Source organism: Reyranella aquatilis, assembly GCF_020880995.1.
Taxonomy (GTDB): domain Bacteria; phylum Pseudomonadota; class Alphaproteobacteria; order Reyranellales; family Reyranellaceae; genus Reyranella; species Reyranella aquatilis.
In genome coordinates, this window is record NZ_JAJISD010000009.1 from 167,428 (window position 1) to 261,293 (window position 93,866).

Annotated in this window: 91 protein-coding genes, 1 tRNA gene, 1 other RNA gene and 1 pseudogene (1 of these 94 running past the window's edge); 36 read left to right on the forward strand and 58 right to left on the reverse strand. The window is 66.8% G+C overall.

Going from position 1 to position 93,866, the window contains the following annotated elements; translation table 11 throughout:
- The 17 genes from LJ725_RS20505 to LJ725_RS20585 form a co-directional block, all read right to left on the reverse strand.
- Positions 1 to 198, reverse strand: the 5' end (the start) of a protein-coding gene (locus LJ725_RS20505) for a D-alanine--D-alanine ligase (RefSeq protein WP_230552640.1). 732 nt of this gene lie to the left of the window's left edge; 198 of the gene's 930 nt are visible here — the first part of the coding sequence; it begins with the start codon at positions 196 to 198; its stop codon lies beyond the left edge, outside the window.
- The gene (murB, locus tag LJ725_RS20510; protein ID WP_230552767.1) at positions 195 to 1,124 is read right to left on the reverse strand and encodes a UDP-N-acetylmuramate dehydrogenase; all 930 of its coding nucleotides are present in this window, start codon (positions 1,122 to 1,124) and stop codon (positions 195 to 197) included. Before murB ends, LJ725_RS20505 begins: the two co-directional genes overlap by 4 nt.
- Positions 1,124 to 2,611 (reverse strand): UDP-N-acetylmuramate--L-alanine ligase, encoded by a 1,488-nt coding sequence (gene murC / locus LJ725_RS20515; protein ID WP_230552641.1) that lies wholly within the window; start codon positions 2,609 to 2,611, stop codon positions 1,124 to 1,126. The genes murB and murC overlap by 1 nt, the downstream gene beginning before the upstream one ends.
- Entirely contained in the window at positions 2,608 to 3,726 is a 1,119-nt protein-coding gene (gene murG, locus LJ725_RS20520; protein ID WP_230552643.1) for an undecaprenyldiphospho-muramoylpentapeptide beta-N-acetylglucosaminyltransferase, read from the reverse strand. The genes murC and murG overlap by 4 nt, the downstream gene beginning before the upstream one ends.
- On the reverse strand, positions 3,726 to 4,853 hold the full coding sequence (locus tag LJ725_RS20525; protein ID WP_230552644.1) for an FtsW/RodA/SpoVE family cell cycle protein: 1,128 nt from the start codon (positions 4,851 to 4,853) through the stop codon (positions 3,726 to 3,728). Before LJ725_RS20525 ends, murG begins: the two co-directional genes overlap by 1 nt.
- Positions 4,850 to 6,238: a UDP-N-acetylmuramoyl-L-alanine--D-glutamate ligase gene (gene murD / locus LJ725_RS20530; protein WP_230552645.1), complete on the reverse strand. Its 1,389-nt coding sequence runs from the start codon at positions 6,236 to 6,238 to the stop codon at positions 4,850 to 4,852. The genes LJ725_RS20525 and murD overlap by 4 nt, the downstream gene beginning before the upstream one ends.
- A 4-nt stretch (positions 6,239 to 6,242) precedes the next feature.
- Entirely contained in the window at positions 6,243 to 7,334 is a 1,092-nt protein-coding gene (gene mraY, locus LJ725_RS20535; RefSeq protein WP_230552646.1) for a phospho-N-acetylmuramoyl-pentapeptide-transferase, read from the reverse strand.
- A 1-nt stretch (position 7,335) separates the two neighbouring features.
- Positions 7,336 to 8,742 carry a UDP-N-acetylmuramoyl-tripeptide--D-alanyl-D-alanine ligase gene (locus tag LJ725_RS20540; RefSeq protein WP_230552647.1) on the reverse strand — a complete coding sequence of 469 codons (1,407 nt, stop codon included), beginning with the start codon at positions 8,740 to 8,742 and terminating at the stop codon, positions 7,336 to 7,338.
- A complete protein-coding gene (locus LJ725_RS20545) occupies positions 8,739 to 10,208 on the reverse strand; it encodes a UDP-N-acetylmuramoyl-L-alanyl-D-glutamate--2,6-diaminopimelate ligase (protein WP_230552648.1) in 1,470 nt (489 codons plus the stop codon). The genes LJ725_RS20540 and LJ725_RS20545 overlap by 4 nt, the downstream gene beginning before the upstream one ends.
- Before the next feature lie 4 nt (positions 10,209 to 10,212).
- Positions 10,213 to 12,078 (reverse strand): peptidoglycan D,D-transpeptidase FtsI family protein, encoded by a 1,866-nt coding sequence (locus tag LJ725_RS20550; RefSeq protein WP_230552649.1) that lies wholly within the window; start codon positions 12,076 to 12,078, stop codon positions 10,213 to 10,215.
- Positions 12,075 to 12,626: a cell division protein FtsL gene (gene ftsL / locus LJ725_RS20555; RefSeq protein ID WP_230552650.1), complete on the reverse strand. Its 552-nt coding sequence runs from the start codon at positions 12,624 to 12,626 to the stop codon at positions 12,075 to 12,077. Before ftsL ends, LJ725_RS20550 begins: the two co-directional genes overlap by 4 nt.
- Positions 12,623 to 13,570, reverse strand: a complete 948-nt coding sequence (rsmH, locus tag LJ725_RS20560; protein ID WP_329958382.1) for a 16S rRNA (cytosine(1402)-N(4))-methyltransferase RsmH — start codon at positions 13,568 to 13,570, stop codon at positions 12,623 to 12,625. Before rsmH ends, ftsL begins: the two co-directional genes overlap by 4 nt.
- Positions 13,567 to 14,046 carry a division/cell wall cluster transcriptional repressor MraZ gene (locus LJ725_RS29225; protein WP_230552652.1) on the reverse strand — a complete coding sequence of 160 codons (480 nt, stop codon included), beginning with the start codon at positions 14,044 to 14,046 and terminating at the stop codon, positions 13,567 to 13,569. The genes rsmH and LJ725_RS29225 overlap by 4 nt, the downstream gene beginning before the upstream one ends.
- A gap of 215 nt (positions 14,047 to 14,261) precedes the next feature.
- An RNA gene (rnpB, locus tag LJ725_RS20570) (RNase P RNA component class A) lies at positions 14,262 to 14,649 on the reverse strand.
- A gap of 12 nt (positions 14,650 to 14,661) precedes the next feature.
- Positions 14,662 to 15,351: an N-acetylmuramoyl-L-alanine amidase gene (locus LJ725_RS20575; protein ID WP_230552654.1), complete on the reverse strand. Its 690-nt coding sequence runs from the start codon at positions 15,349 to 15,351 to the stop codon at positions 14,662 to 14,664.
- Between the two features lie 2 nt (positions 15,352 to 15,353).
- Complete coding sequence (locus LJ725_RS20580; RefSeq protein WP_230552656.1) at positions 15,354 to 16,055, reverse strand: tellurite resistance TerB family protein; 702 nt, start codon at positions 16,053 to 16,055, stop codon at positions 15,354 to 15,356.
- A gap of 7 nt (positions 16,056 to 16,062) precedes the next feature.
- The gene (locus LJ725_RS20585) at positions 16,063 to 16,734 is read right to left on the reverse strand and encodes a sulfite exporter TauE/SafE family protein (protein ID WP_408015762.1); all 672 of its coding nucleotides are present in this window, start codon (positions 16,732 to 16,734) and stop codon (positions 16,063 to 16,065) included.
- Between LJ725_RS20585 and uvrB the strand changes: the two are divergent.
- The 3 genes and pseudogenes from uvrB to LJ725_RS20600 form a co-directional block, all read left to right on the forward strand.
- Positions 16,666 to 19,047 (forward strand): annotated as a pseudogene (uvrB, locus tag LJ725_RS20590) (excinuclease ABC subunit UvrB); the annotation flags it as partial. The gene LJ725_RS20585 and the pseudogene uvrB sit on opposite strands and share 69 nt — an antisense overlap.
- A 9-nt stretch (positions 19,048 to 19,056) precedes the next feature.
- Entirely contained in the window at positions 19,057 to 19,896 is an 840-nt protein-coding gene (locus LJ725_RS20595) for an alpha/beta hydrolase family protein (RefSeq protein WP_230552659.1), read from the forward strand.
- Between the two features lie 20 nt (positions 19,897 to 19,916).
- A complete protein-coding gene (locus tag LJ725_RS20600) occupies positions 19,917 to 21,128 on the forward strand; it encodes an MFS transporter (protein WP_230552660.1) in 1,212 nt (403 codons plus the stop codon).
- An 80-nt stretch (positions 21,129 to 21,208) separates the two neighbouring features.
- Here LJ725_RS20600 and LJ725_RS20605 read toward each other — a convergent pair whose 3' ends face one another.
- The 6 genes from LJ725_RS20605 to LJ725_RS20630 form a co-directional block, all read right to left on the reverse strand.
- Positions 21,209 to 22,264: a ligand-gated ion channel gene (locus tag LJ725_RS20605; RefSeq protein ID WP_230552768.1), complete on the reverse strand. Its 1,056-nt coding sequence runs from the start codon at positions 22,262 to 22,264 to the stop codon at positions 21,209 to 21,211.
- Positions 22,265 to 22,281: 17 nt separating this feature from the next.
- Positions 22,282 to 23,400 carry a cache domain-containing protein gene (locus LJ725_RS20610; protein ID WP_230552661.1) on the reverse strand — a complete coding sequence of 373 codons (1,119 nt, stop codon included), beginning with the start codon at positions 23,398 to 23,400 and terminating at the stop codon, positions 22,282 to 22,284.
- A 405-nt stretch (positions 23,401 to 23,805) separates the two neighbouring features.
- Positions 23,806 to 24,552 (reverse strand): ABC transporter permease, encoded by a 747-nt coding sequence (locus LJ725_RS20615; RefSeq protein WP_230552769.1) that lies wholly within the window; start codon positions 24,550 to 24,552, stop codon positions 23,806 to 23,808.
- Positions 24,553 to 24,715: 163 nt separating this feature from the next.
- Positions 24,716 to 25,456, reverse strand: coding sequence for an ABC transporter ATP-binding protein (locus tag LJ725_RS20620; RefSeq protein WP_230552662.1), 741 nt, complete (start codon positions 25,454 to 25,456; stop codon positions 24,716 to 24,718).
- A complete protein-coding gene (locus LJ725_RS20625) occupies positions 25,456 to 26,325 on the reverse strand; it encodes a dioxygenase family protein (RefSeq protein ID WP_230552663.1) in 870 nt (289 codons plus the stop codon). The genes LJ725_RS20620 and LJ725_RS20625 overlap by 1 nt, the downstream gene beginning before the upstream one ends.
- Before the next feature lie 42 nt (positions 26,326 to 26,367).
- A complete protein-coding gene (locus LJ725_RS20630) occupies positions 26,368 to 26,976 on the reverse strand; it encodes a GNAT family N-acetyltransferase (protein ID WP_408015761.1) in 609 nt (202 codons plus the stop codon).
- Positions 26,977 to 27,128: 152 nt separating this feature from the next.
- On the opposite strand from LJ725_RS20630, the gene LJ725_RS20635 reads away from it, so the two are divergent.
- Positions 27,129 to 27,926, forward strand: a complete 798-nt coding sequence (locus LJ725_RS20635; RefSeq protein ID WP_230552666.1) for an aspartyl/asparaginyl beta-hydroxylase domain-containing protein — start codon at positions 27,129 to 27,131, stop codon at positions 27,924 to 27,926.
- A 10-nt stretch (positions 27,927 to 27,936) separates the two neighbouring features.
- On the opposite strand, the gene LJ725_RS20640 is transcribed toward LJ725_RS20635, so the two are convergent.
- The 12 genes from LJ725_RS20640 to coxB all read right to left on the reverse strand — a co-directional run bounded on the left by LJ725_RS20640 (position 27,937) and on the right by coxB (position 38,824).
- On the reverse strand, positions 27,937 to 29,205 hold the full coding sequence (locus tag LJ725_RS20640; protein ID WP_230552667.1) for a M16 family metallopeptidase: 1,269 nt from the start codon (positions 29,203 to 29,205) through the stop codon (positions 27,937 to 27,939).
- A complete protein-coding gene (thrC, locus tag LJ725_RS20645; protein ID WP_230552668.1) occupies positions 29,202 to 30,647 on the reverse strand; it encodes a threonine synthase in 1,446 nt (481 codons plus the stop codon). The genes LJ725_RS20640 and thrC overlap by 4 nt, the downstream gene beginning before the upstream one ends.
- A gap of 93 nt (positions 30,648 to 30,740) precedes the next feature.
- Positions 30,741 to 30,992 carry a DUF1272 domain-containing protein gene (locus LJ725_RS20650; protein ID WP_216964385.1) on the reverse strand — a complete coding sequence of 84 codons (252 nt, stop codon included), beginning with the start codon at positions 30,990 to 30,992 and terminating at the stop codon, positions 30,741 to 30,743.
- A 9-nt stretch (positions 30,993 to 31,001) separates the two neighbouring features.
- Positions 31,002 to 32,504 carry a carboxypeptidase M32 gene (locus LJ725_RS20655; protein WP_230552669.1) on the reverse strand — a complete coding sequence of 501 codons (1,503 nt, stop codon included), beginning with the start codon at positions 32,502 to 32,504 and terminating at the stop codon, positions 31,002 to 31,004.
- Positions 32,501 to 33,238 carry an SURF1 family protein gene (locus tag LJ725_RS20660; RefSeq protein WP_230552670.1) on the reverse strand — a complete coding sequence of 246 codons (738 nt, stop codon included), beginning with the start codon at positions 33,236 to 33,238 and terminating at the stop codon, positions 32,501 to 32,503. Before LJ725_RS20660 ends, LJ725_RS20655 begins: the two co-directional genes overlap by 4 nt.
- A gap of 27 nt (positions 33,239 to 33,265) precedes the next feature.
- The gene (locus LJ725_RS20665; RefSeq protein WP_230552673.1) at positions 33,266 to 33,628 is read right to left on the reverse strand and encodes a DUF983 domain-containing protein; all 363 of its coding nucleotides are present in this window, start codon (positions 33,626 to 33,628) and stop codon (positions 33,266 to 33,268) included.
- Between the two features lie 66 nt (positions 33,629 to 33,694).
- Entirely contained in the window at positions 33,695 to 34,567 is an 873-nt protein-coding gene (locus LJ725_RS20670; protein WP_230552770.1) for a cytochrome c oxidase subunit 3, read from the reverse strand.
- A 2-nt stretch (positions 34,568 to 34,569) separates the two neighbouring features.
- A complete protein-coding gene (locus tag LJ725_RS20675) occupies positions 34,570 to 35,172 on the reverse strand; it encodes a cytochrome c oxidase assembly protein (RefSeq protein WP_230552675.1) in 603 nt (200 codons plus the stop codon).
- Positions 35,169 to 35,309: a hypothetical protein gene (locus LJ725_RS20680; RefSeq protein WP_230552676.1), complete on the reverse strand. Its 141-nt coding sequence runs from the start codon at positions 35,307 to 35,309 to the stop codon at positions 35,169 to 35,171. The genes LJ725_RS20675 and LJ725_RS20680 overlap by 4 nt, the downstream gene beginning before the upstream one ends.
- An 8-nt stretch (positions 35,310 to 35,317) precedes the next feature.
- Positions 35,318 to 36,250, reverse strand: a complete 933-nt coding sequence (locus tag LJ725_RS20685) for a heme o synthase (protein WP_230552677.1) — start codon at positions 36,248 to 36,250, stop codon at positions 35,318 to 35,320.
- Positions 36,251 to 36,298: 48 nt separating this feature from the next.
- Positions 36,299 to 37,933, reverse strand: coding sequence for a cytochrome c oxidase subunit I (gene ctaD / locus LJ725_RS20690; protein WP_230552678.1), 1,635 nt, complete (start codon positions 37,931 to 37,933; stop codon positions 36,299 to 36,301).
- A 24-nt stretch (positions 37,934 to 37,957) separates the two neighbouring features.
- Positions 37,958 to 38,824 carry a cytochrome c oxidase subunit II gene (gene coxB, locus LJ725_RS20695; protein ID WP_230552679.1) on the reverse strand — a complete coding sequence of 289 codons (867 nt, stop codon included), beginning with the start codon at positions 38,822 to 38,824 and terminating at the stop codon, positions 37,958 to 37,960.
- Between the two features lie 374 nt (positions 38,825 to 39,198).
- On the opposite strand from coxB, the gene LJ725_RS20700 reads away from it, so the two are divergent.
- Entirely contained in the window at positions 39,199 to 39,678 is a 480-nt protein-coding gene (locus LJ725_RS20700) for a peptidylprolyl isomerase (RefSeq protein ID WP_329958383.1), read from the forward strand.
- A gap of 25 nt (positions 39,679 to 39,703) precedes the next feature.
- On the opposite strand, the gene LJ725_RS20705 is transcribed toward LJ725_RS20700, so the two are convergent.
- Both LJ725_RS20705 and LJ725_RS20710 read right to left on the reverse strand, forming a co-directional pair.
- Positions 39,704 to 40,078 carry a nuclear transport factor 2 family protein gene (locus tag LJ725_RS20705; protein WP_230552680.1) on the reverse strand — a complete coding sequence of 125 codons (375 nt, stop codon included), beginning with the start codon at positions 40,076 to 40,078 and terminating at the stop codon, positions 39,704 to 39,706.
- A 16-nt stretch (positions 40,079 to 40,094) separates the two neighbouring features.
- On the reverse strand, positions 40,095 to 41,084 hold the full coding sequence (locus tag LJ725_RS20710; protein WP_230552681.1) for a zinc-dependent alcohol dehydrogenase family protein: 990 nt from the start codon (positions 41,082 to 41,084) through the stop codon (positions 40,095 to 40,097).
- 84 nt (positions 41,085 to 41,168) lie between these two features.
- Here LJ725_RS20710 and LJ725_RS20715 point away from each other — a divergent pair, with 84 nt between their 5' ends.
- The 3 genes from LJ725_RS20715 to LJ725_RS20725 are packed head-to-tail and all read left to right on the forward strand — an operon-like array spanning position 41,169 to position 44,377.
- Complete coding sequence (locus LJ725_RS20715; RefSeq protein ID WP_230552683.1) at positions 41,169 to 42,608, forward strand: circularly permuted type 2 ATP-grasp protein; 1,440 nt, start codon at positions 41,169 to 41,171, stop codon at positions 42,606 to 42,608.
- Positions 42,609 to 42,617: 9 nt separating this feature from the next.
- Entirely contained in the window at positions 42,618 to 43,550 is a 933-nt protein-coding gene (locus tag LJ725_RS20720) for an alpha-E domain-containing protein (RefSeq protein WP_230552685.1), read from the forward strand.
- Positions 43,551 to 43,555: 5 nt separating this feature from the next.
- Positions 43,556 to 44,377, forward strand: coding sequence for a transglutaminase family protein (locus tag LJ725_RS20725; RefSeq protein ID WP_230552687.1), 822 nt, complete (start codon positions 43,556 to 43,558; stop codon positions 44,375 to 44,377).
- Here the strand turns inward: LJ725_RS20725 and LJ725_RS20730 are convergent.
- Positions 44,374 to 44,880 (reverse strand): hypothetical protein, encoded by a 507-nt coding sequence (locus LJ725_RS20730; RefSeq protein WP_230552688.1) that lies wholly within the window; start codon positions 44,878 to 44,880, stop codon positions 44,374 to 44,376. The two genes, LJ725_RS20725 and LJ725_RS20730, sit on opposite strands and share 4 nt — an antisense overlap.
- 129 nt (positions 44,881 to 45,009) lie before the next feature.
- Here LJ725_RS20730 and LJ725_RS20735 point away from each other — a divergent pair, with 129 nt between their 5' ends.
- Complete coding sequence (locus LJ725_RS20735; RefSeq protein ID WP_230552690.1) at positions 45,010 to 46,212, forward strand: pyridoxal phosphate-dependent aminotransferase; 1,203 nt, start codon at positions 45,010 to 45,012, stop codon at positions 46,210 to 46,212.
- 88 nt (positions 46,213 to 46,300) lie between these two features.
- On the opposite strand, the gene LJ725_RS20740 is transcribed toward LJ725_RS20735, so the two are convergent.
- On the reverse strand, positions 46,301 to 48,541 hold the full coding sequence (locus LJ725_RS20740) for an ABC transporter substrate-binding protein (RefSeq protein WP_230552692.1): 2,241 nt from the start codon (positions 48,539 to 48,541) through the stop codon (positions 46,301 to 46,303).
- Between the two features lie 284 nt (positions 48,542 to 48,825).
- Here LJ725_RS20740 and LJ725_RS20745 point away from each other — a divergent pair, with 284 nt between their 5' ends.
- From LJ725_RS20745 to LJ725_RS20785, 10 genes are all read left to right on the forward strand, one after another.
- A complete protein-coding gene (locus tag LJ725_RS20745; protein ID WP_230552694.1) occupies positions 48,826 to 50,901 on the forward strand; it encodes an elongation factor G in 2,076 nt (691 codons plus the stop codon).
- A 109-nt stretch (positions 50,902 to 51,010) separates the two neighbouring features.
- Positions 51,011 to 51,133, forward strand: coding sequence for a hypothetical protein (locus tag LJ725_RS29005; protein WP_268990784.1), 123 nt, complete (start codon positions 51,011 to 51,013; stop codon positions 51,131 to 51,133).
- A 66-nt stretch (positions 51,134 to 51,199) separates the two neighbouring features.
- Positions 51,200 to 51,445 carry a hypothetical protein gene (locus LJ725_RS20750; RefSeq protein ID WP_230552696.1) on the forward strand — a complete coding sequence of 82 codons (246 nt, stop codon included), beginning with the start codon at positions 51,200 to 51,202 and terminating at the stop codon, positions 51,443 to 51,445.
- A 67-nt stretch (positions 51,446 to 51,512) separates the two neighbouring features.
- Entirely contained in the window at positions 51,513 to 51,950 is a 438-nt protein-coding gene (locus LJ725_RS20755) for a hypothetical protein (RefSeq protein WP_230552698.1), read from the forward strand.
- A 106-nt stretch (positions 51,951 to 52,056) separates the two neighbouring features.
- Positions 52,057 to 53,019 carry a protein-methionine-sulfoxide reductase catalytic subunit MsrP gene (msrP, locus tag LJ725_RS20760; RefSeq protein ID WP_230552699.1) on the forward strand — a complete coding sequence of 321 codons (963 nt, stop codon included), beginning with the start codon at positions 52,057 to 52,059 and terminating at the stop codon, positions 53,017 to 53,019.
- A 72-nt stretch (positions 53,020 to 53,091) separates the two neighbouring features.
- Positions 53,092 to 54,063, forward strand: coding sequence for a Bug family tripartite tricarboxylate transporter substrate binding protein (locus LJ725_RS20765; RefSeq protein WP_230552700.1), 972 nt, complete (start codon positions 53,092 to 53,094; stop codon positions 54,061 to 54,063).
- A gap of 8 nt (positions 54,064 to 54,071) precedes the next feature.
- A complete protein-coding gene (locus tag LJ725_RS20770; protein ID WP_230552701.1) occupies positions 54,072 to 54,833 on the forward strand; it encodes an enoyl-CoA hydratase/isomerase family protein in 762 nt (253 codons plus the stop codon).
- Between the two features lie 2 nt (positions 54,834 to 54,835).
- Positions 54,836 to 55,174 (forward strand): DUF7508 domain-containing protein, encoded by a 339-nt coding sequence (locus tag LJ725_RS20775; protein ID WP_230552702.1) that lies wholly within the window; start codon positions 54,836 to 54,838, stop codon positions 55,172 to 55,174.
- A 127-nt stretch (positions 55,175 to 55,301) separates the two neighbouring features.
- The gene (locus LJ725_RS20780) at positions 55,302 to 56,468 is read left to right on the forward strand and encodes an acyl-CoA dehydrogenase family protein (protein ID WP_230552703.1); all 1,167 of its coding nucleotides are present in this window, start codon (positions 55,302 to 55,304) and stop codon (positions 56,466 to 56,468) included.
- On the forward strand, positions 56,465 to 57,589 hold the full coding sequence (locus LJ725_RS20785; protein ID WP_230552704.1) for a CaiB/BaiF CoA transferase family protein: 1,125 nt from the start codon (positions 56,465 to 56,467) through the stop codon (positions 57,587 to 57,589). Before LJ725_RS20780 ends, LJ725_RS20785 begins: the two co-directional genes overlap by 4 nt.
- Positions 57,590 to 57,598: 9 nt before the next feature.
- Here the strand turns inward: LJ725_RS20785 and LJ725_RS20790 are convergent, their stop codons facing one another.
- From LJ725_RS20790 to trxB, 3 genes are all read right to left on the reverse strand, one after another.
- Positions 57,599 to 58,477, reverse strand: a complete 879-nt coding sequence (locus LJ725_RS20790; protein ID WP_230552706.1) for a DUF6492 family protein — start codon at positions 58,475 to 58,477, stop codon at positions 57,599 to 57,601.
- A 353-nt stretch (positions 58,478 to 58,830) separates the two neighbouring features.
- Positions 58,831 to 59,721 (reverse strand): LysR family transcriptional regulator, encoded by an 891-nt coding sequence (locus LJ725_RS20795; protein ID WP_230552708.1) that lies wholly within the window; start codon positions 59,719 to 59,721, stop codon positions 58,831 to 58,833.
- Positions 59,722 to 59,751: 30 nt separating this feature from the next.
- Positions 59,752 to 60,723 carry a thioredoxin-disulfide reductase gene (gene trxB, locus LJ725_RS20800; RefSeq protein ID WP_230552710.1) on the reverse strand — a complete coding sequence of 324 codons (972 nt, stop codon included), beginning with the start codon at positions 60,721 to 60,723 and terminating at the stop codon, positions 59,752 to 59,754.
- Between the two features lie 176 nt (positions 60,724 to 60,899).
- Between trxB and LJ725_RS20805 the strand changes: the two genes are divergently transcribed.
- The 3 genes from LJ725_RS20805 to LJ725_RS20815 all read left to right on the forward strand — a co-directional run bounded on the left by LJ725_RS20805 (position 60,900) and on the right by LJ725_RS20815 (position 62,498).
- Positions 60,900 to 61,379, forward strand: a complete 480-nt coding sequence (locus LJ725_RS20805; RefSeq protein ID WP_230552712.1) for an Lrp/AsnC family transcriptional regulator — start codon at positions 60,900 to 60,902, stop codon at positions 61,377 to 61,379.
- A gap of 72 nt (positions 61,380 to 61,451) precedes the next feature.
- Complete coding sequence (locus tag LJ725_RS20810; RefSeq protein WP_230552714.1) at positions 61,452 to 61,826, forward strand: nuclear transport factor 2 family protein; 375 nt, start codon at positions 61,452 to 61,454, stop codon at positions 61,824 to 61,826.
- Between the two features lie 108 nt (positions 61,827 to 61,934).
- Complete coding sequence (locus tag LJ725_RS20815) at positions 61,935 to 62,498, forward strand: inner membrane-spanning protein YciB (protein WP_230552716.1); 564 nt, start codon at positions 61,935 to 61,937, stop codon at positions 62,496 to 62,498.
- On the opposite strand, the gene greA is transcribed toward LJ725_RS20815, so the two are convergent.
- The 3 genes from greA to carA all read right to left on the reverse strand — a co-directional run bounded on the left by greA (position 62,491) and on the right by carA (position 67,498).
- Positions 62,491 to 62,964: a transcription elongation factor GreA gene (gene greA / locus LJ725_RS20820; protein WP_230552718.1), complete on the reverse strand. Its 474-nt coding sequence runs from the start codon at positions 62,962 to 62,964 to the stop codon at positions 62,491 to 62,493. The two genes, LJ725_RS20815 and greA, sit on opposite strands and share 8 nt — an antisense overlap.
- Before the next feature lie 92 nt (positions 62,965 to 63,056).
- On the reverse strand, positions 63,057 to 66,302 hold the full coding sequence (carB, locus tag LJ725_RS20825; protein ID WP_230552720.1) for a carbamoyl-phosphate synthase large subunit: 3,246 nt from the start codon (positions 66,300 to 66,302) through the stop codon (positions 63,057 to 63,059).
- Positions 66,303 to 66,310: 8 nt separating this feature from the next.
- Positions 66,311 to 67,498: a glutamine-hydrolyzing carbamoyl-phosphate synthase small subunit gene (gene carA / locus LJ725_RS20830; protein WP_408015763.1), complete on the reverse strand. Its 1,188-nt coding sequence runs from the start codon at positions 67,496 to 67,498 to the stop codon at positions 66,311 to 66,313.
- 222 nt (positions 67,499 to 67,720) lie between these two features.
- Between carA and LJ725_RS20835 the strand changes: the two genes are divergently transcribed.
- The 3 genes from LJ725_RS20835 (at position 67,721) to rpoD (ending at position 72,291) form a co-directional block, all read left to right on the forward strand.
- Entirely contained in the window at positions 67,721 to 68,179 is a 459-nt protein-coding gene (locus LJ725_RS20835) for a GatB/YqeY domain-containing protein (RefSeq protein WP_230552723.1), read from the forward strand.
- A gap of 53 nt (positions 68,180 to 68,232) precedes the next feature.
- Positions 68,233 to 70,113 (forward strand): DNA primase, encoded by a 1,881-nt coding sequence (gene dnaG / locus LJ725_RS20840; protein WP_230552724.1) that lies wholly within the window; start codon positions 68,233 to 68,235, stop codon positions 70,111 to 70,113.
- A 168-nt stretch (positions 70,114 to 70,281) separates the two neighbouring features.
- Positions 70,282 to 72,291, forward strand: a complete 2,010-nt coding sequence (gene rpoD / locus LJ725_RS20845) for an RNA polymerase sigma factor RpoD (RefSeq protein ID WP_230552726.1) — start codon at positions 70,282 to 70,284, stop codon at positions 72,289 to 72,291.
- Between the two features lie 60 nt (positions 72,292 to 72,351).
- Here rpoD and LJ725_RS20850 read toward each other — a convergent pair whose 3' ends face one another.
- The gene (locus LJ725_RS20850) at positions 72,352 to 72,654 is read right to left on the reverse strand and encodes a hypothetical protein (protein WP_230552729.1); all 303 of its coding nucleotides are present in this window, start codon (positions 72,652 to 72,654) and stop codon (positions 72,352 to 72,354) included.
- Positions 72,655 to 72,750: 96 nt separating this feature from the next.
- Positions 72,751 to 73,404 (reverse strand): glutathione S-transferase family protein, encoded by a 654-nt coding sequence (locus LJ725_RS20855; RefSeq protein WP_230552731.1) that lies wholly within the window; start codon positions 73,402 to 73,404, stop codon positions 72,751 to 72,753.
- Positions 73,405 to 73,484: 80 nt separating this feature from the next.
- On the opposite strand from LJ725_RS20855, the gene LJ725_RS20860 reads away from it, so the two are divergent.
- On the forward strand, positions 73,485 to 73,931 hold the full coding sequence (locus LJ725_RS20860) for a MarR family winged helix-turn-helix transcriptional regulator (RefSeq protein WP_230552733.1): 447 nt from the start codon (positions 73,485 to 73,487) through the stop codon (positions 73,929 to 73,931).
- On the opposite strand, the gene LJ725_RS20865 is transcribed toward LJ725_RS20860, so the two are convergent.
- A complete protein-coding gene (locus LJ725_RS20865) occupies positions 73,932 to 74,768 on the reverse strand; it encodes an EamA family transporter (protein ID WP_230552735.1) in 837 nt (278 codons plus the stop codon). It lies immediately after the preceding gene.
- Between the two features lie 3 nt (positions 74,769 to 74,771).
- Positions 74,772 to 75,344, reverse strand: a complete 573-nt coding sequence (locus LJ725_RS20870) for a helix-turn-helix domain-containing protein (RefSeq protein ID WP_230552737.1) — start codon at positions 75,342 to 75,344, stop codon at positions 74,772 to 74,774.
- Between the two features lie 92 nt (positions 75,345 to 75,436).
- On the opposite strand from LJ725_RS20870, the gene LJ725_RS20875 reads away from it, so the two are divergent.
- Positions 75,437 to 75,835, forward strand: a complete 399-nt coding sequence (locus LJ725_RS20875) for a hypothetical protein (RefSeq protein ID WP_230552739.1) — start codon at positions 75,437 to 75,439, stop codon at positions 75,833 to 75,835.
- A gap of 58 nt (positions 75,836 to 75,893) precedes the next feature.
- Here the strand turns inward: LJ725_RS20875 and LJ725_RS20880 are convergent, their stop codons facing one another.
- Positions 75,894 to 76,526, reverse strand: a complete 633-nt coding sequence (locus tag LJ725_RS20880; protein ID WP_289298210.1) for an OmpA family protein — start codon at positions 76,524 to 76,526, stop codon at positions 75,894 to 75,896.
- Between the two features lie 177 nt (positions 76,527 to 76,703).
- Between LJ725_RS20880 and LJ725_RS20885 the strand changes: the two genes are divergently transcribed.
- A complete protein-coding gene (locus LJ725_RS20885) occupies positions 76,704 to 76,877 on the forward strand; it encodes a hypothetical protein (RefSeq protein ID WP_230552741.1) in 174 nt (57 codons plus the stop codon).
- Positions 76,878 to 76,982: 105 nt separating this feature from the next.
- Here LJ725_RS20885 and LJ725_RS20890 read toward each other — a convergent pair whose 3' ends face one another.
- Positions 76,983 to 78,086: an amidohydrolase family protein gene (locus tag LJ725_RS20890; RefSeq protein ID WP_230552743.1), complete on the reverse strand. Its 1,104-nt coding sequence runs from the start codon at positions 78,084 to 78,086 to the stop codon at positions 76,983 to 76,985.
- 133 nt (positions 78,087 to 78,219) lie between these two features.
- On the opposite strand from LJ725_RS20890, the gene LJ725_RS20895 reads away from it, so the two are divergent.
- Positions 78,220 to 78,294, forward strand: a tRNA-Thr gene (locus tag LJ725_RS20895).
- Between the two features lie 63 nt (positions 78,295 to 78,357).
- Positions 78,358 to 79,356, forward strand: a complete 999-nt coding sequence (locus LJ725_RS20900) for an HlyD family secretion protein (RefSeq protein WP_230552745.1) — start codon at positions 78,358 to 78,360, stop codon at positions 79,354 to 79,356.
- 15 nt (positions 79,357 to 79,371) lie between these two features.
- Here the strand turns inward: LJ725_RS20900 and LJ725_RS20905 are convergent, their stop codons facing one another.
- The 3 genes from LJ725_RS20905 to LJ725_RS20915 form a co-directional block, all read right to left on the reverse strand.
- Entirely contained in the window at positions 79,372 to 81,381 is a 2,010-nt protein-coding gene (locus LJ725_RS20905) for a TRAP transporter permease (RefSeq protein ID WP_230552746.1), read from the reverse strand.
- 66 nt (positions 81,382 to 81,447) lie between these two features.
- A complete protein-coding gene (locus LJ725_RS20910) occupies positions 81,448 to 82,419 on the reverse strand; it encodes a TAXI family TRAP transporter solute-binding subunit (RefSeq protein ID WP_230552747.1) in 972 nt (323 codons plus the stop codon).
- A gap of 130 nt (positions 82,420 to 82,549) precedes the next feature.
- On the reverse strand, positions 82,550 to 84,610 hold the full coding sequence (locus tag LJ725_RS20915; protein ID WP_230552748.1) for a sensor histidine kinase: 2,061 nt from the start codon (positions 84,608 to 84,610) through the stop codon (positions 82,550 to 82,552).
- 154 nt (positions 84,611 to 84,764) lie between these two features.
- On the opposite strand from LJ725_RS20915, the gene LJ725_RS20920 reads away from it, so the two are divergent.
- Positions 84,765 to 85,265 carry a hypothetical protein gene (locus LJ725_RS20920; protein ID WP_230552749.1) on the forward strand — a complete coding sequence of 167 codons (501 nt, stop codon included), beginning with the start codon at positions 84,765 to 84,767 and terminating at the stop codon, positions 85,263 to 85,265.
- Positions 85,266 to 85,331: 66 nt separating this feature from the next.
- Here LJ725_RS20920 and LJ725_RS20925 read toward each other — a convergent pair whose 3' ends face one another.
- Together LJ725_RS20925 and LJ725_RS20930 are read right to left on the reverse strand one after the other, a co-directional pair.
- Positions 85,332 to 85,805, reverse strand: coding sequence for a hypothetical protein (locus tag LJ725_RS20925; RefSeq protein ID WP_230552750.1), 474 nt, complete (start codon positions 85,803 to 85,805; stop codon positions 85,332 to 85,334).
- A gap of 134 nt (positions 85,806 to 85,939) precedes the next feature.
- Positions 85,940 to 86,266 carry an NIPSNAP family protein gene (locus LJ725_RS20930; protein ID WP_230552752.1) on the reverse strand — a complete coding sequence of 109 codons (327 nt, stop codon included), beginning with the start codon at positions 86,264 to 86,266 and terminating at the stop codon, positions 85,940 to 85,942.
- A 52-nt stretch (positions 86,267 to 86,318) separates the two neighbouring features.
- Between LJ725_RS20930 and LJ725_RS20935 the strand changes: the two genes are divergently transcribed.
- The 3 genes from LJ725_RS20935 to LJ725_RS20945 all read left to right on the forward strand — a co-directional run bounded on the left by LJ725_RS20935 (position 86,319) and on the right by LJ725_RS20945 (position 89,377).
- Complete coding sequence (locus tag LJ725_RS20935; RefSeq protein WP_230552753.1) at positions 86,319 to 88,097, forward strand: flavin-containing monooxygenase; 1,779 nt, start codon at positions 86,319 to 86,321, stop codon at positions 88,095 to 88,097.
- A 117-nt stretch (positions 88,098 to 88,214) separates the two neighbouring features.
- Positions 88,215 to 88,502: a hypothetical protein gene (locus LJ725_RS20940; protein ID WP_230552754.1), complete on the forward strand. Its 288-nt coding sequence runs from the start codon at positions 88,215 to 88,217 to the stop codon at positions 88,500 to 88,502.
- Between the two features lie 11 nt (positions 88,503 to 88,513).
- A complete protein-coding gene (locus LJ725_RS20945) occupies positions 88,514 to 89,377 on the forward strand; it encodes a Crp/Fnr family transcriptional regulator (protein ID WP_230552755.1) in 864 nt (287 codons plus the stop codon).
- Between the two features lie 13 nt (positions 89,378 to 89,390).
- Here LJ725_RS20945 and LJ725_RS20950 read toward each other — a convergent pair whose 3' ends face one another.
- The gene (locus LJ725_RS20950) at positions 89,391 to 90,611 is read right to left on the reverse strand and encodes an ROK family protein (protein ID WP_230552756.1); all 1,221 of its coding nucleotides are present in this window, start codon (positions 90,609 to 90,611) and stop codon (positions 89,391 to 89,393) included.
- Between the two features lie 28 nt (positions 90,612 to 90,639).
- Between LJ725_RS20950 and LJ725_RS20955 the strand changes: the two genes are divergently transcribed.
- A complete protein-coding gene (locus tag LJ725_RS20955; RefSeq protein WP_230552758.1) occupies positions 90,640 to 91,629 on the forward strand; it encodes a DNA topoisomerase IB in 990 nt (329 codons plus the stop codon).
- Positions 91,630 to 91,650: 21 nt separating this feature from the next.
- On the opposite strand, the gene LJ725_RS20960 is transcribed toward LJ725_RS20955, so the two are convergent.
- Entirely contained in the window at positions 91,651 to 93,159 is a 1,509-nt protein-coding gene (locus LJ725_RS20960; protein WP_230552759.1) for a hypothetical protein, read from the reverse strand.
- A gap of 221 nt (positions 93,160 to 93,380) precedes the next feature.
- Between LJ725_RS20960 and LJ725_RS20965 the strand changes: the two genes are divergently transcribed.
- Positions 93,381 to 93,632: a hypothetical protein gene (locus LJ725_RS20965; protein ID WP_230552761.1), complete on the forward strand. Its 252-nt coding sequence runs from the start codon at positions 93,381 to 93,383 to the stop codon at positions 93,630 to 93,632.
- The last annotated feature ends 234 nt before the right edge of the window (positions 93,633 to 93,866 follow it).

Sequence of the window (93,866 nt, forward strand, 5' to 3'; positions counted from 1 at the left end):
CGCGTTGAACACGACATCGGGGCCGCCGCCCGCTGCCGGCCGCAGGAAATCGACCAGGGCGCGGAGGTCGCGCTTCACGTCGTATTCGACGACCTCGTGCCCGCCCTCACGAAGTCCTTCGGCGCAGGCCTTGCCGCTCACCAGCGAAACCTCGCGCTCGGGCGACCATCCGCCCATCAGGACCGCGACACGCGTCATTCGCCCGCTCTCCCCAACGGTTCGCCGATCCGCCGGATTTCCCATTCGAGCTGGACTCCGGTCTTCTGCAGCACGCGGCGGCGCACTTCTTCGCCCAGCGCCTCGATGTCGGTCGCGGTGGCCTGGCCGAGATTGACCAGGAAGTTGCAATGCTTCTCGGACACCTGCGCCTCGCCGATGCGTAACCCGCGACAGCCGGCCTCGTCGATCAGCTCCCAGGCGCGCCGACCGGGCGGATTGACGAAGGTCGATCCGCCGGTGCGGCTGCGCGGCTGCGAATCCGTACGCGCCGCATCGATCTCGGCAATGCGGCGGGCGATGGCGAGCTGGTCGCCCGGCGTCCCGCGGAGCCGCGCCGACGTGAAGATCCAGTCCGCCGGCGCATCGCTGTGGCGATAGCGATAGCCGAGGGCGCCGGCCGGCACGGTATGGACGCGGCCCTGCCGGTCCACGGCTTCGGCCGACAGCAGGACCTGCGCGAGATCCCCCTCGTACGCCCCGGCATTCATCCGCAGGGCGCCGCCGATCGTCCCGGGGATGCCGCTCAGGAACTCGAGGCCCGCCAGCGCATGATCGCGGGCGGCCAGCGCAACGTTGAGATCGAGCGCGCCGGCCCCGGCCACCACGTCGTTGCCTTCCACCGTGATGCCGGTGAAGCCACGCAGCAGGCGGATGACGACGCCCTTCACGCCGCCGTCGCGCACCAGGATGTTGGAGCTGACGCCCAGCACGGTGACCGGCACGTCGGAGGGCAGCGCGGCCATGAAGCCCGCGAGATCCTGGACGTCGGCCGGCCGGAACAGGACCTCGGCCGCACCACCCGCGCGGAACCAGGTCTGCGGGCCGAGCGGCGCGTCGGCGGTCAGCCGTCCGCGCGGCTTGGGCAGCCGGTCGATCAGGTGGGAGGTCGAGATCGCAGCGGCCATCATGCGGCCGATCCGCTATGAGGGCCGCCGTGAGCGCCGGAATCGTTCGCGATGGCGCGCGGGCCGGCCTTTTCGGCCGCGAGCTGCTGGATCTGGCCGGGCAGCGCATGCGCCCAGGCAGTGATATTGCCTGCGCCGAGGCACACGACCACGTCGCCGGGCCGCGCCACCTGCCAGATCAGTTCCGGCAGCTCTCCCGGGGCACCGAGCGGCGCCACGTCCCGATGGCCGGCGCGCTGCACCAGGCTCACCAGCATGTCGCGATTCACGCCCTCGATCGGCGCCTCGCCGGCCGCATAGACGTCGGCGATGATCACGGCATCGGCGTCCGAGAAGCAGGTGGCGAACTCCGCCCGCAAGGCGCCGAGGCGCGAGTACCGGTGCGGCTGCATCACGGCGATCACCCGGCCGGACCCGCCATAGGCCTGGCGGGCGGCCCGCAGGACGGCCGCGATCTCCACCGGATGGTGGCCGTAGTCGTCGATCACGGTGATGCCGTGCGCCTCGCCGGTCTTGGTGAAGCGCCGCTTCACGCCGGCGAACGACGCGAGCGCACGGCGGATCGTGTCGTCGGGCAGGCCCATCTCCTGGGCCACGGCGATGGCGGCGAGGGCGTTCTGCACGTTGTGCTGGCCGAACATCGGCAGGCGCATGCCGTTGATGGTGCGCGATTCGTTGGTGGCGCGATTCTCCACCATCACGTCGAAGTCGGCGCCACTACGGTCGAGCTTCAGGTTGATGGCGCGCACGTCGGCGTTGGCGCCGATCCCATAGGTGATGATGCGACGGTCGGTGACCCTCGGGATCAGCGCCTGGACCTCGGGATGGTCCGAGCAGAGCACCGCGAAACCGTAGAAGGGAATGTTCTCGACGAAGCGCACGAAGGCGTCGCGCAGCGCATCGAAGGTGCCGTAATGGTCGAGATGCTCCGGATCGACGTTGGTGACCACGGCGATGGTGGCGGGCAGGCGCAGGAACGAGCCGTCCGATTCGTCGGACTCGACGACCATCCAGTCGCCGTCACCCAGACGGGCGTTGGTGCCGTAGGCGTTGATGATGCCGCCGTTGATCACGGTCGGATCGAGACCGCCGGCATCGAGCATCGAGGCGACCAGCGACGTGGTCGTCGTCTTGCCGTGCGTCCCGCCGACCGCGATCGACCATTTGAGGCGCATCAGCTCGCCCAGCATCTCGGCGCGGCGCACGACCGGCACGTGGCGCGTCCGGGCGGCCAGCACCTCGGGATTGTCCTTCTTGACCGCGCTGGACACGACGATGACCTGGGCGCTGCCGAGGTTCTCGGCGCGATGGCCGATCATCACCTTCATGCCCAGCTCGGCGATGCGGCGCGTATTGGCGCTCTCGGCGACGTCGCTTCCCTGGACCTTGTAGCCGAGGTTGTGCAGCACTTCGGCGATGCCGGACATGCCGATGCCGCCGATGCCGACAAAGTGGATGAGACCGAGGTCGAGCGGCAGCGCCCTCATGCGGCGACTCCTGACGGCGAGAGAGGAAGGGAGATCATTTCGCTCACGACATCGGCAAGCTTCGCGGCGGCATCGGGACGGCCGGCGGCATGCGCCGCGGACGCCATCGCTGTAAGGCGCTCCGGCGCCTCGATCAACGCCATCAGATGGTTGAGCAGTGCGGCGGCGGTGAAAGAAGCGTGCGGCATCACGATGCAGGCTCCCGTCGCCTCGAAGGCGCGGGCGTTGGCGGTCTGGTGATCGTCGGCGGCATAGGGATACGGCACGAGGATCGACGGGCGGCCGATCGTCGCCAGTTCGGCCACCGTCGAGGCGCCCGAGCGGCCGATCACGAGATGCGCCGCGGCGATGCGGCGCGGCAGATCCTGAAAGAAGGGCGCAAGTTCGGCCACCACGCCCGCCTTTACGTAGCTGCCGCGGACGCGCTCGATACTCTCCGGCCGGCATTGCTGCACGATTCGCAACCGCGCCCGCAAATCCTGCGGCAGCGCCAGCACTGCCTCCGGGATGACCTCGCCAAACGAGGCTGCACCCTGGCTTCCGCCGAACACCAGCAGATCGATCACCCTGCCCTCGCCCGGCGCGCGATAGGGCTGGTCCCTGAGGGCGCGCACCGTCTCGCGCACCGGATTGCCGACGAGTCGGGCTCGCCCGTCGCCCTCGAGAAATCGCGTGCGGGCAAACGAGGTCGCAACGCGGGCCGCGCCGCCCAGCACGAGGCGATTGCCACGCCCCAGGACCGCGTTCTGCTCGTGAAGTGCTGACGGCAGTCGGCGCAGACGGGCCGCGAGCATGGTCGGTACCGAGGCATAGCCGCCGAACCCCACGACCGCCGACGGTCCGATGCGACCCAGCGCCCGCCAGGCATCGAACAGGCCCAGCGCCAGCGAAAACAACGCGAGAAGCTTTCGCATCGGCGAGCCGCTGGGGCTGGCGGAATGGATGTAGTGGATCGGCCGGCGCGACAGCGCGCCCTGCCACTGGCGTCCCCGCGAATCGGTCACCAGCGCGAACGGAACGCCGCGCGCCTCGAGCTCGCCGGCCAGCGCCTCGGCGGGGAACACATGCCCGCCGGTGCCGCCGGTCGCCAGGACGACGGGGCGCACTGCCGCCATCAGACGGCCTCTCTCAGGCCGGCGTGTTCGCGCGTCAGCGAGAGCAGCATCCCGACGCAGATCGCCATCGCCAGCGCCGAGGAGCCGCCATAGGAGATGAACGGCAGCGTCATGCCCTTGGCGGGAATGAGCTGGATCGTCGAGGCCATGTTGATGGCCGCCTGGAGGCCGAACTGCACCGCAAGGCCGGTCGCCGCCAGGGTGATGAACAGGCTGGTCTCCTTCGACGCGCGCGACATCGAGCGCAGGGTCACGAAGGCGAAGAGCGCGAGGATCATCAGGCAGACGACCAGGCCGAACTCCTCGCCGGCGACGGCCATGACGAAATCGGTGTGGGCATCCGGAAGCTGGGCCTTGACCGTGCCCTCGCCCGGGCCGCGACCGAACAGCGAGCCGTTCATGAAGGCCTCGAGCGAGGTGTTGACCTGGTAGTTGTCGCCCGAGGTCGGGTCGAGGAAGCGGTCGAAGCGGCTGCGCACGTGGCTGAACAGGAAATAGGCGCCGACCATGCCGGCCGCACCCGCCACGGCGCCGAAGCCGGCCACCCACATCGGCAGGCCGACGACGAAGAGCTGGACGGCCCAGACCGACGCCACGACGACGCTCATGCCCAGGTCGGGCTGCATCACCAGGAGGGCCAGCACGCCGCCCACCAGGACAGTCGACATGAGATAGCCGGGCGCCCGGCGCTCGGTGCGACTCTGCGCCAGCAGCCAGGCCGAGATCACGGCAAGGCTCGGCTTCACAAACTCCGACGGCTGCACGCTCGACAGGCCGGGCACGGAGATCCAGCGACGCGCCCCCTTGATCTCGATGCCTATGACGAAGGTTGCGGCGAGGAGCACGATGCTGCCGCAGAAGACCACCAGGGCCAGCCGTCGCACGTGCCGCGGCGAGGCCAGCGAGATCCCGAGCATGACGAGAAGTGCCAGCGGCAGGAACATGAACTGGCGCTTGGCAAAGATGAACGAGTCGGCGCCGATGCGCTCCGCGGCCGGCGGCGACGCCGCGAGGGTCAGCATCACGCCGAAAGCCATGATCGCCAGGATCGCCCCCAGCGACCAGCGATCTACCGTCCACCACCATTGTCCGATCACGCTTCGATCGTCGCGCGGAACCTGGATCACGCCGCCCTCCCCAAAATCTCAGCCCCCGGCAGCGCCCGCGCCATGGCCCGGAACGCATCCCCCCGATGCTCGTAGCTCTTCCACTGGTCCCACGACGCGCAGGCCGGCGAGAGCAGGACGACCGCCGGCCCCTTCGCCTCGCGTTGCGCCATCGCGTGCGCCGCATCGAGCGCCGACTGCAGGTCGCCGCAGCGGCTAAAGGGCAGGTTGCCCTCGAGCTGGCCGGCGAACAGCTCCGTCGCCTCGCCGATCAGGAAGGCATGTCGGATACGGTCGAAGTAGGAGGCGAGCGGCGCCACGCCGCCCTCCTTCGCCTGGCCGCCGAGGATCCAGTAGATGTCGTCGTAGCTCGACAGGGCACGCGCCGTGGCGTCGGCGTTCGTGGCCTTGCTGTCGTTGATGTAGACGATGTTGCCGACGGCAGCGACGCGCTCCTGGCGGTGCGGCAGACCGGCATAGGTCTTCATCCCCGCCACGATCGTCTCGCGCGGCACGTCGAGCCAGCGGCACACGGCCCAGGCACAGGCCGCGTTCTGTGCATTGTGGTCGCCCGGCAGCGTCAGCACGTCGGAGAAGTCGACCGTATAGCCGTCGGCATCGACCAGCAGGCCGGCCCGGTAGGAGATGCCATTGGCGACGGGCCGGTCCAGCGCCACCGGGATGCAGGCGATACCCGGCCGCGCCGCGATCTGGCGCTCCACCTCGCGCGAGGGCTCGTCCTCGACGCCGATCACCGCGCAGTCGCCGGCGCGCTGGCGTGCGAAGATGTTCTTCTTCGCCGCGACGTACCCCGCGAGATCGCCGTGCCGGTCGATATGGTCGGGCGTGATGTTCAGCCAGACGGCAACGTTGGCGCGGAAGGTCTGCAGCAGTTCGAGCTGATAGGACGACAGCTCCAGCACATAAAGTCCGCCCTTGCCGAGCGGATCGAGATCGAGGGCGCCACGTCCGATGTTGCCGCCGACCTGGCAGCGCAGTCCGGCCTGCTGGAGGATGTGGCCAATCAGCGCCGTGGTCGTCGACTTGCCGTTGGTGCCGGTGATGGCGACGAAGATCGCCTCGGGCTGGGCGCGGGCCAGCAGCTCGACGTCGCAGATGATCGGCTTGCCGGCGGCGCGGGCCGCGACGGCAACCGGATGCGGCACGGGCAGCGTGCTCGGGATGCCGGGGCTGATCACCAGCGCCGTGATGCCCGCCCAGTCGATCGTCGCCGGGTCGGTCACGCGGGCCCCGGCCTGCGCGGCCGCCTCGCGCGATGCGGCGTTGTCGTCCCAGGCGACGCATTCGATCCCTGCCGCCTTGAGGGCACGGACGGTCGCCAGGCCGGAGCGCGCGAGCCCCAGCACGACGAACGACGAACCCTCGAGGACGGCGAGATCGATCATGCGCTCACCGCAGCTTGAGGGTGGCGAGGCCGGCCATCGCCAGGATGGCGGCGATGATCCAGAAGCGGAAGACGATGGTGGGTTCGGCCCAGCCCTTCTGTTCGAAATGGTGGTGCAGCGGCGCCATGCGGAAGACCCGCTTGCCGGTCCACCGATAGGACAGAACCTGCACGATCACAGAAACCGTTTCGAGGACGAACAGGCCGCCCACGATCGAAAGTACGATCTCGTGCTTGGTGACGACCGCGACCGCTCCCAGCGCGCCGCCGATGGCGAGCGATCCGGTGTCGCCCATGAAAACCATCGCGGGCGGTGCGTTGAACCACAGGAAGCCGAGTCCCGCGCCTACCAGGGCCGCCAGCAGCACGGCGAGTTCGCCCGAACGCGGCACGTGATGGAGATAGAGGTAGTTGGTGAGGATAGAATTGCCCACCACGTAGGCGATCAGGCCGAACACGGCCGACGCCATGATGACCGGACCGATGGCCAGACCGTCCAGACCGTCGGTCAGGTTGACCGCGTTCGAGGTGCCGGCAATCACCAGGACGCCGAAGGCGATGAAGCCGACGATACCCAGCGGGATCAGCACGTCCTTGAGGAAGGGCACCGCCAGCTGGTAGCGCAGCGGCGCGGGCGACGCCTGCGCGATCAGGTAGACCGCGATGCCGGAGGCTGCGACCGTGAGCGCCAGCTTGATCTTGCCCGGCACGCCCTTGGTGTTGCGCTTCGTCACCTTGAGGAAGTCGTCCCAGAAGCCCACCGCCCCGAAGGCCAGGGTGACGCCCAGCACGATCCACACATAGCGGTTGGTGAGATCCGCCCACAGCAGCGTGGCGACGGACAGCGTGATCAGGATCAGGAGGCCGCCCATCGTCGGCGTGCCCTTCTTCGTCATCAGATGGCTGGCCGGACCGTCGTCGCGGATCGGCTGCCCCTGCTTCTGCTTGCTGCGAAGCCAGCGGATCAGCGCGCCCCCGATCAGGAAGCTCAGCACCAGCGCCGTGAGGAAGGCCGCGATCGAGCGGAACGTCAGGTAGCGGAACAGGTTGAACGGCGAGAACAGGTCCGCCAGCGGATAGAGAAAATTGTAGAACATCCTAGCGTCCCGCCTCGCCGCCGCTGGCCGCCAGGATGGCGTCCACGACGATCTTCATTTTTGAACCCAGCGAACCCTTCACCGCGACCACGTCCCCTGCCCTCAGCACCGCGGGAAGATCGCCCGCCAGCGCCGCCGAATCCGCCCTGTGCACCCCGCGCTGCGCGGGCGACAGCCTTTCCCACAACGCCTTCATGTGCGGACCGCACAGGAAGACCTGTGCGGCGCCGCTCGCGGCCACCGCATCGGCAAGTCCCGCGTGGTATCCGTCCGCGCCCTCACCCAGCTCGCGCATATCGCCCAGCGCCAGAATTCGGCGGCCGCCGGGCTGCGGCTCGGCCTGGGCCAGAACCGCGAGCATCGCCCGCACCGACACCGGATTGGCGTTGTAGCTCTCGTCCAGCAGCTCGATCGTGCCGTTGCCGAACTTCAGCATCCGGCGGGCGCCGCGACCCGGCAACGCCTTCACTCCCGCGAGCACGGCGGACGCCTTCACGACATCGGCGCCGATCGCGTCGATCACGGCCAGCGCCGCAACGCTGTTCAGCACCCAGTGTTCGCCGGCCGCGCCCAGCCGATACTCGATCCGGCGACCGTGGATCAAGGCTGCAACATCGCTGCCCGAATCCTGCAGGTCGCAGGAGATAAGACGGGCCTCCGCCGCCTCGTGGCGACCGAAGCCGACGATCCGGGAAACGCCGAAATGACGGGCTTTCCCGACCAGGCGTTCATAATGGCGGCTATCGCGATTGAGCACGGCGACTGCGCCTTCCACCATGCCGGCGAAGAGACAGCCCTTTTCGTCGGCGATCGCTTCCTCGCTGCCCATGTGGCCGATATGGACCGGCCCTACATTGGTCACGAGGCCGACATGCGCCTCGACCTGACGGGCGAGCGGCTCAATCTCGCCGGGATGGTTCATGCCGATCTCGAACACGCCGTACTGCGCGTCGCGCGGCAGGCGCGCGAGGCTCACCGGCACGCCGACATGATTGTTGTAGCTCGCCACGCTGGCCGACGTCGGCCCCTGGGCGGAGAGCATCGCGCGTAGAGCGTCCTTGGTGCTGGTCTTGCCGACCGAACCGGTGACGCTGGCGATGCGCGCGCCGCTGCGTCGACGCGCGGCACGCCCGAGCTCGACCAGCGCCCTCATGGTGTCGGGCACGCGGACCAGCGTACCGCGCGCGCCCTCGACGTCACGCGACACGACGGCGGCGGCCGCTCCACGCGCCAGGGCATCTGCGACGAAGGCGTGTCCGTCGGTCGTCTCGCCGCTCAATGCGAAGAACAGGTCACCCGGGCCGACCGCACGGCTGTCGAAGGTGACGCCCGTCGCGTCGAACGGCGCGCTGACCGACGCGGCAGTCAGTGCGGCCGTCACCTCGTCGGAGGTCCACAGCGCGCTCAAGCCGCGTCTCCCGTCAGGGCACGCGCCTCTTCCGCATCGTCGAAATGGTGGGTGACCCCCTTGATGGTCTGGCCCGTCTCGTGGCCCTTGCCGGCGATCAGCAGCAGGTCGTCAGCACCCGCGAGGGCTTCCACGCCGGCCGCGATGGCGACATGGCGACCCTCGGGGATCTCCACCCAGTTGCGACGATCGCCGGGGATTCCGCGCACGATCTCGGCGCGGATCGCGGCCGGCTCCTCGCTGCGGGGATTGTCGTCGGTGACGATGGCAAGGTCGGCGAGCCGCGTCGCGATCTCGCCCATCACCGGACGCTTCGCGCGATCGCGGTCGCCGCCGCAGCCGAACACGACGACGAGCTTGCCGCGTGCGAAGGGCCGCAAGGTGCGCAGCACGGTCTCCAGCGCCTCGGGCTTGTGGGCGTAGTCGACGTACAGGGCGGCGCCCGAACGATGGCGTGCCACGAGTTGCAGTCGCCCGGGCGCGCCGGTCAGGTGGGCGAGTGCCTCGACGGCGCGGACCGGATCGCCGCCGGTGGCGACGACGAGGCCCAGAGCCGCGAGGGCGTTCGAGGCCTGGAAGCCGCCAACCAGCGGCAGGTCGATTTCGTGCCGTACGCCCATGACCTCGAGCGTGAGGCGCTGGCCGGTCGGCGTCGGGTCGTCTGCCAGCATACGGAACTCGGCGCCCTTCGCGCCGTACGTCCAGAAGCGAATGCCGCGCCGGCTGCAGATCGCGGCCAGCGCATCGGCGCGATCGCTGTCGGCATTGACGATCGCCGTGCTGTTTGCCGGCAGCAGCGTGTCGAACAGCCGCGCCTTGGCCGCGAAGTAAGCGTCCATCGAGCGGTGATAGTCGAGATGCTCGTGCGTGAGATTGGTAAAGGCCGCCGCGGCGAGACGAAGCCCGTCCAGCCGCGACTGGTCGATGCCGTGGCTCGACGCCTCGATGGCAAGATGCGACACGCCCTCGCGCGCGAGCGTCGCGAGATCCTCGTGAAGCTGGACCGGATCGGGTGTCGTCAGGCCGCCGTCGCGCACGAGACCGGGCGAGACGATGCCGAGTGTTCCGACGCTGGCCGCCTTCAGTCCGAGACGCTCCCAGATCTGGCGCACGAAATGAACGGTCGAGGACTTGCCGTTGGTGCCGGTGACGGCGGCGATCGTGGCGGGCTGCGGGCCCGCGAACGCCGAGGCCATCAGTGCCACGCGACGGCGCGGATTGGCGTCGCGCAGGACCACGATGCCGGGATCGAGCGGCGGCAACGCCGCATCCGGAGCGGCGAGGATGGCGACCGCGCCGCGCTTCACGGCATCGGCGACGAAGGTCGCGCCGTCCTGGTGGCTGCCCGAGAGGGCGGCGAAGAGATAGCCCGGCTTTACCTTGCGCGAATCGAGCGTCAGTCCGGCAAGAATGGGATCGCGCGGCAGCGCGGGAATATTCGCGGTTGAGTCTGCGCCCCGGCGCATGAGCTCACTCAGACGCAACGCGACGCACTCCCGGACCGGGTGCCGCCGCCGTCTGACCGGGGGCCGGGCGGACCGGCAGGGCCTTGCGATGATCGCCCGGAGAGCGACGGATGCTCGCCGGCACGACCGGCGCCGGTACGACCGGAGCCGGCACCGGCGTCGAGGCGATCTCGATCGGCGGCAGGCCTTCCTTGAGGTCGCCCGGCAGGATGCCGTAGAGCGACACGATCTGTTCGATGATCACCTTGACCGACGGCGCCGCGACCCAGCCGGCCGTCGCGTATCCGCCCGTCTCGGGCAGACCCTTCGGCTCGTCGAGCGAGACGATCACGATGAACTTCGGATCGTTCATCGGGAACGCGCCGACGAAGGAGCTGATCAGCGCCTTCTGGCGGTAGCCGCCGCGACCGGGCTTTTCGGCCGTGCCGGTCTTGCCGCCGACCTCGTAGCCGGGAACGTTGGCGTTCTTGCCCGTGCCCTCGACAGCGTTCAGGCGCAGCAGCTGGCGCATGTGGACGGAAGTCTTCTGCTGGATGACGCGGCGTCCCTTGTCGCTGGCGGCGGTGCGCTTGACCAGCGAGGGCTGGTAGAGGATGCCGCCGTTGACCATTGCCGCCGACCCCATCGCGAGGTGCAGCGGCGTCACCGAGATGCCGTGACCGAACGCGATGGTCATGGTGTTGATCTTCATCCAGTGACGCGGCCAGAGCGGCGACGCGACTTCGGGAAGCTGGGTCGTGACCGGCTTCAGGAAGCCGATCTTGTCGAAGAAGGCGCGCTGGCCCTCCGGTCCCATGACGTCGACCGCCATCTTGGCCGAGGCGATGTTCGACGAATACTTGAAGATCTCGGGTACCGACAGCGGCCGGCGCTGCGCGTGATCGTCGTTGATCGTGAAGCGGTCGATCTTGATCGGCGACGTCGCGTCGAAGACGCTGGTCATCGAGACCTTGCCCGAATCGAGAGCCATCGCCGTGTTGAAGATCTTGAAGGTCGAACCCTGCTCGTAGACGCCGAGCGTCGCGCGGTTGAACAGCGCCTCGTTGGTCAGCGTGCGGGTGCTGTTGGGATTGTAGGTGGGCAGCGACGCCATGGCGAGGACCTCGCCGTTGGTCGCGTCCATCACGATCGCGGTGGCGCCGATGGCCGAGAATTTCTGGACGGCACGCGCGATTTCGCGCTCGACGATGCGCTGCAGGCGCAGGTCGATCGACAACTGCACGGTCTCGCCGCTCTGGAGCTGCTGGTCGAAGTACCGCTCCATGCCCGCGAGGCCGGTATTGTCGACGCTGGCGTAGCCCAGGATGTGCGCGGCGGCCGTGCCCTGCGGATAGATGCGCCGCTCCTCGGCCTGGAACTCGAGGCCGGGGATGCCGAGGCGGTTGACGCGGTCGTGCTCGCGCGGGCTGAGGCCGCGCTTGATCCAGACGAAGGTCCGGTCGCCCTCGAGCTTCTCGCGGACCTCGTCGTACTTGAGGTCGGGCAGCGCCGTCACGATCTTGCGCGCGGCCTCCTGCGGATCGAGCAGCAGGTGCGGATTGACGAAGGCCGACATGACCGGGACCGACGTCGCCAGCACCGCGCCGTTGCGATCGACGATATCGGCCCGCTCGGACTGGATCGAGCCGCCGCGGGCGGCGACGCGCTGGGTCGGCTCGGCGCCGTCGCGCAGCAGCGACACGTAGCCCATGCGCAGGCCGACCGCCGTGAAGGCAATGCCGAAGATCACCGAGGCGATCATCAGCCGCTGACGGGCGGTCTCCTGCGCGTCGCCCTTGAGCCTCTCCTTGGCCGAGGCGTAACGCGCGCCGGCCGCCGCGTTTTCCGCGGCGGCCGGGTCAGGCGAGGCAGACTTCCGCCACAGCCTCATCGTGTACCCTCTTGTTTACGCGAGAGGATTTCATCGATGGAGACTGCGGCGCTCTGGCCGTCGCCAACCGGACCCGATGTTGCCGGCTCTTGTATCTGGGCCGGTCGAGGGGGCGTCGTGGGTCCGGGGGTACGCTTGGAAAGGGGTGCGGAGGCCGGCGAGGGGCTGCCGGCCTCCGCTGCGACGCGGGCACCACCGGGCAAAGTCGACGAGGGGACGTCGTTGCCCGTTCGTGGGGGGGAAGGGAGTGGTGCTTCGCGCCGCGGGGGGACAGATTCGGGTTTGAGCTGATCGAGTCGGACGACCTGCTTGATGGAGGCCGACTCGAGTTTGAGGTGCTTCTGGGCGAGCAGTTCGACCCGCTCGGATTCGTTCAGGTGAGCCCATTCGACCCGCAGGATGTGCGTGGCCTGCTGGCTCTCGATGATCTTCTGGTTGGTGCGGTCGATCCGCTCCTCGAGGTCCTGCACCTTGTACTTTACGGTGAACAGGCCCACGGCCGTGGCGACGGCGGCGACCGACCAGAACAGGAGACCGCGGTGGATCATGCGCGGTCTCCCGCGCCGATCTTCTCGGCAATGCGCAGTCGAGCCGAGCGCGCGCGCGGGTTGCCCGCGACTTCCTCATCGGACGGCAGCAACGGCTTGCGCGACAGGTCACGCAATGTGGCCGCGCGCGCTGCCGCACCCGGCGGCGCGTGGCGCGACGGGCCGGGCGTGCGACCCGCACGGGCCCGCACGAACTCCTTCACGGCGCGGTCTTCCAGCGAATGGAACGACACGACCGCCAGCCGGCCGCCGGGGGATAGCACCTGCTCGGCAGCGGCGAGGCCGCGCTCGAGTTCGCCCAGTTCGTCGTTCACCGCGATGCGCAGCGCCTGGAAGGTGCGCGTGGCGGGATCGCTCTCGTCCCTGCCCTGCGGCCCGACCGCGCGGCGCACGATCTCGGCCAGCTCACCGGTGCTCTCGATGCGCTTGGCGCGGCGTGCCTCGACGATGTTGCGCGCGACGCGACGGCTGCGGCGCTCCTCGCCGTAACGCCAGATGATGTCGGCGAGCTCTGCTTCGTCGGCGTCGTTCACCAGATCGGCCGCCGACTGCCCGTTCTTCTCCATGCGCATGTCGAGCGGACCGGAGGCACGGAAGGAAAAGCCGCGGTCGGCCTGGTCGAACTGCATCGACGAGACACCGAGATCGAGCGCGACGCCGTCGACATCCTCGACGCCTTCGGCCGACAGGAGCTCGGCCATGTCGCCGAAGCGGCCCTCGATCAGACGCAGGCGCGGCGCATAACGCTCGGCCATCGCCCGGCCGGCCGCGATCGCATCGGGATCGCGATCGATGGCGATCACCTGGCAATCCGCACGATCGAGCATGGCGGTCGTGTAACCACCGGCGCCGAACGTGCCGTCGAGATAGCGGCCGCCGTCGCGCGGCTGCAGCGCATCGACGACCTCGCGCATCATCACCGGGATGTGGCGAACGCCGCTCATGCGTCGCCTCCGCTCAGCCCGCGCACGAACGCCGCCATTTTCTCGCGCTCCGCGTCACGGCGCGCCTGCCAGCGGGCAGGATTCCAGAGCTGGAACTTCTCGACCTTGCCCACGAGCATGACGCCGTCGGTCGCCTCGAGCGCCTGAACGAACTCGGCGGGCATCGTGAAGCGGCCATCCGGCTCCAGCGAAACCGTGCGCGCGCCCGCCGACAGATAACCAGCCGGGTCGAACGCCTCGTCGTCGAGGGCGACCTTCAGCGAACCCTTCGGCCCCAGCGCTTCGGCACGCAGGCGCTCCAGCATGGCATCGAAGCCCGCGCGCGAGTTGCCATTCACGAGGCCGGGAATCGTGGGGGAATGATAGAGGACGAACGCGCCGCGATCGTCGGCAGGCAATTCGTCGCGAAAGGCCGCGGGCAACAGAACCCGGCCTTTCTTGTCCAGCTTGATCAGGATCTCGGACCGGAATGCCACGGCCCATCTCCCCTCTAGACCCGCTGCAGGTGCCCCACGCCCCTGCGTCGTCTGTTACACGGGATACAATGGGATACCATGGGAAAGTCCGGGATGCAATTACCATGGGCGAGAATCCCCAAGGAATCTGAAAGGCTTAGCCACAACATCTATTGTGCGCTCGCTGCGTGCAAACGCAAGGGATTGTGTTTGTGCTTCGTCGAGGAGGAACGGAATGGGTCAGACGGCCTGTAAGCCGGGTTCTGTCCTCGCCCGAAAGCGATGGATGACCATTCCTCTGGGACGCCCGTTACCGGGCGCCTCGCGCGACCGACCCGGGCGACGACGCGGAAACACCGCTGCCGGTTGCCCGGCGTGCCGCCCCTATTTGGTCTTGCTCCCGGTGGGGTTTGCCATGCCGCTCCCGTTACCGGTCGCGCGGTGGGCTCTTACTCCACCGTTTCACCCTTACCGGCCTGGCGAGCCAGGCAGGCGGTCTGTTTTCTGTGGCACTTTCCCTGGGGTCGCCCCCGCCGGACGTTATCCGGCACCGTGTCTCCGTGGAGCCCGGACTTTCCTCACCCGTGCGGTTGTCCGCGCGAGTGCAGTCATCCAGCCGTCTGACCCGGCGCCTGACTAGGCCGCTCGTCCCAGCGGGTCAAGCAGACCGGCGAGCTGCGACCTGGTTTCGGGGTCGATCATGCCGTCGACCTGGGCTGGCCGGTAATGACGCTGGAAGGCCTTCACGATCTCCTTGGGCGGGACGGCGAGGGGCGGCGCGTAGCCATACCGCTGCAGCGCCTTGTGGAAGTCGCCGTCGAGCGGTCGCACGCCGGCGCGCGGCCATAGGCCGATCCCCCGCTCGGCCAGGGTCTTCCACGGGAAGCGGCGACCGGGATCGATCTTGCGCTGCGGGGCGATGTCGGAATGGCCGACGACGTTGCGCGGCTCGATCGCCGGATGGCGCGCCAGGATCCCGCGGCAGAGTTCGGTCAGCGCGTCGATCTGCACCGGCGGATAGTCGTGGCGATCGCCATGGAGGTTCACGATCTCGATGCCGATCGACGTGGCGTTCAGGCCTTCGCGACCGCGCCACCACGATTTGCCCGCATGCCACGCGGTGCGCTCCTCCGGCACCAGCCGATACACGGTGCCGTCGAGATCGAGCACGTAGTGCGAACTGACGCGCAGCTCGCGCATTCCGTCACGGAGGATGTCGAGCGACTCCCGCAGCGGAAGCTCGGTGTAGTGCAGCACGAGGATGTCGACCCCCTGCCCGTCCGGCCTCGGCGCATGATTGGGCGACGGCAGGTCGACGAACGTCACGCTCAGGCCGGCACGAGACCGCGCTGCTTGCGCAGCCGGTCATAGGCGTCGTTGATCAGGGCGAGCTTGCGGTTGGCCATGGCGATCGCCTCTTCCGGCAGGCCCTGCGCCATCAGCCTGTCGGGATGGTTGGCGCGGACCTGACGCAGCCATGCCTCGCGAATCTGCTCGTCGGTCGCCAGCGGATCGATACCCAGCACCACGCACGGCTCGCACTCCACGACGCCCAGCGCGGCGGCCTTCGCACGCTCGAAGCGCGAACTCGGCAGGCCGAAGATGCTCGCCACCTTCGCGAGGTAGTCGGCTTCCGGCGCACCGATCCGGCCGTCGGCCTGCGCGATGCTGAACAGGCCTTCGATCACGTTCTCGAGGATTTCGGGCGCGTCGGGAAACAGGGCCGCGACCTGGCGCGCATAAGTCTCGAAACCGCCGGCGTCACGCTTGGCCAGGTCGAAGAAGCGCTGGACGTTGGCCTCCTCTCCCGGCGGCACCTGGAAGAAGTCGCGGAAGGCCGCGACCTCGGATTCGGAGACGTCGCCGTCGACCCGCGCCATCTTGGCGCCGAGCGCAATGACGCCGATCGTGAAGCCGATCTGGCGCAGGCCGGGGTGACCGCCATCGTCGGCGGGCGGCGAGGACAGGCCCAGCAGTTCGGCGATGCCGAGCCCGTTCATGCCTTCAACGATTCTGTCCCAGATCTTCATGATCGACTTATATCACCAATGAGCCGACGGCGACCCCGACGAGAAGAAGCAGGGCGAGGCGACGATAGAAGGCCTCGCTCGCCAGCGGAAACAGACGCTCGCCGACAATGCCTCCCAGCATCACGGCCGGTGCAAGAAACAGGCCCTGCACGCCCGTGCTCCAGCCGATCAGGTCGCGCGACGCGAAAGCCGTGAGCGCAATCAGGTCGACGAAGACGAAATAGGTCGTGAGGTTGGCGCGCACCTTCGCCGCAGGGTCGTTGCCCGCCAGGTAATAGAAGGCGATGGGCGGCCCCGCCATGCCCGAGAGCCCGTTCAGGAAGCCGCTGCTCGCGCCGGCGGCGAGCGTCGTCGCGGCATTCGGCCGGCCGGAAAAGCGCCAGCCGCTGGCCAGCATGGCGACGGCCCCCAGGATGATGGCGGAGATCGCCCACCGCATCGGCTCGGGTTCGACCGCGGTCAGCACCATGTTGCCGAACGGCACACCCACGGCGGCCGCCAGCAGCAGCAATCCGATCCGTCGCCAGTCGACGAGCGGCAGGACGCGCGGAACCAGCGGCAGGGCGACCGCGATCTCCAGAAGCAGGCAGAGGGCGACGCCTACCGCGGGGCCGTAGAGAGCCGAGAAGATCGGCGTCATCAGCATCGCCGCACCGAAGCCCGCGAAGCCTCGCACCATGCCTGCAATGCAGGCAACGGCGGCAGAAATGAGGAAGGGAGCGCTCAACAGGTCGGGCATGGCGGGCCGGACGCTAGCATTGCCGGACCGACGCACGCGCATCATATAATGCAGGCCATGCCCTCAAAGAATCTTGCGGTTCCCGCCGTTCCGCTCCTGATGCCGTACATACAGCGGCGGCCGGAGCTCGAAGGCGTCACGCCCAGGCCGTTCAAGCTGGTGTCCGACTACACGCCGGCCGGCGATCAGCCCGAGGCCATCAGGCAACTGATCGCCGGGGTCGAAGCCGGCGAGCGCGACCAGGTGCTGCTGGGCGTCACCGGCTCGGGCAAGACCTTCACCATGGCCAACGTCATCGCGAGCCAGGGCCGGCCGGCGCTCGTCATGGCGCCCAACAAGACTCTCGCGGCGCAGCTCTATGCCGAGATGAAGGGCTTCTTTCCGGAGAACGCCGTCGAATACTTCGTGTCGTACTACGACTACTACCAACCCGAGGCCTACGTCCCGCGCACCGACACCTTCATCGAGAAGGATTCGTCGATCAACGAACAGATCGACCGCATGCGTCACTCCGCGACGCGCGCGCTGATGGAGCGCGACGACGTCATCATCGTCGCGTCGGTGTCCTGCATCTACGGCATCGGTCCGCTGGAGAACTACCAGGCAATGACCTTCCGCCTGCACAAGGGACAGAAGATCGACCGTTCCTCCCTGATCCGCCGCTTCGTCGAGCAGCAGTACAAGCGCAACGACAACGCCTTCCAGCGCGGCACCTTCCGGGTGCGCGGCGACACGATCGACCTGTTCCCCGCCCACTACGAGGACAAGGCCTGGCGCTTCGAGATGTTCGGCGACGAGATCGATTCGATCACCGAGTTCGATCCGCTGACCGGCGACAAGACGATCTCGCTGAACGACATCATCGTCTACGCCAACAGCCACTATGTGACGCCGAAGCCGACGATGCAGAAGGCGATCGACCAGATAAAGGCCGACCTGAAGCAGCGGCTGGAGGAGTTCAACCGCGCCGGCCGCCTCCTCGAGGCGCAGCGGCTGGAGCAGCGCACGCTGTTCGACATCGAGATGCTGGAAACGACCGGCGCCTGCGCCGGCATCGAAAACTATTCGCGCTATCTCACCGGCCGCAAGCCGGGCGAGCCGCCGCCCACCCTGTTCGAGTACTTTCCCAAGAACTCCCTGCTGATCTGCGACGAGAGCCACGTCACGGTGCCGCAGATCGGCGGCATGTTCCGCGGCGACTTCAACCGCAAGAGCGTGCTCGCCGAGTTCGGCTTCCGCCTGCCCTCGGCGATCGACAATCGGCCGCTGAAGTTCGAGGAGTGGGACGCCCTGCGGCCGCAGACCACCTATGTCAGCGCCACCCCGGGCGACTGGGAGATGGAGCGCACCCAGGGCACGTTCATCGAACAGGTGATCCGTCCGACCGGCCTGATCGATCCCACGGTCCTGATCCGGCCGGTCGAGAAGCAGGTCGATGACCTGATCGCCGAGTGCAAGGACTGCGCGAAGAAAGGCCAGCGCGTGCTGGTCACCGTGCTGACCAAGCGCATGGCCGAGGACCTCGTCGAGTACATGCACGAGTCCGGCATTCGTTGCCGCTATCTCCATTCCGACATCGACACGCTGGAGCGCATCGAGATCATCCGCGATCTGCGGCTCGGCGCGTTCGACGTGCTGGTCGGCATCAACCTGCTGCGCGAGGGCCTCGACATTCCCGAATGCGCGCTGGTCGCCATCCTCGACGCCGACAAGGAGGGCTTCCTGCGCTCGCCCACCTCGCTGGTGCAGACGATCGGCCGCGCCGCGCGCAACGTCGAGGGCCGCGTCATCCTCTATGCCGACAAGATGACGGACTCGATCAAGTACGCCATGGCCGAGACCGACCGCCGCCGGGCCAAGCAGAAGGCCTACAACGAGAAGCACGGCATCACGCCCGCTTCGGTGAAGCGCAACATCGCCGAGATCCTGCAGTCGACCGCCGAGCGCGACCACTACACGGTCGACACCGGCGTCTCGGGCGACGTGCATCTCGTAGGCCACAACCTGCGGACCCATATCGCCGAACTCGAGAAGCGCATGCGCGCCGCCGCCGCCGATCTCGAATTCGAGGAAGCCGGCCGCCTGCGTGACGAGATCCGACGCCTCGAGGCCCACGAGCTCGAATTGCCGGGCCAGGCCGCCAGCGCTAACGTCGGCGTCCATCTCGGCAAGATGCAGCATTCCCGGGTCTTCCGCGGCGTGCGGACGGGCTCGGGGGGACGCGGCAAGCCCGCTCGACGCAGCGGCCGCTAGGAGATCACGATGCGCTTGGGCCCGGTCGCAGTTCTTCTCTTCTTCTTTTTCTGCATCGGGCCCCTCGCCGCCCAGGATCGCGAGCAGGTGGTTCGCCTGCCGGGACCCAACGGATCGACCCTGGTGGCCACGGTGATGCGGCCTCCGGGCGAGGCGAAGAACCCGCTGGTCGTCATCAATCACGGTTCGCCGGCCGACGGTTCGCAGCGCTACAAGATGGAACGGCCACGCTACACGGCCTTGTCGTCGTGGTTCCTGTCGCGCGGCTATGTCGTGGCACTGCCGCTGCGGCGCGGCTACGGCGAGACCGGCGGCGACTGGGCGGAGGGGTACGGCCTGTGCGACGCCCCCGACTATTACCGGGCCGGCCTCCAGGGCGCCGCCGACATCCAGGCCACGATCGACTTCATGCGCACGCAGCCCTACGTCGCGGCCGATCGCACCCTCGTCGTCGGCCAGTCGGCTGGAGGCTGGGCCACGGTGGCGCTGTCCAGCCGCAACCCGGCCGGCGTGGCGGGCATGATCAACTTTGCCGGCGGACGCGGCGGACATCAGAAACTGTCGGGCGGCGGCATCGGCAACTGCACGCCGCGCGCGCTGGTCGACGCGGCCGGCAGGTACGGCGCGACCGCCCGCGTCCCCATGCTCTGGATCTATGCCGAGAACGACAGCTTCTTCGAGCCGTCTCTCGCCAGGCGAATGGCGGAAGCCTACAACACCGCCGGTGGCAAGGCGACCTACCGCCCGGTCGGCGCCTTCGGTCGCGACGGGCACAGTCTGGCGGGCGCCAGCAACGGCAATTCCGTCTGGTCGCCTCTCGTCGAGAGTTTCCTCGCCGGGCTCCGCTAGGTCGCTATAGTCGCGGCGCCATGCCCGCCGCGCCGACCGATCTTCGTCGATACCTCATCGCGCTCGTCTCGCTCACCCTCGTCCAGGTCGTGTCGACGATGGTGTTCAACCAAGCTTCGGTGCTGGCGCCGGCCGCCGCACCGGAACTCGGCGTTGCGGCCGCGGACATCGCCTACTACGTGTCGATCGTCTATCTCGCGGCGATGATCTCGACGGTGGGTGGCGGCACGATCAACCGCCGGCTGGGTCCGATCCGCTTCATCCAGACCGGACTTGCCATCGCGGCTCTCGGCTCCTTCGTCCTGGCCTTGGGTGGCGTGGCGATGGCCGCGCTCTCGGCCTTCATCGTGGGCCTGGGCTCGGGCCCGCTGACCATCGCCAGTTCGCACATTCTCGCCCGCGTCTCGCCGCCGCGGCTGGCCAACGTCACCTTCTCGCTTAAGCAAAGCGGCGTGCCGCTCGGCTTCGCGATCTGCGGCGCGGTGCTACCTACCCTCGCGCTCGATTTCGGCTGGCGCTGGGCCGCGGCTGCCGTCGGCCTGCTGTCGATCGCCGGCGCGATCGCCGTGCAGCCGCTGCGCGCGCTCTACGACGACGAGCGCAGCGGCGCCAACGCGCGCCTCCCAACGCTGGCCGAGATCTTCGAGCCGCTGCAGCTCGCCTGGCGCGATCCGATCCTGCGGCCGATGTGCTTCATCGGCATGCTGTTCTCGGCGACGCAGGCGATTGTCGTGAACTTCACGGTCGTCTACGCCGTCGACGGGCTGCAGATGTCCTACGTGCTGGCGGGTGCGCTACTGTCGGCCGCAACGGTCGCCGGCGCCTTCGGCCGCATCTTCTGGGGAGCGCTCGCGGATCTGCTGCGCCGTCCCTCCGCCGTGCTGGCCGGGATCGGCGCCATCATCGCGATCGCCGCCACGGTGATGTCTTTCACGACGCCGGCCTGGCCCACGACGGCCGTCTACATCGTCTGCACGATCCTGGGCGGTACCGCCGTGGGCTGGAACGGCGTGTTCATCGCCGAGAGCGCCTCGCGGGCGCCGCCGGGTCGCGCCGCCGAGTTCACCGGCGCCACCCAGCTCTTCGTATTCGCCGGCGCGCTTCTCTCGCCACTCCTGTTCCGCACCGTCCTGGCCGTCACCGGCTTCTACGAGGCTGGTTACCTGCTGCTGGCGGCGGGCGTGGCGACGGCATCCTTCTTCCTCGGCCGGGCCGCCCGGCGGGGCGGCTGAAAATGCCCTGAACCATGCTTCCTGCAGAGGCGCACGCTCTGCCGAGTGACCGGACAGGCATTCCGGCGGCCGGGTCGGCTCTATTTTTCGATCGTCGGCAACAATGAATACAGGCAGAGCCCGAAGAACAGCAGAGGCACGGTGAGCCGAAGGTTCCGGCGCACCTCCGGCAGAAGGTAGGGAAAACGCCGCGCGAAGCGACTGTTGTCGAGACCAGGGAACAGGTCGATCAATAGCACCGCGGGCAGATAGAGATATCCCATGGAGATCATTGCCGCGATCGGCGAATTCATCGAGATCGAGCCGGGGAAGCTCGCTTCGAAAGTGAAGCTGAGGGCCGCGAGGGCGAGCAGCGTCGAAAACACCATGGGCACACGCTGGGTGTTCGGCAGCACGCTCGTCGAGGCCCACAGCAGGAAAAGAGACAGCGACATGATGGCGATGAAGGGTACGAACAGGCGCAGTATGTAGCGCGTCCAGTCTCTTTCGACCGTCGTGATCAGCGTAATGCGGGAAAACGGGCGGGCATTCCAGCCGAAGAAACTGCTCTGCACGAAAGAGACGCCACGCGGCTTCCAGTTGTTCGCCGAGATGTCGGGATTGACCGTCGAGAAGTTGCGGTCGAACTCGGTGGTCGTGAGCGCGACCTCATGGGCCGAGTGGCGTGCCGTACTGAAGCTGAGCGGCAGATACTGCGTATCGAAGGGGAAGCTCGACATGTTGGCGCGTATGCGGAAGTCGGCATCGAGCCGGCGAATCTGCACGACCCTGCCATCGTGGAATATCGACAGAAAGACGGTCTGCGAGCGCGGGTTGCCGATCATGTTGTCGATGGTGATTCCCGGGCGCCAGATCTGGCCGAGACGGGCCTCGGCCGCGGCACCCGTCAGGTCGATATGCTCCTCGCCTTTCGCGACCGGATCGAAACGCAGGCCGGGATCGACCCAGCGCTGAGTGTACTCGATGGAGGCACTGAGTTCGCCCGTGGTCTCGATCAAACGGGTGATGTTGAGGATACGCACCGACAGGCGCACCTCGATGGGCAGTTCGACGCCTGCCGGCAAGGGAGGCGGAATGGCGGGCGACGCTGCGCTCTGTGCTTGCACGGGGCCTGAGCATGCGATGAGGATCGCCACCAAGGCGAAGGCCCATCTCATGTCGCAGGCTCTTTCGCCCCGGCGGAGGCGGGCACCACCCGGCCTGCCAGTGCCGTCGCGGCCTTGACGATCCGGTCGGCGTCCGCAGCACCCGGCGGCGGAACCGCGCTGCCAGGCTGACGACCCTCGGCCAGGGCTTCGAGCCAGTCGCCCAGCACCTGAAGTGGACGAGCGACGAAGCTCTTCATTGCCACGGCGATGACGCTGAAGCAGACGACCACCGCGGCAAACGCCGCAAAAAGCAGCTTCCAGGCCTGGCGCGAGTAGCTGGCGTGCAGGGTCGTGAAATTCGCCGCAGCGATGAAGCCGCCGATCATGCGGCCGCTGTAGTCGAGCAGCGGCGTGACGACGATTCCCCAGGTCGCGTCGTCGAGCACGGCTTCGGCGAAGGAATCCTCGCGCGCCAGACGCGGCGATGCCGCTTCCAGCAACCGCGCAAACAGGGTGCTGTCGGTCGATTCGCTGATGACGAGGTCGCCATACACCTTCTTGTCGCCGTGCTGCGCTCCCATGCCAACCGAAAGGACGACCGCGACCTCCGCGCCGGTTCGCGTCTTGACCGCCCGGATCAGATCGGGAAGGCCGAGCCCGACCTCGGCCGTGCCGACCAGCTTGGCTCCGTCCATGACCGGCGCCACGCCCCGGAGGGCCAGCCCTCGCCGGCCCAGTTCGACACCACTCTGACCCATATGGCTGTGGTTGACCGCGACGACCATCGGGCGAGCCTGCGAAACGTCGTCGCCAAAATTTTCCGGCTCCTGCAAGCGCAGGAACATCTTGAGATCTGCGCTCTGGAACTGGAGCATTTCCACGCCATTCTGCTTGCTGAGATAGGCGTAGACCGGCTTCAGCCTCTCGAGGATTGCTCCACGGTCGCCGCTGGCGACCGCCGAGACGTTACCCGGCTGCAGAGCGAAGACCTGCGCCAGCGCAAGCGCCGTATTGCCGTTTCGTTCCAACGTGGAACGCAACGTAAGGCCGACGGTCTTGAGAGCCGCACCCTGCCGCTGGCGCATGTCGTCGCGCAAATCGGACAAGGTGAGCGCGATCATGGTACCGAAGCTCGCCAGCAGCACGACCGACATGATCGCGGCGATGCGGTTGCCGAACGTCATGACTTGTCCTTCAGGCGTGGAGTCGTGACCAGAACTCGCGTGAAGTGCGGGGCCGTGTTCGCGCCATCTCCCCACGTCGATCGGCGGTATGCGGCGGAAGTCCGGCCCGGAAACGCCACGACTGGCAATCTTGCCGCCGATGGTTCTCGCAACACGACTCCCCCCACCACGTGATTGCAACCACGAGTATCACCGGAGACATGGTCCAGCCGGCGACAACGCCAGCCCCACATTTTGATCGATGCCCCGCGAACCGTTCGAAAGCTAACATTGCGCCGCGCTGCAGGTAAAGCGCCGGCACCCGGCGCGGTCGAATCCACCGCTTCACTACAACTGATATCCGGGACGCCTCCAGTTCATCGATTGGGCCCACTCCCCGTCATCCACGCCCGCACTTTCCGTCCCTCACCTTTCCTCGCCGAGCGCGCTTTCGTGCCAGCGCCGCAGCAGAAGGTGCGAAATCAGCGACAGCAGCAGGTAGATCGCGATGCCCGCGGCCGAGATCAGCACCAGGGCCGCGAACATGCGCGGGATCTTGAGCTGATAGCCGGATTCGAGGATGCGATAGGCGAGGCCCGACGCGCGCCCGCCGGAGCCCGCAACGAATTCGGCGACGACGGCGCCGATCAACGCCAGGCCGCCCGAGATCCGCAAGCCCCCCAGGAAGTACGGCAGTGCCGCCGGCAGGCGCAGCTCGAGCAGCGTGCGCCATCGGCTCGCGCCATAGAGTTCGAACAGGTCTAGCAGGTTGCGGTCGACCGAGCGCAGGCCCAGCACGGTGTTGGACAGGATCGGAAAGAAGGCCACCAGCCAGGCGCAGATCAGCAGCGAGACATCGACATCGTCGACCCAGGCGATGATCAGCGGTGCAATGGCGACGATGGGCGTCACCTGCAGGATGATGGCGTAGGGAAAAAGCGACAGTTCGATCCAGCGCGACAGCGAGAACAGGAGCGCCAGCGCTCCGCCGACCAGCACCGCGGCCAGCAGGGCCTGCAGGGTGATGGTGAGTGTCACCACCAGCGCCGGCCAGAGCGTGCCCCAGTCCGACACCAGGGTCTTCGCCACCAGGATCGGCCCCGGCAGGATATAGGGTGGGATCGCCATCGCGCGCACGAGCCCTTCCCACAGGACCAGCATGAAGATGCCCATGAGGACGGGCGCAATGAAGCGGGCACTCACCGGGAAGCCCCCTCACCCAACCTCTCCCCCAAGGGGGAGAGGAACATGAAGGCCAGCCGTCTCCTGCTCCTCTCCCCCGCTAGGGGGAGAGGCTGGGTGAGGGTGTTGCACGCACCCAGCGTTACTGACGTCGTCATGCCGCCATCGCGTCCGAGAGCTGGGCCGAAGCGAGGCGACACAGGGCGGCATAGTCGGCCGAGGTCCCGAAGGTTTCGGTGCGGGGATAGGGCGCCGATATCGCGAGCTCGGACCGTACGCGCCCTGGGCGCGCGCTCATCACGGCGATGCGCTGCGACAGGAAGACCGATTCGAACACCGAATGCGTCACGAACACCGCGGTGAAGCGGGTGCGCTCCCAAAGCGCCAGCAGGTCGGTGTTGAGTTTGCGCCGCGTGATCTCGTCGAGCGCCGCGAAGGGCTCATCCATCAGGAGCAGCTTCGGCTCGGTGACGAGTGCGCGGGCGATCGAGACGCGCATCTTCATGCCGCCCGACAGTTCGCGCGGAAAGCTCTTCTCGAAGCCGGCGAGGCCCACACCCGCGAGCGCCTCGGCGGCGCGCGCCTCGCGCTCGGATCGTGCCTGACCGCGCAGCTTCAGCGGCAGCGCCACGTTTCCCAGCGCCGTGGTCCACGGCATGAGGGTCGGCTCCTGGAAAACGAAGCCGAGATCGGGCCGGCCCTGCGGCCAGTCGATCGTCCCCGCTGTCGGCTCGGCAAGCCCCGCAAGCAGACGCAACAGCGTGGACTTCCCGCAACCCGAGGGACCGAGCACGCTCAGGAACTCACCGACGCCGATGTCCAGTGACACGCCTCCCAGCGCCTGAACGCCGTTCGCGAAGACTTGCGAGACGTCCCGGACGCGGACGAGCGGCATCAGGCTGGCGGCAGCGTCAGGTCGAGACGGGCCGTCCAGACCGGCAACGGCAGCGTGTCGCGCGCGGCGAGATTGGCCGGCAGCGCCGCGCGGTCGGTCACCTTGCCGAATGGCAGGACGAGTCCCGCCCGGACACCGAACACGGCATCGCCGTCGAGATGCTCGTCGTCCTCGGGAAAGAACTCGGTGATCAGCGGCGCATGGCCGGGAGCCTGCACGATCATGTGCAGATGGGCCGGCCGCCAGGCATCGCGGCCCAGGACGCGGAGCATGTCCCCGGCCGGGCCGTCGTCCGGCACCTTGTAGGAAACCGGCCGGACCGTGCTGAAGGAGAAGGTGCCGTCGTCCGCCACCGTGAGGCGAGCATGATAGTTGGTCGGCGACTGCGCGGCGTCCTGCTGGGCATAGAGGCCGTTGCCGGCATTCTGCCAGAGCGCGAGCACGGTGCCCTTGGCCGGCGCGCCCTTCTGGTCGACGACGCGGCCGCTCACGACCAGCGGCTCGCCGACCTGGCCGCGCCACAGGTCGCCGCCGTTCGGCAGTTCGGGCGCACCTTCGATGTGAAACGGCCCCAGGACCGACGACGGCGTGCCGGCCGGTGCGGCATTCACCATGTCGACCAGCGACGAGACGCCCAGCAGATCGGAGAAGAGGATGTACTCGTTGCGTTTGTCGTCGGTGAACTTCGTGGCGCGGGTCAGCGCATCGATGGCCGCTCCCCACTCCGCCTGGGTCACCTTGTTGTCGCGCACGAAACTGTGGAGATGGCCGGCCAGCGACACCAGCAGCGTCCGGGCACGTTCCGAGGGCGCGTTGCGCGCATAGTCGGCGAAGGCCTGCGTGATCGTGGTCGGTGTCAGATTGCGCATGAACGCTCCCGGGGATCAGGGCTGGGGACGGGCCGCCGCCCGCTACCGCGGCGCCCGCAGAAGAGCGTCGTAGTCGGCGCGCAGCAACGCGAACAGAAGATGGTCGGCCCACTGGCCGTTGATCCGCAGATACTGCCGCGCGAGGCCTTCCTCGTGGAACCCGACCTTCGTCAGGACCCCCTTGGAAGGCTCGTTATGGGGCAGGCAGGCCGCCTCCAGCCGGTGCAGGCGGAGATCGTCGAACACGAACGGCAGGGTCGCGCGCAACCCATCAGTCATCAGCCCTTGGCCGGCATAGGGCTGGCCCATCCAGTACCCGACCGAGGCCGTCTGGGCGACGCCGCGGCGGACGTTGCTGAGATTGATGCCGCCCACCAGCCGGCGCCCCTCGTTGGTGAACAGGAACAGGCCGTAGGCCTCGCCCGCCCGCCATTCCTTGGCCTGCTGGCGCAAGCGGCGGCGGAAATGGTCCCGGGCCAGCGAATCCTCCGGCCAGGTCGGTTCCCAGGGGGTGAGGAAGGACCGGCTGCGGGCCCGCAGTTCCGCCCATTCCGCCCAATCGTCCATGCTGGGCGCGCGCAAAAAGACGCGCTTCCCGGCGATCCTGGTCATCCCGGACAGCGACAATGGGACGTCGGCAAAACGGAACATCTTGGGCTATAATAGCGCTTCTCCGGAATTCTGACATGTTTTCCGGGGGTTGACGCAAGAAATTGAGTTTTCGCGCCCGGCAGCTCAGCCGCCGCCATTTCGCCAAACCGGCGCGCGACACCCGCCCATCGGAGTCCTCGAGGCAACCAGTCATGCAAACGGATAACAAGCCGAGCGTCGGTGAAAAGGGTCGGTTCTACCTGACCAAGCACATCTGGCTGCCGCAGCAGCCACTGGAAGACTTCAACCTGAAGCTCTCGGACATGATCCTTCGGAACATGCCGAAGCTGCCGCTGGGCGGCGAGGACGCGCTGAAGGCCTTCCCGGTCCTGGCGGAGCTCAAGAAGAGCCACGACAAGATCAAGGCCGACCTCAACTACCTGCTCAGCCACCACGACGAGATTCCCGCGTTGCACGAGGTCCATCCGCGCGACCTCTACGTGCCCGGCCGCGCCTGGCGCACCTTCCTCCTGAAGCTGTGGGGCCACGAGGTGACGGAGAACGCGGCTGCCGTTCCGGACACGATGGCCGCGATCGCCAAGATCCCCGGCGTCCATTCGGCGCTGTTCAGCATTCTTGCGGGCCGTGCCGAGATCGAACCCCATCGCGGCTCCGCCGCCGGCGTCATCCGCTTCCACTATCCGCTGATCGTGCCGAAGGAGCCCGAGAAGTGCTGGATCGAGATCGGCGGCCACCACTTCTTCTGGAGGGAAGGCGAGCCGCTGGTGTTCGACGACACGCGCGAACACTGGGTGAAGAACCAGACCGACGAGACGCGCGTCGTGCTGATCATCGACTTCAACGCCGCGATGCCCTTCCCGGTGAACCTCTATACCGGCCTGCGCTACAACCTGGTTCGCCGCAGCAAGGAAGTGATGACCGTCATCGAGCGCGCCTCGATCGGCGTCCCCCCGCGCACCGCGCAGCCGGCGCTGGCCAAGGCTGCTTAGCTCGTCGTGACTAAGCCGCCAGTCGGGCGGCGATCCTGTCGAGGGATTCCAGGCCGTCGATGGGCCCCAGCGCGGCAAGCGTGAGCTTGCCCTGCAGCAGGCGACGGGCGACGCGTCGCACGGCGTCCTGGTCGACCGCCTCGATGCGCGACACGATTTCCTCGTAGGGGATCGTGCGGCCGTGGACGATCAGGTGGCGGGCCGCCTGTTCGCAGCGGGAGCCGCTCGATTCGAGCGACATGAGCGTGCCGGCCTTGATCTGGTTGCGCGCCCGCACGAGTTCCTGCTCGTTCAGCGTGTCGGCCACGCCGACGAACTCCTCGCATACCGCCGGGATCAGCTCGGCGAGATCGTCCTCGCCCGTGCCGGCATAGATGCCGAACAGGCCACCATCGGCGTAGGCCGTATTGAAGCAGTGGATGCCGTAGACCAGGCCGCGATCCTCGCGGATGCGCTGGAACAGGCGCGAGGACATGCCGCCGCCGAACAGAGTCGAGTAGATCGCCAGCGCGAAGTAGTCCGGATCGCGATAGCCGATCCCCTCGCAACCCAGCACGAGATGCGCCTGCTCCAGCACGCGCTGCTCGCGGCCGTCGCCGCCGACATAGGCGAGCGGCACCGGAGCCTCGGCATTGGCGGGCGTGCGCGGCACGGAGCCGAAATACTTCTCGGCGAGATCGACGATCTGGTCGTGCTCGACGCGGCCGGCGGCCGACAGGACCATGTTCGACGCCGTGTAATGACGTGCCAGATAGGCGAAGAGATCGTCGCGGCCGATCGCCTCCACCGTGGTCGCGGTACCGAGGACCGGACGGCCCAGCGGCTGGCCCGGCAGCGCGGTTTCCTGGAACTGGTCGAAGATGATGTCGTCGGGCGTGTCGAGCGCCTGGCCGATCTCCTGGAGGATAACGCCCCGCTCGCGCTGCAGCTCGTCGGGATCGAACACCGAGTTGCGCAGGATGTCGGACACCATCTCGACGCCCAGCGCCACGTCCTCCTTCAGGACGGAGGCGTGGTAGGCGGTGATCTCGCGGCCCGTATAGGCGTTCAGGCTGCCGCCGACATTCTCGATCTCCTCGGCGATGGCGCGGGCGCTGCGGGTCCGGGTGCCCTTGAACGCCATGTGCTCCAGCATGTGGGCCATGCCGTTCAATTCGGCCGATTCGTGACGCGTGCCGCAGGCGACCCAGATGCCGAGCGAGGCCGATTCCACTTCGGGCATCGGATCCACGGCGACGCGCAGACCATTGGCCAGCGTCGTGACCTTCACGTTGCTCACGGGCGCACCTTGCTCCGGCTGGCCGGCGCGGCCGCCATCTCCCGCCGCTCGTCGATCATGGATTTCAACGCCTCGACGTCGTTGCGCAGTCCGTCCGAGCGCTCGGTGCGCTCCAGCAGGTCGGCAAGACGGGCCGGCAGGCGCGGCCGCTGGCCGGTCGCCTTCTCGACGGCATCCGGGAACTTGGCGGGATGCGCGGTCGCCAGCACCACCATCGGGATGGCGGTATCGCGCCGATGCTGCTGGGCCAGCGCATAGCCCACGGCAGTGTGCGGATCGATCGTCTCGCCGTAGCGCTTCAGGCAGTCTGCCATGGCCGCGAGCGTGCCGGCATCGTCGAGGCGGCCGGCGTCGAACAGCTCGCGCACGCCCGCCAGCACGTTGCCGCCGACCTCGAGCGTACCGGTGCTGCGGAACGAGGTCATCGCTTCCGCGAGCGCCACGCCATTGCGATCGTAGAGATCGAACAGCAGACGCTCGAAATTGCTCGAGATCTGGATGTCCATGCTCGGGCTCAAGGTCGGCACGACCTCCGACGTCTTCATCGTCCCGCTCTCGAAGAAGCGGGCCAGGATGTCGTTGCTGTTGGCGCCGACCACGAAGTGCGAGATCGGCAGGCCCATCTGCTTCGCGGCATAGCCCGCGTAGACGTTGCCGAAGTTGCCGCTGGGCACGCTGAAGGCGACGGGACGCTCCGGCGCCCCGAGCTTCAGGGCGGCCCAAAAGTAATAGACGATCTGAGCCATCACGCGGGCGAAGTTGATCGAGTTCACGGCCGTCAACGCATGGCGGTCGCGGAATGCGAGATCGTTGAAGCAGGCCTTGGCGAGGTCCTGGCAGTCGTCGAACGTGCCCTGGACCGCGATGTTGTGGACGTTGGCCGCCAGCACCGTCGTCATCTGTCGCCGCTGGACCTCGCTCACGCGGCCCTTGGGGAACAGCATGAAGATGTCGATGGTCTTGCGGTCGCGCACCGCCTCGATGGCGGCCGAGCCGGTGTCGCCCGACGTCGCGCCGACGATGGTCGCGTGCTGGCCGCGCGCCGTCAGCGTCTGGTCGAGCATGCGGCCGAGCAGCTGCAGCGCCACGTCCTTGAAGGCGAGCGTCGGGCCGTGGAACAGTTCGAGCAGGTGCAGGCCCGAATCGCCGAGCGGCTTCAGCGGCGCGACCTCCGGTGTCTCGAACGAGGCATAGGCCTCGCCGATCAGGCGGCGGAAGGTCGCCTCGTCGAACGAGTCGCCGACGAAGGGCCGCATCACGCGGAAGGCGAGCTCGGTGTAGCCGAGCCCTTGCATCGCCGCGATCTCGGCCTTGCTGAACTGCGGCCATTCGGCCGGCAGATAGAGGCCGCCGTCGCGGGCGAGACCCGCAAGCATGATGTCTTCGAAGCCAAGCGGCGCAGGCGTGCCCTGCGAACCGTGGCGGGTGCTGATGTAACGCATTAACGATTGCTCCGAACGCGACCGGGAGGCCTCATTCCAACGAGGCACGGATAGGATCTCTCCACTCCGCTTCGCTCCGGTCGAGATGACAAATCAGGCGACCTGCCGGCAGGCCTCATGGTCCTTGCGGACCCGTTTCGTGGAGGCCGGGAACTTGGCCAATGCTTTCTCGGGGCGGGTCGGGCGCTTGACCAGGTCGCCGCCGCAGTTCGGGCAATGTCCGCCCAGGCGGGTTCGCGCACAATCCGCGCAGAACGTGCACTCGAAGGTGCAGATCAGGGCGTCGGACGCGCCGTTGGGCAGGTCCTTGTCGCAGCATTCGCAATTGGGGCGCAGGTCGAGCATCCGTCCCTCTTACGCCTGCAGGTAGCGGCTTTCCAGATGCGCTTTGAAGGCCGACGCCCCAAGCGGCGTGCCGGTGGCCGCGGTCAGGATCTCGTCGGTCGTGGCGATCGAGCCCTTGCCGTGGACGTTCGTCCGCAGCCAGGCCAGCAGCGGCGCGAAATCGCCCCGTCCGATGGCCTCCATCAGGTCCGGATTCGCCCGGCGGGCGGCGGCAAAGAGCTGGGCCGCGGCGAGCGCCCCCAGCGTGTAGGTCGGGAAATACCCCCACCCGCCGTCCGGCCAATGGATGTCCTGCAGGCAACCCAGCGAATCGTCGGGCGGCACGATGCCCAGAAGCTCCCGCATGCCGTCGTTCCAGGCCCCCGGCAGATCGGCGAGCGGCAGATCCCCCGCCAGCATCGCGCGCTCCAGCCGGTAGCGCAGCATGATGTGCAGCGGATAGGTAACCTCGTCCGCGTCGACACGGATGAAGCCCGGCGCCACGCGGGTATAGAGCCGGTGGATGTTGTCCTCGGTCCAGGCCGGCCCGTCCTTGCCGAAGGCGGCCCGCATGCGCGGCGCCGCGAAGGCGAGGAACGCGTCGCTGCGACAGGCCTGCATCTCCATCAGCAGCGACTGGCTCTCGTGCAGGGTCATGCCGCGGGCATTGCCGACCGGTTGACGCCGCCAGGCCTTGGGCAGGCCGGCCTCGTAGAGACCATGCCCGGTCTCGTGCAGCACGCCCATCAGGGCGCGCGCGAAATCCTGCTCGTCGTAGCGCGTGGTGATGCGCACGTCGTCGGCGGTACCGCCGGTGAAGGGGTGGGCCGACACGTCGAGGCGGCCGTGATGGAAGTCGAAACCGATCCGGCGGATCAGCTCCTCGCCCAGCCGGCGCTGCGCCTCGACCGGGAACGGCCCCTCCAGCGGCAACGGATCGGGCCGGCTCTTCTGGCGCTCCAGCACGCGGCCGAGCAGGTCGGGCAGGAAGCCGCGCAGCTCGGCGAACAGCGCATCGATGCGGCCGGAACGGCCGCCGGGCTCGAACTCGTCGAGCAGCGCGTCGTAAAGCGAGGTGCCGAGGGCGGCGGCCTTCGCCTCGCCCACACGACGCATGATGGTCAGCACTTCCGCGAGCGTCGGCAGCAGCGACTTGAAGTCGGCGTTCTTCTTTGCGGACCGCCAGGCCAGCTCGCAGGCCGAACAGGCGCGCGTGCGCGCCTCGACGAGGTCGGCCGGCAGGGCACTCTCATGCACCCAGGTTCGGCGCATTTCGCGCAGGTTGGCAGCCTGCCAGGGATCGAGCGATGCCCTCCCCTCCTCGGCGCGCTCGAGCAGCTCCGGCATCTCCGGCGCGGCGATCATCTCGTGCGCGATGAGGCCCAGGGTCGCGAGCTGGTCGGCGCGGTCCCCGCTGGCGCCGTCCGGCATCATGGTCGACCGGTCCCAGTTCAGGATCGCCGCCGCGCGTCCGACATCGCTCATCCGCGCGAAACGGCGCTCGAGCTCGACGTAGGGATCGTTGACGATCATTTCGCCTTCCCGCGGCCGTTGATCTCCAGCCGCCCGTTCTCCCAGTGATAGGCGAGATAGACGCCGGACAGCGCCAGCGCGATCAGGAACCAGGTGATGGCGTACTGGAGATGGTCGTTGGGAATCTCGAGCCGTGTCTGGCCGCCGACCGGTACCCCGCCCGGATTGGGCGTGGCGTCGGCTTCGAGAAAGAACGTGTCGAGCTTCGGGTCGGGCGGTGCCCCCGCCAGCTTGCGCATCAGCGGCACGTCGGCCTGAAACCAGACGTTCTTTTCCGGCACGTTCTCGGGCGCGAAACGCGCCCGGATCTGCGAACGGCGAACGAGGCCGGTGACCTCGACGCGCCCCGTCGTCCGGGTGATGGCCTGCGTCGCGGCCGCGCGGTCCGGCACCCATCCGCGATCGAACAGGATCACGCGCCCGTCGTCGGTCTTGAGCGGCACGATTACCTGCAGCCCGACCTTGTTCTTCAGGCTCCGCGCGGCGAGGAAGAATTCGTGGCCGTGCTCGAACGTGCCCGCGACCCTCACGCGTCCGTACTCGTGCCGCAACGGGTCGCCGGCGAGCAGCTGATCGAGCGTCATCGGCGCCGCCGCCTGGTTGGTGGCGATGCGATCGAGGATCTCCCCCTTCCACGCGCGACGCTCCATCTGCCACAGGCCGAGGCCCAGCGAGAGCACCAGGATCGGCAGCGAGACGAGCGTGGGCCAGAAAGCGGGCCGCAGCCGGATCATCGTATCTCCTCCAACCGTCGAGTTCGCCTAGTCATCAAGTTCAGTCGTGCGGTGATTGAACTGCTGGGCGACCAGCAGCGCCTTCAGGAAACGCAGCATCCATACCGCCAGCGCAAAGGTCAGCGGCAGCCAGATCAGGACATGCATCCACCACGGCGGCTCGTAGCGGAACTCCACCCAGAAGACGAGCATCATGATGATGGCGCCCAGCCCCAGGATGACGAACACCGCGGGCCCGTCGCCCGCGTCGTTGCTGCGCAGGTCGAGGCCGCATACCGAGCAGCGATCGACCACGTTCAGCAGGCCGACGAACAGCTTTCCCTTGCCACAGCGCGGACAGGCGCTGCGCAGGGCGACGTCGAACGGCGATTGGCGCGGCCAGTCGGACAAGTGCCTCTCCAAAAAGCGAACCGCCGGGGAGCACCCGGCGGTTCCAAGATAGTCCGTCTTCCCGCGTCAGTGCAGGGCGATCGGCGCTTTTCCGGCGCCCCACCAGTAGATGCAGAAGAACAGGAACAGCCAGACCACGTCGACGAAGTGCCAGTACCAGGCCGCAGCCTCGAAGCCGAAATGCTGACGCGGCTTGAACTGGCCTTTGGCGGCGCGGATCAGGCAGACGATCAGGAAGGTCGTGCCGACCAGCACGTGGAAGCCGTGGAAGCCCGTCGCCATGAAGAAGGTCGACGTGTAGATGTCCTGGCTGAACGTGAACGGCGCGTGAATGTACTCGTAGGCCTGGATGCAGGTGAAGATCGCGCCCAGGACGACGGTGCACAGCAGGCCGCGGACGGCGTCCTTCTGGTTGCCTTCGATGATCGCGTGATGCGCCCAGGTGCAGGTCGTGCCCGACAGGAGCAGGATCAGCGTGTTCATCAGCGGCAGGTCGAACGGCGCGATGATGCTGATGCCCTTCGGCGGCCAGATGCCGCCCGTCGCCTCGGTCCGGACCGGCATGTTCGGCGCGCCGGGATAGAGGGCGGAGTCGAAGAACGCCCAGAAGAAGGCCGCGAAGAACAGCACTTCCGAGGCGATGAACAGGATCATGCCGTAGCGCAGGCCGAGCTGGACGACGGCCGTGTGATAGACCCGCGACTCGGCGATGACGTCGCTCCACCACCAGTACATCACGCCGAACACGAGCAGCAGGCCGGGGGCGATCGCCCACCAATGGACCGACTTCATGACGGCCTCGATGCCCGGGCCCAACATGCCCGGATGCAGCGCCAGCCCGAAGCCCAGGGCCAACAGCAGCGCCGCGAACGAACCCAGCGCCGGCCACGGGCTGGGATCGACCAGATGATAGGGATGCTTTGGAGTACCGCCGGCCATGTTCATCCACCCTTTCCGATTTCGTTGCCGGCCACGCCGCCGAGCAAGGTCCTGGCCCGTTCCGTCTTCGCCTCGAAGAAAGTGTACGAGAGCGTGATGGTCCGGATGTTGTCGTAGCGCCGATCCTTATCCAACTCCGGATCGACGAAGAAGATCACGGGCATGTCCACGGACTGCCCGGGCAGCAGCAGCTGCTCGGTGAAGCAGAAGCACTGGATCTTGTTGAACCACCCGCCCGCCGTCTCCGGCGTGACGTTGTAGGTCGAGGTGCCCACGGCCGGGCGCTGCGAGAGGTTGGTCACGCGATAGTGGGCGAGATACTCCTCGCCCAGGCGGACCTTCACTTCGCGCTGCAACGGCTGGAACTTCCACGGCAACGCCGTGTCGACGTTGGAATCGAAGCGGACGTTGACCGTGCGATCGAGGATCGGGCGATCGCCCGCCTGCGACACGACCGGCGTCCCGCCAAAACCCGTGGTCCGGCAGAACAGGTCGTAGAGCGGCGCCGAGGCGTAGGCGAAGCCGCCCATGCCGGCCGTCGCGAGGAAGAGGCGCCGAGCGACCTTCCTGTTCTTGGCAGCGATGTCGGCCCTGGGATCGCTCATCCGTAGCCGCCCATGCGCACGATCGTGAGGGCGAAGAACATCACCGCCAGCACGATCAGGAAGCCCGCAATGAAGAAATTCTTGCCGCGCTGGCGGCGGTGCATGTCGGTATCGCCCGGGCGACGGTCCTGTGCCATGGCGGCCATCATCCCGCGATCCGGCCCACGGCCAGATCGACCGGCAGCGCCGCGAACAGCGCCGCGAGATAGATCAGCGAATAGCGGAACATCCGGCGCGCAGGACCAAAGGCGGTCTCGTCGTCGGCCGTGCGCCAGACGGCGATCGCGTGAGCGATGAAGCCGAGGCAGAGAGCCAGGGCGATCGTGCCGTAAACCCAGCCGACCGAGCCCATCAGCGTGGGCACCATGGCGACCGGCAGCAGCAGCAGTGTGTAGATCACCATCTGCCGCTTGGTCTCGCGCGGACCGGCCACCACGGGCAGCATCGGCACGCCGGCGCGGAGATAGTCCTCGCGGCGATAGAGGGCGAGCGCCCAGAAATGCGGCGGCGTCCAGAGGAAGACGAGAAGGAAGAGCGCGATGGCGACGGCAGAGACGTCGCCGGTCGCGGCGGCCCAGCCGATCACCGGCGGGAAGGCGCCGGCGGCGCCGCCGATCACGATGTTATGCGGCGTGCGGCGCTTCAGCCAGATCGTGTAGATGAAGACGTAGAACAGGATGGCCGCGGCCAGAAGGGCGGCCGCCACCATGTTCGTCGACACCGCCATCAGCAGTACCGAGAAGATCGACAGGAGCAGGCCGAAACCCAGCGCATCGTCGGGGGCCACGCGGCCGGCCGGCAGCGGACGGTTGCGCGTCCGCGCCATCAGCGCGTCGAGATCGCGCTCGTACCACATGTTGATGGCACCGGCCGCACCCGAGCCCAGCGCGATCGCGATCACGGCCACCAGCATCTTGAGCGGATGGATATGCACGGGCGCGATCAGGACGCCGATCCAGCCCGTGAACACCACCAGCGACATCACGCGCGGCTTCAGCAGGTCGATGTAGTCACGCACGCGCGCGGGCGCCGTGGCGGTGTCGATTCTGTCCGAAAGAGTGTGCGCGGTCTCGCTCATGTGCCTTTCAAGGCGAAGGCGCCTTCTTGGGGGGCCTCCGCTCCGTTCCTAGTGGTGCGCCGTCGGCGAGATGTGCGGCAGTTCCTCGAACGTGTGGTACGGCGGCGGCGAGGACACGGTCCATTCCAGCGTCGTGGCGCCCTCGCCCCAATAGTTGGCGCCGACCTTGCGGCCGAACAGGAGGGTGCCGAACACCACGAAGATCAACCAGAAGATCGTCGAGCCGAACGACAGGAACGCACCGATCGAGGACAGGTAGTTCCAGTGCGCCATCGCATCCGGGTAATCGACGTAGTGGCGCGGCATGCCGGCCAGGCCCGAGAAGTGCATCGGGAAGAACGTCAGGTTCACGGCGACGAACGTCACCCAGAAATGCACCTGGGCCGCCCACTCCGGATACTGCCGGCCCGACATCTTGCCGATCCAGTAGTAGAAGCCGGCAAACATGCCGAACACCGCACCGAGCGACAGCACATAGTGGAAGTGCGCGATCACGTAGTAGGTGTTGTGCAGCGAGTAGTCGACGCCGGCATTCGCCAGAACGACGCCGGTCACGCCGCCGACGGTGAACAGGAAGATGAAGCCGATCGCCCACAGCATCGGGATGGTGAGGCGGATCGAGCCGCCCCACATCGTGGCGATCCACGAGAAGATCTTCACGCCCGTCGGGACGGCGATCACCATCGTCGCGGCCACGAAGTAGGCCCGCGTGTCGACGTCCATGCCGACCGTGTACATGTGGTGCGCCCACACGACGAAGCCGACGACGCCGATCGCCACCATCGCGTAGGCCATGCCGAGATAGCCGAAGATCGGCTTGCGGGCGAAGGTCGAGATGATGTGGCTGATGATGCCGAACGCCGGCAGGATCATGATGTAGACTTCGGGGTGCCCGAAGAACCAGAACAGGTTCAGGAACAGCGTCGGATCGCCGCCGCCCTCTGCCTTGAAGAACGAGGTGCCGAAGTTGCGGTCCGTCAGCAGCATCGTGATCGCGCCGGCGAGGACCGGCAGCGCCAGCAGCAGCAGGAACGCCGTCACGAGCACCGACCAGGCGAACAGCGGCATGCGGTGCAGCGTCATGCCCGGCGCGCGCATGTTCAGGATGGTGGTGATGAAGTTGATCGCGCCAAGGATCGACGACGCGCCGGCAATGTGCAGCGAGAAGATCGCGAGATCCATGCCCGCGCCCTGGTTGATCGTGAGCGGCGGATAGATCGTCCATCCGGTGCCCACGCCGCCGCCGATCAGGGCGGACATCAGCAGCAGGATGAAGGCCGGAGGCAGCAGCCAGAAGCTGATGTTGTTCATGCGCGGGAACGCCATGTCGGGCGCCCCGATCATCAGCGGCACGAACCAGTTGCCGAAGCCGCCGATCAGGCCCGGCATGACGACGAAGAACACCATGATCAGGCCGTGCGCCGTCACGACCGTGTTCCAGAAGTGGCCGTCCGGGGTGCCGTCGGCGCCGTTGAAGTACTGGACGCCCGGCTGCATGAGCTCGAGGCGCATGTAGACCGAGAATCCGGCGCCGATCAGGGCCGCGAAGATCGAGAAGACAAGGTACATCGTTCCGATGTCCTTGTGGTTCGTGCTGTACAGCCACCGCTTGATGCCGGTTGGCGTGTGATCGTCATGCCCGTGGGCGTGGTGGTCGTGGGCGGCGCCGTGCGCGGTGGCCATTCTGTATCTCCTGCGGAGAAGCGCTTAGCGGTTGGCGGGAGCGGTGGCGGACGCGACGTCGGTCGCAGGCGCGAGCCCGGCGGCCTTCTTCTTGTCCGCAACCCACTTGTCGAAATCGGCCTTGGAGACCACGCGAATGCCAATCGGCATGAAGCTGTGGTTCTGGCCGCAGATCTGCGAGCACTGGCCGAAATAGAGGCCCTCTTCCTTGACGCTGATCCAGCCCTCGTTGAGGCGGCCGGGAATCACCGTCTTCTTGATGCCGAAGCCCGGGACGGTCCAGCCGTGCATGCTGCCGCCCTCGGCGGTGCCGATGATGCGCACGACCGTGTTGGCCGGGATCACCATTTCCTCGTCGACGGCGAGCAGGCGCGGCACCTGCGGCTTGGTCTTGGCGCGATCGGCCTCGCTCAACATGCGGCTCTCGATCGTGAAATCGCCCTGGTCCGGGTAGTTGTAGGACCAGTACCACTGGTGTCCGGTGACCTTCACCGTCAGAGCCGCATCCGTCGCCTTGTCGCTGTAGTAGAGCAGGCGGAACGACGGAATGGCGATCACGACCAGGATCAGGATCGGAATGATCGTCCAGGCGATCTCGAGCAGCGTGTTGTGGGTGACCGTCGTCGGCGTGGGGTTGCGGCCGGCATGGAAGCGCCAGACGGCGTAGACCAGCAGCAGCAGCACGAAGACGCAGATCAGGGTGATGATCACCAGCAGCAGGTCATGCAGCGATTCGACCCGCTCCATGATCGGCGTGTAGGGCGGCGGAAAATTCAGCTGCCAATCATGCGGCACGCCAATGACCTTCTGCGCCTGGGCAGGCGCCGCGATGCCGAATCCGGCCATTGCCGCCAACAGCCCAAGAACGCCCAAAACGCGCTTAACGACCATGCATCCGTCCCCTCGGCGGTTAAGACCCGGCAGGTTTTCCGACCCGCAAAATCCCCCGCATTTCAAACGGGTTAGTACCAGATATAGCCGTGGGTCGTAACGGGTTTTCAGCCCGTGTCGGTATGTGGCGGCCGGTCGCAGCCGGCCGCAGGATGGGGAAAGCCGGCCGCCCCGGAGCGCGGCTCAGGCCCTCTCCCCGGCTCATTCGCCCCCCGATCACGCCCCGAAGTTGCCGCTTGTCTTTCGAAGATCGCCCTTTAAGGTCCGCCCGCCGCGGCCGGACCGCGGCTTCGCCGAAGGAAATCGTCATGCGGCTCGCCTTTCTGACGCCCGTCCTTGCCGTCATTCTCATGTTCGCAGGAGCAGCCTCCGCCATGGATAAGGAAAATACTCTCTACATCGACCTCAAGGACGGCCGCGTCGTCATCGAGATGCGCCCCGACCTCGCCCCCAAGCACGTCGCCCAGATCAAGAAGCTGGCGCGCGAGGGCAAGTACGACGGCGTGGTCTTCCACCGCGTGATCGACGGCTTCATGGCGCAGACCGGCGATCCGACCGGCACCGGCAGCGGCGGCATGGGCGAAACGCTCAAGGCCGAGTTCTCCAAGGAGCCGCACAGCCGCGGCGTGGTCTCGATGGCCCGCACCAACGACCCGAACAGCGCCCGCAGCCAGTTCTTCATCGTCTTCAAGGACTCGAACTTCCTCGACGGCCAGTACACCGTCTGGGGCAAGGTCACGTCCGGCATGGAATTCGTCGACAAGATCAAGAAGGGCGCGCCGGGCTCGGGCGCCGTGTCGGCGCCGCCGGACAAGATGATCAAGGTCCAGGTCGCGGCGGACGCGAAGAGCTAGGCTCCCCCGCGTCCGGCCCGGACGTCTACTTGGTAACGGTGTGGAAGGCCTTGGCGATGACCTGCCAACGGCCTTCTACTTTCAGAAGCGTCAGATAGTCCGTGAAGTAGCGCGGCGGAATCTGGCACTCGACCTTGGCGAAGGCCGTCGCCGGGCCCGAGAAATCGATCGACACGATGCGATCGCGGCGTTCGCTGCCGCTTTCCTTGGCGGATTTGCGGCTCTCTACCATCTTGAACCAGTCGGCACGCGGCATGTCCGCGGCCTTGCCGTCAGGCCCGGCGCTGTAGAGGTGCGACGCGGGATGGAATGCTTCGCCGAGCTTCTTCGTATCGCCCTCGTAAAGCCCGTCGAAATAGACCTGCAGCACCTTCTCGATCGCCGCGACGTCGGAACTCATCTCGCTTCTCCCTCTTTCAAATCGCGCCGTTGGGCGCCACCAGGATCTTGCCGTTGCGTCCGCCCTTGTCGGCGTGCGCCAGCGCGTCCTTGATCTTCTCGATTGGATAGACCGTGTCCACCGGGGCGTACAACGTACCCGCCATCACCTGCGCCGCAAGGTCGGCGTAGATCTCGCGGATCCTTGCCGCGTCGCGCTTGGCGAGGCCGCGGCCCAGCATGAAGCCGGTCAGCTTGATGCCGCGATAGATCAGGTTGCTGCGTCCGACCCTGGGATCCTCGCCGCTCATCGATCCGTAGTGCACCACGGTGCCCTCGGTTGCGACGCAGTCCACGATACGCCCCGTGGCGGCACCGCCGACCGCCTCGATGCCGAGCCGGATCGCGGCGTTGCCCGTCGCACCGGCCACCCGTGCCGCGAGGTCGTCGTCATCGACCAGCACCACATCAGCGCCCAGTGCCTTCAGGGCCTCCCCCAGCTCGGCGCGGCGCACCACGTTCACCGTCCGCAGGCCGCGCTGGTGAGCCTGCACGATCAGCAGCCGCCCCACCGCGGAGTTGGCGACATTCTGGATCACCCACTCCCCGGGCGCGAGATCGACGAAGTCGGACAGCATCAGCCGCGCCGTGGGCGGATTGATGCGCACCATCGCCGCCTGGCGCAGGTCGATCCCCGCCGGCAGCGGAATGGCGTCCTCGCCCTTCACCCGCCGCTTCTGCGTCCAGTTCTCCCGCTGCAGGTTGATGACCAGATCACCCGTCTTCACATGCTTCACGGCCGAGCCGACGGCGGTGACGCGGCCGACGCATTCGGCGCCCGGCGTCGCCGGCAGCGGCGGCTTGAGCCGGTAGCTGCCCTTGCAGAACCACATGTCCGCGGGATTGATCGGGAAGGCGAGCACGTCGAACACGACCTCGTCGGCCGCCGGCTCCCCGACGTCCGGGACCTCGGCGCAGCGCGCCACGTCCCACGGCGTCCCGTACCGATCGATCAGCACCTGCTTCATGCCGCGCCTCCGCCCGATGGTCACGGGCACTTTGTTGGCCCGTCGATTGCTTATATGGTGATTTGACAGGGGGTGAAATGCCGGATGGCGATCAAGGCATTCGATGAGATGAATTCGGGCACGGACGGTTCGGTCCGGGTGCCCTACCGCAGTGTCGCCGACTGGCTGGCGCGGACCTCGCCCGAGCGGGTGGCGGCCACGCGCGCCGAGGTCGATCTCTTCTACCGGCGACACGGCATCACCTTCGGCGCCTACGGCGCGGCCGAGGGGGCCGAAACGACCATTCCCTTCGACATCATCCCGCGCGTCATCGCCTATGACGAATGGCAGTACCTGCACAAGGGACTCTCGCAGCGCGTGCAGGCGTTGAACGCCTTCCTGAGCGACGCCTACGGCCAGCGCGAAATCTGCCGCGCCGGGATCATCCCCGAGGAGCAGATCCTGATGAACGGCGAGTTCGTCGCCATGGCGCAGGGGCTGCAACTGCCCGGCGGCGTGCACGCCCACATCGCCGGCATCGATCTCGTGCGCGTCGGCGAGAAGGATTTCTACGTCCTCGAGGACAATGTGCGCACGCCCTCCGGCGTCTCCTACGTGCTGGAGAATCGCGAGGTCATGATGCGGCTGGCGCCGGAGCTGTTCGCCGCCAAGAGCGTCCTGCCTGTGGCCGACTATACCGAGGAATTGCTGGCCACCCTGCGCTCCGTGTCGTTCAGCGACGGCCATGAGCCCAATGTCGTGCTGCTGACGCCCGGCCACTACAACAGCGCCTATTTCGAGCACGCCTTTCTCGCCGACGAAATGGGCATCGAGCTGGTGAAAGGCTCCGACCTGTTCGTCGACGAAAGCCGCGTCTTCATGCGCACGCCGCGCGGGCCGCAGCGGGTCGACGTGATCTACCGCCGCGTCGACGATGCCTTCCTCGATCCGCTGGCGATGCGTCCCGACTCCTTCCTTGGCGTCGCCGGCCTGCTCGGCGCGCTGCGCGCCGGCCGCGTGAACATCGTGAACGCGCTGGGCAACGGCGTGGCCGACGACAAGTCGACCTACACCTACGTGCCGGAGATGGTGCGCTTCTATCTCGGCGAGGAGCCGATCCTGCAGAACGTGCCGACCTGGCGCTGCGACCGGGCCGACGACTACAAGTACGTGCTGGAGCATCTCTCCGAGATCGTGGTCAAGGAAGTCCATGGATCGGGCGGCAAGGGCATGCTGGTCGGCCCGACGTCGAGCAAGGCCGAGATCGAGGAATTCCGCGCGCTCCTCAAGGCGCGACCGGACAACTACATTGCCCAGCCGACGCTCTCGCTCTCGACCTGCCCGACCTTCGTGAACCAGGGCGTGGCGCCGCGGCATGTCGACCTCCGGCCCTTCGTGCTCTCGGGCAAGAAGATCACCATCGTGCCGGGCGGCCTCACCCGAGTCGCCCTCAAGGAGGGATCCCTGGTGGTGAACTCGAGCCAGGGCGGCGGCACCAAGGATACCTGGGTGCTGGCGCCGGACGCGCCGGCGGATGGCAGTTAGGCCGCACCGATGCTGAGCAGTACCGCCAAGAATCTCTACTGGATGGGCCGCTACCTGCAGCGCGCCAAGTCGACGGCGCGGCTGATCGAGGCGACCCAGCGCATGGCCCTTCAGTCGCGCGGCGAGGAGGCCGCCGGCGTCGCCGCGATCTTCGGCATGGAGGACGAGTTCCGCCAGAGCCAGGCGCAGGGTCAGCGCCTTGCCAGCCTGATCGACTTCCTGGTCCTCGACGAGAACAATCCCTCCTCGATCGTCAACTCGATCGGCGCGGCCCGGCGCAACGCCCGCGAGGAACGCAACAACATCACCGTCGACGTGTGGGAGAGCCTGAACGCACTCTGGCTGGAACTGACCGCCCGGCTGCGCGGCAATCGCGCGACCCTCGACCGCGGCGCGCTGATCGAGTCGGTGAAGAAGCAGGCGGTCATGATCTTCGGCGCGGCAGCAGTGACTCTGTTGCGGGACGAGGCCAACAACTTCCTGCAGCTCGGCGCCTTCCTCGAGCGCGCCGACAATACCGGCCGCATCCTCGACGTGAAGTTCCATCTCCTGCGGCCCGACGGCAGTCCGAGCGCCGAAGGGCTCGACTATTTCGCGTGGTCGGAGCTGCTGGCCTGCATCGGGGCCGTCCGCACCTACCGGCGCATCTATCGAAGTTCGCTCCATCCGATGAAGGTCGCCGAGCTGATGATGTTGCGGCGCGACGTGCCGCGTTCGGTTCATCACTGCCTCTGGATGGTGGACCTCAACATGCGGGAGCTGGCCGAGGCCTACGGAACACGGGGTGAAGCCGACCGGCTGGCCGGTGAACTTCACGCCCGGCTGCGCTACGCCCGCATCGACCGGGTATTCGAGATCGGCCTGGCCAAGTTCCTCGGCGAGCTCCGGGGCGACATCGGCACGCTGTCCGACGAAATCGGCCGCCAGTTCCTCCTGGATTGAGCAGAATGATGCGCTTCTCCGTCCATCACGCCACGCGCTTCCAGTTCGACCAGCCGTCCGGCCATTCGATCCATGACGTGCGTCTCACGCCCAAGCCCGCGGCGGCACAGCGCATCGTTTCGTGGCGCATCGACGGACCCGGCAAGAAGTCGGAGTGGAAGGACGGGCACGGCAACCAGGTCACCACCTTCTCGGTCGCCCGGCAGCACGACAGTGTGGAGATCGTGGTCCAGGGTCTCTACGAGTACAGCGGCACCGACCAGTGGCTGCGCTATGCCGAGGAACCGACTCTCCCCGCCCCTTTCTGGCTCCGCAATTCCGGCCTTGCGCGACACGACGCGAGCTTCGATCCGCTGATCGAGGGCTTCGCGAACCGCGCCGCCGATCCCGCACAGCGCGTCGCCGTGCTGCATGAGCTGATGAAGCGCATCTCCGAACGGGTCGCCTACAAGACCGGGGCGTCGACCGTCGATACCACAGCGATCGAGGCGCTGACCCGCGGCGCCGGCGTGGCGCAGGACGAAGCCCACATCTTCATCGCCTGCTGCCGCCGCCTGGGCGTGCCGGCGCGGTACGTCAGCGGCTACCTGCGCAACGACGATCCCGAACTTCATGTCGGTCGCACCAGCCATTCCTGGGCAGAGGCCTGGGTGCCGGGACTGGAATGGGTGGGTTTCGATCCGGCCAACGGCATCAGTCCGCGCGGCGACAGCCTGCGCGTCGCGGTCGGCCTCGATTATCGTGATGCGGCCCCGGTCAGCGGCCGCCGCGTCGGTTTCGGTGACGCCAAGATGACGGTCGAGGCGTCGGTCCAACTGATCGACTAGGTAGGCGTCGCCCCGCCCCGCCTGTGTTGCCAGATAGCCACGAGCAGCGCCACCGCATGGCGGGCCTGGATGAGCGCGCCGATGGAGATGAGCGTGATCGCCACGGTCAGGAGCGTGTATTCGAGGCCCGCCGTGTTCACGATGCGGTCGGGCAGGGCGATCATGGCCACCGCGATCTCGGCAAACAGGCCGAGCACCAGTTGGGCGACCCCGTATTCGTGGCACATTTCGTCGAGATGGACCTGCCAGGCCTCGTCCGACCGGCCCGTCACGCCGAACCGCTTGCGGATCACGGCGCGCTCCTCGAGCGCCACGCCCCAGCCGATCATGATCAGCGCGATCGTGGAGGTGATGGTGACGGGCTCGTGGGTGTCCACGTGCCGGTTCACGCTCTTCAGCACGTCGATGACCGTGAGCACCATCGGAAACAGGATGGCCACGTTCACCAGGGCGATGAAGGCCGGAGAGATCAGTGGCCGCAACGGTATGAACAGGAACTTCATCTCGGCCCCTTTGCCCTAGCGCCGGTACGGCCCGCCCGACGAGAAATACCGGCCCGTCGCCTTGCGGAAACGGCCCGTCGCGACTAGCTTCGCGCCGCTCCAAAAATGCCTGAAGGAGGCATACTCGTCATGGCTTTCATCGCCGATCGTCTCAGCCGCATCAAGCCGTCTCCGACCAATGCCGCGCAGGGCAAGTTCCTGGAGATGAAAGCGGCGGGCAAGGACGTCATCGGACTGGCCGCCGGCGAGCCGGACATGCCGACGCCCGACCACATCAAGGAAGCGGCGATCCAGGCGATCCGCAACAACGACACTAAGTACACCGCCGTGCCGGGCACGCCGGCGCTGCGCCAGGCGATCGTCGCCAAGATGAAGCGCGACCACGGGCTCGACTACAAGCCGAGCCAGACCGTCGTCACCTCGGGCGGCAAGCAGATCATCTTCAACGCCATGCTGGCGACCCTGAACCCCGGCGACGAGGTGATCGTCCCGGCGCCCTACTGGGTCTCGTACCCCGAAATGGTGATGTTCGGCGACGGCACCCCCGTCATCGTCCAGTGCAAAGAAGAGAACGGTTTCAAGCTGACGCCGGAGGATCTCGACCGCGCCATCACGCCCAAGACCAAGTGGATCATCCTGAACTCGCCCAGCAACCCGACGGGCGCCGCCTACACCAAGGCCGACCTCCGCGCGCTGTGCGACGTCCTGCTGAAGCATCCGCACGTCTACATCCTCACCGACGACATGTACGAGAAGCTCGTCTACGACGACTTCGTGTTCGCCACGCCGGCCGAGGTCGAGCCGCGCCTCTACGATCGCACCCTGACGATGAACGGCGTGTCGAAGGCCTACAGCATGACCGGCTGGCGCATCGGCTACGCGGCCGGGCCGCAGGAGCTGATCAACGCCATGATCACCGTGCAGTCGCAGAGCACGTCGAACGCCAGCTCGATCAGCCAGGCCGCCGCCGTCGCCGCCCTGAACGGCCCGACCGACTTCATCCCGAAGAACGTCGCGATCTTCAAGCAGCGCCGCGACCTCGTGGTGTCGATGCTGAACCAGTCCAAGGGCATCAAGTGCCCGCGTCCCGAGGGCGCGTTCTACGTCTACCCGTCGGTGGCCGGCCTGATCGGCAAAAAGACGCCGGACGGCAAGGTCATCAAGGACGACACCGACTTCGTGAACTACCTGCTCGAGGCCGAGGGCCTCTCGGTGGTCCAGGGATCGGCGTTCGGCCAGGGCCCGGCCTTCCGCATCTCCTACGCCACGGCGACGGAGCTGCTCGAGGAAGCCGGCCGCCGCATCCAGCGCGCCTGCGCCGCGCTGAACTGACCCACGCCGACGGCGGAACGACGGGCGCCCGCCCGCCGCTCCGTCGCGCGGCGGCGAGGCCGAACCACGCCCCTGCCGGCTTGGTCCCTCAGCGCCACAAGACGAAGGCGATGCAGGCGGCGGTGATCGTTCCCACGAAGCCGAGGGCGAACAGGGCCCTGCCGGTCCGGTCGACGAGTACGGTCGAACGGCCTTCCAGGCGGGTCTTCTCGCCGACCAGCGCCGTGATGATGCAGACAAGGCAGAGCGCGAAGAAGACGTAGAAGCCGTATTCGACGGCGATCACGTACCCGACATTGCCCAACTGCGAATTGATCGACGAGAGAAGCACCGCGCCCGAAAGCCCGGCGGTGATCGCCACCGTGACCTTGGCCGCCGCCAGGACCGGCGGGAAATAGAGCGTCGCGAACATGATCAGCGTCATCAGGCCGACCGGAAGAAGGGTCTTGATGAGGGTCGTGGCGATGTCGCGCTGCACCTCGATCAGCATCGCGAAGCCCGACAGTTCCCGCACCCGATCGAGGCCGACGAGGCCGGGATCGCCGAGGCCGGAGCGCGATACCAGGATTTCGCGCACCTCGGTCACCCGCAGCGGCTGCCATTGCGTGAGATTGCGGAACGCCTTGGGAGCGGCCGTGCCGCCGAAGGCATTGGTCGCCCCGAACCCCGCATCGATACCCTCGAAGGCGCTGCGGTCGAGGACATAGACCATCCGGTCGCTGGCGGCGCGGGCGTTGAAGAAGCGGATTTCCAGCTTCTGGCGATCGGCGGGATACCGCCGCAGGTCGAAGTCGTTCTTGAAATCCCCGCTGACCCGCCACAGGCGGTAGGTCGTGCCGTCGTCGAGATCGCGCTGGCTGGCCGGGCGCGCGCTCGCGAAGGTGCCGCGGATCATGTCCGGAAACTCGAACTGCACCGGATCGGCGTCGGTCGCCGCCAAGCCTCGCGCGAAACGCACCCAGACGTAGAAGTCCGCGGAGAAGACCGACTGGGCGACATCGATGCGGGCGATCTCGTTGAGAAAGATGCCGGTATAGACGACCTGCTGCCGCCGCGCGTATCGCCCGGGGCCGATTTCGACCAGCGTGCCGGCCGCGACTTCCTCCGCCGCCGACGACGATACGGGAACGAGCTGGATCGGCGCCGATTCGAAGAGCCCACCCTTGCCGAAGCGCCCCATCCTGATGGGGAGCGAGCGTCCCCGCTCCGGCGTGAACCACATGGGACCGAGCAATCCCGGCACGGCGCGGGCAGGCCCGTTCAGGGAAGCGAGATAGTCGAAAGCCGCCTTCCGCCGACTGCGCAGGTCGGTGGCGTTCTTGCTGGCGAAGGCCGCCCGGATGGCGGCGATGGCGAGCTGCGCCGAATCGTAGGCCTGCACCGAGAGCCACGAAACCGACGCCTCCGGGCCGAAGCGCGCCCGGTAGCGTTCCGTGAAGGCGAGCGTCTCGGCGTTGGCGCTGTCGAGGATCACCGGCGTGGCGATGAAGAGATCCCGCGTGAAGTGACCCGGCGCGCGGCGCTCCTCCGGCTGGTCGCGGAACAGATTGAAGAAGGACTGATCGCTGAGCACGCCGGGGCCGAGCACCGGCGCGGTGACGCCGGCGCGGCGCAGACCCATCATGATGGGGGCTGCATCGGCTTCCAGAGCGCCCAGCACGACGGCGGGCTTGCCGGGATCGGCGGCAATCCTGCGCACTGCCTCGTCCCGCTCCGCCGCGTTCCTGAAAGGATGGTAGGTCGTTTGCAGCCCGAGCCGTTCGGCGCCGCGCCTGAACCCATCGGCGATCGTCTGGCCGTAGCCGTTGTCGGCAAATACCACCGCCGCCCGCCCTCCACCCAGCGCATGGCGAAGATAGTCGGCCACCGATTCGCCTAGGTCGCTGTTGCGGAAGACGGTCTGGAAGGTCGTGGCGTTGTTCGTGACCAGATCGCTGCCCGCGGTCGAGACGATCGACGCGATGCCCGCCTGGGCGAAGGCCGGCCCTGCCGGCAGTGCCAGGATCGAGAGGACCGGGCCCACGGCCACGATGGCCCCGCTCTCGCCGACGCGGGTGGCCGCTTCGCGCGCACCGGCTTCGGTGCTGCGGTCGTCCTGGATCTCGAGTTCGATGCGAGGGCCGACACCGCTTGCATTGGCTTCATCGACGGCCAGGCGGACGCTGTCGAGAAAGGGCTTGCCGTAGGATGCCTCGTATTCACCGGTGCGGCTCACGACCACGCCGAGCTTGGCCGTCGCATTCTGGGCTGCCGCCGGCGGCGCCCCCATCAGCAGCAAGCCGAACACCAGCACCAGGAGCCGCGATGCGACCGGAAGGACTTTACTCATGACCACTCATCGGCCTCGATGGAACAACGCGGATCGCCGGGTCCGGCGGGAAATCTATACCAACTCCTACCTTACACCCGCATTGACTCGCTCAACCCGGAGTGAAAGCATTTTCACCGACAAAGGGCTTCGCTCCGATCGCGGCGTTGCGGGTTGATCCCCGCGTTTGGCTGACGGCCGGAAGTTGAGTGAGAGCGACCGTTCGCGGACGCTGGGGCTGCCCGTCCTTCCGGACGCCGTCCGGAGCTTCTACGCGCGTTTTTCGCGAGAAGGAGGACGTTGTCATGGCCGAATTCAAGACGGAGACGATCACGGGCGGCAGACCAGGCAGCGGCGCGCATCGCGTGGTGGCGCTGTGCGGGCCGTACCTGTCGGGCAAGACGAGCCTGCTGGAAAGCATCCTCTATGCCACGGGGGCCATCGGCCGGCGCGGTTCTACGCGCGCGGGCACCTCGATCGGCGACGGCACCGCCGAGGCGCGCAAGCGCGGCATGGGCACCGAGATCAACGTCGCTTCCATCGACTATCTCGGCGACCAGTGGACGTTTCTCGACGTCCCGGGCTCCATCGAGTTCCAGCATGACGCCTTCGCGGCGCTCGCGGTGTGCGACACCGCCGTCGTCGTCTGCGAGCCCTCGCCCGAGCGCGTGATGGCTCTCACGCCGCTCCTGAAGTTCATCGAGGACCGGCGCATCCCGCACATCATCTTCGTCAACAAGATCGACTCTGCCGAGGTCCGCGTGCGCGACATGCTGTCGGCCCTGCAGACTGTGTCGCGGCGCAAGCTGCTGCTGCGCCAGGTGCCGATCCGGCGCGCCGCGGCCGACGGCAGCGAGGAAACGGTGGGCTATGTCGATCTGGTGAGCGAGCGCGCCTATCGCTACCGGAGCAGCGGCGCCTCCGACCTGATCGAGATGCCGGCCGAGATCCTGCCGCGCGAGGCCGAGGCCCGGCGCGACATGCTCGAGACCCTTTCGGAGTTCGACGACACGCTGCTCGAACAGCTGATCGAGGACATCGCGCCGGAGAAGTCGCTGATCTATCGCGACCTTCACGACGAGTTCGGCTCGGACCAGATCGCGCCGGTCCTGCTGGGCGCCGGCGATCGCGAGAACGGCGTGCGGCGCCTGCTGAAGGCGCTGCGCCACGACACGCCGTTCGTCGGACAGTCGGCGGACCGGCGGGCGCTTGCCTGCGGCGATGCCGTCGCCGCCGAGTGCTTCAAGGTCGTGCACCAGAGCCACGCCGGCAAGCTTTCGCTCTGCCGGATCTGGTCCGGCCGGCTGACCGAGGGCCAATCGGTCGGCGGGCAACGGATCGGCACGATCCTGCGCCCCTTCGGACAGCGGTTCGACAAGACGACGGAGGCGCGCGCGGGCGAGATCGTGGCGCTGGCCAAGGTCGAGGCGCTGTCGTCGGGTCAGATACTGGGTCCCGACGGGATCGCCGCCTCGCCCGATTTCCCCGAAGCCGACCCGCCGGTGTTCGCGCTCGCCGTGTCCGCCCGCAACCGGAACGACGAGGTGAAGCTTTCCGGCGCGCTGCACAAGATCGTCGAGGAGGATCCCTCGCTGTCCTTCGAGGCGCGGGCGGAGACCCACGAGTTGCTGCTCAGGGGCCAGGGCGAGATGCACCTCAAGGTCGCCGTCGACAAGCTCGCCGGCCGCTACAATGTCGCCGTCGAGACGACGACGCCGAGGGTCGCCTATCGCGAGTCGATCCAGGCCGGCACGCAGCAGCATGCGCGCTACAAGCGGCAGACCGGCGGCCACGGCCAGTTCGCCGACATCAAGGTCGAGGTCAAGCCGCTGCCGCGCGGCTCGGGCTTCCGCTTCGTCGACCGGATCGTGGGCGGCGTCGTGCCGCGCAACTTCATCCCGGCCGTCGAACAGGGGCTGATCGAGTACCTGAAGGAGGGACCGCTCGGCCAACCGGTGGTCGACATCGAGGTGACGCTGTTCGACGGCCAGTACCACGCCGTCGACAGTTCGGAGATGTCGTTCAAGATGGCCGCGCGCATCGCCTTGAGCGAGGCCATGCCCAAGTGCAGGCCGGTCCTGCTGGAGCCGATCCTGAGGGTCACGGTGAGCGGGCCCAGCGAATCGACGCCGCGGCTGCAACGGCTGATCTCGGGCCGCCGCGGACAGCTCCTGGGCTACGACGCCCGCCCCGGCTGGCCGGGCTGGGACGAGGTCTCCGCGCTGATCCCGGAAGCCGAGATCGCCGACATGATCGTGGAGATCCGGTCGGTCACCCAGGGGATCGGCAGCTTCCGTACCGGGTTCGATCACCTGCAGGAACTGGCCGGACGAACGGCCGAACGGATCGTCGAAGAGACGAAGAAGCGTCAGGCGGCCTGAAGCCGGTACCGGCAGGTCACAAGGCAGTGAGGCCGGCCGAACATCCTTCTCCGGCCTCGACCCGCATCTCATATTCGTCCCGTGGAATGGTTCCACGGGAGAACGGTTCATGTTGAAGAGAAGGTCTCTGATGGTGGGTGGCCTGGTGGTGGCCTCCGCATCGTCACTGACCCGCGTCGCGAATGCCCAGTCTGGGCGCCCGACGCTGGTGTTCGTCGGCCACGAACTTTGAGGCGGCTGCAAGATCTGGCGTGCCCAGTCTGAGCCTGAATTCCTCAAGTCGGACGCCTTCAAGAAGATGGACTACCAGGTCGTCCATCCGGCCACCGGCGACCTCGTGATGGTCGAGGGAAGCTGGCCCGCCGCGGCCAGGCCCATCCGGGCGGCCTTCCTCGAAAGCGAAGACGGCAAGAAGAGCCCCAATGCCACGCCACGCTTCATCCTCTTCCAGGATGGCAAGATCGTCCTCACCGTCACCGGCAATGCCGGCTGGAAGGACAAGATGTGGCCCCGCATCCAGGAAGTGACGGCCACCAAGGCCTAGTTTCCGGCGGACCGGCATTGCTCCATATTGGCCTCGTGGGATCTGCCACGAGGGGAGACGTAGTTCGATGCTGAAGAGACGCAATCTGATGGCGGGCGGGCTTGGAGTGGCCGCCGCGCCGATGCTGGCGCGCGCCGTCGCCGCCCAAGGCGCCAAGAAGCCCATCCTGATTTTCGCCGGTGACGAGACGTCGGAGGCCTGCAAGGTCTGGCGCACGCAGTGGGAGCCGCTCTTCAAGCAGGCGCCGGTCTTCCAGAAGGTCGACTATCGGGTCGTGTTCGCCAAGACCCCGCAGCTGCTGCTGAAGCCCGTGAGCTGGCCCGCCGATCTTCGCTGGGTGCTCGACGCCTTCCTCATGAGCGAGGTGGGAATTGCCCAGGGTGCCGAGACGCCGCGCTTCTTCCTGATCCAGAACGGCCAGATCACCTTCACCGCCGTCGGCAACAACGCCTGGCGCGACGTCATGTGGCCGACCCTGCTCGACGTGACCAACTCGCAGCCTTAGGTTTTTCGTTACGTCACGTTGCGTCACAGTGCAGTGAGCAGGGTTGATTTGCGACCATCCGTAGCCGCGCCCATCTAGGGGGCGCGGCGTAACAGGAGTTAGGCAGATGCTGATCAGGCGCACGAAAGGCTGGGAGATCCCGGAGTCGAAGGCGACGTCGGAGAGCCACTTTCTCAATCGACGCGCGATGGTGCGGGCGATGGGGCTCGGTGCGGCCTCGCTCGCCCTGCCCGGGCAACTGATGGCGCAGGACAAGGCGGCCGATCCGTCGGCCGGACTGTATCCCGCCAAGCGCAACGACAAGTATGGCGTGCCGACACCGATGACGGCGGAAAAGCTCGCCACCACCTACAACAACTTCTACGAGTTCGGCACCGACAAGAGCATCTGGCGCGACGCGCAGAAGCTCGAGGTGCGGCCCTGGACGATCAAAGTCGGCGGCATGGTCGAGAAGCCGTTCGAGATCGGCATCGACGATCTGCTGGCGAAGGTCCAGCTCGAGGAGCGTGTCTACCGCTTCCGCTGTGTCGAGACCTGGTCGATGATCGTGCCGTGGAGCGGCTTCCCGGTCCGCTCACTGGTAGAGCTTTGCAAGCCCCTGGGCAGCGCCAAGTTCATGGTCATGAAGACGCTGTCGAGGCCTTCCGTGATGCGCGAGCAGCGCGACCTCCTTTACCCCTGGCCCTATACCGAGGGCCTGGCGATGGACGAGGCGATGAACGACCTCGCCTTCATCGCCACCGGTCTCTACGGCAAGCCCCTTCCCAAGCAGAACGGCGCGCCTCTGCGCCTCATGGCGCCGTGGAAGTACGGCTTCAAGAACGTGAAGTCGATCGTCAGCGTCGAATTCACCGACAAGAAGCCCAAGACCTTCTGGGAGGGTCTGCAATCGAGCGAGTACGGCTTCTGGGCGAACGTGAATCCGGAGGTGGCGCATCCGCGCTGGAGCCAGGCCACCGAGAAGCCGTTGGGCAGCGACCAGCGTATTCCGACCCTGCTCTACAACGGCTACGCCGAGTTCGTGGCGGGGCTCTACGCCAACCGCAAGGCGGAAAAGCTGTTCATGTAGCGCGCCCTCCTTTGCCTCGCCGTGCCGGGCCGCTAAAACGGAGCCCGGCCGGACGAGGCCTCGGGAGGAAATGTGAAGCTCAACCGTCGTACGACCCTGGCCGGCGCCGCCGCACTGGCTGCGAGTTCGCTGTCCAAGGCCGCCTTCGCCCAGGCCTACCCCAACAAGCCGATCAAAATCGTCGTGCCCTTCGCCGCCGGCAGCGCCACCGACCTGACCGCGCGCGGCCTCGGCGCCAAGCTGCAGGACATCCTGAAGCAGCCGGTCGTCATCGAAAACAAGCCGGGCGCCAGCGGGCAGCTCGGCGCCTCGGCCGTCGCGACCGCGCCGGCCGACGGCTACACGCTCCTGATGGGCACGAACACGACGAATGCCGCCAACGGCGCCCTGTTCAAGAAGCTGAGCTACGACATCGACAAGGATTTCGCGCCGATCATGCGCTGCGTGATGGGCGTCAACGCGCTGGTGGTGAACAACGACCTGCCGGTCAAGACCACCGCCGAGCTGGTGGACTACGCCAAGAAGAACCCGGGCAAGCTGAACTATGCCGAGGCCAGCGCCTCGCAGCGCCTGTCGGGCGAGATGTTCAATAAGCTCGCCGGCACCAAGATCGAGCGGGTGCCCTACAAGGCCAGCCCTCAGGCGCTGGGCGACGTGGCTTCCGGCCAGGTCCAGGTGATGTTCCCCGACCTGCCGCAGGCGCTGACCCAGATCGAGGCCGGGCGCGTCCGCGGTCTCGCGACGACCGGCCCCAAGCGCACCACGGTCACGCCGAACCTGCCAGCGATCGCCGAGGCCGTGCCCGGCTATTCGCTGGTCTACTGGCTCGCGGTGTTCGCGCCGGCGGCGACGCCGAAGGACGTGCAAAAAGCGCTGGCCGATGCCATCGCCGAGGCGCTCAAGGATCCCGCGACGGCCAAGGCTATGACCCAGGGCCGCATGGAAATAGCGCCGCTCGCGCTCGACGAGTTCGCCGCCTACGTGAAGGCCGAGACGGCCTGGTGGACCAAGGAAATCCAGGCCGCCGGCATCGAGCCGGAGTGAGGGACGCCATGAGCAAGGTCATCATCGAGAAGAGCGGGCCGGTCAAAACCATCTGGATGAACCGGCCGGAGAAGCGCAACGCGCTCGACAGCGAGCTGATGCGCGAGATGATCGACGCGCTGCAGGCGCCGGTCGCGGCAGAGGATCGTGTCGTGGTGATCCGCGGCAAGGGCAACGTGTTCTGTGCCGGACTCGACATGGCGGAGCGTCGCGAGACGATCGGCGGCGGCAACGCGAGCGGCATCGAAGTGATGCTGCGCGCGGTCGAACTCTGCCCCCTGCCCGTCGTCGCGGTCGTCCACGGCGACGCCATCGCCGGCGGCAACGAGCTGGCGCTTCATTGCGACCTCGTGGTGGCCAGCGACAAGGCGCGCTTCGGCATGTCGCTGGCCCAGGTCGGGCTGGCGCCCAACTGGTTCCTGGCCAAGAAGCTGATGGAAGTGCTCGGCCCCGTCACGACCCGGGAGATGCTGCTGCTGGGCGATCCACTGCCCTCGACCAAGCTGCACGCGCTGGGCCTGATCGCCCGCTGCGTGCCGGCCGACCAGCTCGAGGCCGAGGCGTCCAAGGTCGTCGACCGGCTGGCGGCCAATGCGCCGCTGTCGCTCAAGGCCATGAAGGCGCTCACCGTGAAGCAGCTCGAGTTCCGCGACGGCATCAAGCACGACGACGTCGATGCGCTGGTGCAGGCGGCGATGAAGAGCCAGGACGCGCAGGAAGGCATGAAGGCGCGGCTGGAGAAGCGCACCGCGAAGTTCCAGGGGAGATAGCCATGGCCCTGCGGCTGCGCCTCGAAAAACCCTGGCAGCCGCTGACGGCGGAGAGCGTGCAGCGCCTGCCGGGCCAGCTCGGCGTCTATCAGGTGGCGGATGCCAAAGGCGCCGTGCTCTTTATCGGCCAGGCCGGCGCCCGCTCGCCGTTCGGGCTGCGCTCCGAACTGCAGCGCGAGCATCGGGAACGCGGCGACGGCTGCCAGTTCCGCGTCGAGGTGAACCAGCAGTATCGCACGCGCTGGTTCGAGCTGCTGATGGTGCACAAGGCCGATCACGGCGGCCTCCCGCCCGACAACGCCAAGAACCCGCCGCCGCTGGGGCGGCTCAGTCCGTATTGAAGCCTTGCCCTTCTTCCGCCTCTCCCCCGCTAGGGGGAGAGGTTGGGTGAGGGGGCGACGCACCTCCTGTAACCCCCTCACCTAGCCTCTCCCCCTAGTGGGGGAGAGGAACAAGAGGACAGAGAAAATGGATTTCGAGCCCAACCAGGAACAGCAGATGCTGATCGAGCAGGTCCGCCGCTTCGTGCGGGAGGAGATCATCCCGCTCGAAGCCAAGCTCGATCCCGACGCCTCCGAACTCGATCCCGCCGATCATGCGCGGCTGGTCGAGAAGACCAAGGCGATGGGCCTGTTCGGAATCGATATCCCGAAGGAATATGGCGGTCCCGACATCGACATCGTGACCCGCGTACTGCTCGCCATCGAGATGGCCCAGCATCGCGCCGGTCTCTACGTGCCCTGCTACGGCACCTTCGGTGGCGCGGGCCTCGCGCAGATCTTCGAGGCCAACGAAGACCAGAAGGAGCGCTACCTCTATCCGACGCTGCGCGGCGAGAAGAAGGCGTTCTTCGGCCTGACCGAGCCGTCGGGCGGCAGCGACCCCGCGGGCGCGATCCAGACGCGGGCCGAGCGCAGGGACAATGGCTGGGTGCTGAACGGCGCCAAGCTCTACATCTCCAACGCCGATCGCGCACAGTACGGCATCGTCTTCGCCCGCACCGATTCGTCGAAGGGTCGCGCCGGCATCACCTGCTTCATCATCGACAGCGACACGCCGGGCTTCCACGTGCGGCGTGTCGTCCACACCCTGCGCTCGTCGCACTACGCGACCGAGCTCGAGTTCAAGGATTGCTGGGTCTCGGACCACCAGGTGCTGGGCGAAGTGAACAAGGGCTTCGCGGTCGCCAACGACCGCCTCACCCGCCAGCGCATCCCCTATGCCGCCGGCTGCATCGGCGTCGCCATCGCCGCGCACGAGATGGCGATCGAATGGGCCAAGATGCGCTCGACCTTCGGCGAGAAGCTTTCGCATCGCCAGGCCGTGCAGTGGATGCTGGTCGACAACGAGATCGACATTCGCACCGCCAGGCACTTCACCCTCGAAGCCGCCGAGAAGGCACGGCGCGGCCTGCCCTTCAAGATCGAGGCGTCGATCGCCAAGCTCACGGCGTCGGAAGGCGGCGGGCGCGTCGTCGACCGGGCGATGCAGATCCACGGTGGCATGGGCATGACCAAGGACCTGCCGCTGGAGCGCTGGTATCGCGAGATGCGCATCCGTCGCGTCGGCGAGGGTCCCAGCGAAGTGCAGCGCATGGTGATCGCGCGCGAGATCCTGGGGAGCAACCTGCGATGAGCGCCACAGGCCCGCTCGCCGGAATTAAGGTCGTCGAGTTCGGCCAGAACCTGGCCGGTCCCTATTGCGGCCAGATCCTGGCCTTCCTCGGCGCCGAGGTGGTCAAGGTCGAGCGACCCGAGGGCGACGACGCGCGCAAATGGGGGCCTCCCTTCGTGGAGGGCGATGCGACGGGCTTCATCGCGCTCAATCGCGGCAAGAAGTCGATCACCTGCGATCTCGCCGATCCCGCCCAGCGCGAGGCGCTGATCGAGCGCATCGGCGCCGCCGATATCTTCGTGCACAATCTGCGGGCCGACGTGCCGGCGAAGTTCGGCTTCGACGGGCCTGCGCTCACCCGGCGCTTCCCGCGCCTGATCTATGCCGACCTCGGCGCCTTCGGCCATGCCGGCCCGTGGAAGGACCGGCCGGGCTACGAGCCGATCATCCAGGCCGTCGCCGGCCTCATCTCGCTCAACGGCGATCCGACCGGCCCCGAGGCCCGCATCGGCGTCTCCATCATCGACCTGTCGACCGGCATGTGGACGGCGATCGGCGTGCTGGCGGCGCTGGCCAGGCGCACGGCCACCGGCCAGGGCAGCCTCGTGAACACCTCGCTGTTCGAGAGCGGGCTGATGTGGGCCTCCAACCATGTCGCGGGCTGGTCGGTGACCGGCAAGATGCCGCCGCGCCAGGGCACCGGGCATCCGTCGCTGACGCCCTACCAGGCGTTCGAGTGCAGCGACGGACCGCTGATGATCTGTCCCGGCAACGACCGGCTATGGCGCAAGTTCGCCGAGGCGCTGGGCCATCCGGAATGGCCAGACGAGGAGCGCTTCCGGACCAACGTCCAGCGCAGCGAGCGGCGCGAGCTGCTGCTGGGCATGATCGCCGACATCATGAAGGAGCATCCGCGCGCCCATTGGGCCGCGAAGCTCGACGCGCTGGGGGTTCCCAACGGTCCCCTGAACTCGGTGCCGCAGGTGATGGAACTGGCACAGGTGGCGGCACTGGCGATGTTCGTCCAGCCCTATGCCGGCTCGAACGCCCTCTTCCACGGCCTGCCGCTCAGCATCGACGGCGAGCGCGCCGGCGGCATGGAAAAGGCGCCGAAGATCGGCGAGCACAACGGCAAGGCTTGAGCGAACGGCCTAACCGGCGAAGCTCAGGCAGTAGTCACGCACCTGCTGGAGCGGGATGCGCGCATGGCTCTGCACGATGATGAACTTGCCGCCCGGATCGGTCCCCGCGGGCAGCTGGACCAGCCGTTCGAAATCGTCGGCCCCCCAGACGCACGACTTCTCGGAGAAGAGGTGGACGTCGGCGGTGTAACAGGTGTCCCACTCGGCGTGATAGTCGTAGAGCGTCCCATTGATCTCGGCCGCGCTGGTGTAGAGCGAGTACTCGGTCCACGGCACATGGCCGGGCCGGCTCACGAGCCTCAGCAGCAGCGACGTCGTCGCATCGAGATAGCGGCCTCGCACGCGCGCCAGCGTCTGGCGGGCAAGATCGCCATGCAGGATGTTGGGCGTGACGGAAAGCCCATGCGCCCTGGGATCGTAGGGAATGCCGATCACCTCGGCCGCGCTGCGCCACCATTCATGATGCTGCTTGGGTTCCCAGCGCGACAGGGCCCGTTCGTGCTGCAGAAAGGTCTGTGAATCGAAGTCGCCGACGCAACAGACGTCGGAATCGAGGGTCAGGAATCCACCGAAGCCCAATACCGCCGGTACGTGCAACTTGACGATCTGCTGCCGGTACCAGCCGGTCATCCAGTAGAACGGGCTGAACGGCCGGAAGAAGTCGCCCTCGCGCCGCACATCGACGTTGATGTTCGGGAAGCGCGGCAGTTCGGTGCGCAGAAGCCCGGCATCGCGATTGGGCGCGATGATCAGGAGTTCGAACGGCTTGCTGTCCCGCCAGTGCTTGGCCAGCGATTCGATCAGCAGCCCCGCCCGTTCGAGGTCGCCCCGGCGCTTGATGTTGCGCAGAGCGAGCGGGAGTATTCCTTGTCTGACTTCAGAGAACATGAGGGCGCATCTCTGAACTACATATGGGCAAGGGACCGCGCGACATCAATTGAGTGCGCGGGCGTCCGGCCCACCGGCGTGAGCGGCACATCGCCCCATGAGACGACAGCCACGAGACCAAAAAAAACGCCGGGCCCAGGGGCCCGGCGAGTCAAACAGGGAGGCTTCACGTCTGGGAGACGTGGGATCATGAGGATCCCGAGTTTCGAACGCGATCAGCCGAAACTTTTCGTGTCGATAACCTGACCTGAACCTATGCCTCGTGGCTGAGATTGGTAGTGGTGAAGTATTGGACACTGGCATGCGGCATGTGCATGCCTCGCACTGAGTATGCAATACTGCAGATCTCGCTGTTAAAAACGGGTTTCCGCCACCTTTCGCAGCAGGAAATCGCGAAAGACGGCAATGCGCTTGGAGTGCCGCAATTCTTCCGGATACGTGAAGTAGACGTCCGTGGTCCGCACGTTCAGGTCGGGCAGCACCATTTCGAGCTTGGTGGATTCCCGGGCGAGGTAGTCGGGCAGCGAGGCGATTCCCAGCCCCGACTCGACGGCGCGGAAGATGCCATAGGTATTGTTGACCCGCAGCACCACCAGCCGGGGATTCTGGTCGGCATTGCCTTCGCGCAGCAGCCAGTTCACGTCCTGGACCGGCGCCCGCGCGTCCTCGCCGAAGATGATGAGGCGGTGCTGGTCGAGTTCCTCGACCGTGGCGGGCTTGCCGTACTTCTGGACGTAGCCGTGTGACGCATAGACGTGACTACGGACGGTCAGCAGGTGGCGCTGAACCAGGCCGGGCTGGCGCGGCATGACCATGCGAATGGCCACGTCGGCCTCGCGCATGCCGAGGTCCAGTTCGTTGTCCGACAGGACGAGACTCACGTCGATCTCGGGATAGAGGGCGATGAATTCGTGCATCTGCGCGGTCAGCCACGTCGACCCGAAGCCCACCGTGGCGTGGATCTTGAGTCGCCCGGCGGGCTTGTCCTGGTTGGCGCGCAGCAGCGCCTCGGCCGTGTTGACCTTGGCCGCCATGTCGCGCGCCGTACGATAGAGCAGCTCGCCCTGCTCGGTGAGGATCAGGCCGCGGGCGTGGCGGTGGAACAGCATGACGCCCAGCTGTTCCTCGAGGGCGCCGATCTGGCGCGAGATCGCCGACTGGCTGAGCTTCAGCGATTCGCCCGCATGGGTGAAGCTGCCCGCGTCCGCCACGGCCTGGAATATGCGCAGCTTGTCCCAGTCCATTCCCTTGCCTCCCCTTTCTACGTCCGCTGCCTACTCAGCCGCCTGTGCGGGGCGCGCCTCCTGGGCCGCCAGCCACTTCTCGGCCTCCAGCGCGGCCATGCAGCCCGTTCCGGCCGCCGTGACGGCCTGGCGGAAGACCTTGTCCTGCACGTCGCCGGCCGCATAGACGCCTTCGATGTTCGTCGCGGTCGAATCGGGCTTCGTGATCAGATAGCCCTCGCCGTCCATGTCGAGCTTGCCCTTGAACAGCTCGGTGTTGGGCGAATGGCCGATCGCCACGAAGAACCCGTCGGTCTTGATGTCCTGCACAGCGCCCGTCTTGACGTTGCGCAGGCGTGCGCCCGTGACGATGGGCGCCGGCGTCTTCTCGCCCAGCACCTCGTCGACGACATGGTCCCAGATCACGCTCACCTTGGGATTCTTGAACAGGCGATCCTGCAGGATCTTCTCGGCGCGGAAGCTGTCGCGGCGATGGACCAGCGTCACCTTCGCCGCGTGGTGCGTCAGGTAGAGTGCTTCCTCGACCGCGGTGTTGCCGCCGCCGACCACGACGACGTCCTTGCCGCGGAAGAAGAAGCCGTCACAGGTCGCGCAGGCCGACACGCCGCCGCCGCGGAACGTCTCCTCGCTGGGGATGCCCAGCCAGCGCGCCGTCGCGCCGGTGGCGATGATGAGCGAATCGGCCTCGTAGCGATCACCCGAATCGCCCAGGCAGACGAACGGCCGCTTGCTCACGTCGACCTCGACGATCGTGTCGAAGAACAGCTGCGTGCCGACATGCTCGGCCTGCTTCTGCATCTGCTCCATGAGCCAGGGGCCCTGGATCACGTCCGCGAAGCCGGGATAGTTCTCGACGTCGGTGGTGATGGTCAGCTGCCCGCCGGGCTGGATTCCCTGCACCAGCATCGGCTTCAGGCTGGCCCGCGCCGCGTAGATCGCCGCCGTGTATCCCGCGGGCCCCGAGCCCAGGATCATCACCTTGCTTCGATGAGTTGCTGCCATGACCACTCCGCATCCCGCCAACTGCATATCGATGACATATATGCAAACCTCGCGTGGGTTGCACGGCCAGATGTGAATTTCATGCGCAATTGTTCACAGCCAGTCGGCGAAATCTCGCAACTTTATTGCGTGCGTGGCATGGTTCTGGCATAGACCCCGGCCAACGGAGGAAAACGATGGCTCGGGCCAAGCTCGATCGAATTGACCGGCGAATTCTCAGCGACCTTCAGTCCAACGGACGCATGACCAACGTCGAACTGGCGGAACGGGCGGGCATCTCCGCGCCCCCCTGCCTGCGCCGGGTGCGGGCGCTGGAACGGGCCGGGATCATCAAGGGCTACCATGCCGAGCTCAGCCCCGAGGCGCTGGGGTACAGCGTTTCGGTCTTCGCCCTCGTCGGCCTGAACAGCCAGGCGGAGGCCGACCTCAAGTCCTTCGAGGAACTGATCGAGAAGTGGGACGAGGTCCGCGAATGCCACATGCTGGCCGGCGAAGCCGATTTCCTGCTGAAGATCGTCGCGGAAACCTGGGACGAGTATCAGAAGTTCCTGACCACCCGCCTCACCTCGGCCCCCAACGTCAGCCACGTGAAGTCGATGATGGTGTTCCGCACCGCCAAGCAGGTGCCGGGCGTTCCAATTTCGACAGAAGCGTAAGCATCCGTCGAACTGCCGAGTGGTGGCGGGGGAACCAATAGCGATAGCGCGCACCGTACCCGGGAGGCAAAAATGGCCGAAGACGTCACCTTCGAGATTCTGCACCGTGTCGCCGACGCCTTCGCCCGCCGCGACGTCGACGGGATCGTGAACTCCTTCGCCGAGGACGGCGAGTTCCGCAACGCCAAGGGCCCCGACTATTGGGGCCAGAACTTCAAGGGAAAGGCCGCGATCCGCAGCTATTTCGAGCCCCTGTTCGCGGCCGCCAGCGACGTGAAGTGGAACCACACCAACGAGTTCATCTGCGGTGACCGGGCGGTCACGGAGTGGCATCGCATCGCCACCTTGCGGACCGGCGAACGCCAGGAATGGCTGGGCTGCGATCTCTACACCTTCCGCCGCGGCCTGATCGTCATGAAGGACACGTACATCAAGGTCGTCGTCTGAGGGTGTCTCTCGCCCCCGCTGCCTGATCACCCCCTCTTGCAGGAAACGCTGTGTATTGATAGCGTCCCTTAAATACACGCCGTTATCGCAATAGGGGGATGGCACACAATGAAGGATCTCTTCCAGGCCTCGAAGGTCCTGCTCCTCGACCTCGCTTCGACCCTGCTCTTCCTCGGCGTGTACGTCGCCACGGGAAACCTCTTCCTGGCCGTCGGGCTGGGCATGGCGCTGGGCCTCGCGCAGATCGGCTGGCAGCTCTTCCACAAGGAGCCGGTCGAGGCGCTGCAATGGCTCAGCCTGCTGATCATCCTGGCGTCGGGCTCGGCGACCTTCCTCACCGACGATCCGCTGTTCGTGATGCTGAAGCCCAGCGTGATCTACGTCATCGTCGGACTGGTGATGCTGAAGCGCGGGTGGATGAACCGCTACCTGCCGCCGATCGCGCGCGCCACCGTGCCCGACCTCGGGATCACCTTCGGCTACGTCTGGGCCGGCCTGATGTTCTTCTCGGCCATCCTGAACATCGTGCTGGCACTTGCGCTCGACGTCACGACCTGGGCGGCCGTGAAGTCGGTCTGGGCGATCGGCAGCAAGGTCGGCCTGTTCGGGATCCAGTACGCGATCATGAAGTCGACCGGCATCCGCCGGGCGCGCGCCATGATGGCTAGTTGAACTGGACGCCCACGACTTCGTAGGACTTGCCGCCGCGCGGCGTTTGGACCTCGACCGTGTCCCCGACGGTCTTGCCGATCAACGCACGACCGATCGGCGAGGTGATGGAAATCCGCCCCTTGGCGAGATCCGCCTCATAGGGTCCGACGATCTGGTACTTCACCTTCTCGTCGGTATCCTCGTCGGCCAGGCGCACGGTGGCGCCGAACTTGATGACCTTTCCCGTCAGCTTCGAGAAGTCGATCACCTCGGTGCGCGAGATGATGTCCTCCAGCTCGGCGATGCGTCCCTCGATGAAGCTCTGCTTCTCGCGCGCGGACGTGTACTCGGCGTTCTCCGAGAGATCGCCGTGCTCACGCGCGGTCGCGATCGCCTTGATGATCGCCGGGCGCTCCACGCTCTTCAGCGTCTTAAGTTCGCCTTCGAGGCGCTGCAGCCCCTCGGCGGTCATGGGAATACGTTCCATCGCCAAATCGTCCTTGATCAATCGTACGGCGTCAACGCCGAACGCACCCCGCAACGGGTCGAAATCCGAGGGGTTCCGGGCACTGGCCCGCGCTAGAACGCCGTCTTGAAGTAGGATTGCAGCGGCGCGACCTCAAGAGCGCCTTCCTTCACTGCGGCGATGCCCTCGACCGACGCCTTCGCGCCCGCGACCGTCGTGTAGTAGGCGATCTTGTGCATCAGCGCCGTGCGCCGGAGCGTGAAGCTGTCGGTCAGCGCGCCAGCTCCGTCGACGGTGTTGAAGACGAGCTGCACCTTGCCGTCCTTCATCAGGTCGACGATGTGCGGCCGTCCCTCCAGCACCTTGTTGACCTGCTGCGCCTCGATCGAATGCTTGGCGAGGAAGTCTGCCGTGCCGCGGGTCGCCACGATCTTGAAGCCCAGCTCGAGCAGCCGCTTCAGCGGCTTCACCATCGCCTGCTTGTCCTGGTCCTTGACCGAGACGAAGACGGTGCCCTCGACCGGCACCTTGCTGCCGGCGCCGAGCTGCGACTTGGCGAAGGCACGGCCGAAATCCATGTCGAGGCCCATCACCTCGCCGGTCGAACGCATTTCCGGTCCGAGAATGATGTCGACGCCGGGGAAGCGCGCGAAGGGAAACACGGCTTCCTTGACCGCGATGTGCTTGGCCTTGGACTTCTTCACGCCCAGCGACTTCAGCGCCTCGCCGGCCATCAGGCGGGCGGCGAACTTGGCGATCGGCTGGCCCGTCGCCTTGGCGACGAACGGCACCGTGCGGCTGGCGCGCGGATTGACCTCGAGGACGTAGACCTCGCCGTCCTTGACGGCGAACTGCACGTTCATGAGTCCGACCACATGCAGCGCCTTGGCCATCGCCTCGGTCTGGCGCTCGATCTCGGCGATGATCTTGGCCGGCAGCGAGTAAGGCGGCAGCGAGCAGGCCGAGTCGCCGGAATGGATTCCCGCTTCCTCGATATGCTCCATGATGCCCGCGACGAAGACGTTCTGGTCCTTGTCGGCCAGCGCGTCGACGTCGACCTCGATGGCGTCGCGCAGGTAGGAATCCACCAGCACGGGGTTGCTGCCCGACACCTTCACGGCATCGCGCATGTAACGCTCGATCGCCTGCCGGTCATAGACGATCTGCATGGCGCGACCGCCCAGCACGTAGGACGGACGAATGACGACCGGGTAGCCGATCTTCTCGGCGATCTCGATGGCCTGCTTCTCCGACGTCGCCGTGCCGTTGGCCGGCTGGCGCAGCTTCAGCTCGTGGATCAGCTTCTGGAAGCGCTCGCGGTCCTCGGCGAGGTCGATCGCGTCCGGCGAGGTGCCGAGGATCGGGATGCCGGCCGCCTCGAGCGGCTTTGCGAGCTTGAGCGGCGTCTGGCCGCCGAACTGCACGATCAGGCCCAGCAGCTCACCCTTCGAGCGTTCGACCTCGACCAGCTCGATCACGTCCTCGGCGGTCAGCGGCTCGAAATAGAGGCGGTCGGCCGTGTCGTAGTCGGTCGACACCGTCTCGGGATTGCAGTTGACCATGATGGTCTCGTAGCCGGCATCGCGCAGGGCGTAGACGGCGTGGACGCAGCAATAGTCGAACTCGATGCCCTGGCCGATGCGGTTCGGTCCGCCGCCCAGGATGATAACCTTGCGCTTGTCGGTCGGCTGCGATTCGCACTCGGCCGGCCGCACGCCGTCGCCCTCGTAGCAGGAATAGAGATAGGGCGTGCGCGATTGGAACTCGGCGGCGCAGGTGTCGATGCGCTTGAAGACCGGCCGCACGCCGAGCGCGCGGCGCTTCCTGGCCACTTCCGCGGCGCTCTGCTTCGTGAGCTCGCCGAGACGCTCGTCCGAGAAGCCCTTCTTCTTCACGTCGAAGAACGCCTTCGCATCCTTCGGCAGCCCGTTCTTGCGCAGATCCGCCTCGAGGCTCACCAGCTGCTCGATCTGGCGCAGGAACCACGGCTCGTACTTCGACGCCTGGGCGATCTCCTCGACCGTGAGGCCGTGACGGAAGGCCTGGGCGATCACCAGAATGCGGTCGGGCGTCGGCCGCGCCAGCGCGCCCACGATGGCGGACTTGTCCGGCGCGCCCTTGATCTCGATCTCGTTCAGGCCGGTGAGGCCCGTCTCCATCGAGCGCAGCGCCTTCTGCAGCGATTCCTGGAAGGTCCGGCCGATCGACATGGCCTCGCCGACGCTCTTCATCGACGTATTGAGCAGCGGCTCCGCGCCGGGGAACTTCTCGAAGGCGAAGCGCGGCATCTTGGTGACGACATAGTCGATCGTCGGCTCGAACGAGGCCGGCGTCTCGCCGGTGATGTCGTTCAGCAGTTCGTCCAGCGTGTAGCCCACGGCGAGGCGCGCCGCGACCTTGGCGATCGGGAAGCCGGTGGCCTTCGAGGCCAGCGCCGAGGAGCGCGAGACGCGCGGGTTCATCTCGATCACGACCATACGGCCGGTCGCCGGATCGACGGCGAACTGCACGTTCGAGCCGCCGGTATCGACGCCGATCTCGCGCAGGCACGCGATCGAGGCGTCGCGCATGATCTGGTATTCCTTGTCGGTGAGCGTCAGTGCCGGCGCGACGGTCACCGAGTCGCCGGTATGCACGCCCATCGGATCGATATTCTCGATCGAGCAGATGATGATGCAGTTGTCGTTGCGGTCGCGCACGACTTCCATCTCGTACTCTTTCCAGCCGAGCACGGATTCCTCGACCAGCACCTCGCCGACCGGCGAGGCATCGACGCCGCCGGCCACGATCTCGAAATATTCGTCGCGATTGTAGGCAATGCCACCGCCGGTGCCGCCCAGCGTGAAGGACGGGCGGATGATCGCCGGCAGACCGACGCGGTCGAGCGCCGCGGCGGCCTCCTCGCGATTGTGCACGACCTCGCTCTTCGGGCATTCGAGCCCGATCTTGGTCATGGCGTCGCGGAACAGCAGGCGGTCCTCGGCCTTGTCGATGGCCTCGGCATTGGCGCCGATCAGCTCGACGCCATACTTCTCCAGTCGTCCGTCGCGGTGCAGCGACATGGCCGTGTTGAGCGCGGTCTGGCCGCCCATGGTGGGCAGGATGGCGTCGGGCTTTTCCTTCTCGATGATGCGCGCCACGAAGTCGGGCGTGATCGGCTCGACATAGGTCGCGTCGACCAGGCCCGGATCGGTCATGATCGTGGCTGGGTTCGAGTTGATCAGGATGACTCGATAGCCCTCGTCTTTCAGCGCCTTGCAGGCCTGGACGCCGGAATAGTCGAACTCGCAGGCCTGACCGATGACGATCGGGCCGGCGCCGATGACGAGGATGGACTTGATGTCTGTGCGCTTGGGCATGATGGCTCTTATTTGCCCTTGCTCGCGTCGATCATCTCGACGAACCGGTCGAAGAGATAATGGCTGTCGGTCGGGCCGGGCGAGGCTTCGGGATGATACTGGACCGAGAAGGCCGGCCTGTCGGTGCAGCGCAGGCCTTCGTTGATGCCGTCGAACAGCGAGACGTGCGTCACCTCGGTGTTCTTGGGCAGCGATTCGGGGATGACGCAGAAGCCGTGGTTCTGCGACGTGATCTCGACCTTGCCGGTCGTCAGGTCCTTCACAGGCTGGTTGGCGCCGCGATGGCCGCGCTCCATCTTGCGGGTCTTGCCACCGAGCGTGAGGGCCAAGATCTGATGGCCGAGGCAGATGCCGAACAGCGGCACCTTCTTGTCGAGCACCGCCCGGATGGCAGGCGAGGCATAGACCGCCGTCGCCGCCGGATCGCCGGGGCCGTTCGACAGGAACACGCCGTCGGGCTTGTGCCGCAGGATATCGTCGGCCGTGGCCGTCGCCGGCACGACCGTGACCCGGCAGCCGGTGTTGGCGAGGCAGCGCAGGATGTTGCGCTTGGCGCCGTAGTCGACGGCGACGACGTGATATTTTGGATTGGTGAGCTTGCCGTAGCCCTTACCCAGCGCCCACGTCGTCTCGTCCCAGTTGTAGGTCTGCTTGGTGGTGACCTCGATCGCTAGATCCATCCCGTCGAGGCCCGGCCAGTCCTGGGCGATCTGGCGCATCTTGGGGATGTCGAACTTTCCGTCCGGTGCGTGAACGACGACGCCGTTGGGCGCGCCGCCGTCGCGAATGCGGCGGGTGATGGCGCGCGTGTCGACGTCGCAGATACCCGGCAGATTGTGGCTCTTCAGCCAGTCGTTCAGCGGCTTCACGGAGCGCCAGTTGGCGGGCTCGGTGATGTCCCCGCGCAGCACGACGCCGCGGGCGGCCGGCGTGATGGTCTCGATGTCCTCGAGATTGGTGCCGACGTTGCCGATGTGCGGGAAGGTGAAGGTGATGATCTGGCCGGCATAGGAGGGATCGGTGATGATCTCCTGGTATCCGGTCATCGAGGTATTGAAGCAGACCTCGCCGACGGCATGGCCGGCGGCTCCCACTCCCTTGCCCCAGAAGACCGTCCCGTCGGCCAGCACGAGCGCGGCCGTGGCCCAACGCGGCGCGGCGTCAGGTACGCCGGCGGTCTTAGGTGAAGTCATGATGAAATTGCCCATTCGTGGGGCTCGCGCGGCCTCGCCCCGGACCCGGCATGGGCGAGGCGATCGGCGAGCCGCGCGGTTTGTAGCCAAGCCGCCGCGGAGGGTCAAGGCACGGAAGGCAGCCAATTTCTAAGCTATTTCAATAACTTATTTGCTTTGCCAACAGCGGCCGGGACGATTAGTTTCCGCCCCTTAGCCCTCGGGCGAACCAACGGGACCCAAGCGATGCTGCGCGAGAAACTGACCGAAGCGATGAAAGAGGCGATGCGCGCCAAGGATCAGGCGGCGCTCGGCACGATTCGGCTCATCCTGGCCAAGCTCAAGGACGTCGATATCGCCGCCCGCACCGAGGCCAGCCGAGAGGGCGTGGCCGACGACAAGATCCTTTCGATGATGCAGGGCATGATCAAACAGCGGAACGAGTCGATTTCGCTGTACGAAAAAGGCGGCCGCACCGACCTGGCCGACAAGGAAAAGGCCGAGATCGCCGTCATCGAGCGCTTTCTGCCCCAACAGATGGACGAAGCCGCCGTCGAGACCGCCGTCCGGGAAGCCATTGCCGCCGCCGGCGCAACGTCGGTCAAGGACATGGGCGGCGTGATGGCCGCGCTAAAGGGCAAGTATGCCGGCCAGATGGACTTCGCCAAGGCATCGGCTGCCGTCAAAAAAGCGCTGAGCGCCTGATCTTCCCCGCTATCCCCTATGGCGTGGCCCCGAACGCGGGACCATCTTAGGGGATGGCGTTCCCCCCGGGCTTCCTCGACGAACTGCGCGCACGCCTCAGCCTGTCCGACATCGTCGGCCGGAAGGTGTCGCTGAAGCGCCGTTCGGGCGCCGAGTATGCCGGACTGTGCCCCTTCCATAACGAGAAGTCGCCGTCCTTCACGGTCAACGACAAGAAGGGCTTCTATCACTGCTTCGGCTGCGGCGAGCACGGCGACGCGGTCGGCTTCGTGATGAAGACCGAAGGCCTCTCCTTCCCCGAATCGGTCGAGAAACTGGCCCGCGAGGTCAATCTCCCGGTGCCGCGGGCGACCCCGGCGGAGCGCGAGCGGGTCGAGCGCGCCTCCACCCTCCAGCAGGTCGTGGAACTGGCGGCGCAATGGTACCAGAAGCAGCTTCGCCTGCCGGTCGGCCGCCAGGGACTCGACTATCTGCGCGGGCGCGGTCTTTCCGATGCCGTGATCGACGAATTCCGGTTGGGTTTCGCGCCTGATTCGCGCGACGGCGTGATCGCCGCCCTGAAGCGCGAGAACGTGCCGATCGACAAGATCGTCGAGGCGGGTCTCGCCATCCAGCCCGAGGACCGGCGCGAGCCCTACGACCGCTTCCGCGGCCGGGTGATGTTCGTCATCAACGACCGCCGCGGCCGCGCCATCGCCTTCGGCGGGCGCGTCATGGGCGCAGGCGAGCCCAAGTATCTCAACTCGCCGGAAACGCCGCTCTTCCACAAAGGTGCGAACCTCTACTGCCTCGACCTCGCGCGGCAGGCCGTGACCAAGGACCAGCCGGTCATCGTGGCCGAGGGCTACATGGATGTGATCGCCCTGCACGGCGCGGGCTTCAAGGGGGCGGTGGCGCCACTGGGGACTGCCCTCACCGAGGGCCAGCTGGCGGAGCTCTGGAAGCTGGCCGACGAGCCCTATCTCTGTTTCGACGGCGACAATGCCGGGCGGCGCGCCGCGGCGCGGGCGGCCGAGCGAGCGCTTCCCCTCCTACGACCCGGCAAGAGCCTCAGGTTCCTGACCCTGCCAGCCGGCGAGGATCCCGACAGCCTGGTGCGCAAGAAAGGACCGGAGGCGCTGCGCCGTGTGCTCGATCTCGCCCGGCCGCTGTCGGATCTGGTGTGGGACCTGGAAACCGAGGGCAAATCGACCGACACGCCCGAGCGTCGCGCCAGCCTGCAGCGCAGCGTCGAGCAGAGGGTGGCCGGTATCGCCGATCCCATCGTCCGGGACTACTACCGGGCCGACATGCGCGAGCGGCTGAACCGGATGCGACGCCCCGAGAGGCCCGCCTGGCAGCCGGGGGCACGGAAGCCGTTCCGGCGCCCCGGCGACCCCGAGCCCGCGCCTTTTGCCGCCGGCTCGGCCGCCCGCCTCGCCGGCAGCGATCTCGACGGGTCGCGCCAGGAACGGGTGCTGCTGGGCGCGTTGATCGAGCGGCCGGCCCTCCTCCACATCCTGGCCGAGGACGTGGCCTCCCTGCCGCTCGCCAATCCGGAACTGGACCGGTTGCGCAGCGGCCTGCTCGATGCCCTGTCGCTGGTCCCGCAGGGAGTCGACCCCGCGGCCGACGAGGCGATGGGGGACTCGGCATCCTCCCTTGAAGCCCAGCTCATCGAACAACATCTGGAGAGGATCGGGCTGGGCCGCCTGGCGGCCACAGCCCGGGCCAAGGCCCGCGAGGCCTTCCGGGACAACCCGGCAGGAACCGAGGGCTGGGTCGGCCAATGGCGCCGCGCCGCCCGGCACCTGACCCAGCTCCAGGCCGATCCGGAGGAGCTTAAGCGGGCCGAGGAGGCCCTCGCCGAGGACATGTCGGAGGAGAATTTGCAGCGACTCCAGGCGATTCTCGACCGGATGCGGCGCGAAAGCATCGAATCCAATGCCGGATAGCGGGACCGCGCTGAATCAGGTGCCGGGGCCTATCGCTGCTTGCACTGAAGCCCCATATAGTAGAAGGGTAGTTTCCGCGGGGCCGCCCTTCCCCGCCTCCCCTTCTTGCAGCCAAATGAACGGCCCGTTGGCCGTCGTATCTGTTTGTCGCACCCAAGGATTTGAGTAATGGCGACCAAAACCGCGACCGTAGCGCAACCCGAAGCCACCGACGCCCGCGAGGAGGGCCCCGACGCCCCCCTGCTCGATACCCTTGGCGCCGAGCTGAAGAAGCTCGTCCAGAAGGGCAAGGAGCGCGGCTACGTTACCTATGACGAGCTGAACGCCGCGCTGCCGCCCGACGAGGTGTCCTCCGAGCAGATCGAGGACACGATGGCGATGCTCTCCGAGGCCGGCGTGAACGTCGTCGAGGCCGAGGAGCAGGAAGACAGCGCGAGCGCCAACCCGGCCGAGCCGGCCAAGACCGCCGTCGTCGCGGCCGAGGCCACGGGCGAGGACGAGGAGCTGGGTCGCACCGACGATCCCGTCCGCATGTACCTGCGCGAGATGGGCAGCGTCGAGCTGCTGAGCCGCGAAGGCGAGATCGAGATCGCCAAGCGAATCGAGGCCGGCCAGGACAAGATGATCGGCGGCATCTGCGAAAGCCCGATGACGATCACCGCGCTGCTGCACTGGCGCGACGCGATCAACGAGGGCCGCATCCTGCTGCGCGACGTGATCGACCTCGAGGCCACCCAGGGGGGCGGTGCCCCCGGCGAAGGCAAGGGTGCGGCCGCGGCCCCCGCCGCACCGCCGGTGCCCCGTCCCGCGATGATGCCGAAGCTGGTGCGTCCGGCGGCCCCCGCGGTGAACGGCGAGGGTGGCGAAGCGGCGGCCACGGAAGGCGGCGAAGAGGACGACGAGAACGCGCTCTCGCTCTCGGCGCTCGAGGAGAAGCTCAAGCCCGAGGTCCTGCGCACCCTCACCAAGATCTACAAAGTCTATATCGAGATGTCGAAGGTGCAGAACCGGCGCCTCTCGACACTGGCGCGCGGCCAGAAGCCCAGCGCCGACTTCGAGAAGAGCTACGAGAAGCACCGCAAGAAGATCGTCGAGCTTGTGCGCACGGTGCACATCAATGCGGCCCGCATCGAACAGCTCAAGCTGTCGCTGTATGACCTCAACCGTAAGCTGATGATGCAGGAAGGCAAGCTGATGCGGACGGCGGAAAGCTTCCGCATCTCGCGCCAGGACTTCCTCGACAACTACCTCACCCACGAGATCGACCCCAACTGGCTCGAGAAGGTCGGCAAGCTGTCGGGCCGGGGCTGGAAGGATTTCGCCAAGAAGCGCGGCCCCGAGATCGAGAAGATCCGGGCGGAGATCAAGGAGATCTCCGATCACGCCGGCGCCCCGATCTTCGAGTTCCGCCGCATGTGCAAGACCGTCCAGGACGGCGAGCGCGAGATGATGCGGGCGAAGAAGGAGATGATCGAGGCCAACCTGCGCCTCGTGATCTCGATCGCCAAGAAGTACACGAACCGCGGCCTGCAGTTCCTCGACCTCATCCAGGAAGGCAACATCGGCCTGATGAAGGCGGTCGACAAGTTCGAGTACCGCCGCGGCTACAAGTTCTCGACCTACGCCACCTGGTGGATCCGACAGGCCATCACGCGCTCGATCGCCGACCAGGCGCGCACCATCCGCATCCCTGTGCACATGATCGAGACCATCAACAAGCTGGTCCGCACCAGCCGCCAGATGCTGCACGAGATCGGCCGCGAGCCGCAGCCCGAGGAGTTGGCCGAGAAGCTCGGCATGCCTCTCGAGAAGGTGCGCAAGGTCTTGAAGATCGCCAAGGAGCCGATCTCCCTCGAAACGCCGATCGGCGACGAGGAAGACAGCCACCTCGGCGACTTCATCGAGGACAAGAACGCCGTGATCCCGCTCGAGGCGGCGATCCAGGGCAATCTCCGCGAGAGCACGACGAGGGTGCTGGCGACGCTGACGCCGCGCGAAGAGCGCGTGCTGCGCATGCGCTTCGGCATCGGCATGAACACCGACCATACGCTGGAAGAGGTCGGCCAGCAGTTCTCGGTCACCCGCGAGCGTATCCGCCAGATCGAGGCGAAGGCGCTGCGCAAGCTCAAGCACCCGAGCCGCTCGCGCATGCTGCGCAGCTTCCTCGACGAGGGCTGAGATCGACTCCAATGAGAGACCTTGAAAGCCGGGGCCCGTCCCCGGCTTTTTCGTGTCAGGTCACTCGCGGTCGGCGATCCGGACGAGCGACGGCAGGAGATCGCTCACCTTCATGTGCAGCCGGCGAACTTCCTCCAGCGCGGCCGAAAGGTTCTCCCGAGCCGCAGCGCAATGGCGAGACGCCTCGCTTCGCACATCGTCCAGCCCCGGATCGATCGCATAGGAATGACCGAGGGCCTTTCCACACTCCGCCAGCACATCGAGCAGCGCCCCCGACCGGTCCGTGCGATCGGGCGGGTGCATGAAATCCCGGGTGGCGTGCTCGATACGCTCCAACGCCGTGACAAGACCATCGACTTCCATGGGAGTCTCCTCGGCCGGGTACGGGACGCTGTCGTCAACGCCGATGCTGTCACCGGGCTGCGCGGCGCACAAGGCCGCCCCGCCCCGGTCCTCCCCTCAATTCAGCCGACGGGCCAGCCAGGAGGGCTGCCGTCGCAGGAACGCTTCCAGCCTCACCTCATAATCGACCGCGACGGCGCCGATGACCGACGGTCGCGCGGCCAACGCCCGCCGCCACGCCTGCACCTTCGGCAAATCCGCGAAGACACCGAGGTCGACGAAGCGGTCGAAGACGTCGAAGTAGCGGAAGGCCGGCGCGAACACGGCATCGACCAGGCTGAAGCGGCTTCCCGCGAACCAGGGGCCGGCCCCCAGTTCGCCCTCGAGCCGCACGAACTTCTCGCGTAGCCCCCGGACCTTCGCATCGAATGCCGCCTCGTCTGGCGTTGTCTCGATGCTCCAGATATCGGCGAGGACAGTAGAGCCGAATTCCATCCAAGCGCGATGGCGGGCGCGGGCGATGGCGTCCTCCGGATGGAGCCGTGGCGACTCTGTCTCGTCGAGATACTCCACGATGACGGCGCTCTCGAAGAGCACCTCGCGATCGACCAACAGCAGCGGCACCTTGCCCAGCGGCGAGATCGCCCTGAACCAGTCGGGCTTGTCGGCGAGATCGACGTCTCGGCGCTCGAAGGGCACGCCCTTCTCCGCGAGCGCGATCGCCGCGCGTTGCACGTAGGGACACAGATCGAAGGAAACGAGGGTGAGCATGATGGCTCCTCATGTGTATGCATTTGCATTTATATACACTCGCCACTTGATGCAAGTGCATTAATCTCTAGAATCGAGGCATGCACCCCCCTGCTCCCTCTGATGCGATCGTCCGGGCCTGGGTCCGGCTGGAGCGCGCCCACCGCGCCGCGCAATCGACCGTCGAGATGCGCCTCAAGCAGGCGAATCTGCCGCCGCTGGCGTGGTACGACGCCCTTCTCGAACTGGAGCGCGCCGATCCCGCCGGCCTGCGCCCCTTCGAACTGCAGAAGGAAATGCTGTTCGCGCAGTACAATCTCTCCCGCCTGGTCGACCGCCTCGAAGCGGCCGGCCATGTGCTCCGTTCGGCGAGCGAAGAGGACGGCCGCGGCCAGGTGCTCACGATCACGCGGTCCGGCCGGGCGCTGCGCCAGCGCATGTGGCCGGTCTATGCGGCGGCGATCGAGGCCGCCGTCGGCAGCCATCTCTCCGAGACCGACGCCCTGACGCTCGGCGAGCTGCTGGGCCGCCTTTACGCCAAGCCCTGATCAGCCGAAGCGCAACAGCGGCACGGCCGCCGCCGCCAGCAGCACGGCGGCAATACGGGTGCGCGTGAAGGGCTCCTTCAGCCAGAACACGGCGATGAGCACCGCAAAGATCGCGCTGGTGTCCCGCAAGGCCGCGGCCGGCGCGATCGGCGCGTGGCTCCAGACCCAGAGAATGAGCAGGTAGGAGGCCATCGACGCCACGGCCATCGGCAGGGCGAGCCTCCAGTGCGCCGCCACGGGAGCCCAGGGCGGCCCTGCATGCCGCTGCCGCCAGGCCATGGCCGCCGCATTGGTGATCGACACGACGAAGCCGTAGGCCCACGGCGATCCCGATAGCCGCACCCCCTGGGCGTCGCACATGATGTAGGCGGCGGTGCCGACCCCGGCCGCCAGGATCCATCCGAGGGCCTTGCCGGTAACGCCCTGCCCGCGCGCGGCGTCCCAGGCGAGGACGATCAGCGCCAGGGATATGACCAGGACGCCCGCCATACCCGCGGTACCCAGCCGCTCGCCCGTCAGGACCGCCGCCATCGGCACCACGAGCAGGACCGCCAGCGATCGGACGACGGGATAGACCAGCCCGAAGCCGCCCAGCTCATAGGCCCGCAGCAGGGCCAGCACGGTGAGCGTGTTCATGAGCGTCGATGCCGCGATCCATCCGAAGGAGGCGAGGCTCGGGAGTCCCGACCAGAACAGCGCTGGCACGACCAGCAGCGCGCCGATGAGCATCTGGGCGGTCATCACCTGCGTCGGATTGCGGCTGCCCTTCACCGCGGCGTTCCATCCGGCGTGCAGCACCGCGCTCAACAGGGCGGCGGACACATCGATGAGGTCCATCGCTCAGACCGGCCGCGGCGCCACGATGACCACACAGTAACGTGCCGGCCTGGACGTCGGATTGCGATAGGTGATCGGCCGGTCGAGGACCATGGCCAGGCAATCGCCGGCATCGAGTTCGTGTCTGTCTTCCCCCAGCGTGATCTCGATCTTCCCCTGCAGCACCCAGACCTGCTGGTGCGTGGTTCCGGGACGCGCCGCGGTCTCGTAGGCGACCCGGGCGCCGGCCGGAAACTGGACCTCCACGATCTGGATGGGCGACGGATAGCCGCCCGGCGACACGTTGCGACGCAGATAGCCCGATGCGGGATCGCGCCATTCGACCTGATCGGCGCGACGGGAAACGGGATGCGCAGCCGCCGCCGGCGGCTCGAAGAGGGTGGCCAGCGAGACGCCAAGACCGGTCGCCAGCTTCTCGAGAACGACGGCGGTCGGGCTGCTCTCTCCCCGCTCGACCAGCGAGATCATCGACCGGCTCACGCCACAGGCGTCCGCCAGCGCCTCGAGCGACAGGCCCGATCGGCCCCTCAGTTCGCGCACCCGGGCAGCGATGCGATGATTGATGCCATCCTTCATAATGGATTTATCATCCATTATACTGGATACAACATCAAGCCCGCCGCTCCTGCTAGAAAGACGACCGGGAAGCGAGCGCTCTGGAGCTTGAGATGGCGGACATAGTCGAGGAATTGCGCGCCCTGTGCCGCGCCGAACAGGGCGCCGCCGGTGATGCCGCGGGGACCATCGAAGGCGACGCGAGATGGCGGGCGGCGGCCGAAATCGAGGCACTGAGGCGGGGCGCGAGCGCATCATGGCAGCCGATCGCGACGGCGCCGAAGGACGAGGGTCCCCTATTGCTGTTCTGTCCGGGCCTGGCCGGCAACGCCGCCCGTGAAGTCGTCGTCGGGACCTGGCGGTTCGATGCCAACCGGCGTTCTCTGGGCTACTGGGTCAGCGATGTCGGGGTCCTCGACCCCGGGTTTGCCGAGACCGGTCCGTGGATCGAGTACTCCGAGCTTCATCCCACGCAGTGGGCGCGCCTGCCCGCCCCGCCCGCCCGGGACTGACCGAGCCCACAAAAAAAGGCGGCCACGAGGGCCGCCTTTCCTTGGTCGGTTCGACGACTTAGGTGCGCGGCGGCAGCGGAACCTTCGCGTCGTTCAGCAGCTTCACGAGCACCGGAATGCCCGTGGCGTAGTCGCCAGCGTTGCAAGCGGCAATCGCCTGCGGCGCCGGGCCGGACGCGTCCACGCGCGTGTATTCACGCCACTTCTGAGCCAGCGCGGCGCAGTAGGCGGCATCGTTCATCGGCATGGCGGCAGCGGCCTGCGCGATCACGATCTCGACGCGACGGTTCTGCGGCTCACGGACGTTCGGGCCGGTCTGGACCAGCAGGCCCTGCTCGCCGCGGCCGACGACGGCGATGGCGGTGGCGGGAACGCCTTCCTTGACCAGCGCGTCCTTGACCGCGTTGGCACGACGCAGCGACAGCGCCATGTTGTAGGCCGGCGTGCCCGACGTGTCGGTGTGGCCGGTCGCGGTGATGCGCGCACCACCCTTGGTCTTGTACGCGCCGGCAGCCTGGCCGACGACGTTGGCAGCCTGGGTGTTCAGCTTGGCGCTATCCCAGTCGAAGAACACCATGAAGCTCTGAGGAGCCGGCGGCGGCGGCGGCGGCGGCGCGGTGGCCGGCGCGGGCTCGTCACAGGCGGCGATCATGAATGCAGCAGCAGCGAGAACAAACAACTTCTTGAGCATAAGCCCCTCTCCCCTATGGCCATATAGCCGCGCCTAATATGCAAAACTGACCTTGCGTGAGCAATGCCAAAAAATTGCAGAAGGGCTGACTTGCGACTGCCCGAAACGATCCTCCAAGCCGCAACCGCCCCGTTTAGGTGCCGTTGTCGTGCGCAATCTCAACAATGGAGGGGTCCTGTGAAGCAACTCGCTATCATTACCATTGCCGCGTGTTCTTTCGTCGCGGGCTGTGCGTCCTATACCGAGCGTGTCGTCGAAAAACCCGTTCCGGCCCGGACGGCCGAGCGCACGGTCGTCTACGACGCCGCGCCGGCTCCCGCGCAGACGACGACCGTCTACACGACCCGCTGATCCGAAGGGCGTGTTTGGTGCGGACGCACGTGTCCGCAGCCGGCCGTCCAATGACTGCAGCCTGAAAGCCCGTCTCCGCCAGGGGACGGGCTCTCTCGTGCGCCGCTACGCGGCGAGTTTGTAAAGTTCGGCCACGTTGTCGCGCAGGATGCGCTTGCGCAGGTCCGGCGTCAGATGGGCCGTCTGCTCGGCCAGCACGTCCTGGCTCCACGGCCACGTCGAATCGCTGTGGGGAAAGTCGTTGGCCCACATGAGCTGTTGCGGCGCCAGCTGATCGGCGAACTGGAACGCCGTCCAGTCGTCCTGGAACGTCAGCGCGATGTTCTCACGGAAATAGTCGGACGGCATGCGGGCCAGTTCCTTGCCCTTCATCCAGTAGCGATGGCGCTTGTAGGCATGGTCCATGCGGTACATGAAGTGCGGCGCCCACCCCGCATCGGCCTCCACGCACACGACCCGCAGCGCCGGATGGCGCTCGAAGACGCCGCTGAAGACCAGCATGCCCATGATGTCTTGGCAGCCCCGGATGATCGACAGAAAGCCATTGATCTTCGGTCCGCGCGGCTTGGTGAGGGAATTGTCTCCCGAGGTGGTGAGGATGTGCCACGATAGCGGCAGTTCGAGCGCGATGGCGGCCTCCCAGAACGGGTCGTAGGCGGGATCGTCGTAGTCCTTCTCGCCGGGATTGCCCGGCATCATGACGCCCCGGAATCCCATCGCCTTGATGCGCTGAAGGTCCTCAATGCCTTCTGCCACCGTGCGCATCGCCGTCTGGCCCATGCCGATGAGACGATCGGGTGAATGCGCGCAATAGGCCTGCAGCCACCTGTTGTAGGCGTCGAAGCAGGCCTTCTTGTAGTCGAAGTCGGGATGATTGCAGATCAGCATGCCGACGGTGGGATAGATGATCTCCGCCGCGACGCCGTCCCGGTCCTGATCCTGCAGCCGGGTCGACGGATCCCAGCCGCTGCGATGCAGGTCCTCGAATTTCGCGCCGCCGACCCGGATGTCCTTGGGTGCAACGCCCGCAGCAGCGACCAACCCCATCGGAACGGGCGCTTTCATCCCGTCGACGATGTAAATGTCGCCCATGCTGTCGTGTCGCACGACGTGCGGCGCCCGCTCGCGGAACGCCGGCTCGATGTGGTCGCGATAGCACTCGGGCGGCTCGGTGATGTGCGAATCGGCAGAAATCGGGCGCCAGTCCATCCATTCCTCCTGTTTTCGTTGCGAAATGGTAGGCAGAGGGAAGAAGGCACGGCAAGTCGTCGCACCGATCCAATTCCGGCCGGCGGCCAGCGGTTGAACCGCCCCCTGCCCTATGGCATACCCCCGGCCGCGCGCTGCCGTAGCTCAGTGGTAGAGCACCCCCTTGGTAAGGGGGAGGTCGACAGTTCAATCCTGTCCGGCAGCACCAGCGCTTCCTTGACGTCCAGGGAAAACCGGGCCTTTCTCGTTGGGTTGTCAAAAACGGTCCGAGATGGCGCACAGCAGTAAATTGTCATGGGTCGGTGCCGGCGCGGCCGCGGTCGCGGTGATCGCCCTTGGCATGACCTTCGGGCTGCCGGACCTGCCCGTAGGGAGCGCCCAGAACAAATCCTCGGAAGTCCACGGGCCGCTGATTTCACGCGGCTACACCGATGCGCCGGCCGGAACGGCCATCATTGCGGGCGACCCGGTCGGCGGTGGCGTGCTGAGCGAGCTTCGCATCAAGAATGGCCAGGCGGTCAAGCGCGACGAGATCATCGCCGTCCTGAACAACTATGCCGTCGCAGACGTCGAGGTGCGCCGTATCGAATCGGAGATCACCAAGGCCCGCCGGCAGCGCGAGACGATGGTCTCGGGATACCGGACCGCTGAGATCGCCCTTCAGGAAGTTTCGGTTAAGACGGCGGCCGAGGAGAGCCGGCTGAAGGATCTCGAACTGTCGCGGTCGAGCGCGCCTCCCGACCAGAAGCAGATCCAATCGACCTTGTCCCAGCAGACGCTCGAGCGCGAGCAGGCCAAGCTGAAGTTCCAGAAGGAAGTGCTGGCGGCCGATCTGGCCCAGACGGAGTCGAGCATCGCCATCCTCGAAACCAAGCTCGAAGAAGCCAAGGTCGAGCGCGAACTGGCCCTCGTGCGCTCCCCCCTCGACGGCGTTGTGGTCGATATCTACACCCGTCAGGGCGAGCGGATCTCGGGCCGCGGCATCGCCAAGATCGTCGACCTCAATCAGATCAGGATCTTCGCCGACGTCGATGAACTGCATCTGCGCACGATCAAGCCAGGCGGCAAGGTCGAGTTCACCTTCCAGGGCAGCCGTACCGTCCATGTCGGCACGATCACACGCACACCGCTAACGGTGAAGCGCACCAAGCGATCCGAGGCCGACTTCGGCGAATCCAATGCCCGGCTCGTCGAGGTCGAGATCAAGCCCGACGACCCGCAGAGCATTCCCCAGATGCTGGGCCGCGAAGCCCGCGTGATCTTCCAGTAGGAAGGCCCGCCGCCGTCAGGCGGCGGCCGGTGCGGGACTCCGGGGCTGCCGGTACTCGTAGAGGATCACCGCCGCGAGCACCGCGAGACCGATCACGCGGGCGGCGACCATGCCCCCCACCCAGTCGTCGATGATGCCAGGGAAGGTAAGCGCAATGCCGGCCAGGCCGCAGATGACGCGCGTGCCCACTCCGAGGGGCCGCCACAGATGGCCCTGCGCCGTCAGGGCGAGCGCCACGATGCCGCCTGTCGCACCGAGCGTCACCCACAGGATCCAGCCCCAGCCCATGCCCTTGGGCGTCTCGAGCAGCAATCCGATGCCGATCGGATCGAGCACGAAGATGAAGGGCACGAGGAAGGCCGGCAGGGCGTACTTCCAGCTCTGGAGCGTGGTCACGTAGGGATCGGCGCGCGTGATCGTGGCGGCCGCGAACGGCGCGAGTGCGGTCGGCGGCGAAACCTCCGACAGCACGGCGTAGTAGAAGATGAACATGTGCGCGGCATAGTCGGGAATGCCGAGCTTGATCAGCGCCGGCGCCGCAATGACGGCACACATGATGTAGGACGCCGTCACGGGCACGGCGAGACCGACCACCCAGACGATCAGCGCCGTGTACATGGCGGTCCAGAAAACGGAACCGCCGGCCAGGTCGATGACGATCGAAGAGAACTTGAGCGCGAGGCCGGTCTTTGTGATGACGCCGACGATCAGGCCGGCGCAGGCGCAGGTCGCGGCGACGCCCAGCGCCTGGATCGAGCCGTCGGCCAGGGCACGGAACAGTCGGTCCGGCCACAGGGCCGTGTCGGCGCGCAGGTAGCTCACCAGGATGGCGAGAAGGATCGACCAGAACACCGCATAGGTCGCCGAGAAGCCCCACACCATCAGCACGACGACCGAGATCAGCGACGTGAAGTGGAAGCCGTAGCGGGTCAGCAGCTGCTGCATCGTGAGATCGACGGTGGGATCGACGGCGCGCAGACCGTACTTGCGCGAATCGATCTCGGTCATCATCAGCAAGCCGAAATAGTAGAGGCAGGTGGGAATCAGCGCCATCCGCACGATGTCGAGGTAGGACATCTTGAGATACTCGGCGATCAGGAAGGCGGCGGCGCCCAGCACCGGCGGTGACAGGATCGCGCCGAGGCCGCCCGCGGCAAGCAGGCCGCCCGCCGCCGACTTGCCGTAGCCCGCCTGCTTCATGATCGGCCAGGCGACGGTGCCGATGGTGACTGTGGTCGCAACGCCGGAACCCGACGGACCGCCCAGCAGGAACGACGACAGCACGACGGCGCGGCCGGCCGCATTGGGCTGGCCCTTCATGGCGCGCAGCGAGAAATCGATGAAGAACCGGCCCGCACCGGAGGCCTGCAGGATCGCACCGAAAATCGTGAACAGGATGATCAGCGTCGCCGACACGTCGATGGCCGAACCGAAGATGCCGTTCAGGGTCATGTATTCTTCGGCGATCAGGTCGGACAGCGGATAGCCCTTGTGGGTCCACGGCGCCGGCAGATAGTTGCCCCACATCGCGTAGGCGAGGAAGATCAAGGACAGGATCGGCATGATCCAGCCCGTCGCGCGCCGGGTCGATTCCAGCACCAACAGGATCAGGATGCCGCCGATGACGAGATCGGTCTGCGTCGGCGACACGTAGCGATCGAGGAAGTCGTCCGATGCGGCAAGGGAAGTCCAGGTGCCGCCCGTCATCATGTACCAGATGACGACGAGCACCAGACCGGCCGCCGCGATGTCCCAGGGGGCGACCCTGTTGCGCCAGCTCTTGACCGCGGGGAAGAGCAGGAAGACCAGCGACAGCGCATAGGCGACATGGATTTCGCGAAGTGACTGCGTGTCGACCGTCGACGCCGCGGCATAGAGGTGGAAGATGGTCATGGTGAAGGCGATGAAGGTGAGGACCTTGCCCCACCAGCCCACGAACTTGTGGATGCCGCCTTCTTCCTGCTCGACGAGTTCCTCGATCTTCCGCTTTTCCTCGTCGCTCAGCAGCTCGGCCTGGACCGTCATCTTCTTCCACCCCCAAAATGGAAACGGGGCCCTCTCCCGCGGAGGGCCCCGTCTTTCTTGCTGTCCTTACGAGAGCTTGATGCCCTTCTCGGCGAAGAACTTCATCGCGCCGGGATGGAACGGCACCGACGAATTCGCGGCCTTCTGGTTCTCCGCCGTCATGTCGGTCGAGGCCTTGTGGGTGGCGACCAGGTCGGCGTGGTTCTCCCATAGCGTCTTGGTGATCGTGTAGGCCTGATCGTCGCTCATGGAAGCCGGCACGACGAGGATGTTCCAGATCGCGATCACGGGAACGGCGGCATCCTGGTTCGGATAGGCTTTGGCGGGGATCTCGCTGGCGGCGAAGACCGGTCCGTACTTCTTGTTGAGGGCCGGCACCAGATCGGCCGTCGAGATCAGCTTGATCTTGATGCCCTGGGTGGCCGCCAGGTCGGTGATGGCCGCGACCGGCGGACCGCCATTGAAGAAGTAGCCGTCGAGCTTGCCGTCCTTCATGGCGTTCGTGCTCTCGGCCGGCGACAGACGCTCGCGCTTGATGTCGCTGAGCTTGAGGCCGAGTTCGTCGATGATGCGCAGCGCCATGACTTCGGAGCCGCTGACCGGGGCGCTGGTCGAGATGCGCTTGCCCTTGATGTCGGACAGCTTGTTGATGCCCGTGCCTTCCATGGTCACGAAATGCACCAGGTTCGGATAGACCACCGCCAGGGTGCGCGATTCGACCGGCTTGCCGACGAACTTGTCGAGGCCCTTGATGGCGTCATAGGCGGTGTCGCACTGGGTCAGCGCCATCTGCGCCTTGCCGTCGCGGATCATGTGCATGTTGGCCACGGAGCCGGCGGTGGCTTCGGCCGTGACGGCCCAGCCCGGCACCTTCTTGCTGAGGATGTTCGCCATCGCACCACCCAGCGGGTAGTAGACGGCGCCGGTCGTTCCCGTGGCGATTGAAAACTGCGCCTGCGCGGCCGCGGGCAACGCTCCACCCACGAGACCGAAAGCACCGGCGGCCGTGCCGGCGGCGAGAAATTGACGTCGATTCATGACTGAAGCTCCCATTCTGGTTCGTTCGCTCCCCGATCTGGCGCGGAAGAAACCACGCCTGATGCAGCGAGGCAACACGCACAAAATGGCGTTTTTCGGCACCTCATCGCTGCCCGGAAACGCCTACAATCTAGGCAGCGGCTTCCGGCGTCACTGCGCGCGGCACCGTGAAGCGCAGCCGGCAGCGCAATCCCTGCGGCGCGTAATCCATGTCCAGTTGCGCGTCCAGATGGCGGGCGCTCGCCTGGAGGAGCCGCGACCCGAAGCCGGTCGTGGCCGGTGCGACGACGGGCGGACCGCCCTCCTCCTGCCAGCACAAATCTATGGCGGCGGCCACGGGATCGCTTCCGGTTTCCCAGCGGACCGACAATCGGCCTCCCGCCGTCGCCAGTGCCCCGTACTTGGCCGAGTTCGCCGCGAGTTCGTGAAGCATCATGCTGAGGGTGATGGTCGCGCCCGCGGGAATGACGACCGGGGATCCGCTGACGTCGATCACGCGGCCGCCGTCCACGAAGGGGGCCATCGCCGCGTCCACGATGTCGCGCAAAGGCGCCCCGGTCCATGACTCGCGCGTCAGGAGATTGTGGGCGCGTGCCAACGACGCCAGCCTGTCCTCGAAGACGCGGGCGAACTCCTCCGGGTCGCGGCGTGTCCGCAAGGTCTGCCGGGCCAGCGACTGCACGATCGCGAGCGTGTTCTTGACCCGGTGGTTGAGTTCGTCGAACAGCAGCCGCTGACGCTGCTCGGCCTCCTTGAGGTCGGTGATGTCGAGCAGCACACCGACGACGCGCACGACGGCTCCCGTCGCCGGGTCGCCCACGGCCTGCCCCCTGTCCATCACCCAGCGCACCGTCCCGTCCGGGCGGCGGATCCTGTATTCGAGCTGATAAGGCCCCTGGCCCGCGGAGAGAATGCTGCGCTTGCGCCGGCCCACATCCTCGCGATCCTCGGGATGTACGAAGGCGAGCCCCGATTCGAGCGACGGGGAGGTGTCCTCGGCGCTCGCCCCGAGGATTCGTCGAAGCTGCGGCGAGCGGATGACCTGATTCGTCGCCACGTCGTACTCGTGCGCGCCGAACTGGGCGGCGTCCGCCGCGGACCTGAGCTGCTGCTCGCTGCGGCGGAGCGCGGCAGTGCGCGCCACCAGCTCGTCGCGGGCGACGCAAAGCGCCTCGTTGACCGCGTTGATTTCCACGACATGGGAAGGCCCGACGTCGAACGGCTCTTCCCGCCCGAGGGACCGCGCAGCGGCCGTGGCGGCGGCCAGCGGCCGCGTGAGTTGCCGGGCAAACAGCGTGGCCAGCCCGAGGACCAGGACCGCTACCGCCACGATGGTGCCGCCCCACAGCCAGAGCGACTGCTGGACCTGCGCCTGGATGGTCGCCATCGGGGCGTTCACACCCACGCCCCAGCCCGAGTATCTGCTTCTGGCGAAGGCGTGCAGGACGTCCGCCCCGTCGAAGCTGGTGGTCTCATACGCCCGCAGGAGGCGCGCCTCGTCGCGCAGCCGGCCCGGCACCCGCGTGCCCACCAGCCGCCCGTCGTCGCGCGCCTTCGCCACGATCAGCCCGTTGCCGTCCCAGATCGTCGAGTTCCATTGCGACGGTAGTCCCTGTCCGATCAGCAACGGCCGGAACACCGCGGGACGCAGTGCGAGACTGAGGACATATCGAAGCTGGTCGCCCTCCAGGATCGGAACCGCGACGTTGAAGACGACTTCGCGCGAGGCGAGACCGGTGAAGAGGTTCGAGACCACGGGCCGATGAGTGCGCCGGACGGCCTCCAGCATCTCCGGATTGCCGGTCATGCGCGGCGCCTGGCCGAACGGCACGAACGTGTTGACCAGCTGGCGTCCCTCGGGGTCGATCAGGATGACGCCTCCCTTGTCGCTGAGGCTGCGGGTCGCACGGGCGTGGAAGCCGGCATAGTCCTCGCCCGCAAGGGATCGCGAGCTGATGAGCGTCTGGAGGATCGTGACATGCCGGTCGATGTCGCGATCGAGGTCGGCCACGAGATCCTCGGCCACCTGTACCAGCCGCTGCTCTATCTGCTGGCGCTGCGAGGCCACCGTGCGCTCGAGCAGCAGGCCAAGCAGGACAAGGAGCGGCAGGGCAATGATCGATGCCAGGAGCGCGAGATGGACTGCCGCAGGCCATGCGCCCCAGGATTTTTGGAACGGACGAGAAGCCATGCCGACGAGTCGCCCTCCGGATCGATGCAGTCTCCTTGTACCCGGGACCCGGCCCCGCCGATACGGCTTCGAGCAACCGCGCCATAGACGCCACGCTTTCCGCCCGTCGGGCCCGCCCTCTTCACCGCGGCCCTCGTCCGTGCAAGCTTAACGCGTGATCCACAATTTGACCCTCGTTCACCTGCTCCTGGCGCTCGCGGCCGGAGGCTGCATTTACCTCTCCCTCCGGGAAGTGCGCCGGCGCTACATCTCGACGTGGCGGCTGTTCGCGCCTGCCTTCATGGCGCTCTTCGTCGGCTGCGTTCTTTCGCTGCTGCAGCTGGCCGAGCACCAGCCTGCCTGGATGTTCGGAACGGCGCTCGGCGTCGGCTTTGCGATCGGTGCCATCCGGGGCATGACGATCGGTATCGAACACGACATGTACCGTCCGCGCGTGAACCTCAGTCATGCGGCCAAGCTCCTGCTGCTCTGGGTAGCCATCGTCGTCGGCGGCACGGTCGTGGTCGAATGCGTCGGCGCCTTCTTCGATCGTCCGGAACTCGACCTCGTCCGCTTCGCGGCGGCGCTGGTCGCCATGGCCTGTGCGGGCGCGATGCTGGGCCGGGCCCTGCTGCTCACGATCCGCCTGCATCGCGCTGACAGGGGCAGCGCCTGAGGAGGCTCCGTTCCGGGAACACGGGGTGTCGGACGCGGGCGGTTTCGAATCGGCCGGGCCGCGGAACTAGGGCGCGATCAGCCTGAAGGAATCGAAGAAGCGGCGTGTCCCCGGCGCCGTCTGAACGCCCGGCCGGCCGACCACGATCAGCTGATAAAGCGTGTCGCGGGCATAGAGGACGCGCGACACGAGGATCCAGCCATCCTCTTCGTGAACGTACTCGCGGGCCGGCACCCCCGAGACGGCGAGGGCGCGATCGGAGAGAAGATGGCCCGGCCGACCGTCCCGGCTGTTGAGAAGCATTTGGGCCGGCGAAAGGTCGGCCGGCATCTTTCTGAACAGCGTATGGGAAAGAAAGTACTCGACCGCGCCCACGGTGACGCTCAGTTCGACCTGATCGACGACTTCGCCCGTGCCGTTGACCGTGACCTCCTGCGCGGACCGTTCGGGAGGACCGGGCATCGCGACCGTGAAGGCGCGATCTTTCACCTCGACCCATTGCTGCGCCACGGCCGACGTGGCGAATGCGAGGACGAGCACCAGGCTCGCCAATCCCACGCGACCGGCCGAACTACTCCCCGACAACGCCATTCCGCCCCGCTCCCCCAGAGCCGGGCAGCAGTTTCACACGTTCGGGCGAGCCCATGCAAAGCCGCGCCGCCAATGCGCTCCATTCAGGGATGCGGTCCCCACGGAGCGGCATTCAGCAGCTTCACCTCCTGGCTCATAACCAGGGGCCGGAACTTGGCGGCGAAACCGTCCATGAAGGCGGGGTCGGCGAAGACCGCCGCCCAGTGCGCGCGACGGGCGGCATCGTCGGCAAATTTCCACAGATGCACGATCTGGTTGATGGTCCCGGTGTCGCCCTGGAAATAACCGACGAGATGGCGCGCATGACCGCCCTGCTCGAGCGCCGGATAGCCATAGGTCTGGTAGAGCTTCACTGCCTCGGCCATCTTGCCGACATACAGCGTGTAGGTGCGAAGTTCGTATAGCGCCATGAGCGTGACCTTCCCTGTTGTGCTCCCCAATCCTATTCGACAGGCTCGCGTTATGGATGTCGAACTGAACCGTGATGCGAAACACGTGGTGGGGGACTGGCTGGCCGGTCTCAACGCGGCCCTTCTGGCGAACGACGCGAATGGCGTCGGCGCGCTTTTCCGCCCTGACGCCGACTGGCGCGACATCGTCGCCCTGACGGGCACGATCCAGACAGTCGGCGATCGCGAGCGGATCGCACGGCGCTTCGTCGATGCCGTGGCGGCCAGCGGCGCACACGGCTTCGCCGTCGACCCCGAACGCCACCCGCCGCGCGACGTGGAGCGTGCGGGCGAGCCCTGCGTCGAAGCGATCCTCACCTTCGAGACGAGGGTCGGCACGGGCGCCGGCATCGTGCGGCTGAAGCGCAGCGACTGTCGCGCCGGTGAGGCTCGAGCCTGGACGTTTCTCACCTCCCTCGAGTCGCTGCGCGGGCACGAGGAAGAGACCGTCGCAGAGAACGCCGAGGAGCCGGCGTTCGAACGCGACTTCCACGGCCCGAACTGGCTGGACCGCCGGCGCGAATCCTCCCGCTATGCCGACCGCGAGCCCGCTGTCCTGATCGTGGGCGGCGGCCATGCGGGCATCACGGCCGCGGCGCGCCTCAAGGCCCTGGGCGTGGAAGCACTCGTCGTCGACCGTATGGCCCGCATCGGCGACAACTGGCGCAAGCGCTACCACGGGCTGAAGCTCCACAATCAGAAGCACTCCAATCACTTCCCCTACCTTCCGTTCCCGAAGACCTGGCCGAAGTACATCCCCAAGGACAAGATCGCGAACTGGCTTGAAGCCTATGTCGAGACCATGGAGATCGACTTCTGGACCGGCACGAGCTTCAAGGGTGCGACCTGGGACCCTGCCGAGAAGCGCTGGACGGCCGAACTCGACATGGACGTGGCCGACGGTGTCCATCGCACGCTGCATCCGCGGCACATCATCATGGCGACCAGCGTGAGCGGGACGCCGAACATTCCCGAGATCCCCACGCTCGAGAACTTCAAGGGCACGATCGTGCACTCGAGCAAGTTCGGCAGCGGGGCCGAGTGGAGGGACCGGAACGTCTACGTCTTCGGCACCGGCACCAGCGCCCATGACATCGCCCAGGACCTGCACGGCAACGGCGCTCATGTCACCATCGTGCAGCGCAGCCCGACGCTGATCGTCAACGTCGAGCCGGGAGCGCAACTCTACGACGGCATCTATTACGGCAAGGGACCGACGCTTGAGGATCGCGACCTGATCAACGTCTCGGTGCCGCTGCGGGTGATGAAGAAGGCGCACAAGCTTCTCACCGACCAGGCCCGGGCCCATGACGCACCGCTGCTGGAGGCGCTGGAACGGGTCGGCTTCCGGCTGGAATTCGGCGAGGATGGCACCGGCTGGCCCCTGAAGTATCGCGGGCGCGGCGGCGGCTACTACTTCAACGTCGGCGCATCGGACCTCGTGGCGCGGCGGGAGATCGGGCTGATCCAGTACGCCGACATTGCGGCGTTCGGACCCGGCGGATTCACGTTGAAGGATGGCACCGAGCGTCCGGCCGACCTGATCGTGCTGGCCACCGGCTACAAGGGCCAGGATCATCTCGTCGAGCAGCTGTTCGGTGCGGATGTTGCGCGCAAGGTGGGCCCGGTCTGGGGGTTCGACGAGCGCACCCAGGAATTGCGCAACATGTGGATACCGACCGGCCAGGACGGTCTGTGGTTCCAGGGCGGATCGTTTGCCCAGTGCCGCATGTACTCCAAGTACCTCGCCTTGCAGATCAAGGCGGCGGAGGTCGGCCTGACCCTGCCCTGATCGGCAGGCTCCAAAAGGCGGCGGGTCCGGAACCCGGTCCGGGAGGTGCCGTTGAAGGGGTAGCCGGTGCCTCACGGGCCGGTCCCCCTTCACCCCGGATTCAAGGAGCCGCCGATCATGCCGACCGCACAAGTGCGGATCAGTGCTGAGGAGCAACGACTTCTCAGGGCGCTTTCCGTCGGTCAAACCGTGAAGCTGCCCTCGGCGCACCGTCTGCGCCTCGAGTTGTTGGGCCTGCTGCATGACGGTCCGAACGGTCCACGCCTGACGCCTCTCGGACGCCGGCACGCCGAAGCGGCGGTCACGGACGAGGAAACGAGACCCCGCTCAGCCGAGACCGAGGGTGCGGTGAAGCGCGACCGGCTGGGGCGGCGCATGCCGCACGGACGGGCACTCCCCTTCTGATCGAGGACCCCATGCCGACACGCCCCGCCCGCCAGCCCTCTGCGTTCGTTACGGAACCGACTGACAATTCGCCTCGTGACTACAGTCAGGCCGTTCCCAAGGCCGACAAACAGGCTGTGCGTGAAACTCACTGCAGTGTCCCGGCGAACGAGGAAGCAAGTGCCGTGACATCTGACTTCGAGCCGAAGAACCGCTTTCTATCCGCGCTGCCGCCCGCCGAACTCGCGCGGCTGCGTCCCTCACTCACGTTCCACCGGCTGCCCCAGGGTCTCGTGTTGCAGGAACCCGAGCAGCGTATCGAGCACGTTCATTTCATCGACGGCGGCATGATCTCTCTGGTCGCCATGATGCAGGACGGTTCGGCCATCGAGACGGCGACGCTCGGTCGTGAAGCAATCCTGGGCTCCCTCGCCGCCCTGGGCCAGCACCGCGCCGGGACCCGCGCCATCGTGCAGATCGATGCCACGGCGTGGCGCATGCCGGTGGCGGACTTCCGCGCGGCCATCGAGCAGAGCGCGCTGCTGCGCAAGGTGGCGCTGCTGAGCAGCGAGCTGACGCTCGCGCAGATGCAGCAGACGGCCGCCTGCAACGCGCTGCACACGGCCGATCGCCGCCTGTGCCGATGGATCGTCCAGGTGCGGGACCGCATCGACGACGACGTCATCCGCCTCACGCACGATTTCCTCGCGCAGATGCTGGCCGTGCGCCGGCCAACCGTGAGCCTGATCGCCTACGGACTCCAGCAGGCCGGTCTCATCCGCTATCAGCGCGGAAAGATCAGCATTCTCGATCGCGGGGGCCTCGAACGCGGCGCCTGCGAATGCGTGGGTGCGCTGCGCGAAAAAACCACACGCATCATCGCAGAGCTCAGCTGAAATCCAGGGCCGGCTAGTCGCCGGCCCGCTTGCTGAAGCGGGCGTTACCGAGTCCCGTGCCGATCGTCAGCACGCCCCACCGTGACACGTCACGCATGTTCGGAACCTCGCTCAGCCCCTGGACCACGGCGTCGTTGTGAACGACGATGGCCGGCTCGTGGCCTTCGATGCGGGGCAGGCGCCCGGAGAGGGCAGTCACGAGATTGAACCCGTCTTCCTGCCAGTTACCCGGCAGGTTCTGGCCGCCGTTCACGATCGCACCCCTGTCGTCGATGAGGCCGGGGCAGCCGATGCCCATGAAGGGGGCGAGCCTGATCTTCTCGGCCAGCGCCTTGTCGATGAGGGCACTCACCATCTCGGCAAGCCTGGCAACGGCCTCGTCCCGGGTCGGCTCGTCGTCGCGGTGCCGCCAATGCTGCTTCTTCCAGACGGCCGCCTTCGAGACATCCCCCTTCTTCATGCGAAGTTCCACGATGCCGGCCCGCATGTTCGTGCCACCGATGTCGACGGCGATGATGGCATCGTGGCCCGCGAGCACCCAGCTGGGCGCGAGTTGCACCGCGCCGATCAGGCCGGCTTCATCGGGGTGATTGGCGATCTGGCGCAGTTCTATCGAGATGTTCTCGGCGGCTAGAATCACCTGCGCCCGCCCCATGGCCAGTTGGCCGAAGTGGCTCGAACTCAAGCCTCCGCCGATGACGATCTGCTCGGTTTCCCGCCAGCCTTCGAGGCGCAGGAAGCGGCGCACCACCGTGGCCAGTTCCTGGGCGAACTCCTCGATCGCCGTATGAACCAGACCGGCCGCCACCGGGTCCGCACCTCCCAGCAGCTTGTCCAGTTTCGATTTGGAAATCTCGTTGGTCGGCGTGTCGCCGAAGGGATCTTCGCCGAGAGAGGCCGATACACGCTCGCGCCAATCGTCAAGGATGGCCTGGAACGCCCGACCGCTGGCGCGATCGCCCACGAAGCCCTCCTCGTCGCGCAGCTCTTCGTTGTAGGTATCGACCGTCACCGCGGGCAGGGCACGGCTGCCGTGCCCGAGGACGGCAGCAGGTGCCGCCGGCGAGGCCTCCTTGGCTGCGGAGGCAGCCGCCAAAACATCTGACGGGCCGCCACCATCGTCCTCGTGCACACTCAGATTTTCCAAGGATCCCTCCGCCCAGCAGGACGGCAACGAACCGGCCCCACAAGGGTTGCCCGCAACGATCCGGGCATGCCGCCGTTGCGGCCGCATGCCCCGTCTTTCCCCGGTCGATCATTTCATGCGCGAACACGGCCTCAAGCGTGGAGCGCCTGCCCAACTGGTGTTGCGACGCCAGCGATGCGGCAAGGGCTTTCGCTTCGTCGACGAGGCTGGCAAGACCATCGCCGATCGCGCCACCCTCGCGCGGCTGAAGTCCCTTGCCGTGCCGCCCGCCTATGCGAACGTCCGCTATGCCGCGGATTCGGACCTCCATCTGCAGGCGGTCGGGGAGGATGCGGCCGGCCGGCTTCAGTATCGATACCATCCGGCATGGCAACAGGTGCGCGAGGCGGTGAAGGCACGCAAGCTCCAGAGCATAGCCAGAACACTGCCGGTGATTTCCCGCGCGGTACGGCGCTTCCTGCGCACTGGCGGCATGGAAGAGCGCCAGTCGGCGACCGCTGCGGTGGTTTATCTGGTGTCGAAGACAGCGCTTCGGGCCGGCAGCGATTCCTACGCGCGAGAGAGGGGCACGCGGGGCGCGACGACCCTGCTCAAGTCGAACATCGGGATCGAGGGCATCACGGTGCGCCTGCATTTCCGCGGCAAGGGCGCCAAGATCGTCTCCCGCGAGGTTCGCGACAGGGTGTTCGCCCGCGCATGCCGCAGCCTGCTGGCGCTGCCCGGCCGACGCCTCTTCCAGTATCGCGGCGCCGATGGCGGCGTGCATCCGGTGCGTGCGGCGGATGTGAATGCCTTCCTGCGCGACGTGTCCGGCGCACGGGTTTCGTTGAAGGATTTTCGGACGCTCGTGGCGTCCGCTGGCGTCATGAAGGCCCTGTCAGCCGCGCCCCCGGCGGAATCGGTACGCGCGCGCAAGGCGTTGCTGCGGGACGCGATCGCCGCCGCGGCCGAGACGCTCACCAACACACCCACCGTCTGCCGCAACAGCTACGTCCACGGTTCGGTGATCGCAGCATTCGAGCGGGGCACGCTGCCGCCGGAAACCGCCGGCAGCCTGGAGGGCGCAGCACAGGCCCTCGCCCGGGTGGTGGCCCGCCATCGCTGAAAGCGCTGACGGACCTTGTGGCTAGAGAGGACCGCCGCCGCGGAAGAGGCTCCTGACCCGGCGGATGGTCGCTTCGCGGTCGGCGGCCTTTCTGGCGCGGGCTTCGAGCCATCGCTGACCGACGGGGAAGGCGAATTTCAACGCAAGACCGTAGGCGACGGCGAAGGTGAAGGCACTACCGAGGATTTTCGGCATCGACACCTCGAGGCCGCTGGCACAGATCGAGTAGACGAATGCCAGGGCCGTGCCTTGGCGCACCATCCAGGGAACATCGAACGAGAAGAAGAAGCGGATGACGAGTGCGACCAGCAGTCCCACGGCGAAGACGCCGCCCAGCATGCCGGGGAATCCGAGGTCGACGTAGTTCTCGGCCATGTAGCCCACGCTGATCGACGTGCCGCCGCGCATGTTCTCGAGCACGTCGGCCTTGGTCAGGCGAATGAAGACCTCGGTGTCCGAGAGCGCCGCCTTGTCGGGGAAAAGGAAGCGTGGCTGGAAGACGTGCGACACGGCATCGCCCCATTGCCGCATCTTGCCCTGCTCGGCGCTCGCCAGGTCGACGTTGATCACGAGGCCGGTGATGTCCACGTAGGCAAGACGCTCGAGCAGAGCCTTCGAGGCCGCGCCCCAGTCGATGTCTCCCACCCCGAGGATGCGGCCGACCATGTACCCGGCGCGGTCCGACAATGACGACTGGAACGCCTGCGATTCCGATCCACCGGTGGCGATGTCGCGATACTCGACTTTCACCGAGGTCCAGAAGAGGGCGAGGATCACCAGGGCGAAGGTTGCCAGCGCCGCATAGCCAGTGGTGCGTGCCGTCCATCTGATCTGTGCGGCCAGCGCGGCGGTGCCAAGGAACACGAACACGCCGCGGAAATCGCCCAGCAGGCCGGTCATGCCCGACAGGATCTCGATGCCCAGCACGGCGAACAGAAACGGCCAGCCTCGCGACACCGACATGACCGACGTGAAAAGCAGGAACGCCGCCATGATCTTGAATCGAGCGATGGCATCGAAGAACTGGAAGAGCGCGCCACCGAAAGTGAGGCTCGCGAACTGCGTGATGACGTTCGAACCGAGGTAGACAATGAAGACGTCGACCGGCCGCCAATAGAGGTGGGCCGACCAGTTCTGTTCGGTCGGCGGCTTGATGCCACCCAGCACCACCTTGCAGGCGAACGCCAGAGTCACCGTCGAGGCCAGCATGTACCAGTAGGCGTCGGCAACCCACGGCCCGTAGATGCTGTTCGCCATGGGCTCGCCATCGACCAGGGCCAGAAAGGCGCGGGCGAAGACCTGCAGCCACTGGGACAGGAGATAGTAGGCGATGGCCGCCGGCATGGTCGGTGTTCCGACGAGTCGGAGGATCAGCCAGGGCGTAAAGGCGCCCACGCCCAGCGCCAGAGGATCCGGGCAGGCCGGCGAGATGAAGACGAAGAACAGTCCGAAGCCCACGGACGCCTTGCGCAGCATCGAATAATCGAGCCGCGGGGCGATCTGGATCGGTGAAACGAGGGTCGAGGCCATGCGTGAGGGTGCTGCGTCTTCGGGAGCAGTTTTATCAAACTAGAACATTGATCGCATCGGGACAGCAGAAATCCGACCCTGCCCGCAGCATGCCCTTACAGCGGTCCATCGCCCGCCGCCAGTGGCGATGCGGCACGCTTTGCCGCAGTCGCCGAGTCAGGCCTTCGTAAGCCCGGCCGTCTACCTTGCATAGCCTGTCGACCAAGACGAACGGGGTTCTGGTGTTTCATGGTATCGGTGTGGCCGGGCTGCTGGCCCTGATTTCAGGCCTCGCCCTGATGGCGCGTTTCGGGGTCAAACTCCATAACCGCATCGACTTCAACGCCTCGCTCGAACCCGACGACCGCAGCATCACCCCGGATCTCGTCCAGCAGCACCAGAACGACGTGTTCGGCCGCACCGGCTTGTTCCTGACGGCCCTGGGCTGCGTCCTGCTCGCCGGCGACCTCTGCTGGCTGGCCTGCGGCCTGTAGACCCGCCCCATTCCGCCTCGATCGCGGCGCCTCCCGAGGAAGCAAAGCAAAGAAAAAGGCGGCCCGTGAGGGCCGCCTCTTCCTTGTCTCGGTCGTCCAGAGCTGTGGCAGCTTACTGGATGACGATCTCGACGCGGCGGTTCTGCGGCTCGCGGACGTTCGGGCCGGTCTGGACCAGCAGGCCCTGCTCGCCACGGCCAACCACCGCGATCGCGGTCGCCGGCACGCCTTCGC

Excerpts from the sequence above, each read along its gene's own strand:
- murB (WP_230552767.1), bottom strand. The coding sequence starts at position 1,124 with ATGGCCGCTGCGATCTCGACCTCCCACCTGATCGACCGGCTGCCCAAG.
- murC (WP_230552641.1), bottom strand. The coding sequence starts at position 2,611 with ATGAGGGCGCTGCCGCTCGACCTCGGTCTCATCCACTTTGTCGGCATC.
- murG (WP_230552643.1), bottom strand. The coding sequence starts at position 3,726 with ATGGCGGCAGTGCGCCCCGTCGTCCTGGCGACCGGCGGCACCGGCGGG.
- murD (WP_230552645.1), bottom strand. The coding sequence starts at position 6,238 with ATGATCGATCTCGCCGTCCTCGAGGGTTCGTCGTTCGTCGTGCTGGGG.
- mraY (WP_230552646.1), bottom strand. The coding sequence starts at position 7,334 with ATGTTCTACAATTTTCTCTATCCGCTGGCGGACCTGTTCTCGCCGTTC.
- LJ725_RS20545 (WP_230552648.1), bottom strand. The coding sequence starts at position 10,208 with ATGCGCCGGGGCGCAGACTCAACCGCGAATATTCCCGCGCTGCCGCGC.
- LJ725_RS20550 (WP_230552649.1), bottom strand. The coding sequence starts at position 12,078 with ATGAGGCTGTGGCGGAAGTCTGCCTCGCCTGACCCGGCCGCCGCGGAA.
- ftsL (WP_230552650.1), bottom strand. The coding sequence starts at position 12,626 with ATGATCCACCGCGGTCTCCTGTTCTGGTCGGTCGCCGCCGTCGCCACG.
- rsmH (WP_329958382.1), bottom strand. The coding sequence starts at position 13,570 with ATGAGCGGCGTTCGCCACATCCCGGTGATGATGCGCGAGGTCGTCGAT.
- LJ725_RS20580 (WP_230552656.1), bottom strand. The coding sequence starts at position 16,055 with ATGAAGATCTGGGACAGAATCGTTGAAGGCATGAACGGGCTCGGCATC.
- LJ725_RS20585 (WP_408015762.1), bottom strand. The coding sequence starts at position 16,734 with ATGGTGCGAGGCTTCGCGGGCTTCGGTGCGGCGATGCTGATGACGCCG.
- LJ725_RS20595 (WP_230552659.1), top strand. The coding sequence starts at position 19,057 with ATGCGCTTGGGCCCGGTCGCAGTTCTTCTCTTCTTCTTTTTCTGCATC.
- LJ725_RS20600 (WP_230552660.1), top strand. The coding sequence starts at position 19,917 with ATGCCCGCCGCGCCGACCGATCTTCGTCGATACCTCATCGCGCTCGTC.
- LJ725_RS20610 (WP_230552661.1), bottom strand. The coding sequence starts at position 23,400 with ATGACGTTCGGCAACCGCATCGCCGCGATCATGTCGGTCGTGCTGCTG.
- LJ725_RS20615 (WP_230552769.1), bottom strand. The coding sequence starts at position 24,552 with ATGGGCATCTTCATGCTGGTCCTGTGGGAAGGGCTCGTGCGCGCGATG.
- LJ725_RS20620 (WP_230552662.1), bottom strand. The coding sequence starts at position 25,456 with ATGCCGCTCGTCCGCGTCCGGGACGTCTCGCAAGTCTTCGCGAACGGC.
- LJ725_RS20625 (WP_230552663.1), bottom strand. The coding sequence starts at position 26,325 with ATGCGCAATCTGACACCGACCACGATCACGCAGGCCTTCGCCGACTAT.
- LJ725_RS20630 (WP_408015761.1), bottom strand. The coding sequence starts at position 26,976 with ATGTTCCGTTTTGCCGACGTCCCATTGTCGCTGTCCGGGATGACCAGG.
- LJ725_RS20635 (WP_230552666.1), top strand. The coding sequence starts at position 27,129 with ATGCAAACGGATAACAAGCCGAGCGTCGGTGAAAAGGGTCGGTTCTAC.
- thrC (WP_230552668.1), bottom strand. The coding sequence starts at position 30,647 with ATGCGTTACATCAGCACCCGCCACGGTTCGCAGGGCACGCCTGCGCCG.
- LJ725_RS20650 (WP_216964385.1), bottom strand. The coding sequence starts at position 30,992 with ATGCTCGACCTGCGCCCCAATTGCGAATGCTGCGACAAGGACCTGCCC.
- LJ725_RS20655 (WP_230552669.1), bottom strand. The coding sequence starts at position 32,504 with ATGATCGTCAACGATCCCTACGTCGAGCTCGAGCGCCGTTTCGCGCGG.
- LJ725_RS20660 (WP_230552670.1), bottom strand. The coding sequence starts at position 33,238 with ATGATCCGGCTGCGGCCCGCTTTCTGGCCCACGCTCGTCTCGCTGCCG.
- LJ725_RS20670 (WP_230552770.1), bottom strand. The coding sequence starts at position 34,567 with ATGGCCGGCGGTACTCCAAAGCATCCCTATCATCTGGTCGATCCCAGC.
- LJ725_RS20675 (WP_230552675.1), bottom strand. The coding sequence starts at position 35,172 with ATGAGCGATCCCAGGGCCGACATCGCTGCCAAGAACAGGAAGGTCGCT.
- LJ725_RS20680 (WP_230552676.1), bottom strand. The coding sequence starts at position 35,309 with ATGGCACAGGACCGTCGCCCGGGCGATACCGACATGCACCGCCGCCAG.
- LJ725_RS20685 (WP_230552677.1), bottom strand. The coding sequence starts at position 36,250 with ATGAGCGAGACCGCGCACACTCTTTCGGACAGAATCGACACCGCCACG.
- ctaD (WP_230552678.1), bottom strand. The coding sequence starts at position 37,933 with ATGGCCACCGCGCACGGCGCCGCCCACGACCACCACGCCCACGGGCAT.
- coxB (WP_230552679.1), bottom strand. The coding sequence starts at position 38,824 with ATGGTCGTTAAGCGCGTTTTGGGCGTTCTTGGGCTGTTGGCGGCAATG.
- LJ725_RS20700 (WP_329958383.1), top strand. The coding sequence starts at position 39,199 with ATGGATAAGGAAAATACTCTCTACATCGACCTCAAGGACGGCCGCGTC.
- LJ725_RS20705 (WP_230552680.1), bottom strand. The coding sequence starts at position 40,078 with ATGAGTTCCGACGTCGCGGCGATCGAGAAGGTGCTGCAGGTCTATTTC.
- LJ725_RS20710 (WP_230552681.1), bottom strand. The coding sequence starts at position 41,084 with ATGAAGCAGGTGCTGATCGATCGGTACGGGACGCCGTGGGACGTGGCG.
- LJ725_RS20715 (WP_230552683.1), top strand. The coding sequence starts at position 41,169 with ATGGCGATCAAGGCATTCGATGAGATGAATTCGGGCACGGACGGTTCG.
- LJ725_RS20720 (WP_230552685.1), top strand. The coding sequence starts at position 42,618 with ATGCTGAGCAGTACCGCCAAGAATCTCTACTGGATGGGCCGCTACCTG.
- LJ725_RS20725 (WP_230552687.1), top strand. The coding sequence starts at position 43,556 with ATGATGCGCTTCTCCGTCCATCACGCCACGCGCTTCCAGTTCGACCAG.
- LJ725_RS20730 (WP_230552688.1), bottom strand. The coding sequence starts at position 44,880 with ATGAAGTTCCTGTTCATACCGTTGCGGCCACTGATCTCTCCGGCCTTC.
- LJ725_RS20735 (WP_230552690.1), top strand. The coding sequence starts at position 45,010 with ATGGCTTTCATCGCCGATCGTCTCAGCCGCATCAAGCCGTCTCCGACC.
- LJ725_RS20740 (WP_230552692.1), bottom strand. The coding sequence starts at position 48,541 with ATGAGTAAAGTCCTTCCGGTCGCATCGCGGCTCCTGGTGCTGGTGTTC.
- LJ725_RS20745 (WP_230552694.1), top strand. The coding sequence starts at position 48,826 with ATGGCCGAATTCAAGACGGAGACGATCACGGGCGGCAGACCAGGCAGC.
- LJ725_RS29005 (WP_268990784.1), top strand. The coding sequence starts at position 51,011 with ATGTTGAAGAGAAGGTCTCTGATGGTGGGTGGCCTGGTGGTGGCCTCC.
- LJ725_RS20750 (WP_230552696.1), top strand. The coding sequence starts at position 51,200 with ATGGACTACCAGGTCGTCCATCCGGCCACCGGCGACCTCGTGATGGTC.
- LJ725_RS20755 (WP_230552698.1), top strand. The coding sequence starts at position 51,513 with ATGCTGAAGAGACGCAATCTGATGGCGGGCGGGCTTGGAGTGGCCGCC.
- msrP (WP_230552699.1), top strand. The coding sequence starts at position 52,057 with ATGCTGATCAGGCGCACGAAAGGCTGGGAGATCCCGGAGTCGAAGGCG.
- LJ725_RS20770 (WP_230552701.1), top strand. The coding sequence starts at position 54,072 with ATGAGCAAGGTCATCATCGAGAAGAGCGGGCCGGTCAAAACCATCTGG.
- LJ725_RS20775 (WP_230552702.1), top strand. The coding sequence starts at position 54,836 with ATGGCCCTGCGGCTGCGCCTCGAAAAACCCTGGCAGCCGCTGACGGCG.
- LJ725_RS20780 (WP_230552703.1), top strand. The coding sequence starts at position 55,302 with ATGGATTTCGAGCCCAACCAGGAACAGCAGATGCTGATCGAGCAGGTC.
- LJ725_RS20785 (WP_230552704.1), top strand. The coding sequence starts at position 56,465 with ATGAGCGCCACAGGCCCGCTCGCCGGAATTAAGGTCGTCGAGTTCGGC.
- LJ725_RS20790 (WP_230552706.1), bottom strand. The coding sequence starts at position 58,477 with ATGTTCTCTGAAGTCAGACAAGGAATACTCCCGCTCGCTCTGCGCAAC.
- LJ725_RS20795 (WP_230552708.1), bottom strand. The coding sequence starts at position 59,721 with ATGGACTGGGACAAGCTGCGCATATTCCAGGCCGTGGCGGACGCGGGC.
- trxB (WP_230552710.1), bottom strand. The coding sequence starts at position 60,723 with ATGGCAGCAACTCATCGAAGCAAGGTGATGATCCTGGGCTCGGGGCCC.
- LJ725_RS20805 (WP_230552712.1), top strand. The coding sequence starts at position 60,900 with ATGGCTCGGGCCAAGCTCGATCGAATTGACCGGCGAATTCTCAGCGAC.
- LJ725_RS20810 (WP_230552714.1), top strand. The coding sequence starts at position 61,452 with ATGGCCGAAGACGTCACCTTCGAGATTCTGCACCGTGTCGCCGACGCC.
- LJ725_RS20815 (WP_230552716.1), top strand. The coding sequence starts at position 61,935 with ATGAAGGATCTCTTCCAGGCCTCGAAGGTCCTGCTCCTCGACCTCGCT.
- greA (WP_230552718.1), bottom strand. The coding sequence starts at position 62,964 with ATGGAACGTATTCCCATGACCGCCGAGGGGCTGCAGCGCCTCGAAGGC.
- carB (WP_230552720.1), bottom strand. The coding sequence starts at position 66,302 with ATGCCCAAGCGCACAGACATCAAGTCCATCCTCGTCATCGGCGCCGGC.
- LJ725_RS20835 (WP_230552723.1), top strand. The coding sequence starts at position 67,721 with ATGCTGCGCGAGAAACTGACCGAAGCGATGAAAGAGGCGATGCGCGCC.
- dnaG (WP_230552724.1), top strand. The coding sequence starts at position 68,233 with ATGGCGTTCCCCCCGGGCTTCCTCGACGAACTGCGCGCACGCCTCAGC.
- rpoD (WP_230552726.1), top strand. The coding sequence starts at position 70,282 with ATGGCGACCAAAACCGCGACCGTAGCGCAACCCGAAGCCACCGACGCC.
- LJ725_RS20850 (WP_230552729.1), bottom strand. The coding sequence starts at position 72,654 with ATGGAAGTCGATGGTCTTGTCACGGCGTTGGAGCGTATCGAGCACGCC.
- LJ725_RS20855 (WP_230552731.1), bottom strand. The coding sequence starts at position 73,404 with ATGCTCACCCTCGTTTCCTTCGATCTGTGTCCCTACGTGCAACGCGCG.
- LJ725_RS20860 (WP_230552733.1), top strand. The coding sequence starts at position 73,485 with ATGCACCCCCCTGCTCCCTCTGATGCGATCGTCCGGGCCTGGGTCCGG.
- LJ725_RS20865 (WP_230552735.1), bottom strand. The coding sequence starts at position 74,768 with ATGGACCTCATCGATGTGTCCGCCGCCCTGTTGAGCGCGGTGCTGCAC.
- LJ725_RS20870 (WP_230552737.1), bottom strand. The coding sequence starts at position 75,344 with ATGAAGGATGGCATCAATCATCGCATCGCTGCCCGGGTGCGCGAACTG.
- LJ725_RS20875 (WP_230552739.1), top strand. The coding sequence starts at position 75,437 with ATGGCGGACATAGTCGAGGAATTGCGCGCCCTGTGCCGCGCCGAACAG.
- LJ725_RS20880 (WP_289298210.1), bottom strand. The coding sequence starts at position 76,526 with ATGCTCAAGAAGTTGTTTGTTCTCGCTGCTGCTGCATTCATGATCGCC.
- LJ725_RS20890 (WP_230552743.1), bottom strand. The coding sequence starts at position 78,086 with ATGGACTGGCGCCCGATTTCTGCCGATTCGCACATCACCGAGCCGCCC.
- LJ725_RS20900 (WP_230552745.1), top strand. The coding sequence starts at position 78,358 with ATGGCGCACAGCAGTAAATTGTCATGGGTCGGTGCCGGCGCGGCCGCG.
- LJ725_RS20905 (WP_230552746.1), bottom strand. The coding sequence starts at position 81,381 with ATGACGGTCCAGGCCGAGCTGCTGAGCGACGAGGAAAAGCGGAAGATC.
- LJ725_RS20910 (WP_230552747.1), bottom strand. The coding sequence starts at position 82,419 with ATGAATCGACGTCAATTTCTCGCCGCCGGCACGGCCGCCGGTGCTTTC.
- LJ725_RS20915 (WP_230552748.1), bottom strand. The coding sequence starts at position 84,610 with ATGGCTTCTCGTCCGTTCCAAAAATCCTGGGGCGCATGGCCTGCGGCA.
- LJ725_RS20930 (WP_230552752.1), bottom strand. The coding sequence starts at position 86,266 with ATGGCGCTATACGAACTTCGCACCTACACGCTGTATGTCGGCAAGATG.
- LJ725_RS20935 (WP_230552753.1), top strand. The coding sequence starts at position 86,319 with ATGGATGTCGAACTGAACCGTGATGCGAAACACGTGGTGGGGGACTGG.
- LJ725_RS20940 (WP_230552754.1), top strand. The coding sequence starts at position 88,215 with ATGCCGACCGCACAAGTGCGGATCAGTGCTGAGGAGCAACGACTTCTC.
- LJ725_RS20945 (WP_230552755.1), top strand. The coding sequence starts at position 88,514 with ATGCCGACACGCCCCGCCCGCCAGCCCTCTGCGTTCGTTACGGAACCG.
- LJ725_RS20950 (WP_230552756.1), bottom strand. The coding sequence starts at position 90,611 with ATGCGGCCGCAACGGCGGCATGCCCGGATCGTTGCGGGCAACCCTTGT.
- LJ725_RS20955 (WP_230552758.1), top strand. The coding sequence starts at position 90,640 with ATGCGCGAACACGGCCTCAAGCGTGGAGCGCCTGCCCAACTGGTGTTG.
- LJ725_RS20960 (WP_230552759.1), bottom strand. The coding sequence starts at position 93,159 with ATGGCCTCGACCCTCGTTTCACCGATCCAGATCGCCCCGCGGCTCGAT.